Annotated in this window: 107 protein-coding genes, 1 tRNA gene, 1 other RNA gene and 2 pseudogenes (2 of these 111 only partly in view); 60 read left to right on the top strand and 51 right to left on the bottom strand. The window is 62.1% G+C overall.

What is annotated here, in order from left to right; all coding sequences use genetic code 11:
• From AC1DUR_RS01110 to AC1DUR_RS01075, 8 genes are all read left to right on the top strand, one after another.
• Positions 1-1192 carry the 3' portion of an IscS subfamily cysteine desulfurase gene (locus AC1DUR_RS01110; protein ID WP_477716948.1) on the top strand. The gene continues 26 nt to the left of window position 1, outside the view, so the window shows 1192 of its 1218 coding nt (coding positions 27-1218); its start codon lies off the left edge, out of view; the stop codon is at positions 1190-1192.
• 46 nt (positions 1193-1238) lie between these two features.
• On the top strand, positions 1239-1625 hold the full coding sequence (iscU, locus tag AC1DUR_RS01105) for a Fe-S cluster assembly scaffold IscU (protein ID WP_477716947.1): 387 nt from the start codon (positions 1239-1241) through the stop codon (positions 1623-1625).
• 29 nt (positions 1626-1654) lie between these two features.
• Positions 1655-1978 carry an iron-sulfur cluster assembly protein IscA gene (iscA, locus tag AC1DUR_RS01100; RefSeq protein WP_011483105.1) on the top strand — a complete coding sequence of 108 codons (324 nt, stop codon included), beginning with the start codon at positions 1655-1657 and terminating at the stop codon, positions 1976-1978.
• Positions 1979-2065: 87 nt separating this feature from the next.
• Positions 2066-2584 (top strand): Fe-S protein assembly co-chaperone HscB, encoded by a 519-nt coding sequence (gene hscB / locus AC1DUR_RS01095; RefSeq protein WP_477716946.1) that lies wholly within the window; start codon positions 2066-2068, stop codon positions 2582-2584.
• Positions 2585-2604: 20 nt separating this feature from the next.
• A complete protein-coding gene (gene hscA / locus AC1DUR_RS01090; protein WP_477716945.1) occupies positions 2605-4467 on the top strand; it encodes a Fe-S protein assembly chaperone HscA in 1863 nt (620 codons plus the stop codon).
• A gap of 41 nt (positions 4468-4508) precedes the next feature.
• The gene (fdx, locus tag AC1DUR_RS01085; RefSeq protein WP_477716944.1) at positions 4509-4847 is read left to right on the top strand and encodes an ISC system 2Fe-2S type ferredoxin; all 339 of its coding nucleotides are present in this window, start codon (positions 4509-4511) and stop codon (positions 4845-4847) included.
• Between the two features lie 90 nt (positions 4848-4937).
• Positions 4938-5642 carry a DNA polymerase III subunit epsilon gene (dnaQ, locus tag AC1DUR_RS01080; RefSeq protein WP_477716943.1) on the top strand — a complete coding sequence of 235 codons (705 nt, stop codon included), beginning with the start codon at positions 4938-4940 and terminating at the stop codon, positions 5640-5642.
• 47 nt (positions 5643-5689) lie between these two features.
• A tRNA-Val gene (locus AC1DUR_RS01075) sits at positions 5690-5764 on the top strand.
• A 136-nt stretch (positions 5765-5900) separates the two neighbouring features.
• Here the strand turns inward: AC1DUR_RS01075 and AC1DUR_RS01070 are convergent.
• The 4 genes from AC1DUR_RS01070 to AC1DUR_RS01055 form a co-directional block, all read right to left on the bottom strand.
• Positions 5901-6410 carry a CBS domain-containing protein gene (locus tag AC1DUR_RS01070; protein WP_477716942.1) on the bottom strand — a complete coding sequence of 170 codons (510 nt, stop codon included), beginning with the start codon at positions 6408-6410 and terminating at the stop codon, positions 5901-5903.
• Positions 6411-6758: 348 nt separating this feature from the next.
• On the bottom strand, positions 6759-8447 hold the full coding sequence (locus tag AC1DUR_RS01065) for a PhoH family protein (protein WP_477716941.1): 1689 nt from the start codon (positions 8445-8447) through the stop codon (positions 6759-6761).
• Between the two features lie 179 nt (positions 8448-8626).
• Entirely contained in the window at positions 8627-9103 is a 477-nt protein-coding gene (locus tag AC1DUR_RS01060) for a peroxiredoxin (RefSeq protein ID WP_477716940.1), read from the bottom strand.
• A gap of 136 nt (positions 9104-9239) precedes the next feature.
• Positions 9240-9641 carry an Mth938-like domain-containing protein gene (locus AC1DUR_RS01055; RefSeq protein ID WP_477716939.1) on the bottom strand — a complete coding sequence of 134 codons (402 nt, stop codon included), beginning with the start codon at positions 9639-9641 and terminating at the stop codon, positions 9240-9242.
• A gap of 240 nt (positions 9642-9881) precedes the next feature.
• Between AC1DUR_RS01055 and AC1DUR_RS01050 the strand changes: the two genes are divergently transcribed.
• From AC1DUR_RS01050 to AC1DUR_RS01025, 6 genes are all read left to right on the top strand, one after another.
• Positions 9882-11105 (top strand): pyridoxal phosphate-dependent aminotransferase, encoded by a 1224-nt coding sequence (locus tag AC1DUR_RS01050; RefSeq protein ID WP_477716938.1) that lies wholly within the window; start codon positions 9882-9884, stop codon positions 11103-11105.
• Between the two features lie 63 nt (positions 11106-11168).
• Entirely contained in the window at positions 11169-12512 is a 1344-nt protein-coding gene (locus AC1DUR_RS01045) for a homoserine dehydrogenase (protein WP_477716937.1), read from the top strand.
• Positions 12512-13927 (top strand): threonine synthase, encoded by a 1416-nt coding sequence (gene thrC / locus AC1DUR_RS01040; RefSeq protein ID WP_477716936.1) that lies wholly within the window; start codon positions 12512-12514, stop codon positions 13925-13927. The genes AC1DUR_RS01045 and thrC overlap by 1 nt, the downstream gene beginning before the upstream one ends.
• A gap of 78 nt (positions 13928-14005) precedes the next feature.
• Positions 14006-14539 carry a molybdopterin-guanine dinucleotide biosynthesis protein B gene (mobB, locus tag AC1DUR_RS01035; protein ID WP_477716935.1) on the top strand — a complete coding sequence of 178 codons (534 nt, stop codon included), beginning with the start codon at positions 14006-14008 and terminating at the stop codon, positions 14537-14539.
• Complete coding sequence (locus tag AC1DUR_RS01030) at positions 14536-15810, top strand: molybdopterin molybdotransferase MoeA (RefSeq protein ID WP_477716934.1); 1275 nt, start codon at positions 14536-14538, stop codon at positions 15808-15810. Before mobB ends, AC1DUR_RS01030 begins: the two co-directional genes overlap by 4 nt.
• Before the next feature lie 10 nt (positions 15811-15820).
• Positions 15821-16072 carry a MoaD/ThiS family protein gene (locus tag AC1DUR_RS01025; protein WP_477716933.1) on the top strand — a complete coding sequence of 84 codons (252 nt, stop codon included), beginning with the start codon at positions 15821-15823 and terminating at the stop codon, positions 16070-16072.
• Position 16073: 1 nt separating this feature from the next.
• Here the strand turns inward: AC1DUR_RS01025 and dapA are convergent, their stop codons facing one another.
• The gene (dapA, locus tag AC1DUR_RS01020) at positions 16074-16976 is read right to left on the bottom strand and encodes a 4-hydroxy-tetrahydrodipicolinate synthase (protein ID WP_477716932.1); all 903 of its coding nucleotides are present in this window, start codon (positions 16974-16976) and stop codon (positions 16074-16076) included.
• A 285-nt stretch (positions 16977-17261) separates the two neighbouring features.
• Between dapA and moaE the strand changes: the two genes are divergently transcribed.
• A complete protein-coding gene (gene moaE / locus AC1DUR_RS01015; RefSeq protein ID WP_477716931.1) occupies positions 17262-17738 on the top strand; it encodes a molybdopterin synthase catalytic subunit MoaE in 477 nt (158 codons plus the stop codon).
• A gap of 3 nt (positions 17739-17741) precedes the next feature.
• Here moaE and AC1DUR_RS01010 read toward each other — a convergent pair whose 3' ends face one another.
• Entirely contained in the window at positions 17742-18254 is a 513-nt protein-coding gene (locus AC1DUR_RS01010) for a MarR family winged helix-turn-helix transcriptional regulator (protein WP_477716930.1), read from the bottom strand.
• A gap of 197 nt (positions 18255-18451) precedes the next feature.
• Positions 18452-19048: a hypothetical protein gene (locus AC1DUR_RS01005; RefSeq protein ID WP_477716929.1), complete on the bottom strand. Its 597-nt coding sequence runs from the start codon at positions 19046-19048 to the stop codon at positions 18452-18454.
• A gap of 136 nt (positions 19049-19184) precedes the next feature.
• Between AC1DUR_RS01005 and clpB the strand changes: the two genes are divergently transcribed.
• The gene (gene clpB / locus AC1DUR_RS01000; RefSeq protein ID WP_477721085.1) at positions 19185-21785 is read left to right on the top strand and encodes an ATP-dependent chaperone ClpB; all 2601 of its coding nucleotides are present in this window, start codon (positions 19185-19187) and stop codon (positions 21783-21785) included.
• Positions 21786-22576: 791 nt separating this feature from the next.
• Entirely contained in the window at positions 22577-23398 is an 822-nt protein-coding gene (locus AC1DUR_RS00995; RefSeq protein WP_477721084.1) for a class I SAM-dependent methyltransferase, read from the top strand.
• Between the two features lie 279 nt (positions 23399-23677).
• Here the strand turns inward: AC1DUR_RS00995 and AC1DUR_RS00990 are convergent, their stop codons facing one another.
• The 7 genes from AC1DUR_RS00990 to AC1DUR_RS00960 all read right to left on the bottom strand — a co-directional run bounded on the left by AC1DUR_RS00990 (position 23678) and on the right by AC1DUR_RS00960 (position 29710).
• Positions 23678-24616, bottom strand: coding sequence for a ribokinase (locus AC1DUR_RS00990; protein ID WP_477721083.1), 939 nt, complete (start codon positions 24614-24616; stop codon positions 23678-23680).
• Between the two features lie 133 nt (positions 24617-24749).
• Positions 24750-26048, bottom strand: a complete 1299-nt coding sequence (locus AC1DUR_RS00985; RefSeq protein ID WP_477721082.1) for a TRAP transporter large permease — start codon at positions 26046-26048, stop codon at positions 24750-24752.
• The gene (locus AC1DUR_RS00980; RefSeq protein ID WP_477716924.1) at positions 26045-26524 is read right to left on the bottom strand and encodes a TRAP transporter small permease; all 480 of its coding nucleotides are present in this window, start codon (positions 26522-26524) and stop codon (positions 26045-26047) included. Before AC1DUR_RS00980 ends, AC1DUR_RS00985 begins: the two co-directional genes overlap by 4 nt.
• A 15-nt stretch (positions 26525-26539) precedes the next feature.
• On the bottom strand, positions 26540-27547 hold the full coding sequence (locus AC1DUR_RS00975; protein ID WP_477721081.1) for a sialic acid TRAP transporter substrate-binding protein SiaP: 1008 nt from the start codon (positions 27545-27547) through the stop codon (positions 26540-26542).
• 67 nt (positions 27548-27614) lie between these two features.
• Positions 27615-28550, bottom strand: coding sequence for a dihydrodipicolinate synthase family protein (locus tag AC1DUR_RS00970; RefSeq protein WP_477721080.1), 936 nt, complete (start codon positions 28548-28550; stop codon positions 27615-27617).
• On the bottom strand, positions 28547-29254 hold the full coding sequence (locus AC1DUR_RS00965; RefSeq protein WP_477716921.1) for a GntR family transcriptional regulator: 708 nt from the start codon (positions 29252-29254) through the stop codon (positions 28547-28549). The genes AC1DUR_RS00970 and AC1DUR_RS00965 overlap by 4 nt, the downstream gene beginning before the upstream one ends.
• 9 nt (positions 29255-29263) lie before the next feature.
• Positions 29264-29710, bottom strand: coding sequence for an RbsD/FucU family protein (locus AC1DUR_RS00960; protein ID WP_477721079.1), 447 nt, complete (start codon positions 29708-29710; stop codon positions 29264-29266).
• 141 nt (positions 29711-29851) lie between these two features.
• Between AC1DUR_RS00960 and AC1DUR_RS00955 the strand changes: the two genes are divergently transcribed.
• Both AC1DUR_RS00955 and AC1DUR_RS00950 read left to right on the top strand, forming a co-directional pair.
• Positions 29852-30856, top strand: coding sequence for an aldo/keto reductase (locus tag AC1DUR_RS00955; RefSeq protein WP_477721078.1), 1005 nt, complete (start codon positions 29852-29854; stop codon positions 30854-30856).
• Positions 30853-31677 (top strand): amidohydrolase family protein, encoded by an 825-nt coding sequence (locus tag AC1DUR_RS00950; RefSeq protein WP_477716918.1) that lies wholly within the window; start codon positions 30853-30855, stop codon positions 31675-31677. Before AC1DUR_RS00955 ends, AC1DUR_RS00950 begins: the two co-directional genes overlap by 4 nt.
• Before the next feature lie 65 nt (positions 31678-31742).
• Here the strand turns inward: AC1DUR_RS00950 and AC1DUR_RS00945 are convergent, their stop codons facing one another.
• On the bottom strand, positions 31743-32687 hold the full coding sequence (locus tag AC1DUR_RS00945; RefSeq protein WP_477716917.1) for an alpha/beta hydrolase: 945 nt from the start codon (positions 32685-32687) through the stop codon (positions 31743-31745).
• Positions 32688-32795: 108 nt separating this feature from the next.
• Positions 32796-33788 (bottom strand): Bug family tripartite tricarboxylate transporter substrate binding protein, encoded by a 993-nt coding sequence (locus tag AC1DUR_RS00940; protein WP_477721077.1) that lies wholly within the window; start codon positions 33786-33788, stop codon positions 32796-32798.
• A 126-nt stretch (positions 33789-33914) separates the two neighbouring features.
• Here AC1DUR_RS00940 and AC1DUR_RS00935 point away from each other — a divergent pair, with 126 nt between their 5' ends.
• Together AC1DUR_RS00935 and AC1DUR_RS00930 are read left to right on the top strand one after the other, a co-directional pair.
• Complete coding sequence (locus tag AC1DUR_RS00935) at positions 33915-34898, top strand: LysR family transcriptional regulator (protein WP_477716915.1); 984 nt, start codon at positions 33915-33917, stop codon at positions 34896-34898.
• Entirely contained in the window at positions 34891-35394 is a 504-nt protein-coding gene (locus AC1DUR_RS00930; protein WP_477721076.1) for a GNAT family N-acetyltransferase, read from the top strand. The genes AC1DUR_RS00935 and AC1DUR_RS00930 overlap by 8 nt, the downstream gene beginning before the upstream one ends.
• A 51-nt stretch (positions 35395-35445) precedes the next feature.
• Here AC1DUR_RS00930 and AC1DUR_RS00925 read toward each other — a convergent pair whose 3' ends face one another.
• Genes AC1DUR_RS00925 through AC1DUR_RS00910 form a run of 4 tightly spaced genes read right to left on the bottom strand, consistent with a single transcriptional unit; the run spans position 35446 to position 37634 of the window.
• Complete coding sequence (locus AC1DUR_RS00925) at positions 35446-36204, bottom strand: aquaporin (protein WP_477721075.1); 759 nt, start codon at positions 36202-36204, stop codon at positions 35446-35448.
• Complete coding sequence (locus tag AC1DUR_RS00920; RefSeq protein ID WP_477716912.1) at positions 36201-36713, bottom strand: arsenate reductase ArsC; 513 nt, start codon at positions 36711-36713, stop codon at positions 36201-36203. Before AC1DUR_RS00920 ends, AC1DUR_RS00925 begins: the two co-directional genes overlap by 4 nt.
• A 14-nt stretch (positions 36714-36727) precedes the next feature.
• Positions 36728-37228 (bottom strand): ArsI/CadI family heavy metal resistance metalloenzyme, encoded by a 501-nt coding sequence (locus tag AC1DUR_RS00915; RefSeq protein WP_477721074.1) that lies wholly within the window; start codon positions 37226-37228, stop codon positions 36728-36730.
• Between the two features lie 43 nt (positions 37229-37271).
• Complete coding sequence (locus tag AC1DUR_RS00910) at positions 37272-37634, bottom strand: ArsR/SmtB family transcription factor (protein WP_477716910.1); 363 nt, start codon at positions 37632-37634, stop codon at positions 37272-37274.
• A gap of 96 nt (positions 37635-37730) precedes the next feature.
• Between AC1DUR_RS00910 and arsC the strand changes: the two are divergent.
• A pseudogene (gene arsC / locus AC1DUR_RS00905) lies at positions 37731-37997 on the top strand (arsenate reductase (glutaredoxin)); the annotation flags it as partial.
• Positions 37998-38198: 201 nt separating this feature from the next.
• On the opposite strand, the gene AC1DUR_RS00900 reads toward arsC, so the two are convergent.
• Positions 38199-38510 (bottom strand): plasmid stabilization protein, encoded by a 312-nt coding sequence (locus AC1DUR_RS00900; RefSeq protein WP_477716909.1) that lies wholly within the window; start codon positions 38508-38510, stop codon positions 38199-38201.
• 289 nt (positions 38511-38799) lie between these two features.
• On the opposite strand from AC1DUR_RS00900, the gene AC1DUR_RS00895 reads away from it, so the two are divergent.
• The 6 genes from AC1DUR_RS00895 to AC1DUR_RS00870 all read left to right on the top strand — a co-directional run bounded on the left by AC1DUR_RS00895 (position 38800) and on the right by AC1DUR_RS00870 (position 44661).
• Positions 38800-39090 carry a hypothetical protein gene (locus AC1DUR_RS00895; RefSeq protein ID WP_477716908.1) on the top strand — a complete coding sequence of 97 codons (291 nt, stop codon included), beginning with the start codon at positions 38800-38802 and terminating at the stop codon, positions 39088-39090.
• A 97-nt stretch (positions 39091-39187) separates the two neighbouring features.
• Positions 39188-40054 carry a GNAT family N-acetyltransferase gene (locus AC1DUR_RS00890; protein WP_477716907.1) on the top strand — a complete coding sequence of 289 codons (867 nt, stop codon included), beginning with the start codon at positions 39188-39190 and terminating at the stop codon, positions 40052-40054.
• Positions 40054-40914, top strand: coding sequence for a UDP-2,3-diacylglucosamine diphosphatase (locus AC1DUR_RS00885; RefSeq protein ID WP_477716906.1), 861 nt, complete (start codon positions 40054-40056; stop codon positions 40912-40914). The genes AC1DUR_RS00890 and AC1DUR_RS00885 overlap by 1 nt, the downstream gene beginning before the upstream one ends.
• Positions 40911-42032: a glycosyltransferase family 4 protein gene (locus AC1DUR_RS00880; protein WP_477716905.1), complete on the top strand. Its 1122-nt coding sequence runs from the start codon at positions 40911-40913 to the stop codon at positions 42030-42032. The genes AC1DUR_RS00885 and AC1DUR_RS00880 overlap by 4 nt, the downstream gene beginning before the upstream one ends.
• 41 nt (positions 42033-42073) lie before the next feature.
• Positions 42074-44185: a polyphosphate kinase 1 gene (ppk1, locus tag AC1DUR_RS00875; RefSeq protein ID WP_477721073.1), complete on the top strand. Its 2112-nt coding sequence runs from the start codon at positions 42074-42076 to the stop codon at positions 44183-44185.
• 2 nt (positions 44186-44187) lie between these two features.
• The gene (locus AC1DUR_RS00870; RefSeq protein WP_477716903.1) at positions 44188-44661 is read left to right on the top strand and encodes a SixA phosphatase family protein; all 474 of its coding nucleotides are present in this window, start codon (positions 44188-44190) and stop codon (positions 44659-44661) included.
• Positions 44662-44734: 73 nt separating this feature from the next.
• Here the strand turns inward: AC1DUR_RS00870 and AC1DUR_RS00865 are convergent, their stop codons facing one another.
• Positions 44735-44998 (bottom strand): hypothetical protein, encoded by a 264-nt coding sequence (locus AC1DUR_RS00865; protein WP_477721072.1) that lies wholly within the window; start codon positions 44996-44998, stop codon positions 44735-44737.
• 79 nt (positions 44999-45077) lie between these two features.
• On the opposite strand from AC1DUR_RS00865, the gene AC1DUR_RS00860 reads away from it, so the two are divergent.
• Entirely contained in the window at positions 45078-45206 is a 129-nt protein-coding gene (locus tag AC1DUR_RS00860; protein ID WP_477716901.1) for a hypothetical protein, read from the top strand.
• 81 nt (positions 45207-45287) lie between these two features.
• Here the strand turns inward: AC1DUR_RS00860 and ppx are convergent, their stop codons facing one another.
• From ppx to AC1DUR_RS00845, 3 genes are all read right to left on the bottom strand, one after another.
• The gene (gene ppx / locus AC1DUR_RS00855) at positions 45288-46787 is read right to left on the bottom strand and encodes an exopolyphosphatase (protein WP_477716900.1); all 1500 of its coding nucleotides are present in this window, start codon (positions 46785-46787) and stop codon (positions 45288-45290) included.
• A 78-nt stretch (positions 46788-46865) separates the two neighbouring features.
• Positions 46866-48011: an ABC transporter substrate-binding protein gene (locus AC1DUR_RS00850; protein ID WP_477716899.1), complete on the bottom strand. Its 1146-nt coding sequence runs from the start codon at positions 48009-48011 to the stop codon at positions 46866-46868.
• Positions 48012-48151: 140 nt separating this feature from the next.
• Positions 48152-48634 (bottom strand): fasciclin domain-containing protein, encoded by a 483-nt coding sequence (locus tag AC1DUR_RS00845; protein ID WP_477716898.1) that lies wholly within the window; start codon positions 48632-48634, stop codon positions 48152-48154.
• Between the two features lie 214 nt (positions 48635-48848).
• On the opposite strand from AC1DUR_RS00845, the gene pstS reads away from it, so the two are divergent.
• The 7 genes from pstS (at position 48849) to phoR (ending at position 55608) form a co-directional block, all read left to right on the top strand.
• Positions 48849-49868 carry a phosphate ABC transporter substrate-binding protein PstS gene (pstS, locus tag AC1DUR_RS00840; RefSeq protein ID WP_477716897.1) on the top strand — a complete coding sequence of 340 codons (1020 nt, stop codon included), beginning with the start codon at positions 48849-48851 and terminating at the stop codon, positions 49866-49868.
• 57 nt (positions 49869-49925) lie between these two features.
• Positions 49926-50957, top strand: coding sequence for a phosphate ABC transporter permease PstC (gene pstC, locus AC1DUR_RS00835; RefSeq protein WP_477716896.1), 1032 nt, complete (start codon positions 49926-49928; stop codon positions 50955-50957).
• Positions 50954-51814 carry a phosphate ABC transporter permease PstA gene (gene pstA / locus AC1DUR_RS00830; protein ID WP_477716895.1) on the top strand — a complete coding sequence of 287 codons (861 nt, stop codon included), beginning with the start codon at positions 50954-50956 and terminating at the stop codon, positions 51812-51814. Before pstC ends, pstA begins: the two co-directional genes overlap by 4 nt.
• Before the next feature lie 44 nt (positions 51815-51858).
• The gene (pstB, locus tag AC1DUR_RS00825; protein WP_477716894.1) at positions 51859-52650 is read left to right on the top strand and encodes a phosphate ABC transporter ATP-binding protein PstB; all 792 of its coding nucleotides are present in this window, start codon (positions 51859-51861) and stop codon (positions 52648-52650) included.
• Positions 52651-52816: 166 nt separating this feature from the next.
• The gene (gene phoU / locus AC1DUR_RS00820; RefSeq protein ID WP_477716893.1) at positions 52817-53518 is read left to right on the top strand and encodes a phosphate signaling complex protein PhoU; all 702 of its coding nucleotides are present in this window, start codon (positions 52817-52819) and stop codon (positions 53516-53518) included.
• A gap of 6 nt (positions 53519-53524) precedes the next feature.
• Entirely contained in the window at positions 53525-54253 is a 729-nt protein-coding gene (phoB, locus tag AC1DUR_RS00815) for a phosphate regulon transcriptional regulator PhoB (RefSeq protein WP_477716892.1), read from the top strand.
• Positions 54250-55608, top strand: a complete 1359-nt coding sequence (gene phoR, locus AC1DUR_RS00810) for a phosphate regulon sensor histidine kinase PhoR (protein ID WP_477716891.1) — start codon at positions 54250-54252, stop codon at positions 55606-55608. Before phoB ends, phoR begins: the two co-directional genes overlap by 4 nt.
• Here the strand turns inward: phoR and AC1DUR_RS00805 are convergent.
• The 5 genes from AC1DUR_RS00805 to trxA form a co-directional block, all read right to left on the bottom strand.
• Positions 55596-56963, bottom strand: coding sequence for an MATE family efflux transporter (locus tag AC1DUR_RS00805; protein ID WP_477716890.1), 1368 nt, complete (start codon positions 56961-56963; stop codon positions 55596-55598). The genes phoR and AC1DUR_RS00805 overlap by 13 nt on opposite strands.
• The gene (locus AC1DUR_RS00800; protein ID WP_477716889.1) at positions 56960-58750 is read right to left on the bottom strand and encodes a hypothetical protein; all 1791 of its coding nucleotides are present in this window, start codon (positions 58748-58750) and stop codon (positions 56960-56962) included. The genes AC1DUR_RS00805 and AC1DUR_RS00800 overlap by 4 nt, the downstream gene beginning before the upstream one ends.
• A gap of 141 nt (positions 58751-58891) precedes the next feature.
• Positions 58892-59173 (bottom strand): type B 50S ribosomal protein L31, encoded by a 282-nt coding sequence (locus tag AC1DUR_RS00795; RefSeq protein WP_011483184.1) that lies wholly within the window; start codon positions 59171-59173, stop codon positions 58892-58894.
• 277 nt (positions 59174-59450) lie between these two features.
• On the bottom strand, positions 59451-60713 hold the full coding sequence (gene rho, locus AC1DUR_RS00790) for a transcription termination factor Rho (RefSeq protein WP_477716888.1): 1263 nt from the start codon (positions 60711-60713) through the stop codon (positions 59451-59453).
• A gap of 291 nt (positions 60714-61004) precedes the next feature.
• Positions 61005-61337 (bottom strand): thioredoxin TrxA, encoded by a 333-nt coding sequence (gene trxA / locus AC1DUR_RS00785; protein WP_011483186.1) that lies wholly within the window; start codon positions 61335-61337, stop codon positions 61005-61007.
• Between the two features lie 174 nt (positions 61338-61511).
• On the opposite strand from trxA, the gene AC1DUR_RS00780 reads away from it, so the two are divergent.
• The 5 genes from AC1DUR_RS00780 to AC1DUR_RS00760 all read left to right on the top strand — a co-directional run bounded on the left by AC1DUR_RS00780 (position 61512) and on the right by AC1DUR_RS00760 (position 70280).
• Positions 61512-64091, top strand: a complete 2580-nt coding sequence (locus AC1DUR_RS00780; protein WP_477716887.1) for a PD-(D/E)XK nuclease family protein — start codon at positions 61512-61514, stop codon at positions 64089-64091.
• 201 nt (positions 64092-64292) lie between these two features.
• Positions 64293-67586, top strand: coding sequence for a UvrD-helicase domain-containing protein (locus tag AC1DUR_RS00775; protein WP_477716886.1), 3294 nt, complete (start codon positions 64293-64295; stop codon positions 67584-67586).
• A gap of 301 nt (positions 67587-67887) precedes the next feature.
• Positions 67888-69303, top strand: a complete 1416-nt coding sequence (locus tag AC1DUR_RS00770; RefSeq protein ID WP_477717221.1) for a TIGR03862 family flavoprotein — start codon at positions 67888-67890, stop codon at positions 69301-69303.
• A gap of 216 nt (positions 69304-69519) precedes the next feature.
• Entirely contained in the window at positions 69520-70002 is a 483-nt protein-coding gene (locus AC1DUR_RS00765; RefSeq protein WP_477716885.1) for a response regulator, read from the top strand.
• A complete protein-coding gene (locus AC1DUR_RS00760) occupies positions 69999-70280 on the top strand; it encodes a hypothetical protein (RefSeq protein ID WP_477716884.1) in 282 nt (93 codons plus the stop codon). The genes AC1DUR_RS00765 and AC1DUR_RS00760 overlap by 4 nt, the downstream gene beginning before the upstream one ends.
• Before the next feature lie 240 nt (positions 70281-70520).
• On the opposite strand, the gene ffs is transcribed toward AC1DUR_RS00760, so the two are convergent.
• Positions 70521-70617: signal recognition particle sRNA small type (gene ffs / locus AC1DUR_RS00755), an RNA gene on the bottom strand.
• A 223-nt stretch (positions 70618-70840) separates the two neighbouring features.
• Here ffs and dnaX point away from each other — a divergent pair.
• The 7 genes and pseudogenes from dnaX (at position 70841) to AC1DUR_RS00720 (ending at position 76447) form a co-directional block, all read left to right on the top strand.
• Positions 70841-72679: a DNA polymerase III subunit gamma/tau gene (dnaX, locus tag AC1DUR_RS00750; RefSeq protein WP_477716883.1), complete on the top strand. Its 1839-nt coding sequence runs from the start codon at positions 70841-70843 to the stop codon at positions 72677-72679.
• A 40-nt stretch (positions 72680-72719) separates the two neighbouring features.
• Positions 72720-73052 (top strand): YbaB/EbfC family nucleoid-associated protein, encoded by a 333-nt coding sequence (locus tag AC1DUR_RS00745; protein WP_477716882.1) that lies wholly within the window; start codon positions 72720-72722, stop codon positions 73050-73052.
• Positions 73053-73140: 88 nt separating this feature from the next.
• The gene (gene recR / locus AC1DUR_RS00740) at positions 73141-73767 is read left to right on the top strand and encodes a recombination mediator RecR (RefSeq protein ID WP_477716881.1); all 627 of its coding nucleotides are present in this window, start codon (positions 73141-73143) and stop codon (positions 73765-73767) included.
• Positions 73768-73907: 140 nt separating this feature from the next.
• Positions 73908-74321, top strand: a complete 414-nt coding sequence (locus tag AC1DUR_RS00735; RefSeq protein ID WP_477716880.1) for an MAPEG family protein — start codon at positions 73908-73910, stop codon at positions 74319-74321.
• Positions 74322-74482: 161 nt separating this feature from the next.
• Positions 74483-75532, top strand: coding sequence for an ABC transporter substrate-binding protein (locus AC1DUR_RS00730; protein ID WP_477716879.1), 1050 nt, complete (start codon positions 74483-74485; stop codon positions 75530-75532).
• 85 nt (positions 75533-75617) lie between these two features.
• A pseudogene (locus AC1DUR_RS00725) lies at positions 75618-76055 on the top strand (ATP-binding cassette domain-containing protein); the annotation flags it as partial.
• A 239-nt stretch (positions 76056-76294) separates the two neighbouring features.
• Entirely contained in the window at positions 76295-76447 is a 153-nt protein-coding gene (locus AC1DUR_RS00720; RefSeq protein WP_477716878.1) for a DUF3096 domain-containing protein, read from the top strand.
• 57 nt (positions 76448-76504) lie between these two features.
• Here the strand turns inward: AC1DUR_RS00720 and AC1DUR_RS00715 are convergent, their stop codons facing one another.
• On the bottom strand, positions 76505-77308 hold the full coding sequence (locus tag AC1DUR_RS00715) for an IclR family transcriptional regulator (protein ID WP_477716877.1): 804 nt from the start codon (positions 77306-77308) through the stop codon (positions 76505-76507).
• 203 nt (positions 77309-77511) lie between these two features.
• Between AC1DUR_RS00715 and AC1DUR_RS00710 the strand changes: the two genes are divergently transcribed.
• The 3 genes from AC1DUR_RS00710 to AC1DUR_RS00700 all read left to right on the top strand — a co-directional run bounded on the left by AC1DUR_RS00710 (position 77512) and on the right by AC1DUR_RS00700 (position 81036).
• On the top strand, positions 77512-78489 hold the full coding sequence (locus tag AC1DUR_RS00710; protein WP_477716876.1) for a Bug family tripartite tricarboxylate transporter substrate binding protein: 978 nt from the start codon (positions 77512-77514) through the stop codon (positions 78487-78489).
• Positions 78490-78596: 107 nt separating this feature from the next.
• Entirely contained in the window at positions 78597-79412 is an 816-nt protein-coding gene (locus tag AC1DUR_RS00705; RefSeq protein WP_477716875.1) for a citryl-CoA lyase, read from the top strand.
• A gap of 4 nt (positions 79413-79416) precedes the next feature.
• Entirely contained in the window at positions 79417-81036 is a 1620-nt protein-coding gene (locus tag AC1DUR_RS00700; RefSeq protein ID WP_477716874.1) for an AMP-binding protein, read from the top strand.
• A gap of 35 nt (positions 81037-81071) precedes the next feature.
• On the opposite strand, the gene AC1DUR_RS00695 is transcribed toward AC1DUR_RS00700, so the two are convergent.
• Both AC1DUR_RS00695 and AC1DUR_RS00690 read right to left on the bottom strand, forming a co-directional pair.
• Positions 81072-82625 (bottom strand): transglycosylase SLT domain-containing protein, encoded by a 1554-nt coding sequence (locus AC1DUR_RS00695; RefSeq protein ID WP_477716873.1) that lies wholly within the window; start codon positions 82623-82625, stop codon positions 81072-81074.
• Positions 82626-82639: 14 nt separating this feature from the next.
• Complete coding sequence (locus AC1DUR_RS00690) at positions 82640-83050, bottom strand: hypothetical protein (RefSeq protein ID WP_477716872.1); 411 nt, start codon at positions 83048-83050, stop codon at positions 82640-82642.
• 12 nt (positions 83051-83062) lie between these two features.
• Between AC1DUR_RS00690 and AC1DUR_RS00685 the strand changes: the two genes are divergently transcribed.
• From AC1DUR_RS00685 to AC1DUR_RS00660, 6 genes are all read left to right on the top strand, one after another.
• Positions 83063-83899: a class I SAM-dependent methyltransferase gene (locus tag AC1DUR_RS00685; RefSeq protein ID WP_477716871.1), complete on the top strand. Its 837-nt coding sequence runs from the start codon at positions 83063-83065 to the stop codon at positions 83897-83899.
• 56 nt (positions 83900-83955) lie between these two features.
• A complete protein-coding gene (gene rnhA, locus AC1DUR_RS00680) occupies positions 83956-84435 on the top strand; it encodes a ribonuclease HI (protein ID WP_477716870.1) in 480 nt (159 codons plus the stop codon).
• A 263-nt stretch (positions 84436-84698) separates the two neighbouring features.
• The gene (locus AC1DUR_RS00675) at positions 84699-86051 is read left to right on the top strand and encodes an efflux RND transporter periplasmic adaptor subunit (protein ID WP_477716869.1); all 1353 of its coding nucleotides are present in this window, start codon (positions 84699-84701) and stop codon (positions 86049-86051) included.
• Between the two features lie 34 nt (positions 86052-86085).
• On the top strand, positions 86086-89241 hold the full coding sequence (locus tag AC1DUR_RS00670; protein WP_477716868.1) for an efflux RND transporter permease subunit: 3156 nt from the start codon (positions 86086-86088) through the stop codon (positions 89239-89241).
• Between the two features lie 7 nt (positions 89242-89248).
• Positions 89249-89518 carry a MoaD/ThiS family protein gene (locus AC1DUR_RS00665; RefSeq protein ID WP_477716867.1) on the top strand — a complete coding sequence of 90 codons (270 nt, stop codon included), beginning with the start codon at positions 89249-89251 and terminating at the stop codon, positions 89516-89518.
• A 2-nt stretch (positions 89519-89520) separates the two neighbouring features.
• On the top strand, positions 89521-90654 hold the full coding sequence (locus AC1DUR_RS00660) for a WD40/YVTN/BNR-like repeat-containing protein (RefSeq protein WP_477716866.1): 1134 nt from the start codon (positions 89521-89523) through the stop codon (positions 90652-90654).
• A 16-nt stretch (positions 90655-90670) separates the two neighbouring features.
• Here AC1DUR_RS00660 and moeA read toward each other — a convergent pair whose 3' ends face one another.
• The 9 genes from moeA to AC1DUR_RS00615 form a co-directional block, all read right to left on the bottom strand.
• On the bottom strand, positions 90671-92026 hold the full coding sequence (gene moeA / locus AC1DUR_RS00655) for a molybdopterin molybdotransferase MoeA (RefSeq protein WP_477716865.1): 1356 nt from the start codon (positions 92024-92026) through the stop codon (positions 90671-90673).
• Positions 92023-92670, bottom strand: a complete 648-nt coding sequence (gene mobA, locus AC1DUR_RS00650) for a molybdenum cofactor guanylyltransferase MobA (protein ID WP_477716864.1) — start codon at positions 92668-92670, stop codon at positions 92023-92025. The genes moeA and mobA overlap by 4 nt, the downstream gene beginning before the upstream one ends.
• A 139-nt stretch (positions 92671-92809) precedes the next feature.
• Positions 92810-93934: a GTP 3',8-cyclase MoaA gene (gene moaA, locus AC1DUR_RS00645; RefSeq protein ID WP_477716863.1), complete on the bottom strand. Its 1125-nt coding sequence runs from the start codon at positions 93932-93934 to the stop codon at positions 92810-92812.
• 369 nt (positions 93935-94303) lie between these two features.
• Positions 94304-95065, bottom strand: a complete 762-nt coding sequence (locus AC1DUR_RS00640) for an SDR family oxidoreductase (protein WP_477716862.1) — start codon at positions 95063-95065, stop codon at positions 94304-94306.
• A gap of 69 nt (positions 95066-95134) precedes the next feature.
• Positions 95135-96568: an aldehyde dehydrogenase family protein gene (locus AC1DUR_RS00635; RefSeq protein ID WP_477716861.1), complete on the bottom strand. Its 1434-nt coding sequence runs from the start codon at positions 96566-96568 to the stop codon at positions 95135-95137.
• Positions 96569-96716: 148 nt separating this feature from the next.
• A complete protein-coding gene (locus tag AC1DUR_RS00630; protein ID WP_477716860.1) occupies positions 96717-97664 on the bottom strand; it encodes a 2-hydroxyacid dehydrogenase in 948 nt (315 codons plus the stop codon).
• 25 nt (positions 97665-97689) lie between these two features.
• Positions 97690-98133 (bottom strand): nuclear transport factor 2 family protein, encoded by a 444-nt coding sequence (locus tag AC1DUR_RS00625; protein ID WP_477716859.1) that lies wholly within the window; start codon positions 98131-98133, stop codon positions 97690-97692.
• A 44-nt stretch (positions 98134-98177) separates the two neighbouring features.
• Positions 98178-99146 (bottom strand): tripartite tricarboxylate transporter substrate binding protein, encoded by a 969-nt coding sequence (locus AC1DUR_RS00620; RefSeq protein WP_477716858.1) that lies wholly within the window; start codon positions 99144-99146, stop codon positions 98178-98180.
• Between the two features lie 80 nt (positions 99147-99226).
• Positions 99227-100207, bottom strand: a complete 981-nt coding sequence (locus AC1DUR_RS00615) for a Bug family tripartite tricarboxylate transporter substrate binding protein (protein WP_477716857.1) — start codon at positions 100205-100207, stop codon at positions 99227-99229.
• Positions 100208-100416: 209 nt separating this feature from the next.
• Here AC1DUR_RS00615 and AC1DUR_RS00610 point away from each other — a divergent pair, with 209 nt between their 5' ends.
• Positions 100417-101067 (top strand): GntR family transcriptional regulator, encoded by a 651-nt coding sequence (locus tag AC1DUR_RS00610; RefSeq protein ID WP_477716856.1) that lies wholly within the window; start codon positions 100417-100419, stop codon positions 101065-101067.
• 9 nt (positions 101068-101076) lie between these two features.
• Here the strand turns inward: AC1DUR_RS00610 and AC1DUR_RS00605 are convergent, their stop codons facing one another.
• From AC1DUR_RS00605 to AC1DUR_RS00585, 5 genes are all read right to left on the bottom strand, one after another.
• Complete coding sequence (locus AC1DUR_RS00605) at positions 101077-101793, bottom strand: ribonuclease activity regulator RraA (protein WP_477716855.1); 717 nt, start codon at positions 101791-101793, stop codon at positions 101077-101079.
• A gap of 54 nt (positions 101794-101847) precedes the next feature.
• On the bottom strand, positions 101848-103587 hold the full coding sequence (gene araD / locus AC1DUR_RS00600; RefSeq protein ID WP_477716854.1) for an L-arabinonate dehydratase: 1740 nt from the start codon (positions 103585-103587) through the stop codon (positions 101848-101850).
• Between the two features lie 31 nt (positions 103588-103618).
• On the bottom strand, positions 103619-103912 hold the full coding sequence (locus AC1DUR_RS00595; protein ID WP_477716853.1) for a Dabb family protein: 294 nt from the start codon (positions 103910-103912) through the stop codon (positions 103619-103621).
• The gene (locus AC1DUR_RS00590) at positions 103906-105378 is read right to left on the bottom strand and encodes an aldehyde dehydrogenase (NADP(+)) (protein ID WP_477716852.1); all 1473 of its coding nucleotides are present in this window, start codon (positions 105376-105378) and stop codon (positions 103906-103908) included. The genes AC1DUR_RS00595 and AC1DUR_RS00590 overlap by 7 nt, the downstream gene beginning before the upstream one ends.
• 516 nt (positions 105379-105894) lie before the next feature.
• Positions 105895-108093 carry a sodium-translocating pyrophosphatase gene (locus AC1DUR_RS00585; RefSeq protein WP_477716851.1) on the bottom strand — a complete coding sequence of 733 codons (2199 nt, stop codon included), beginning with the start codon at positions 108091-108093 and terminating at the stop codon, positions 105895-105897.
• Positions 108094-108380: 287 nt separating this feature from the next.
• On the opposite strand from AC1DUR_RS00585, the gene ppa reads away from it, so the two are divergent.
• Positions 108381-108920 carry an inorganic diphosphatase gene (ppa, locus tag AC1DUR_RS00580; RefSeq protein WP_011483221.1) on the top strand — a complete coding sequence of 180 codons (540 nt, stop codon included), beginning with the start codon at positions 108381-108383 and terminating at the stop codon, positions 108918-108920.
• Positions 108921-109173: 253 nt separating this feature from the next.
• Here ppa and AC1DUR_RS00575 read toward each other — a convergent pair whose 3' ends face one another.
• The 3 genes from AC1DUR_RS00575 to AC1DUR_RS00565 all read right to left on the bottom strand — a co-directional run bounded on the left by AC1DUR_RS00575 (position 109174) and on the right by AC1DUR_RS00565 (position 112167).
• On the bottom strand, positions 109174-109509 hold the full coding sequence (locus AC1DUR_RS00575; RefSeq protein ID WP_477716850.1) for a four-helix bundle copper-binding protein: 336 nt from the start codon (positions 109507-109509) through the stop codon (positions 109174-109176).
• 143 nt (positions 109510-109652) lie between these two features.
• Positions 109653-110510: an alpha/beta hydrolase gene (locus AC1DUR_RS00570; RefSeq protein WP_477716849.1), complete on the bottom strand. Its 858-nt coding sequence runs from the start codon at positions 110508-110510 to the stop codon at positions 109653-109655.
• Positions 110431-112167, bottom strand: a complete 1737-nt coding sequence (locus AC1DUR_RS00565) for a wax ester/triacylglycerol synthase family O-acyltransferase (protein WP_477716848.1) — start codon at positions 112165-112167, stop codon at positions 110431-110433. Before AC1DUR_RS00565 ends, AC1DUR_RS00570 begins: the two co-directional genes overlap by 80 nt.
• 366 nt (positions 112168-112533) lie before the next feature.
• Here AC1DUR_RS00565 and AC1DUR_RS00560 point away from each other — a divergent pair, with 366 nt between their 5' ends.
• On the top strand, positions 112534-112596 hold the beginning of the coding sequence (locus tag AC1DUR_RS00560) for a phasin family protein (protein ID WP_477717220.1). 483 nt of this gene lie beyond the right edge of the window; the window shows 63 of its 546 coding nt (coding positions 1-63); its start codon is at positions 112534-112536; the stop codon falls past the right edge of the window.

Here is a 112596-nt window from a genome sequence, read left to right as displayed (position 1 = left end):
TATGGACTACAGCGCTACCAACCCGTGCGATCCGCGAGTGGTGGATGCCATGATTCCCTGGTTGCGCGAGCATTTCGGCAATCCGGCTTCCCGCAGCCATGCCTGGGGTTGGGAAGCAGAAGCTGCCGTTGAAAAAGCGCGCGAGCAGGTTGCCGCACTGATTGGCGCCGATCCGCGCGAGATCGTCTGGACCAGTGGTGCGACCGAGTCCAACAATCTGGCGCTTAAAGGTGCCGCCCATTTCTACAAGACCAAGGGCAAGCACCTCATCACGGTCAAGACCGAGCACAAGGCTGTGCTTGACACCTGCCGTGAGCTGGAGCGTCAGGGTTTTGAAGTCACCTATATGGATGTGCAGGCCGATGGCCTGCTTGACCTGGAGGCCCTCAAGGCCGCCATGCGGCCCGACACCATTGTGGTCAGCGTCATGTACGTCAACAACGAAATTGGCGTGATCCAGGACATCCCTGCGATTGGCGCCCTGTGCCGCGAACGGGGAATTATTTTCCATGTAGATGCTGCGCAGGCGACTGGCCGCGTGGACATCGACCTGGCGACGCTGCCGGTGGACCTGATGAGCCTGACCTCGCACAAGACCTACGGCCCCAAAGGCATTGGGGCGCTGTATGTGCGCCGCAAGCCCCGCGTGCGCCTGGAGGCCCAGATGCACGGTGGAGGCCACGAGCGCGGCATGCGCTCCGGCACCTTGCCTACGCATCAGTGCGTGGGCATGGGCGAGGCTTACCGCATTGCCAAAGCAGAGATGCACGAAGAGAACAAGCGCATCGCCGCCCTGCACGAGCGCATGCTCAACGGTCTCAAGGATGTGGAGGAAGTGTTCCTCAATGGACATGCTGAAAAGCGCGTGCCGCACAACCTGAACATGAGTTTCAACTATGTTGAGGGCGAATCGCTGATCATGGGCATCAAGGGTCTGGCTGTATCGAGTGGCTCGGCCTGTACCTCAGCCAGTCTGGAGCCCAGCTATGTGTTGCGTGCCCTGGGTCGCAGCGACGAGCTGGCGCACAGCAGCCTGCGCATGACGATTGGCCGCTGGAGCACCCAGGAAGAAATCGATTATGCGGTCGCCACCATCAAGGAAAACGTGGCCAAGTTGCGTGAACTGTCCCCCCTGTGGGAGATGTTCAAGGACGGGGTTGACCTGTCCACCATCCAGTGGGCAGCCCACTGAATCGGCCCGCCAAATCAGCAGATCAGACAGCTAAAGAGGTAAACAAATGGCATACAGCGAAAAAGTGGTAGACCACTATGAACATCCCCGCAATGTCGGCTCTTTTGAAAAGGGTGACGAAACGGTAGGTACCGGCATGGTGGGCGCCCCCGCGTGCGGCGACGTCATGAAACTGCAGATCAAGGTCAACCCGGTCACGGGCGTGATTGAAGATGCGCGTTTCAAGACCTATGGCTGCGGCTCGGCGATTGCTTCCAGCTCACTCGTGACCGAGTGGGTCAAGGGCAAAACGCTGGACGAAGCGGCAAGTATCAAGAACAGTGCCATTGCCGAAGAACTGGCTTTGCCGCCGGTCAAGATCCACTGCTCCATTCTGGCGGAAGACGCCATCAAGGCTGCCGTGAACGACTACAAGCAAAAGCACACGCACTGATAGCCCTGCCTAATTTTTGAGTCATTGAAATGTCCGTTACTCTCACCGATGCTGCTGCCCGCCACGTGACCCGCTATATGGCCAAACGCGGGAAGGGTGTGGGCGTGCGTTTGGGCGTCAAGACCACAGGCTGTTCGGGCCTGGCGTACAAGCTTGAATATGCCGACGAGATCGCGCCTGAAGATGTGGTGTTCGAAGACAACGGCGTCAAGGTGCTGGTGGATCCCAAAAGCATGGCCTACATCGACGGGACCCAGCTCGACTTTGTGCGTGAGGGGCTGAACGAAGGCTTCAAGTTCATCAATCCCAACGAGCGTGATCGCTGTGGGTGTGGTGAAAGCTTTCGGGTTTGACGGGCGCACTTGCGCCAGCCCAGACATCCAGTACAGCCGTTTTCGCAGAGCCGCCTTCACTGACTGTGCTGGCGGCTTTTTCTTGACATGAACCTCCAATCCACCGATTTCGAATTGTTTGGCGTGCCCGTGCGCTTTGCGCAGGACCGTGCCGCGCTTGATGCCCGCTGGAAAGAGCTGCAGCGCGAGGCCCATCCCGACAAGTTCGCAGCCCAAGGCGCGGCCGCCCAGCGTGTGGCCATGCAATGGTCGGTACGCATTAATGAGGCTTACCAGCGACTCAAGGACCCCTTGAAGCGCGCCGGCTACCTGTGCGAGTTGCATGGGGCTCCGATCCACGCCGAGAAAAACACGGCCATGCCGCACGATTTCCTGGTCCAGCAAATGCAGTTGCGAGAAGCGCTGGATGAAGCCCAAACCATTGAAGACCTGGAGGATATTGCCTCCGAGTCCTTATTGACTGCGGAAAAGCAGCTATCAAAAATAGAGCACGCTCTTGACATCAACAAGGACTTTTCCGCTGCGGCGCAGCAGGTCAGAAGCCTTATGTTTATTGAGCGTTTTGCCAGCGAGGTGGATGCGCGCATCGACCAGCTGGGACAATGAAGAATCATCCGAAGAACGACATGGCACTCCTGCAGATATCCGAACCCGGCCAGACGCCAGATCCGCACCAGCGGCGCATTGCCGTCGGCATCGACCTGGGCACGACGCATTCCCTGGTTGCCAGCGTGCGCAACGGCGTCTCCGAGTGCCTGCCTGACAGCGAAGGCCGCGTGATTTTGCCCAGCGTGGTGCGCTATCTGGACGCCAATCGACGCCAGATCGGTTTTGAGGCGCTGGCGGCACAGGTCGAAGACCCCGGCAACACCATTTCGTCGGTCAAGCGCCTGATGGGGCGGGGCATTGACGACATTGGCAGCCGCGCGCAGTTGCCCTACCAGCTCAACGACAAGCCGGGCATGGTCACGCTGCAGACTGTTGCGGGAGAAAAGAGCCCGGTCGAGATCAGCGCGGAAATTCTGGCCACGCTGCGTTATCGCGCTGAAGACACCTTCAATGATGATATTTACGGTGCCGTGATCACGGTACCCGCGTATTTCGACGAGGCCCAGCGCCAGGCGACCAAGGACGCGGCGCAACTGGCCGGCCTGAACGTGCTGCGTCTGATCAATGAGCCCACGGCGGCTGCAATCGCTTACGGCCTGGACAATGCCAGCGAAGGCGTCTATGCCGTCTACGACATGGGCGGGGGGACGTTTGATATTTCCATCCTGCGCCTCACGCAGGGCGTGTTTGAGGTGGTGTCCACCGGTGGCGACTCCGCGCTCGGAGGCGACGATTACGACCGCGCGTTGGTGGACTGGGTGCTGGCCAAAGCCGGCCTGGCGGCCGATGTCCTCACGCCCTCGGACAAGGCGGCCCTGCAACGGGCAGCGCGCGCCTGCAAGGAGGCCTTGTCTGCCGCAGATTCGGCCCCGTTTTCCGTGCAGCTGGCCAAGGCGCTGGTCAATCTGGAGATGAAGGCGGAAGATTTTGAGGCCGCAACCGCTCATCTGACCCAGCGCACACTGTCGGCCGTGCGCAAGGCCTTGCGCGATGCCAAACTGGCCAAGGATGAGATTCACGGCGTTGTGCTGGTGGGCGGCTCCACGCGCATGCCTCAGGTGCGCAAGGCGGTGGCCAGTTTCTTCGGCCGTGAGCCGTTGACCAACCTCAATCCCGACGAGGTGGTGGCCCTCGGCGCTGCCATTTCTGCCAACCAGCTGGCTGGCAACCATGGCGGGAGCGACTTGTTGCTTCTCGATGTGATTCCGCTCTCGCTGGGTATCGAGACCATGGGCGGACTGGTTGAGCGCATTGTGCCGCGCAACCAGACCATCCCGACGGCCATGGCGCAAGACTTCACCACCTACCAGGACGGCCAGACGGCGCTCGCCCTGCATGTGGTGCAGGGCGAGCGTGATCTGGTGGCCGATTGCCGCAGCCTTGCCCGCTTCGAGTTGCGCGGCATACCGCCCATGGCCGCTGGCGCTGCGCGCATCCGGGTGACTTTCACCGTGGATGCGGACGGCCTGCTCAGCGTCAATGCCAAAGAGCAGGGCAGCGGGGTGGAGGCACGTATTGACGTGAAGCCCTCCTACGGCCTGTCTGATGACGAGATTGCCCGCATGCTGCAGGAGAGTTTTTCCACCGCCCAGCAGGACATGCAGGCGCGTGCCCTGGCCGAGGCGCAGGTCGACGCCGACCGCATGATTCTTGCCACGCAAAGCGCGCTGGCGGCGGACGCGGACCTGCTGAGCCCCAATGAACGGGCGCAGGTTGACAACCTGGTCGTCGGACTCACCGATGCGCGTGCCCATGGCGACGTCGCCACCATTGAAGCCGCCACCCAGGCGCTGGCCAAAGGCACCGAGTCCTTCGCGGCGCAACGCATGAACCGCGGCATTCGACAAGCCCTGGCGGGGAAAAACATCGAGGCGGTCTGAGCGAGCGTTTGCGCCAAGCCCCAACAAGTCAGATTGACACCATGCCCATCATCAAAATACTGCCCCATTCCGAATACTGCCCGCAGGGCGCTGAAATCTCGGCGCCTGCAGGCACGTCCATCTGCGAGGCCTTGCTCGACAACAAGATCAATATTGAGCACGCCTGCGACATGAGTTGCGCCTGCACCACCTGCCATGTGATCGTGCGCCAAGGCTTCAACTCCCTGAACGGGCTCGACGAAAGCGAAGAAGACCTGCTCGATCGCGCCTGGGGACTGGAGCCCAATTCCCGCCTGAGCTGCCAGGCGTTTCTGGCGCAGACCGATGTGACGGTTGAAATACCGAAATACTCCATCAATCACGCCAAGGAAAACCACTGACAGTGCGGCTGGCAGTGCGGCTGGCCTGAAGCGGAAAACCGGCTCATCCGGATCCGCAGGCGGCTGCGGCAGAGAGCGATAATCCAGGTCATGCGCCAAATCGTTCTAGACACAGAAACTACGGGTCTTTCCGCTGAAAACGGCGACCGCATCATTGAAATTGGCTGCGTGGAGCTGGTGGGTCGCAAGCTCACAGGCAACAACAGGCATTTTTACTTGAACCCCGAGCGCGACAGCCATGAGGATGCGCTCAAGGTGCACGGCATCAGCAATGAGTTTTTGAAGGACAAGCCCAAGTTCGCTGCCGTGGCAGAAGATCTGCTGGAGTACCTGCGGGGCGCCGAGATCATCATCCACAACGCGCCCTTCGATGTGAGCTTCCTCAACAAGGAACTGGAGCTCATCGGCAGGGACCCGATCCGGCACTGCGTGGCCAAGGTGACGGACAGCCTGATGATGGCCAAGGAGCTGTTCCCGGGCAAGCGCAACTCGCTCGACGCACTGTGCGACCGGCTGGACGTTGACAATTCGGGCCGAACGCTGCACGGGGCGTTACTCGATGCCGAACTGCTGGCCGACGTGTACATCAATCTCACGCGGGGGCAAAACTCCTTGATGATGGACGTGGGCGGTCCGGCGCAGGACGGCGACATGGCCCCATTGATTGACCTGAGCGGTTTTGATTTGCCACTGCTGTTGGCCAATGACCAGGAAATTGCCGCGCATGAAGTATTGCTGGCCGATATTGACAAGGCCAGCAAGGGGAAAACAGTTTGGCGTGCCGCCACGGTCTAGGCCGAAAAATCACTCAAAAACAGCCTATAATCGAAGGCTGACCAATAGGGCGGTTAGCTCAGGGGTAGAGCACTGCATTCACACTGCAGGGGTCGCAGGTTCGAAGCCTGCACCGCCCACCAGAATTTTGAACTCAAATGACTTGCGGGATTCCGCAGGTCTTTTTTTTGCCCGTGTGATGGTGCCATCATTTGGTCGATGGTCGCCTTACAGCCCCGGGATTCCCCCGTCCGAAGGCCTGCCAATGGTGTTAATGGATCAGCCGGGCTGCCTGCGCTTTTTTCCTGATGCAGAGCTGCCACCTGCCGCACCGCTCGCTTGCGGCTGGTTTGAACGGTCCGGCTCCGCAGGCATGGAGATATTTCCCAAGGACGCGGCGACATCTGCATCCTCATCGGGGTCCTTGGCTGCAATATCGCCCAGGGAAATAATTCCGACCAGCCGATCCTGACCATCAACCACCGGCAACCGGCGAATCTGGCTCTCAGCCATCTCGCTGAGAACTTCGTCCACGTCCTCGTCCTCGCGCGCCGTGCGCACGTTTGTGCTCATCACATCCGCCAGGACGGTGGTCTTTGCGTCGAGTTCCTGCGCCAAGCCGCGCACGACAATATCGCGGTCGGTCACCATGCCGACCAGCTTTTCACCGTCGCAGACAGGAATGACGCCCACATTGAGTTCATCCATGGCTCGCGCCGCGGATGTCACGGTATCGGCGGGCATCAAGGTCCGCACACCGCGAGTCATAAGCTCGGAAACTGTTGTCATCTCAAACTCCTTGAGTTGCGCCGGCACAGCGTCAGCGCGTGATTCAAGCCTAATAGGACTATCAGTCGAGCCTGTCGGCAAGCTCGCAAACCGGCGTAGGACTGGCGCTAAGAAGGCAAGGGGCCTGTCTTTAGGCGAGGAGCCTGAGGGTTCCAATGCGGCATCGCGGCATCGTGTTGTACGACGGGAACTGGCGTTCCGGGGAATTCAGGATTAACCGGGGTCGTATTTTCAGGACTGAATTTCGGGCGTAAAAAAGGCCAGGTCATGCAACCTGGCCTTTTTACTTTTTACTTTTTACTTTTTACTTTTTACGTTTCCCGATTCGCTGTCGCGTTGCTCCGGCGGCTACAGCACCTCACTGGCAAAGTCGGCCAGCCGTGAGCGTTCCCCCCGCGCCAGCGTGATGTGCCCGCCATGCGGCCAGCCCTTGAAGCGATCGACCGCGAAGGTCATTCCCGAGGAGCCTTCGGTGAGGTAGGGGGTGTCGATCTGCGCCAGGTTGCCCATGCAGATGATCTTGGTACCGGGGCCGGCTCGGGTGATGAGGGTCTTCATCTGCTTGGGCGTCAGGTTTTGCGCCTCGTCGATGATGACGTACTTGTTGAGGAAGGTGCGGCCGCGCATGAAGTTCATGCTCTTGACCTTGATGCGCGAACGGATCAGCTCATTGGTGGCTGCGCGTCCCCACTCGCCGGAACCACTGTCGGTTTTGCCCAGTACTTCCAGGTTGTCGTCAAGCGCGCCCATCCATGGACCCATTTTTTCCTCTTCGGTGCCCGGCAAAAAGCCAATGTCTTCACCGACCGAAACGGTCGCTCGCGTCATGATGATCTCGGTGTAGCGGCGGTCGTCAAGCACCTGCGTGAGACCGCTGGCCAGAGCCATCAGTGTTTTTCCGGTACCCGCCGTACCCGCCAGCGTCACGAAATCCACTTCCGGGTCCATCAGCAGGTTCATCGCAAAATTTTGCTCGCGGTTACGCGTGGTCACACCCCATACCGCATTTTTCAGGTGGTTGTAATCCTTCAGGGTCTTCAGCACGGCGGTTTTGGCCCGGATTTCCGTGACACGGGCATACAGCGGAGGTTCGCCCGGGGCTTCGAAAAACACAAACTGGTTGATCAGCAGGCTGGCCACGATAGGGCCGGTGATGCGGTAAAAGGTGTGACTGCCTTGTTGCCAGCTTTCAACGGTTTTGCTCTGCCGCGTCCAGAAGTCAGGGGGCAGGGCCAGCGAGCCGGCATACAGCAGATCCCCGTCTTCCAGGGTTTTGTCGTTCTGGTAGTCATCAGTGGCCAGACCCAGCGCGCGCGCCTTGACCCGCATGTTGATGTCCTTGGACACCAGCACCACTTCGCGCGGCGCATATTCCTTGCGCAGGGCCTCGACCACGCCCAGGATCTGGTTGTCGGCCTTGCCCTGCGGCAGGCTCATCGGCAACGTGTAGTCCATCGGTTTGGTCTGGAAAAACAGGCTGCCGCCTGCCTCCGGGTGGCCGGTGGTGTCCAGTTTGAGGCCCTTGCCAATGTCGGCGCCCTGGGCGCCGGCCAGCGCATCCAGCGTGCGGCTGGTCTGGCGCGCATTGCGGGCCACCTCGGTCATGCCTTTTTTATGCCCGTCGAGCTCCTCGAGCACGATCATCGGCAGAAAGATGTCATGTTCTTCGAAGCGGAACAGGCACATCGGGTCGTGCATCAGCACGTTGGTGTCGAGGACAAACAGCTTGGCGGGCCCGGGGTGCCTGCTTTTTTTCGGCTTCAGGGCTGGCTGGGGCAGCGAAATGCTCTCTTTTTCATAGCTGTCTTCGCCGGCTTTTCCTGGGCGGGGAGGCTCTTTTCCCTTGTAAGCAACGGGATGATCACCACCGCCGGCCGTCACCGTACGGTTGTCAAACAGGTCCAGTACAGGGGGCTTGCGGCCTGATTCGGCGTTGTCCGTCTTTCGTGCGGCTTTGGAGGGCGAACGGGCTGGGGCATCCAGGACGTCGGTGGAGAGCAGGGCGGCACGCTTGGTCGGGGCGGGGGGCAGAGGCATAGTGCTTAAAACTCTCTTGAAGGGTGGTTCCAGAAGCAAAAAAGCCGCCTCAAGGCCGGGGCGGCTTTTTGTTTTGACGCAGTTGCGAAGGTCAACAGCATGAGTTCATTATGCACAACTGAGGTGACAGGGCAATCCAGTGTTGCCGGGCTCTGTTGCGCACTGGCGTCAACAGGCTTTCAGGCAGCCTTTTTGAGGGCCTTGACGGCCTTGAGGACATCCTCGACATGGCCGGGCACCTTCAGGCCGCGCCATTCTTCTTTCAGCTGTCCGTCGGCGCCGATCAGGAAGGTGCTGCGCTCAATGCCCTTGACCTTTTTGCCGTACATGATCTTGTTCTTGACCACGCCGAACATGTGGCACATTTTTTCTTCGGTATCTGCAATCAGCTCGAAGGGGAGCTCGAGCTTGGACTTGAATTCGTCATGCGACTTCATGTTGTCGCGCGAGACGCCAAATACGGTCGCACCGGCCTTGACGAAGTCCTTGTAGTGGTCGCGGAACTGCATGGCCTCGGTGGTGCAACCGGGCGTGTTGTCCTTGGGGTAGAAGTACAGCACGACGACTTTTCCCAGATGGGACTGGTTGGACACCTTGATGCCACCCGTGGCGTTCGCTTCAAATTCGGGGAGTGGTTTATTGACGACGACTGCCATACTGAGTAGACCCTGACGAAAGTAGTTGTAATTAGCCGGCTATTGGCAATGCTTTTTGATACGCAACCCCTGGTGCTAGTCCTGAAGGTGTGAGACCAAACGCAACCCTACATTTTACCCTGAAAGAGCCGGTCTTTCAGTTCGCCTGGCCTTCTTCTCTTTCAATCAGCAGGGCCGCAATAACCTGCCGGCCTTCACCCGCCAGGATGTTGTAGGTACGGCAGGCGGCCAGCGTGTCCATGGTTTCAATGCCGATGCGCTGGTCCATCAAGGCCCGCAAAAATGCCGGAGGCGGGAAGCGCAAGCGCGTGCCGCTGCCGAAAATCACCAGTTCGGGCCGGGTTGCGGCAAGCAGCGCGAAATGCTCCGCAGTGAGATCGTCAAAGCGTGCGCAATTCCAGTCGAATTTTTCGCCACGTGAGCCGATCACGATGCTGTGTTCGATTTTTTCAGCCACGCCGTTGTGCCCCAGGCCGACCCATCCGGGACCGTAGCCGAGGATGGATTGCACGTCGAGGCGGTCTGGTTGAAGTTTCATGCGGGGATTGGAGGACTCAGGGGTTTGGGGTTCAGGGGCTCAGGAAGACCTGTCATGCGGGAAAGCGGGCAATGGGCAAGGGCTATTTGCCTGTGAAACGCGGGCGAAATACGCGTTTTATGTGGTCAAATTATAGATTCCGCCCGAATTTCCCGTTGGCATGCTGGCGTTCTCCCACCTACGAGTGGGTTTGTCAGCGCGTTTGACGGTGTGGTCCTGGCTCCCTATTCGACAATGCATATGAAACCGATCACCAAATCCGCCAAGCTGGCCAATGTGCTCTACGACATTCGCGGCCCGATCATGGACGCCGCCAAGCAGATGGAGGAAGAAGGGCACCATCTCATCAAGCTCAACCTGGGCAATCTGGCGGTGTTCGGTTTCGATGCGCCCGAAGAAATCCAGCAGGACATGATTCGCAACCTGCCTTCGTCGGCCGGCTATTCGGACAGCAAGGGCATTTTTGCGGCACGCAAGGCGGTGATGCACGAGACCCAGAAACAGGGCATCAAGGGCGTGACGCTCGATGACGTTTACCTGGGCAACGGCGCCAGCGAATTGATCGCCATGGCCACCAACGCGCTGCTCGACGACGGCGACGAACTGCTGCTGCCAGCACCTGACTATCCGCTGTGGACCGCCTCCACCAGCCTGTCGGGCGGCAAACCGGTGCACTACCTCTGTGATGAAAACAACGGCTGGATGCCCAACCTTGACGATATTCGCGCCAAGATCACGCCCAAGACCAAGGGCATTGTGGTCATCAACCCCAACAACCCGACCGGCGCGCTGTATTCCGACGAACTTCTCAAGCAGATCGTGGAGATCGCGCGCGAGCACGGGTTGGTTATCCTGGCCGACGAGGTTTACGACAAGGTGCTGTATGACGGCGCCCACCATACCGCCATCGCCAGCCTGTCGACGGACGTGCTCACGCTGACTTTCAATTCGCTGTCCAAGAGTTACCGCTCGTGCGGCTACCGCGCCGGCTGGCTGGTGGTGTCCGGCCCCAAGAAGCGGGCGGAGGACTACATCGAGGGCCTCAACATGCTGGCCAACATGAAGCTGTGCTCCAACGTGCCGGGTCAGTGGGCCATCCAGACGGCCCTGGGCGGCTACCAGAGCATCAACGACCTGACAGGCGAGGGCGGGCGCTTGCGCCGCCAGCGCGATCTGGCGTACGAGCTGATCACGGCCATCCCGGGTGTGAGTTGCGTCAAGCCCAGCGCGGCGCTCTACATGTTCCCCAAACTCGATCCCAAGGTCTATCCGATCAAGGACGACCGGCAGTTCTTCCTCGAGCTGCTCAAGGAAACCAAGGTGATGCTGGTGCAGGGCACCGGCTTCAACTGGGCCGCGCCGGACCACTTCCGCATCGTCTTCCTGCCGCACGAGGAAGACCTGCGCGAGGCCGTGGGCCGGATTGCAAAATTCCTCGAGAATTATCGAAACAACAACATCTGAGCCGGTACTGGCAAGTACGGAAAGTACGGAAAGTACCGCAGGCATTTTTGACTATTGAGCAACATGAAACCGAAATCGACAAATCTCAAATCCATCCAGGTCGGCTTGCTGGGCATAGGCACCGTAGGCGGCGGTGTGTTCAACGTATTGCGGCGCAATCAGGAAGAGATCCTGCGCCGTGCCGGTCGGGGCATTGAAATTACCATGGTGGCGGACCTCGACACCGCCCGCGCGCAGGCTGTGGTGGGTGACAGCGTGCAGGTCGTCGCCGATGCCCGCGCGGTGATCGCGAATCCCGAAATCGACATCGTGATTGAGCTGATCGGCGGCTACGGCATCGCCCGTCAGCTGGTGATGGAAGCCATTGAAGCGGGCAAGCATGTGGTGACCGCCAACAAGGCCTTGCTGGCGGTGCACGGCACCGAAATTTTTGCCGCTGCGCACCGCAAGGGCGTGATGGTGGCCTTTGAAGCTGCGGTGGCGGGTGGCATTCCCATCATCAAGTCGCTGCGTGAAGGACTGACGGCCAACCGCATCGAATGGATCGCCGGCATCATCAACGGTACGACCAATTTCATCTTGAGCGAAATGCGCGACAAGGGCCTGGACTTCGACGTGGTGCTCAAGGAGGCGCAGCGCCTGGGTTACGCCGAGGCTGACCCCACCTTTGACATCGAGGGCGTGGACGCGGCGCACAAGGTCACGCTGATGTCGGCGATTGCCTTCGGCATTCCGGTGCAGTTTGACAAAGCCTATGTCGAAGGCATTACCCGGCTGGATGCGCAGGACATCAAGTACGCCGAGCAGCTCGGCTACCGCATCAAGCTGCTGGGCATCACCAAAAATACCGCCAAGGGCATCGAGCTGCGTGTGCATCCCAGCCTGGTGCCGATGAAGCGCCTGATTGCCAATGTGGAAGGCGCCATGAACGCCGTGATGGTGCATGGCGATGCCGTCGGCACCACGCTGTACTACGGCAAGGGCGCCGGCAGCGAACCCACCGCCAGTGCCGTGATTGCCGACCTGGTCGACATTGCCCGCCTGCACACGGCTGACGCCGCGCATCGCGTGCCGCATCTGGCGTTCCAGCCCGACTGGATGAGTGATACGCCGGTGCTGGCCATGGGTGATGTGGTCACGAGTTATTACCTGCGCCTGAAGGTGGCCGATGAAGCCGGCGTGCTGGCCAGGGTCACCGGTATTCTCGCCTCGCTGGGCATCAGCATAGACGCCGTGCTGCAGCGCGAGGCCGATGAAGTGGGCGGCGAAGGCTCCACGCAGACCGACCTCATCATCCTCACACACGACTGTGTGGAAGCGAAGATGAACGACGCGTTGGCACAGATGCAGGGCTTGCCCACGGTGCTGGCGCCTATCACGCGCATCCGCAAGGAGGAATTGGCCTGATGCGCTACATCTCCACCCGTGGTCATGTTGACCGCAAGCGCTTTTGTGAAATCCTGCTTGAAGGCCTGGCACCGGATGGCGGCTTGTACCTGCCGGAGCGCTATCCGCAGGTTGACAATGCGACGCTGACGAAATGGCGCAGCCTGCCTTATGCGGATCTCGCGTTCGAAGTCCTGTCACTGTATATAGATGACATTCCGCCAGCGGACCTGAAGGCGATCTGCGAGAAGACCTATACCGAAGATGTTTTTGGAACGAAAGAGATTGTTCCGCTGAAAAAACTGCAGGAGGGCCTGTACCTCGAGGCTCTGTCGAACGGGCCCACGCTCGCCTTCAAGGACATGGCCATGCAATTGCTGGGCAACCTGTTCGAATACGAACTGGCGCGCCGCGGTGAAGAGCTGAACATCCTGGGCGCCACCAGCGGAGATACCGGCAGTGCGGCCGAATACGCCATGCGCGGCAAAAAGGGCGTGCGGGTTTTCATGACATCGCCGAATGGCCGCATGAGCCCGTTCCAGCAGGCGCAGATGTTCAGCCTGCAGGACGAAAACATCCACAACCTCGCGCTGGACGGCGTGTTTGACGACTGCCAGGACATCGTCAAGGCGGTGTCCAATGACCTGGATTTCAAGCGCCAGTACAAAATCGGCACGGTCAATTCCATCAACTGGGCGCGCCTGATGGCGCAGGTGGTTTATTACTTCGCCGGCTACTTCCAGGCCACCAAATCAAACGCCGACAAGGTCAGCTTTACCGTGCCGTCGGGCAACTTCGGCAATGTCTGCGCCGGCCATGTTGCCCGCATGATGGGCCTGCCCATCGACAAGCTGGTGGTGGCGACCAATGAGAACGACGTGCTCGACGAATTCTTTCGCACCGGCGTCTACCGTGTGCGGGCTGGCGCCGACACGCATGAGACCTCCAGCCCGTCAATGGACATTTCCAAGGCCTCGAACTTCGAGCGTTTTGTGTTCGACCTGCTGGGCCGGGACGCGATGCGCATCGCCGAGCTATTCGGAAACCGGTTGTCGGCACAGGGCAGTTTTGACCTGAGCCGCGATGCCGCCTTCCAGGCAGCCGCGCAGCGCTACGGGTTTGCCAGCGGCACGAGCACCCACGCCGACCGGCTGCAGACGATTCGCGACACCTTCCAGCGCCTGGGCACCATGATCGATACGCACACCGCTGACGGCCTGAAGGTGGCGCGTGCGCACCTGCAGGTGGGTGTGCCCATGATCGTGCTCGAGACGGCCCTGCCGATCAAGTTCGCCGAAACCATCGAAGAGGCGCTGGGCCGCTTGCCGACCCGGCCCGCAAAGTTCGAAGGCATAGAGGACTTGCCCAAGCGTGTGCAGGTCATGCCCGCCGACGTTGACCTTGTCAAGGCCTATATTGCCAACAACGTGCATTGAGTGGCTCTCCAGTCCCTTTCGGATGGCCATGGCCAGCCAGTGAATCAGTAGCAAACCAGGATCGGTGAAAAACTGTTTATGAACGTGGTTGCATTTGCCGGCTATTCCGGCTCGGGGAAGACGACGCTGGTGGAAAGGCTGATTCCCGCGCTTAAGCTGCGTGGCCTGCGTGTCTCGGTCGTCAAACATGCACACCACAAATTCGACATTGACCACCCGGGGAAGGACACCTACCGTCACCGGGAGGCCGGGGCCTTCGAGGTGGTTGTCGCGTCGGAAAACAGGCTGGCACTGATCCGTGAGTTCGAACGGCCGACGACGCTGTCGGTGCACCACCTGATTGCCGAGCTGTACGAGGGTGTGGACTGGGTGCTGGTGGAGGGCTTCAAGAGCAGCGACCTGCTGAAGGTGGAAGTCTGGCGCGCCGCGTCCGGCAAGCCGGCACGTTATCCGGACGACGATTTTGTGGTGGCAATTGCCACCGACTCGCCGGAGCAGCTGCCGCAAACTACCCTCAGGCCGGTGCTGGATTTGAATGACGCCGATGCCCTCGCGCTGTGGTTGATCGACAATCAGGAACGCTTTGCCTACCGCCCCGAGTCGTATGCATGAACACTTCCCAAATCACCCCTGCATCCACCTCCACCGCACCAGCTGCCCGTCCCGCGCTTAAGCCACTGGACGATGCGCTGGCCGAGTTGCAGGCCCAAGCCACCCCGTTGGCAGGCCTGGAAACGGTCTCCACATTTGAGGCCGACGGCCGCGTGCTGGCGCAAGACGTGGTCTCCGCGCTGCAGGTGCCACCCGAAGACAACAGCTCGATGGACGGGTATGCGGTGCGTACTGCCGATGTACAGCAGGCCGGTACCGCTTTGCGTGTGTCGCAGCGCATCCCCGCCGGCAGCGCAGGCCCTGCGCTGGAGCCGGGCACGGCCGCGCGCATCTTCACGGGCGCGCCCATTCCGGCCGGGGCCGACGCGGTGATGATGCAGGAAGACTGCGAAGTGCTGGCGGAGCCGCAAGGTTTTATCAAGATCACGCAGCCGCCCAGACCCGCGCAGTGGATTCGCCGCGCCGGCGAGGATGTCACGCGTGGCGCCATCGTGCTCTCAAAAGGTGAGCGGCTCACGCCAGCCGCACTTGGGCTGGCGGCCAGTGTTGGCATGAATGTTTTGCAGGTGGCGCGCCGGCCGCGGGTGGCGCTGTTTTCCACCGGCGATGAGCTGGTCATGCCCGGCGAGGTTGCCCCGGAGCAGATGCGGCCGGGCGCCATCTACAACTCCAACCGCTTCTTCCTGCGTGCCTTGCTGTCGCGCCTGGGGTGCGAGGTGACGGACATGGGCATCGTGCCGGACCGGCGCGACGCCACGCTGGACGCGCTGCGCAGCGCCAGCCAGGCGCACGATTTGATCCTGACCAGCGGCGGCGTATCTGTCGGTGAAGAAGATCACATCAAGCCCGCGGTGCAGCAGCTCGGTTCACTCGATCTCTGGCAGATCGCGATCAAGCCCGGCAAACCGTTTGCCTATGGCAAGGTCGGGCCGGCGCACTTCATCGGCCTGCCGGGCAACCCAGTCTCCAGCTTTGTGACCTTCCTGCTGCTGGTGCGGCCCTTTCTGCTCACGCTGCAGGGTGCGCGCCAGGTGGCCCTGAAATCAGTCCCTGTTCCCGCCCATTTCAATTGGCCCCGCGCCGATAAGCGCCGCGAGTTCCTGCGGGTGCAACGCAATGCGGCTGGCGGGCTGGACCTGTTTGCCAATCAGAGTTCCGGGGTGCTGACCTCGGCGGTCTGGGGCGACGGTCTGGTGGACAACCCGGCGGGGCAGACCATCACGCACGGCGACAGCGTGCAGTTCATCCCGTTTTCAGCGCTCCTGTCGTGAAAGCCTCCGCATGAAAGTCACGGTCAAGTATTTCGCGTCCATCCGTGAAGCCATCGGGCAGGGCAGCGAGTTGCGCGAAACCTCCGCCGGTACGCTGGCGGCCCTGCGCGACGAACTGCTGGCCGCCAGCCCCGCGCATGCCGGCAGCCTGGCGCGCGGCAAGTCTGTGCGCATGGCGCTGAATCAGGTCATGAGTGACGAGTCGGCTGTTTTAAGCGAAGGCTGCGAAGTCGCCTTCTTCCCGCCCGTCACCGGCGGCTGATTTACCCGATCAATTCATCCAGCCGCTGCAGGCGCTCAACCCGCGCGCCGGAAGCCCGGGTCATGGGGCTGCGAAGTTCTTCGCGAACCAGTCCCCGGCGCGCGAGTAGCGCTTTCAGCGGGCCGGGGCTGGGTTCGGCAAACAGGCCTTCAATCAGCGGCGGCAGGGGTTCCCACAGCGTGCGGGCTTGCGCCTCATCGCCGGTCTTGATGAGATCCATCACCTGGACGAAACGCCGCGTGTGCACATGGGCTGCCGCCGCAATCGCACCATGCCCGCCTTGCGCCAGGGTGGAGAAAATATTGACATCCTCGCCGCACAAGACCTGCAGGCGGCCGTCGCTGATCAGCGCTCGCGTTTTGTCCGCGTCGCCGCCGCAGTCCTTGATGGCGCAGATGCGTGGATGGCTGGCCAGCGCCCTCAGGGTCTGCAGTTCGATCTTCACGCCGGTGCGGTAGGGTATGTCATACAGGATGACCGGCACGGCACTGGCGTCGGCCAGCTGGGTAAACCACTCGATCAGGCCGGCCTGGGCAGGCCGGATGTAGTGGGGCGCAGGCAGCAGGATGCCGGCAATGCCCAGCTCGCCCACCATCCTGATGCGCGCCGCGGTTTTTCCCAGGTGGTAGCCCGACAGGCCCATGACCACCGGCAGTTCAGGCGCTTCCCGCATGATGGCCTGCAGCACGGCCAGCTGCTCTTCGTCGCTCAAGGCGGCTGCTTCGCCAGTGGAGCCGCAGGCCACCAGGCCGGCAATGCCGCTGCCGCGGTAGTGCGCCACCAGGCGCTTCAAGGACGCATGGTCGACCTCGCCGTGGTCAAAGGGGGTGACAAGCGGGAGCCAGAGCCCCGAAAAATCTGGAGTTACCGGGGTTACCTGGTTTGCATTGCGCGCTGTTTGCATGAAGACACATCCTTAAAAACTGACCGGCTTGGAAGGCCATCGTCAGAACAAGAGGTGGTGCACGCGGGAAAGACCTGAAAGTAGCTGGCGGCTCCATCGCTCATTCGACGACGGAACCGCAGCCCCGGTCAAATGAGCAACGGTTTTTTTGACTTGCTGGCGCACGCCTCATGGCCACGGCTGCCGTTGGGCATCCAGGCGGTGAGGAGGTTTGTGCAGCCAGTCATGCGACAAATCTTACGGCATGCATGCGGCTTTTGGGGTGGTGGTGGCAAAATTGCAACTATGGCTTTATCCCGCGTCCTGATCACGACCGAAGACTTCAATCTGGCCGATGAGGTGGCCGCTCTGCGCGCGAATGACACCCGGGTCGGCGCCGTATGCACTTTCACGGGCACGGTGAGGGACCGCAATGACGGCCAGAGCGTCAGCAGCATGGAACTGGAACACTACCCCGGCATGACCGAAAAAGCCATTGAGGCCATGATCGACGAGGCGATGGTGCGCTTCGATATTTTTGGCGTCCGGGTGATCCACCGTGTCGGACTTTTGCAGCCGCTGGATCAGGTGGTCATGGTGGCGGTGACTTCCGCTCACCGCGGTGAAAGCTTCAAGGCCTGCGAATTTTTGATGGACTACCTGAAGACCCAGGCGCCGTTCTGGAAAAAAGAGCAGACGCCGGAGGGCGCGCGTTGGGTCGATGCGCGCGTTAGCGACGATGCAGCGCTGGCCAAATGGGGCATACAAGCCACCAATGGCTAGAAATTACTTGGCTCCCGGCATGCCCCTGGGCTCATCCGTATCCTGCGCTGGCGGCACAAAAGGGGCCCGCGCCTCGTCTTCCAGCCCGGCTGTCAGCAACTGCAGCAGGTGGACCAGCTGGTTTTGCTGCGTATTGTCCAGCGGCGCCATCAGGCGGCTGTAGGCGCGCTCGGCCGGTTCCTGCGCCTGTTTCAGCAGGGCGAGCCCCTCGGTTGACAGCGAGATCGACAAGTTGCGCCGGCTCGAAGGTGCGGGCACGCGCTCTATCAGTCCCCGTGTTTCCAGGCCGCGCAACACGCGCAGCACCGTCACCTTGTCAAAACCCAGCGCGCGTGCCAACGTGGACTGGTCCAGGCCGGGGCTGGCACGCAGCACACTGAGCACGCCGAACTGCGCGGGTGTCAGCCCGACACTGCGGCATTCATCTTCGAAAACGGCGGCCGAGATCTGGTGCGCGCGACGCAGCAAAAAACCGGGGCGCGCGTACAGTTTGGAAAGATTATGGAAGGCAGGCACAGTATCTGGTCAGGGCCGGTCAACTCAGGGGCTAGGGAAAGACTACGGTATTCAAGTATTCGGAGGCTCAGGGAATTCATGGATTGTGCCCTGTTGATTTTGTCAAATGCTGGTTGGCATGCAAGCCAAATAAGGTTGTTTGCGGCCCGCGTGATACCCATCCGGGACTGAGGTGCCACCCCCTGCAGTCATTCAGTTCAGTTCAGGTATCTGGGCTTGGCGGGGTCCATGGCCAGTTCGGGCACGTCGGCGTTGGCGGCGGCTGGTTGGAGGGCAGGGGATGTCAGCGGCTCCAGCCACTGCGACGCATTCAGGCTCTGGTGCAGCAGGTGCAGCAAGCCGTTGGTCAGTTGCGCATCCATCATGAGCTGAAAATTTCGCACCGCGTCACCGCCTGGCAGTTTTTCAAGCATTTGCAGGCGCAGCTGCCCAGTGCCCATCAGCGTGACCTTGACTTCAGTCAGCAGCAGCGGCTCGGGGCCCAGTACTGCATCGGCGGGCTGGCCCCGCCGATCTTCGTAAGGCGTCTCGAAGTCGCCGGTGCGTAGTGACGCCTCTTTCTGGAAGGCATCGAGCAATTGGCCTCGCTGCTCGTCCAGGCTGGCTGCCGGCGCCGCAGGGCCCGCAAGTTTTGTCATTTGGGCGACGGCCGTCTGGCTGAGTACCGGCCACAGGGCCAGGGCCAGGCGCCGGGTCAGCCAGGCGCGCAACTCACCGCCTTCCCTGCCATTGATCCGTATCAATAAACGGTCCTGTTCCGGCGCGTAGTTGACCGAAACCTGATGTATGTTCATGCCAATGATTCTAGACCGCATGCCCGCGTGTGGGGGCTCGGTGTAGCCGCAGGCCAGACCGGCCGGTTGTCGGCGCTATTGAAAAAGCTTTGTTCCAGCCCCAGATCAACAGCAATCAAATTCGAAGGGACGCCTCATGCGCCAGGACAAACTCACCACCAAATTTCAGGAAGCGCTCAGCGATGCACAGTCGCTGGCACTTGGCAACGACAACGCCTACATCGAGCCGGCTCATTTGCTGGCGGCCATGCTGCGCCAGGATGACGGCCCCCGCGCCTTGCTGGAGCGGGCCGGGGTCAACGTCAACGGCCTGACGCAGGCGGCCGACAGCGCCGTCAAAAAGCTGCCCCAGGTGCAGGGCCAGGACCAGATCCAGGTCGGCCCCGAGCTGGCCAGGCTGCTGCAGGCCACGGAAAAAGAAGCCATCAAGCGCAATGATCAATTTATTGCCGGTGAACTCTTTTTGCTGGCCGTGGCCGACAGCAAGGCCGACGTGGGCAGGATCGCCCGCGAAAACGGCCTGAGCCGCAAGTCGCTGGAAGCCGCGATTGACGCGGTACGCGGCGGGCAGGGCGTGAACAGCGCCGATGCGGAGGGCCAACGCGAAGCCCTGAAGAAATACTGCATGGACCTGACAGAGCGCGCGCGTCTGGGCAAGCTCGATCCGGTGATTGGCCGCGACGATGAAATTCGGCGTGCCATCCAGGTACTGCAGCGCCGCACCAAAAACAACCCGGTATTGATAGGGGAACCCGGTGTCGGCAAGACGGCCATCGTCGAGGGCCTGGCCCAGCGTATCGTGGCGGGCGAGGTGCCTGAGTCGCTGAAAGGCAAGCGCGTGCTGTCACTCGACATGGCTGCCTTGCTGGCCGGGGCCAAGTTCCGCGGCGAGTTTGAGGAGCGCCTGAAAACCGTGCTCAATGAATTGGCCAAGGATGAAGGCCAGACCATCGTCTTTATCGACGAGCTGCACACCATGGTCGGCGCCGGCAAGGCAGAAGGCGCCATGGACGCCGGCAACATGCTCAAGCCCGCGCTGGCGCGTGGCGAGCTGCACTGCGTGGGTGCCACCACACTGGATGAATACCGCAAGTACATCGAAAAGGACGCCGCCCTGGAGCGCCGCTTCCAGAAGATCCTGGTGGACGAGCCCACGGTGGAAGCCACCATCGCCATCCTGCGCGGGCTGCAGGAAAAATACGAAGTCCACCATGGTGTGCAGATCACCGACCCGGCCATCGTCGCTGCGGCCGAACTCAGCCATCGCTACATCACCGACCGCTTTTTGCCCGACAAGGCCATCGACCTGATTGACGAGGCGGCGGCCAAGATCAAGATCGAGATGGACTCCAAGCCCGAGGTGATGGATCGCCTTGACCGGCGCCTGATCCAGTTGCAGATCGAGCGTGAAGCCGTGCGCCGCGAAAAAGACGAAGCTTCGCAAAAGCGCTTTGGATTGATCGAAGTAGAGATTGCCAAGCTGCAGAAGGAAATCTCTGACTTCGATGAAATCTGGCAGGCCGAAAAAGCCCAGGCGCTCGGTTCCAAGGACGTCATGGAAGAGATCGACCGCATCCGCTTCCAGATTGAAGAGTTCACCCGCAAGGGCGACTTCAACAAGGTTGCCGAGCTGCAATACGGCAAGCTGCCTGAACTTGAAAAGCGCCTGAAGGCGGCGCAGGACAGCGAGGCGCAGAAGGAGACCAGCGATGTGCCCAAGCTGCTGCGCACCCAGGTCGGCGCCGAAGAGATCGCCGAGGTCGTTGCGCGCTCCACCGGCATTCCGGTCAGCAAACTGATGCAGGGCGAGCGCGACAAGCTGCTGCTGATGGAGGGCAAGCTGCATGAGCGCGTGGTCGGCCAGGACGAGGCCATAGCTGCGGTCGCCAATGCGATCCGCCGCTCGCGTTCGGGCCTCAGCGATCCGAACCGCCCAACAGGCTCCTTCCTGTTCCTCGGCCCGACGGGTGTGGGCAAAACCGAGCTGTGCAAGGCACTGGCTGGTTTCCTGTTTGACAGCGAAGACCACCTGATTCGCGTCGACATGAGCGAGTTCATGGAGAAGCACTCGGTCGCCCGACTGATAGGCGCGCCTCCGGGCTATGTGGGCTACGAGGAAGGCGGTCACCTCACCGAGGCCGTGCGCCGAAAGCCCTACAGCGTGCTGTTGCTCGACGAGGTCGAAAAAGCCCATCCCGATGTGTTCAATGTGCTGCTGCAGGTGCTGGACGATGGTCGCCTGACCGACGGCCAGGGGCGTACTGTCGACTTCAAGAACACGGTGATTGTGATGACCAGCAACATCGGTTCACCCATCATCCAGTCCATGGTTGGCCGTGACTCGGAAGACATCAAGGACGCGGTGATCGACGAGCTGAAGAACTACTTCCGTCCCGAGTTCCTGAACCGTATCGACGAGACCGTGGTCTTCCATGCGCTCGACGCGAAGAACATCGAGTCGATCGCGCGTATCCAGCTCAAGGTGCTGATGGAGCGCCTGCAGAAAATGGACCTGACGATGGACGTCTCGGAAGCGGCGATTGCCGAGCTGGCCAAGGTCGGCTTCGACCCGGTGTTTGGCGCACGACCCCTGAAGCGCGCCATCCAGCAGCGCATCGAGAATCCGCTGTCCAAGCTGCTGCTCGAAGGGCGCTTCCCGCCCAAGAGCGTGATCCCGGTCGAGGTGGATCCCGTGCGCGAGCCGGGCGTTTTCAAGTTCGAGCGAACAGCCCACTAAGCGCTGGCGCCGCAGGGCGCTATTGAGTTTGTAGTCTCCAGCGACCGCCATTCAGTGGCTGGTTGTGGAGGTTTTTCGCTGAAGATAAAACCCGCTCTTGTGCAGGCAGGACGCGGGTGTGGTGAGCCGGCATCGATGAAAGGCGCAGGGTGTTTGTGTAACCAAGTACTGGCTTGTGTAAGAGCCTTCAGCTCGCATCGAGCACTGCTTCAGGACTGCCAGCGTTCAAACTCCGATGCGGGCAAACCAGCCGCGAGTCCCTGAGCACGAATACCGCCGTCTGTGGAGAAGGGGCTTTTAGGCGACGAGATCCTTTACCCGGGCGTGAGGCCTGCGGGGCCGGTTGCCCAAAGCAGGGTCCTTCCGTATCGTACGGAGTCCTGCGCCACAGTCTGTGCAGAGGCTAAGCAGCTGTGGCAGTACCGACCCAGGCCGCACAAACTTAAGCGAGCACCTCATTACAGAGGGTTACCACCGCTCACCTCATGAGCGATAGAGTGGCTGCGTGCGCAACCGGGTTTTGTCAGGCTCCTGACCATTTCTTCACGCGGTCGCACAATGGCTGGCAAGTGCGCTTGCCTTGCTTTTCCGATGCGCGTTGAATGTGCGACTGCACCCGTGACCTTCGTCCGGCGTGCCCCTCGGCGTTCACCGTATTCCTTTTTACACACGGAACGTCAATGCCTTATCGCCCTGTCATGAAATCCCGAAACCATTGTCCCGGCTGCCTGTCGGATTCGCTGTCTGTCGTTTACGAAGAGTCATATGGGGGTCCGGGCATCAGGAACTACATGGCGAGGCACTACGAAGGCAATGCCGGCGACGCTGCGGATGCCTGTTCCTACGAACTGGTACGCTGCAACAGGTGTACCCTGGCTTTTCAAAAACATGTGCCTGATGACCGGTTGCTGGACGAAATCTACAACGGCTGGGTTCCCGGAACCGAACTGGACAGGACCCACCGAAACTACAGTCTTGACGACTACCGCTACCTGGCCGAGCAGGTTCAGTATGTCATTCAATACTTCGGCGTTCCACCGGGTGAATTGAGTGTTCTTGACTTTGGGTTCGGATGGGCACACTGGTCCCGCATGGCCATGGCGTATGGCTGTGATGTGTATGGTGTTGAGCTGTCTGAGGAACGCCTCCGACATGGCCAATCGGTGGGGATCAAGGTTGTAGAACTCGCCGATCTACCCGCTAAAAAATTCCGATTCATCCATACAGAACAGGTCTTCGAGCACCTCACTGAGCCCCGGGCGATTCTTGAGCGCCTGGCGCAGGCTCTGGCTGTGGATGGACTCATCAAAATCAGCGTGCCCAACGCAGGGCCTTCGCTGAAAAAGCTGGCCCGGCATGGTGATTTCAATGCCCTATCGCCAGCGCATCAAATGCCCATCGCGCCGCTTGAGCACGTCAACGCCTTCAATCACGATTCACTGGTTGCGTTCGGTAAAACGCTGGGCCTGAAGCCCGTGCGGCCAAATTTCTTCAAGCTGTACAACAGCGCATCCGGCCTGCTTGCAGCCAAAAACCTCGCGCGTGTTCTTGCGCGTCCTTTCTATCGGCACATCTTTCCCCGCAGCACGTTCGTCTACTTTGAGCATGCCTAGTACTCCGACCCAAAAATATCGAAACATGAAAGCGCGCCTTCGAGCCCATGCCGTCGTTGCAAATCCTCGCCATAGCTACGGCTATGTCTGCGGTTTGCGCCTAGGCCTGGGCCCGAATCCATCGCTTTCATTGTGTTCCGATACCTCTGTGTCGAAGTACTAGACCTTGCTGCAACTAGGCAGGGTGCTTTGTGCTATAAAAGTAATAGCGCTTATGGCCGTGTGCATGGCCGTTTGATTGGAGCATGGAGGCGGATTCAGCGCCTGAAGCTGGGCGGATTATTGCCCGGCGACCTGGTCCATCAGGGCCGCAACATCTGCGCGCACAGGAATGCCGTCAATGGCTCCGCGTCGGGTCACCGACAGCGCCGCCGCGGCATTGGCCCATTGCATGGCGTTCGCGAGCGGCTCGCCGCGTGCCAGGGCCGCTGCCAGCGCACCGGTGAAGGTGTCGCCGGCGCCTATGGTGTCCAGCACGGCCATGCTGCGGCCGGCGAGGCCCGTCGGGGCATGCCCGCTTTGATACAGGCGACAGCCGGCGGCGCCCAGCGTCACCAGCACGGCGCGGGTACCGCCTGCTAGCAGGTGATTCGCAGCGGCGTCCACCGACCCTGAATGCGCCGCACCGGCGAGCTGATAGAGCTCGCTTTCGTTCGGCGTGAGAACGTCGACCAATGCCAGCAGTTCCTCTGGCAGCGGACGTGCCGGCGCTGGGTTCAGCAGGGTGATGGCCCCGGCCTCACGGGCGAGCCGGAAGGCCTGCAGCGTGGCTTCTACAGGCACTTCACAGGATGCCATGACAACGCGGCAGCCGTGCAGCAAGCGCTGGGCCGCCTGCACCTGCGGCGCTCCGAGTCCGGAACCTGCACCAGGGCACACCGCAATGCTGTTGTCGCCATCGTCATAGACCAGGATCTGGGCCACGCCGCTGCGCTCGCCGGCGGCGCGCTCCACATGGTCGGTGGCAATGCCTTCGGCCTGCCACAGCGCCATGCCCATGCGCCCGAAGTCGTCATCGCCAATGCGGGCGATGAGCGCCACGCGCGCGCCCTGACGGGCGGCCGCGACGGCCGCATTGCTGCCTTTGCCGCCCGGGCTGATGCTGAAAGCGCTGGCCATCAGCGTCTCGCCGCGGGCAATGGGCCGTGCCACGTGCGAAATCAGGTCGGCATTCCAGCTGGCCACGCAGACCACCTCGGCATTCACGTCGTCATTCATATCGCGGCATCCTTGGTGAAGCGCCAGATGTGAGGCGTGCCCGATGCCGCCAAGCGGACGCCGCGGAACCGGCTTTGCCGGGCCGCTGGAGTCGCCCCTTGAGGGGAGGTGCCGCAGGCGCTTCGGGGGAGAGTCATTTCGCTCCGTAGCCCATGGTTTGCGGCAGCCACAGCACAATTTGCGGAAAGCATGTCATGGCCAGCAGCAAGAGCAGCAGCATGATCAGGAATGGCCAGCCTTCTTTCATCATCTCGCCAATTGGGATGCCGGTCAGCGCCTTGGTCACGAACAGCAGCATACCGAAGGGCGGGTGAATCAGGCCGATCATCATGTTGAGCACCACCAGCACGCCAAAGTGCACCAGGTCCACGCCCAGCAGCTTGGCGGCGGGCAGCAGCATGGGCACAAACACCAGCAGCAGCACAGACACATCCAGAAAGCAGCCCAGCACCAGGAACATCACGTTGACCAGCAGCAAAAACTTGATCTGCGAGAGGTGCATGCTGTCAACCCACATGGCCATGGCCTGCGGCACGCCTTCAGCCGTGAATGCGTAATTCAGCATGAAGGAGCCGGCCAGGATCATGGTGATCACGGCGCTGCCGCGGGTGGACTCCATCACCACGCCCCAGAAGGTACGCCACGTCAGGGCGCGGTAGATCACGCCGGCCAGAATCAGCGCATGAAAAGCGGCCACTGCGGCGGCTTCCGTGGGGGTGAAAATTCCGGAGTAAATGCCGCCCAGCAGCACGATGGGCATGGACAGCGGCAGGGCGCCGCGAAACACAATGGCCGGCCATTCGCTCAGCGGGATTTTGTCCTCGCGCGGCATGTTGCGTTTGACGGCAATGAAGTGCACGACCACCATCATCAATATCGCCATCAGAAAGCCCGGCACCACGCCACCGAGAAACAGCGCGCCAACCGAGGCACCCGACACCAGTGCGTAAATCACCATGGGAATGGAAGGCGGAATGATGGGGCCCAGCGTGGCGCTGGCCACGACCACGGCACCCGCAAAGCCGCGTGTGTATTCCGGCTTTTTAAGCATCTGGCGAATGGTGACCAGGCCAGGCCCGGCCGCATCGGCAATGGCGCTGCCGCTCATGCCCGAGAACACCACGCTGACCAGAATATCCACCTGGGCCAGGCCACCGCGCACGCGCCCGACCAGAATGCGGCAGAAGTCAAAAATGCGCTCGCTCACGGTGCCGGCGTTCATGATGTTGGCCGCAAACACGAAGAGCGGAACGGCCAGCAGCACATAGCTGTTGTAAAGGCCATTGCCCACCTGCTCGGCCACCAGGCCGATGTCTTGCCCCTTGACCATCAGGTAGGCAATGCCGGAGGCCAGCATGGAAAAGCCGATGGGCATGCGCAGCAGCATGCCGCCCGCCAGCACGAGAACTAGAACGAGGATTCCGGATGTCATATGCGCAGCTCCGCTTCAAGACCAATACCCCGAATCGCGTTCCAGATGGCCCACGCAGAGCGAACAACCAGTGCCGCCAGCAGCAGCACAAAAGGCAAAAAGACCCACATGAAGGAAAGGCCCAGCACGGGCGTTCCTTCGCGGGCCATGAAATGGACATAGTCCCAGCTGGCCGGAATGCCGCAAAGCGCAAGGCCGCCAATCGTGAGGTTGCCGACGATCTGCATCACCTGCCGTGCACGCTGGCTGACGCTGTTCCAAAGCAGATCGAACACCACATGCTCACGCTCGGGAACGACGAACGCCGCCGCCCAGAGAATGACCCAGACATACAGGATCACGGCGGCTTCGTCGGTCCATGCCATCGGCTTGTTGAACCCGAACCGTGCCGTGACCTGGATCACAAACACGATAAACAGGGTCAGGAATAACCCGCCGCCGATCAGGTCGGCGGCTTTTTTTGGCCAGGTTTTCATGCTTTGACGGGGTGCTTACTTGGTGGCGTTGATGCGTTCAAGCAGGCCTTTGGGCCAGCTCTTGCCGTACTCGGAGTTCAGGTAAGTGGCCTGCACCGACTTGCGGAAGGCGTCCACATCGGGCGTGGTGACCTGCAGGCCCTGCTGCTTGAAGAAGTCAACCAGTTGCGCTTCTTCCTTGATGCGGTTCTCGTTGTTGAAGCTGGAGGCGGCCTGCGCAGCCGCCTTGACTTTCTGCTTTTGCGTTGCGTTCATGGCGTTGTACGCCTTGTTGGAGATCGCAATGAAGATGCCGTCCACCAGATGGCTGGTCAGCACGATCTGCTTGGTCACTTCATAGAACTTGGCGGCACGCACGGAAGGCAGGGGATTGTCCTGACCATCGATGGTGCCGGTCTTCAGGCCCAGGTAGACCTCGCCAAAAGCCAGGGGCGTGGCGGTGGCGCCCAGCGCTTCACCGAGGAACAGCCATTCCTTGGAGCCGGGCATGCGCAGCTTCACACCCTTGAGGTCGGCAGGGGTCTTGACATTGCGCGCCTCACGCAGGTTGACCTGCCGGGTGCCAAGGTACACGGTGGACAGCGGCGTCACATCCATTTTTTCAGACACCGTCTTGAACATCTCGGTGCCAATGGAGCCGTTGAACACCTTTTGCTGGTGGTCCGGGTCGCGCACGATATAGCCCGCAGTGAAGACCGAGAACTCGGGAATCAGCTTGGCAATGTCAAAGGCAGAGATCGAGGAGAGCTCCAGATTTCCGCGAGCCATGGCCGCCGGCTCGGTGCCCTGCTTGAACAGCGACGCGTTCAGGTTGATCTGTACGTCGAATTCGCCGGGCGCGCTTTTCTCCAGGTTGTCCTTGAAAACAGTCCACATCTTGGCATGCCAGTCGTCGGGAACGGCCGGCGTGGAGATGCGCAGCACCATCTTGTTTTGCGCCTGTGCCGCGGGCAGCAGGGCGCCCATCAGCATGACGGCGGAAGCGGTGGCCAGCAGGGTGCGGCGAATCAGGGAAGTTTTCATGGTGTCTCCTTTGTCGTTAAGTCGCTTGCAAACTCGTTGAATACGGATCAGGTATGCCTGATGCGGGTCAGTCGGATTTTGTATCAATACCGAAAGCCGTGATGCTCTTTTCGAGGGCCTTGAACTCGTCAGGCGTCAAGGCAACCAGTGGTGCACGCACGCGCAGCCAGGCTTGGTCGCCGCTCAACATGGCCATGATGCCCTTGAGCGCCGGCATCAGGGAGTAGCCCTCGAGCAGGCCGAGCAGCTTGATGATGCGGTCGCGCTCTGCAGGCGTGGTGGCTGCTTCCGGCTGGGTCACCAGGCGCTTGACCACCCGAGGCATGAAGTTGGCCAAGCCGCTGATGGCGCCCGTGCTGCCGCGCCGTCCCAGTTCCGGCAGGTCGGGCTCGAAGCCGACATACACCGTCAGGTCTTTCATGAAAGCCTCGGCCAGGCCCACGGAATGCGCCGTGCTGCAGGCGCTGTCCTTGATGCCCAGAATTGTATTGGGGTACATGTTTTTCAGCGTGGCAATCACGTGGTGCGACAGGCCGACGCCGGTGACTTGAGGGATGTGGTACAGGTAGAGCTTGAGCCTGTCATCGGCCAGCCCGTCAATCACGTACCGATAGCAGTCGATGATGCCCTGGTCCGACACGCCCTTGAGGAAGAAGGGCGGCAGCATCAAGCAGCCGTGCACACCGGCATTCACCGCATGGCGCGTGAGCTCCAGGGTTTCAGGCAGGGCTGCGCAGCTGGTGGAGACCATGATCTGAGCAGCAGGGATGCCGTTTTTAATCAGCTGGTCAATCGCTTCCTTGCGCTCGACCAGGGAAAACGAGGGCCCTTCGCCGGTGGTGCCAAAAGCGGTGACGCCTGGGCAGCCGCTGGCGATCAGCGACTTGCAATGGGCTGCAAATCTGGCGTGGTCAATGCTCAGGTCGGCATGCAGCGGTGTGAGCAGGGCGGGCCAGATGCCACGGAATGCCAGCGATTTGGTGGAAGTTTGGGGTTCGGTCATACAAGTTTCTCCAAAGACCACGGCATGTCCGGCCGCGGCAGTCCGAGTACGCGACGGTGCGCACTCTCGATGTGGTGGCTCAGGCGGTCGACCACGGCTTGCGGGTCGCGCCGCTTGAGGGCGTCTATAAACCAGAGGTGCTCTTCCATGGCGGGAATCAGCACCTCGGGTGAAAGGGTGGAGCCTTCGAGCTTGATGAGGCGCACGCGCAGGCTGTTGATGCGGTAGACCTCGGAAATCAGCTCGTTGCCCAGCGCGTCAATCATCAGGTCGTGCAGGCCCCAGTCCACTGCGGTGGCATCTTTGAGCAGGTCGTCGTCGATCGCCGTCTTGCGCGCTCGCCGCACGATGTCCAGGTGCGCCTGCTCGATGGCGGCCAGGTCGCGATCGGACACGGTGGTGACAAAGCGGCTCGCCGCCTCGCGCTCCAGCAGCCGGCGCAACTGGAAGGCGTTGTTGATCAGCTTCAAGTCGACATGGGCCACCTGCAGGCCGCGCTGCGGCACGGTCTTGAGCAGGCCTTCAGCCTCCAGGCGTGGAATCAGCTCGCGCACCGCGCCCAGTGGCATGCCGAGCAGCTGCATCAGCTCGCGCTGCGAGATGAACTGGCCGGGCCGGATGTTGGCGTCGACGATCTGCTGCTGAAAGCTCTCGTAGGCTTGCGCGCGCAGGCTGGTGGGAGCGGGGTGGGTCGTGCTATTCATGTCCCGCGCTTATTCGCTGTCGCTGGCGATAACGCCCTTGCGCAGCACGATGTTGCCGTACTTGCGTTGCTCGCCGGTTTGCAGGATCAAGAAGGCTGACCGCGCACGTTCGTAAAAATCAAAGCGCTCCAGCGATACCGCAGGACGCTCGCCTGCCTGGGCCAGCGCCGATGCAAACTCGGCCACCGGCTCGGGAATGGCGGTGGCGTTGCCGACCACCTGCATGGTCCAGGCGGCATCGGGCACAAAATCGTCCAGCGGGAGCAGCTGCAACACGGCCTTGAGGGCTTGCGGTGCGCTGGCGCCCGCGAGTTGCACCAGGCGGGCGCCGCTTTGCTGCGCCACGCGCGCCGCCGGAAAATTGGCATCGACAATCGCCACATCATCACCATGGCCCATGCTGGCCAGCGCGTGGATGGCGTCGGGTGTGAGCAGTGGCGGAATGTTTTTCAGCATGGAGTGGTGCAGGGAGGGGCTGGTTTTGCGTGAGTTGGGCGCTTGTTATTAATAAAGTGGTCGAACCACGGGATTTCCCCGTGTTCATGACTGACATGTTAGCTATAACATAGCTGAACTTTTATCAGGATTTACCCTGCCATGTCGTCTTTTTTCCCTCCCTGCGCCGCCAGCCGGCTACGCCTTGGCCTCGGCGGTGCGCCCCTGGGCAACCTGTTTACCGCCGTCACCGATGACGATGCCCGGGCGCTGGTCGACGCCGCCTGGGCCAGCGGCTGCCGCAGTTTTGATACCGCACCGCACTATGGGCACGGCCTGTCGGAGCGCCGGCTGGGCGACGCACTGCGCCGCCATTCGCGTGACGAATTTGTGTTGTCCAGCAAGGTGGGGCGTGTGCTGCTGCCGGATGCCGGCGCGCCGCGCGCCCAGCATGGCTATGTCGACATCCTTCCTTTCCGGCAGGCCTGGGACTTCAGCGCAGCGGGCACCCGACGCAGTGTGGAAGACAGTCTGCAGCGCCTCGGCCTGCCCCGGCTGGACGTGGCGTATGTGCATGACCCCGATGCCGCGACCCACGGCGCGCGTGCGCCAGAGGTGCTTCGGCAGGTCATTGACGAAACCCTGCCCGCCCTGCGCCAGCTCCAGCAGGAGGGCCTGGTACGCGCCATCGGCCTGGGCACCAACGACGTGGAGGTGGTGCTGCAGGTGCTGCGGGAGGCCAACCTGGATGTGTTGATGCTGGCCGGACGCTACAGCCTGCTGGACCACAGCGCGCTGCCCGAACTGCTGCCGCAATGCGTGGCGCGCGGCGTGCGCATTGCGCTGGGCGGCGTTTTCAACTCGGGCATTCTCGCCACAGGAACCCGTCGCGGCGCGCCGACGTTCAATTACGCGCCGGCCGCACGGGCGTGGTTGGAGCGCACGGCGCAGATCGAAGCGGTGTGCGAGGCCCACGGCGTGCCGCTGCGCGCAGCAGCGCTGCAATTTCCGCTGGGGCATCCCGCGGTGGAAATCGTGATGCTGGGCGCTCGGCAGGTTGCCGAGTGGGACGACGCGCTGGCCATGCTGCAGCACCGGATTCAGCCCGGCTTCTGGACGGCGCTGCGTGAGCAGGGCCTGCTACCCGCCGAGGCACCCACCCCATGAGCATCGACGCGCACTTTCATTGCTGGCAACTGGCCCGCGGCGATTACGGCTGGCTGAATCCCGCCCTGGCGCCGATCTACCGTGATGTGGCCGTGAGCGACTGGCAGGCCCAAGCCACCCCGCATGGTGTGACCGGCGGCGTGCTGGTGCAGGCCGCACCAACAGAAGCTGAAACGCATTTCCTGCTGGCGCAGGCCGATGCCCATCCGGCGGTGCTGGGCGTGGTGGGCTGGGTGGATTTGCTGGCTGCCGATGCGCCAGCCCGCATTGAGGCGCTGGCGCGGCATCCGCGCCTTAAAGGTTTGCGACCCATGCTGCAGGACATCGATGACGCCGAATGGATACTGCAGCCCGCGCTGGCACCCGCATTGCGTGCCATGTCGGATTGCGGCCTGGTGTTTGATGCTCTGGTCAAGTCGGCCCATCTGCCGCACATCCTCACGCTGGCCCTGCGCTACCCGGATTTGCGCCTGGTGATTGACCATGCGGCCAAGCCCGCCATTGCGGCGGGCGAGTGGCAGCCCTGGGCCGACGGCATCGCACACATCGCTGCTGAAACGCAGGCGATGTGCAAGCTTTCCGGGCTGATGACCGAGGCCGGCCCGTCACCTCTGCCCGGCACGGTGCGGCCTTGGGCTGCGCATGTGCTGGCTTGCTTCGGTGCCTCGCGGCTGGTATGGGGCAGCGACTGGCCGGTGCTCGAACTCGCCGGCAGCTACAGCCAGTGGCGAAGCGAAACACGGCAGCTCCTGGCCGGGTTGAGCGCGGAGGAGCAGGCCGCCATCCTGGGGGGAAACGCCAAACGGCTTTACCGGCTTTAAGGGCCGCAGGAAGCCCAGGTTCTTGCCCCTGCGTGCGCGCATACGACGCTCGGGTCGATAGCCGCTTATTGCCCCCGAACAAAACCCAACAGCGCATCACCCACTGAGTGGTCGTCGCTGTGAATCGAGTACGCCTCCGACATATGGCTGTGGGCTGCAAATTCGACAGAGCGGAAGCTTTTCCCCGCCTTGCGCAAACTGTCGCGAAGCAGTTCGCCCTGCTCCCGGAATGGCGGTGGATCAAGCTCCGCACTGCCTACCCACAAGGGCACAGGCGTGGCCCGCAAGCCCTCGAGCGAGGAGCGCTCGGCGTACTTGTCGGTATCGGTGCCAAAGTAGCGCGGATAGGTTGGGGATTGCGCCACCAGCTCGGGGGTGATGCGATAGACGCCCGACAGGAGCATTGCGCCGGCCAGGCCGGATCCCGGCACGCGATGAAACTCCGGCTTGGCGACATAGGCAGCGACGTGTGACGCACCCGCGGAATGGCCGAAAAGGAAGACGCGCGCCGGGTCGCCGCCTCGGTGAGCAATGTTCTCATGCACCCAGCGGATGGCTTGGCCGATGTCTTCGGCGCCCGCCGGCCAGGGGTTCTTTGGCGCCAGCCGGTAGGTCATGTTCACCCCCACCATCCCGTTGCGCAGGGCCCAGAGCATGACGTTGTCATAGAACGGACTGCCCGGGCCCGTGCGCCGATTGCCACCGACAAAGGAGCCGCCGTGCACGAACACAAGCACCGGCTTGGCGGCATTGGTGCCGACCGATGACCTGAAGACGTCCAGTAAATGACGCTCGTCCGGGCCGTAGGCGATGTCGCGTTCGACCAGCGTTTCCACATAGGGCTCCTTCGCAAGGCTGCGGGCCGCATACAGCTGGGCGGTCGCGGCCGGGTTCACCACCGGACCCATGGTTTTGAGCCTTTCGGCCAGGTCCGGCGGCACTTGGGCCGGTGCCAGACCGGCCGCGGCGGCAAGGGCCGTGGCCAGGGTAACTCTCGTGATGGCATACATGCGTTGGTCCTTTCGCTTTCGCAGCGGGGTTTGCAGGCATGCAGCAGCCCGACCCGCTGCATTCAGGGGGCTGCACAGTGAAGGGGCAGTTGTGACTGTCGGGCGACGTCAGCCGGGCTTGATGTGTGCGCGCTGAACCACGTCGCGCCAAATGGGGGTCTCGCTGCGGATCGCGTCCGCCATCGCTTCGGGTGAACCGGGCGCAACCACCCGGCCCGTGGATTCGAAGGCGTCGCGCAGCGCAGGCGACAGCACGGCGCGCGCCAAAGCGCCGTTCAGGCGCCGCACCAGGGCTGGTGCCATGTTCGGCGGCCCGACCATGCCCACCCACACGGTGCCTATGCCCGCCACCCCCTGTTCCGCGAACGTCGGGACGTCGGGCAGCGCCGGCACCCGGTGCGCGCCGCCGATGGCCAGCGGCCGCAGCTTGCCGGCTCGAATGTGCGGCAGCAACGGCATGACGCCTTCGAGCATCAGTTCCACCTCGCCGGCGAGCACGGCCGTGGTCGCAGCTGCTCCGCGATAAGGGATGTGCTGTACCTCGGCGCCCACCGTGGCCTTGATTTGCTCCATCGTCACATGCCCGGGTGAGCCGTTGCCCGGTGTCGCGTAGCGGTACCTGTCGGGGTGCGCCTTCAGCAGGTTGAGCAGTTCTTGCCAGGACTTCGCCGGCACGGCAGGATGCACGACCAGGACTTGAGGGCCGGTGAACAGGATTCCCAGATGCGTGAAGTCCCGTAGCGTGTCGTAGGGCAGCGTCGTGAACAGGCTAGGCGCGGCGGTCATCTGCACCGCATGAACCAAACTGAGCGTCAGGCCATCGGCAGGTGCCTGTCGCAGTGCGATAAGGGCCTGGATGCCACCGGCAGAAACCCGGTTGTCGATCACGACGGCCTGACCGGTTTGCTGCTCCAGGGCATCGCCGATCTGGCGGGCCGCGACATCCATCACCGTGCCCGGCGCCGCGCCGACCAGGATGCGCAGCGGCGGGGGCTTGCCAGTCTGTGCCTGGCACGGTGCCCACAGGCTGGCAAACGTGCCCGCGACGGCAACCATCGCCTGGCGGCGCGACTGCACTGGAGGTGTTCGGCAGGTATCCATGGTGGTACAGCAATGAGTATTAGCGCCACTGTAGGCACTGATGCCGCGCCTGTCGAGCCAACTTGGCGCAAACCGATCGTGAGATATTCTCAATAATCTGGTAAGCCCACGAAACAAGGAGTTTGCATGGACAAGAGCGGCCGACTTGAGATGCTGGTGCGGGTGGTGGATCAAGGCAGCCTCGTGGCCGCTGGCCGCAGTCTGGGCCTGACGTCTTCTGCCGTGAGTCGCGGCCTGGCCGACCTGGAGAAAACGCTGGGTGTCACATTGCTACACCGCAGCACGCGGCGCATCCAACTCACGGAAGACGGGGTACAGGTGTACGAGCGCGCGCTCGACATCCTGGCGCGCCTTCAGGAGTTGGAGTCAGCCGTTGCAAGCCGGACGCAGAGGGTCAGCGGCAAACTGCGGGTCGGCATGCCGGTACCCATTGGCCGCTATATCCTGTGGCCGCGGTTGGCACTGTTCCTGAGCCGGTACCCGGAGGTGCAACTGGACTGCAAACCGATCCAGGATCCCAAGGCCATGCAGACAGAAAACTTCGATGTGATGCTGATGGCCGGCGAGCCACCGCCGAGTCGCCTGGTTGCGCGGCACCTCGCACTCGGTCGGCCCGGCATTTACGCAGCACCTGAGTATCTGCGCCGGTTCGGGGAGCCCAAAGAACCTGCGGATCTCGCCGCGCATCGCTGCCTGGTCTTCCACGGGCCGTGGATGCAGGTTCCCGCCTACGAGTGGAGCTTCAGGCGCGACGGCGCCACCAGCACAGTACGCGTCACGCCGCGGGTCGTCACGCCAGACCGCGAAGGGCTGATTGTTGCCGCGATGGGTGGCGCAGGCGTCATTCGGATGGCCTGCTTCGACCCTGCTCTGATCGAGAGCGGCAGGTTGCGCCGCTTGCTGCCCGACTGGGAATGCACCGATGGCTTCAACGTCTATGCGCTGCACCGGCGAGGTGCAAGTGTTGCGCCGCGAATCAATGCCTTTCTCGACTTCGTGCGGGAGTCGTTCGAGGCTTTCGATCCTGACGAAGTAACGCTCTTGCGCGGCGACACCGGTGCAGCCCTAAAATCACGTCCTCATTTCATGGAGACACGACCGCGTGACTGAATCTTCAGCATCCTGCCTGCGCATCTGCCGGGCTGACTACACCAACCCTGTGCATGCCAGCGCACTGGTCCAGTTGCTGGATGCCTACGCGCAGGACGCGGCGGGTGGCGCCAAGCCGCTCAGCGACTATGCGAAAACCCACCTCGTGAAGGAATTGGCCGCGCGTCCCCAGGCGTTCAGCGTGCTGGCTTTTGATGACGACCAGCCCGTCGGCCTGATCAACTGCATCGAGGGGTTTTCCACCTTTGCCTGCCGCCCGTTGGTCAACATCCACGATGTGGCCGTGCTGCCCAGCCATCGCGGCCAGCGGGTGGGCGAGCGCATGCTGGCGCTGGTTGATCAGATTGCACGCGAACGCGGCGCCTGCAAGCTCACGCTGGAAGTCCTGCAGGGCAATCGCAGCGCCATCAGGCTGTATGAGCGCGTGGGCTTTGCCGGCTACCAGCTCGACCCGGCCATGGGGCAGGCGCAGTTTTTCCAGAAGTGGCTGGAATGATGGCCACCTGAGGCCATGGGCGTCCCTGAGGATTGATCAAGGGTGCTGCATTCAGTCCGGGTGGGATGGCACGCCGGTGGCGCCCAGCCATCGGCTGAGTAGCACACCCGCCACCGCCCCGGCGGCTTCAGCCATCGCAAAACCCGGCGCACTGGCGGGCGCAATGCCTGCAAAGCTGTCGGACAGCATGCGTCCCAGCACAGCGGCCGGATTGGCAAACGAGGTACTGGCGGTGAACCAGTAGGCCGCGCCTATGTAGCAGGCTACCAGCGCTGGCGCCTTGTGTGCAGGCGCGCGCAACACCACCAGGATCAGCCCGGCGGTGGCGACGGCTTCGGCCAGCCACTGGCCCCAGCCGCTGAACGCACCGGTGGCACTCCAGCCGCCGCGCAGCTTGCTGCTGAACTGCAGCAGGTTCATGTCGAACATGGCGTGCGCAGCCCAGGCGCCCACCATGGCTCCCAGCAACTGAGTCGCTATGAAAAGCATGGCGACTTGCGCCCGCCTTTCCTGGGGCAGCATGCCTCTTGACCATAAGACCAGGGTCACCAACGGGTTGAAATGGGCGCCGCTCACCGGGCCGAACACTTCAATCAGGACATAGAGCGCAAAGACGGTAGCGAGCGTGTTGGCCAGCAGCGCCACACCCATGTTGCCGGCGCTCAGGCGCTCGGCCATGATGCCCGAGCCAATCACGGCGCAGAGCAGGGCAGCCGTGCCCAGGAACTCCGCGAGCAGTTGGTGCTTGAGTTGAGGCCCGCGGGTTTTGGTGAGAACTTGAGGGGCCGGGTGGGACGGGGCGTGGCTCATGAGTGAGCCAGATCGCGTGCCTGGGTCTGCAGCATCAGCTTGTCGAGCCCGGCTGGCGGCAGATTGACCAGAAAATCCAGGCGGCGGCGAATCGCGTGCAGGGTGTTACGGAAGGCCTCAAGCTTTTGCGCCTCGGTGCCGTCGCCTTCAGACGGATCCGGATAACCCCAATGCGCGGTGGCGGGGTGACCCGGCCAGAACGGGCATGCCTCACCCGCCGCGTTATCGCAAACCGTGATGACCAGATCCATGTGCGGTGCATCCGGCTGGGCAAATTCATCCCAGCTTTTGCTGCGCAGGCCTTCCGTCGAAATGCCCGCGGCGCGCAGGACCTGCAGGCCCAGCGGATTGGGTTGCTGGTTTGCGCGCGGGCTGCTGCCCGCCGAATAGGCCTTGAACCGGCCCTTGCCGATGTGGTTCAGCGTGGCTTCCGCAAGAATGCTGCGGGCCGAGTTGTGGGTGCACAGGAAAAGGACATTGATGGGGACGTTGATGGGTTGCGGGATCATGTTTTTGATGTCTCTCAGCAGCAGGCTTTGGCGCCCTTGACCTGTTGCGGGATGTTGGAAAATTGCATGGTCGCTACATTATTTGTAGCGGATTGCGCACAACAGGATTGGGCGTCAGCCTCATTTGATGCGGGTTTTGATTCGCTGAACACTGGAATGCTGTCCAGCGTATGGAACTGCTCCCAGGCGATGCCTTGCGGGTCGGTCAGCCAGTATTTGTCGCTGCGGGCGTAGCAGCAGGTGGTGGGGCCTTCATTCAGCAGCGTCATGTCGGCGCGGGTGGCGCTGGCCTTGAGGGCTTCGAGTTCCTCGGGCCTGTCGACCTGGATGCCCAGATGGTCCACGCCGGGCGCGCTTCCACGCGTGGAGATGGCAAAGTTGACCGGCGGGTCGCTGAGCATCCACTTCGCATAGTCGGCTTCGGTGCGCGCGGGCTGCTGGTCGAACATGGCCGAATAAAAGGCGATGTTCTGCGCGAGGTCTTGCACGTGGACGTGGACATGGAAGCGTTTCATGGTGCTCTCCTGGGAGTGGTGATGTGTGGGGGTGTGGTGATGGTTAGCAGGCAGCGCAATCGGCCCGCGGGCCCACTTCGCAGGCGCCGCCTTCGCAGCAGTGCTCCGTCAGGTAGCCCAGCAGCGCGTTCATCTGGCTGAAGTTGGCGCGGTAGATCAGGTTGCGGCCGCGTGCTTCGCTGCTGACCAGGCCTGAATGCGACAGCTCCTTGAGGTGAAAGGACAGCGCGCTGGGCGCGACGCCCAGTTGTTCGGCCATGGCCCCCGGCGTCAACCCATCGGGGCCGGCCACGACGAGGGAGCGGAAAGCCCGCAGGCGCTGGGCCTGGGCCAGGGCGGCCAGCGCCTTGACGGCGGCGCTTTCATCGAGAGTGCCCGGTTCGGGGGGTTGCGTAAAAGATTCCATAGTTCAAATATAATTGAATTATTGAATCGAGGCAACCGCCTGCCTTATTGCCCCAACTTTTCTACTGCCAGTTTTCTACTACCAGGAGTGAAACGCATGCCGCCCGTCACGATTTACCACAACCCCCAATGCGGCACTTCGCGCAATGTGCTGGCGCTGATCCGCAATGCCGGCATCGAACCCGAAGTCATCGAGTACCTCAAAACGCCACCCACGCGGGACAAGCTGCGGGAGCTGGTCGCGCAGATGGCGGTGCCCGTCCGCGAGGTGATCCGGCAAAAGGAAGCCGCCTACAAGGACCTCGGCCTGGACGATCCCGCGCTGGGCGATGACGTGTTGATCGACGCCATGCTGGCCCACCCCACAGGTCGTCAATGAGCGGGGAGAGCGTGTTGCCGGGCGCTGAATCTTCTGTGGGGGTTGCGGACCTTCCCTATCGTCCTGGCTGACGGACCGCTACAGCGAGCGCAGAGAGAGCGCGGATGCGCTGGCCAAGCGGGTCAACCAGCACGCCCTTTAGCGAATGAAGCGTCAGGCGGCCTGCACCGGCGCATCGGCCTGCCTTTACCTTGCCGCGGCCGCATTGCGCTTGCGGGTGGCGGCGGCTTTTTTTGCGGAAGCTGAGCGTTCAGCGGCCGTGCGCGCCGCTGAAGCGGCGCCGCCCAGCCGCCCGCCCTTGCGTGACGGCGCATGGTTTTCAGCCTTGCCGCGCCCCGAGCCGGATTTCTTGCCTCCACCGGTTTCCATGTTCACGGTAGCCCAGGCGCGGCGTTCGGCTTCTTCCTTCCTGACGCCGCGGTTTTCGTAGCCTTCCTCAATGTGTTCAGCCTGGCGCTTTTGCTTGTCGCTGTAGGCCGATTTGTCGCCTCTTGGCATGTCGATTCTCCTTGGCTGCATAAGTCTTGATGCTGGGATCCTGAAATTACCGCTAGGGGCTCCGTCATGCTGCGCGCCGCGTTCCCAAGCAGAGGTCGGCCATTTCCTACGCCGTACGGCCCCCGCGGGCAGGGTATGCGGCGCCAAGCTATCTATTTGATAGCAAAGAAAAAATGTTTGCGCGCAGTTTTGCCGGCGCAAGGCGGCACCAAGGTGATTTTCTTGCACTGTCACACAACTGCCATCGAACTGACACGAACACGTCACCCCCGGCTTTCAGAATCACGCCATGACCAGCATGACGGAGCACGCGATGGGACGGTATTTGAACCACGCCGGTGAACAGGGCAAGCACGAGCAAGGCGCCGCCAGCGCCTTGAGCGCCGGCATCCATGACCTCAACCAGCAGTGCCTGCGCATCCTGCGCTGCACGGCCCAGGCTTTGGCCAACAGTCCTGGTGGTTTTCGCTTCAAGGCGGGCACCCGGCCCTGGCTCGAAGGGCTTTCGAATGCACGGCCAGTGCTGATTGCCAGTCTGGGGCGACGGAATAAAGCGGTGTCGCTGGCCGCCAGCGATTGAGAGTCAGAGCCCCTTTTTTGGGGCTTTTTTACAGCGCGCGTGATGTTGAGTCGTGGAGTCGCTGAAGTTGTTGACACAAGGAACCAAGGAGTTAGCCATGAAAGAACTGCCCAATCCCACCTTTGCATTGTCGCCCGTCGCAATGCCACGGGGGTCACTTCATCAAAGCGGTCATGCTGTCAGTCCAGCCCCTGTTCAAAGGGCTCCAGTGGGGAAAATCTCGGTCAGCTGGGCCCGGCACCAGGACGAGGTCCGGCAGGCGCAACGCCTGAGGTACCAGGTGTTTGCCCTCGAAATGGGCGCCACCCTGTCAAGGACCTTGCCTGGTCACGACATTGACCTGTTTGATGATTATTGTGAACACCTGCTGGTGCGTGACGAGGCCAGCGGCGACGTGATTGGCACCTACCGTGTGCTCACCCCGACCCAGGCCAAGCGCGTGGGCAGCACCTACAGCGACACCGAATTCGACCTGACCCGGCTGCGCTCCCTGCGCGAGCGCATGGTGGAACTCGGGCGCAGCTGCGTGCATGCCGACCACCGGCATGGCGGCGTGATCCTGGCACTCTGGGGCGCGCTGGCCGAATTCATGGCGCGCAATCAACTCGACACCATGATTGGTTGTGCCAGCATCCCGATGCAGCACAACGGTGTCTCCAGTGGGCATGCAGCAGCCAGTATCTGGCGCCAGGTGCGGCAAACCCACCTGGCCGCCATCGAATACCGCGTGACGCCGCGCCTGGCCTTGCCGGTGGAGCAGCTCGACGACTCTCTGGATGTAGAGCCACCGGCGCTGATCAAGGGTTACCTGCGCCTGGGTGCCAAGGTGCTCGGGGCGCCGGCTTGGGATCCGGACTTCAACTCGGCCGATCTGCCCATGATGATGCGCATCGCCGATTTGCCGCCGCGCTACCTGAAGCATTTTTCGGGCAAGCCCCTTCCTGCCAATTCCGCGGAGGCCTGATGCGGCACATGTTCGATGCCATCGGTTCATTTGCCAACGGGAATGTGCCGGGCGAAGACGACAGCGACGATGAGTCGTTGCGCAAGCGTTACCGCACGATTTTCATCTCCGACCTACATCTGGGCACGCCAGGCTGCCAGGCTGCCGCGCTGCTGGACTTCCTGAAAGCCCATCCCAGCGACAACCTGTACCTGGTGGGCGATATCGTTGACGGCTGGCAGCTGCGCCGCAAGTGGTACTGGCCGCAGTCCCACAACGACGTGGTGCAAAAGCTGCTGCGGCGCGCCCGCAAAGGTTGCCGCGTCATTTATGTGCCCGGCAACCATGATGAGTTTGCGCGTGAATTTATGGGCCACCAGTTTGGCGGCATCGAAGTGATGGAAGAAGCGGTGCACACCACGGCCGCCGGCTTGCAGTTGTGGGTTATCCACGGTGATTATTTCGATGCGGTCGTCCAATGCGCCAAATGGCTCGCCTACGTGGGCGACAACCTGTATGAATTCACGCTCAAACTTAACCGGCATCTCAACAGTCTGCGCGCCCGAATGGGTTTGCCCTACTGGTCGCTGTCGGCCTACTTGAAGCAAAAGGTCAAGAGCGCGCTGAACTATGTCACCGACTTTGAAGTGGCCGTGGCCAGCGAAGCGCGCCGCCGCGGCCACCAGGGCGTGGTGTGCGGCCATATTCATCGTGCCGAGATGCGCGACATCAACGGCGTCCTGTACTGTAATGACGGCGACTGGGTCGAAAGCCGCACGGCTTTGGTTGAAAATTTTGACGGCAGCCTGGAACTGGTGCATTGGGCTCCCGCCCATGAAACCCAGGGCCGTGGCCATGCCGTGCAGGCGGTGACCGCATGAAGATCGCCCTGATCACGGACGCCTGGCAGCCCCAGGTCAACGGAGTGGTGACCACGCTCGTGGAACTGATGCGCGAACTGGAGCAACTGGGGCACGTGGTCGAGGTGATTCACCCCGGTCTTTTCAAGACCCGGCCATGCCCAGGTTATGCGGGGATTGACCTGGCGGTCCGCCCTCGGCGCGGCCTGACTGAAAAACTCGATGCCTTTGAGCCTGACGCCATTCACGTCGCGACCGAGGGCCCGCTGGGCTGGGCGGCGCGCAGCTACTGCGGCAAACGCGGTTTGAAGTTCACGACAGCATTTCACACCAAGTTTCCTGAAATCCTCCATGCAGCGCTCAGGATCCCGCTGTCGTGGGGTTACGCGCTGTTTCGTTACTTTCACAAGCCGTCATCCGGCGTGATGGTGCCCACGCAAGGCGTGTTGCGCATGCTGGAGCAACGGGGTTTTTGCAATCTGCGGAGCTGGACGCACGGCGTGGACACCCAACTGTTTGCGTTCCAGCCCGTACCGCAGCTGTACCCGCCCATGGGCACGCTGGTTCGCCCGGTCTCGCTGTTCGTGGGGCGCTTGTCGTACGAGAAAAACATCGAGGCATTTTTAAAGTTGGACATTCCCGGCACCAAAGTCGTTTGCGGCGTGGGGCCGCTGGAAGTCGCGCTCAGGGAGCGCTATCCGCAGGTGCGATGGATGGGTGTGATGCCCCGCAACGAACTGGCCAAGGTGTACGCAGCGGCTGATGTATTTGTATTTCCCAGCAGATCGGAAACATTCGGCCTGGTGATGCTGGAGGCGATGGCGACAGGCACGCCTGTGGCGGCCTATCCGGTAGATGGCCCGCTGGAGGTGCTGGGTAAAGAAGAGGGAGAGGAGGGCGAAGGGGGAAGCTGTCACGGCGGTGCCATGAACACCGATTTGCAGCAAGCCTGCTACAGCGCGCTGGCGGTACCGCGGCATCAGGCCCGCAGGCGGGCATTCGACTTCAGTTGGGAGCAGGCTGCACACCTGTTTGAAAGCTATCTGGTGTTGGCTGCCAAAGGCAGTTCTTGCAAGCCGCTCAGCGGGGGCATAGCATCAGTTAAAAGTACTGTCACACCTTTGTCATCAAACCAGTAAACACTCGGAATTACCTTTGATTACAAAGACTTATCTTGCTGATGTCTGATTTGCTCCCTTCATTTACTTTGCCTGCTCAAATCCACGATGCTGCGCGACCTGTCAGGTTTCTCGACCGTGACCACAGTATTCTGGCTTTCAACGAGCGGGTGCTGGACTGGGCCAGGCGCCCGGATGTGCCGCTGCTCGAGCGCCTGAGGTTTTTGTGCATTGTGTCGTCCAACCTGGACGAGTTTTTTGAGGTCCGCGCGGCACCTCACCTGACGGCGGCCCAGGGCAACGAACAAAAAGGCCTGTACACCGTCGAGTCCTTCGCAGCCCTGTCGGCTGCCGCGCATGCCATGGTGGCGCGCCAGTACTCCCTCTACAACGACGATTTGATGCCGGAATTTGAGCGGCTGGGCATTCGCGTCGTCTCGCACGGCGAGCGCAACGCCGCCCAGCGCCGCTGGGTGAAGGCTTATTTTGAAAGGGAAGTCCGGCCGCTGCTGGTGCYGGTCGGGCTCGACCCTTCCCATCCTTTTCCGCAGGTGGCCAACAAGTCGCTGAACTTCATCGTCCGGCTCGGTGGCCATGATGCCTTCGGGCGCCAGAACGAAATCGCGATCGTCAAGATTCCGCGGGTATTGCCGCGCATGATCCCGATGCCAACGCCCGGCGCCAACAAGGGCAGGCTGTTTGTCTCGCTGTCCAGTGTGGTCCGGGCTCATCTGGCAGAACTGTTTCCAGGCCGGGAGGTCGGGCAGTTTTCCCAGTTCCGCGTGACCCGGCACTCCGACCTGGCGGTGGATGAAGACGATGTGAAGAACCTGCGCACGGCCCTGCGCCAGGGCCTGGAGCAGCGCCATTATGGCCAGGCTGTCCGGCTGGAAGTCGCGGCTGGATGTTCGGAATACCTGGCGAACTTTTTGCGCAAGCAGTTCGACTTGCCGGAGCTTTCCCTCTACAGGGTCCAGGGGCCGGTCAATCTGGTGCGGCTGACCCAGCTGGTGGACCTGGTCAATGATCCCAAGCTGCTGTTCCCGCACTACAGCGCCAGCTATCCCACGCAGTTGCAACCCGGGCAATCATTTTTTGAACGGCTCAAGCAGGGTGATGTGTCCATTCACCAGCCCTTCGAGAGTTTTGAGGGTGTTCTGGCTTTCTTACGCGAGGCGGTCAACGACCCGCAGGTCCTGGCCATCAAGCAGACTATTTACCGCACCGGCGCCGATTCCGAACTGATGCTGCTGCTGCGGGAGGCTGTTCGGCGCGGCAAGGAAGTCACCGTCGTGGTGGAGCTCAAGGCACGCTTCGACGAGGAGGCCAACATCAACTGGGCGGAGATGCTGGAGTCGATTGGTGCGCAGGTGGTTTACGGGGTGGTGGGCTTGAAGACCCACGCCAAGATGCTGCTGGTGACCCGGCGCGAGGGCCGGCATCTCGTACGTTACGCACACCTGTCTACCGGAAATTACAACCCGCGCACGGCACGCCTGTACACCGACATCAGTTACCTGACTGCCGATTCCTTGCTGACGCTGGACATTGACAATGTGTTTGTGCACCTGGCCAGCCAAAGCCGCCTGCCCAAATTGCATCACCTCTGGTTGGCGCCGTTTCAGCTGCAGCGCAAATTGATTGAAAAAATCGATGCACTGGGCGAAGCGGCCCTGCAGGGCAAGGATGCCCGGCTTGTGGCGAAGATGAATGCACTGACCGACGAAGACTTGATGCTGGCCCTGGTCAGGGCCGGGCAGCGTGGCGTAAAAATAGACCTGATCGTGCGCGGCGCTTGCATGCTGCCCGCCCAGGTTCCGGGCGTGACGGACAACATCCGGGTCCGCTCGGTGATTGGCCGGTTTCTGGAGCACTCGCGGGTGTTTTATTTCCGCTGTGCCGCGGAAGAATCTCTCTATCTCTCCAGCGCAGACTGGATGAACCGCAACATGCTGCGCCGGGTAGAGCTGGCCTGGCCGGTCATCGATCCTGTCATTCGCCAGCGCATCATCGATGAATGCCTGGTGGCCTACTTGCATGATGGGTGCGATGCCTGGGATTTGCAGCCTGACGGTACCTACCTGCGGGTGGATCAACGTGCCAAGGCAGGAGGGCACGGTGCTCAAGCGGCCCTGATGGCGCGTTATTTGCCAGCCCACCAAAGGGAAAAATAGCCATGGACCTCATCTTGTGGCGTCATGCGGAGGCGGAAGACTGGCCTGAAGGTGATCCCGAGGGAGGCAGTGATCTGGGCCGGTCGCTCACGCCGCGAGGAGAGAAGCAGGCGGCCCGTATGGCCGGCTGGCTGGACCGGCAGCTCCCGGAAGGCGCGCGCATCCTGGTCAGCCCGGCGCGGCGCTGCGAGCAGACGGTGCTGGCGCTGGGACGCAAATACAAGATACGGACCGAACTCGCACCGGATGCAACGCCCGCGCAGTTGCTGGAGCTGGTGCAATGGCCCCTGAGTCGGTCGCCCATCCTGGTGGTGGGGCATCAACCCACCTTGGGACAGACGATTGCCCAACTGCTGGGGCTGCAGGAGAGCGATTGTCCCGTCAAAAAGGGCTCTCTCTGGTGGCTTCGCAACCGCGAACGTGACGGCCATAGCCAGACCGTCGTGGTCACCGTGCAGTCGCCTGAAGTGCTTTAAAAGGGTGCTCTAAGGGCGTGCCGGGAGGAAGATCGTTTGACGACGTTCGACGGCCGCAGTCAGCGTCCCCTGCTTAACTGGACAGGGTCGGGCGGCCAGTCTTGATGGCCGGAACCTGCTCCAGCGCCATCAGGAAGGCAGCATCGGACAGGGCTGCCAAGGCTTTGATGCCGGCGCGCAGCACTTCGCTTTTTTTGGCTGGGCGGGTTAATTGGGCTGCGCGCTGTTTGAGGCCCTCAAGCACCAGGTATTCGGCTTTGGGAATGGTAAAGCTGTCGCGTACCAGTTTGGGTTTCTTGGGCTTGGCTGCCTTGTCAGGCTTTGCTGTCGTCAACACCTTGGACCGCGGCGTTTTCGCAGCTTTAGCGCCAGCTTTTGCACCAGCCTTTTTGGCAAGGGGAGCGGAGGAGAGGGGCTTGCCCGTGGCGGCTTTGCGGATGGGCGATTTTTTCAGTGCAGGCTTCGCCATCTTTGGCTGGGCCGGGCTCCTGGTCGCCGGTGATGCAAAAGCTCTTTTCGAGGTTGCCATGAGTTTGTCCTTTTGAATAAACGATATAAACCGTATATACAGTTTATACCGTTTAAAAAAGAACCGTCAAGACCCCTGCCGTCAGGGCTTGCGCGGTCTACAGGCCGGAGACGATCAGGGTCCACGGCGTTTTTTGCCAGGCCAGCACTTCCTCGCGCAGCAAATGCGCCGATTGGGGAAAGGCTTCAGCCCAACCCGGTCTGCAGTTCAACACAAAAATCCGGCCGGGCTCTGCACCGCATTCGAGCTGCAGGCCCTTGAGGTCTGGGTCTCGCCGGGCATGACACAAAATGACGGCCACGCGCAGGCAAAGCAGCTGCTGGACAAACACGCGGTCTTCAAAGTCGACTTCCAGTTTGCGCAATTTCCCGCGATGGCCCAGCACGAGCAGGCTCAGCCGGTGCAGTTCGGGCAGCGCAAAACCGGCCGCGTCGGCGTTGTCCAGAATATAGGCGCCATGCTTGTGGTAGTCGCTGTGCGAGATCTGGCTGCCAATCTCATGAAGCTGTGCGGCCCACTGCAGCTTGCGCTGGAAGCGTTCCAATGCTGCATCGGGCAGGCCCGCACCAGCCTTCAGGAACAGATGCTGCGAAACTCTGCTGACGCGCTGGGCCTGTACAGCGTCTGTATCGAATTTGCTGGCCAGGCGCTGGACGCTGGTGGAACGCAAGTCGGTTAAATCCTGCTCCCGGTCGAGTAGGTCATAGAGCACGCCATGGCGCAGGGCGCCCTGGGCTGTTGCCATCTGCTCAATGCCCAGCAGCCCGAACACAGCCCGCAGCACGCTGACGCCACCACCGATGACGGCGCGCCGGTCATCCCTCATGCCGTCGAGCTTCAGGCGGTCGGCACTTTGCGCCTTGACCAGGCGATCCAGCAACCAGTCGAGGCCATCGCGCGTGACCAAGCCGGCAGGCCAGCCTGAGGCGGTCAGTACATCGCTGACGGCGCCTATGGTGCCGGACGAACCATAAGCGACATCCCAGAACCCAGGCTGGTAGGCATTGACCGCTTCGTCGAGCACCGCTTTGGCCGCAATTTCGGCCATTTCGAAGGCACGCGGTGTGAACTGCCCGTGCGGAAAGTATTTCATGGACCAGGCCACGCTGCCCACACGGTAAGACTCCATTGTGAGTGCCTCCAGGTCCTTGCCCAGGATCATCTCGGTGGAGCGACCGCCAATGTCCACGACCAGCCTGCGCTCATCCGACTGCGGCAGCAGATGGGCTACGCCCTGGTAAATCAATCGGGCTTCTTCGTGGCCTGAGATGACATCAATGGGGAAGCCCAGGATCTGGTGGGCTCGGGTCAGAAATTCTTCCCGGTTGCGTGCCTCCCGCAAGGTTTGCGTGGCTACGGCCCTGACCTGCGTCTTCTTGAACCCGGCCAGCCGCTCGGCGAAGCGGGCCAGGCAGTCCCAGCCGCGCTGCATGGCGTCCAGCGTCAGGTTGCGGTCGCCATCCAGTCCGTTGCCCTGGCGGACCGTTTCCTTGATGTATTCAGTGCGGTGCACCCGGCCGTGGTCAAAGCGGCCAATTTCAAGGCGAAAGCTGTTGGATCCCAGATCCACAGCCGCGAGCAGTGTTCCATTTTGCATGTCTGAGTTTCTTTTTCCGGGCTCAGCATAGCATTCACGCGGCACTCTCATCGGCACTTACCTCGGTATTCGGGCTGCTTACCCGATCAGCCGGCCGTCGACCGTCATCATGCTCTGCGTGACGTAGCTGCCGCTTCTGCGCTGCGGGTTGAAACTGATGCGAAATCCTCCTATGTCTATGCTGGAGCGTCGCTGAAAGGCGGCCAACGTGCTCTGGCGTGTCAGCGGACCATCAATGTCATGGAGCACTTCATAGGTGTACCTGGCGGCAATGAAGCCGGCCAGGCTCAATGGGGCGGGGGGCTCGTCAAACAGGCGTGCGAGCGTATCGCGGTAGCTTCTGACCACGGGGAGACTGGCATTGACCAGCGGCACCGGCTGGGTCGCAATCACCGGCGTGTTGCGCGCCGCGCCCATTTGCAGCATGGTCTGCAGGTTGACGTCGGCCAGCGCGACGACGTAGCGTTGGCGTGCCTGCTTTTCCAGGCCTTGCGTGAACGCGGCAAGTTCGGGTGTGCCTCCCACAAAGAGAAGCACAGCCGGCGTGCTGGGCGTCAGCTTCTGGCCGAGCACGCGCAAGTCCCCGTCGCCCTGAAACGACTGCAGCGTGAGCTGCATGCCGGCAGCAATGCGTTCGACCTCGACGCGGTAGGCCGCGTGGTCCTTGGCAGTCGCATAAATCGCGCCCAGTTCCTTCAGACCCATGACCGACAGGGTTTTGAGTGCATAGGCAATCTGTTCCTGGCGCGCCGCGAAAATCGGGAACGTCTTGTCATCGATTTCGAGGCTGGAGTTTTGCAGCCAGGGCGCTGCGTGAGCAATATCCAGACTTCCCTGGCGCGATGGGGTAGCAATTTGGCTGGCAATCTGGTCGCCGACACTGCCGGAGAGGACGACGCAGGATGGATTGTCCCGGACGGAGTCGAGTGCCGCGCGCAGGCTGGCTGGCGTGCCGTCCGTTTCGAGCGCAAGGTGCTGCACCTGCCGGCCGCGTATGCCCCCGCGAGCGTTGATGTCCTGCCAGGCGGCGCGTGACCCGATCAGGAAGTCTTTGGACACGTCCTGTTGCGCGGGCGAGAAGTCCACCACCTGTGCAACGACGACGCCGCGTGAAGCGGCCGGTTTGCCAGGCTGTGCCCAGCCCGTCGTGGCCGCACCCGCCGTCAGCATGCTGGCACGCTGCAGCAGTTGGCGACGGCTGATGACTGGATTTTGTGAAGGCATGAGTGAATCCCCAAGCGGGGCAGTCCCCGCCGTCCGGTTTGAAAAGCTATGGAATTTGGAGCGGCCAGCGCAGTTACAGCGCGGGCATTGGCCTGAAACAGCCAGAAGACAAGGCCCTTGGGCCTTGTGGTGACTTGGCGTTAGCGGGTCGCAGGAGGAATCAAAACGCTGTCGACGATATGCACCATACCGTTGGTCGCAGAAATATCGGCGGTTTGAACCATGGCTTCTTCCACCGTGACGAAATCACCCGCTTTGGAGATCGCGACATTGGCGCCATTGACGGTTTTGCTGTTGCCATTTTTGACGTCGGCGGCCATGACCTTGACGGGCAGTACATGGTAGGTCAGCACGGCCTTGAGTTTGGCTGGATCCTTGGCAAGATCGTCCATGGTTTTTGCCGGAACCTTGGCGAAGGCCTCGTTGGTAGGCGCGAAGACGGTAAAGGGGCCCGTACCCTTGAGGGTGTCCGTCAGTCCTGATTTGGTGACCAGGCTGGTGAGGGTGCTCAATTGCGGTTTGGCGGCGATAGTGTCCGCTACCGATACCGGGGCGCTGGAAGTAGCGCAGCCGGCGAGGGCGGCAACGGTTGCGGCGACGAGCAGAATGCGGAAATTGGGCATGGAAATTCTCCTGATTAAGACAGGGCCAAGCGTAGGAGGAGTCGATGACAGATCCGTGACGAAAATTTGAAGGTTTTGTGACAACCCCGTGGATTGCCATGCGTTGACCCGGGAAAGTGTCTGTCACATCGTTGTCACACAAGTTTTTTACAGTTCGTGCATCTTTCCTACCAACCCAAAAGGTGTTTCGATGAAATTGAGTTTCAAAGCTTCCATGACTGCTGTGATGGGTGTTGCCGTCATGTCGTTTGCCACGCTGTCGGCTGCACAGGATGTCACGGGCGCTGGAGCCAGTTTCCCCGCTCCGCTTTATTCCAAATGGGCTGCTGACTACAACAAGGCCACCAGCATCAAGATTAATTACCAGTCGGTCGGCTCTGGCGCGGGTTTGCGCCAGATTGAGGCCAAAACCGTGGATTTTGGCGCATCAGACGCGCCCCTGAAGGATGAAGAGCTCGCCAAAAAAGGACTGGTGCAGTTTCCGACCGTGATTGGTGGCGTGGTTCCCGTGGTCAATATCAAGGGCATCGCTCCGGGCCAACTGAAGCTGAGCGGTCAGGTCCTGGGTGACATCTACCTGGGCAAGATCACCAAGTGGACCGACCCCGCCATCAAGGCGATGAATCCTGCACTGGCCTTGCCGGATGCGGCCATCGCGCCGGTCCGCCGCGCTGATGGTTCGGGTACCAGCTTTATTTTCACCAATTATTTGAGCAAGGCCAACGCCGAGTGGAAGGCCAAAGTGGGTGAAGGCACGGCGGTGAACTGGCCGGTGGGTGCTGGCGGCAAGGGTAACGAGGGCGTCGCTGCATTCGTCGGCCGTCTGCCCAACTCGATTGGCTATGTGGAATACGCCTATGTCAAGCAGAACAAGATGACGTTTGCCCAGCTGAAGAATGCTGCCGGCAATTTCGTGTCGCCGGATGATGCGGCATTCAAGGCTGCTGCTGCGGGCGCTGACTGGTCCAAGAGTTTTTACCAGATCCTGACTGAGCAGCCTGGCAAGGATGCATGGCCCATCACGGGCGCCACCTTTATCCTGATGCAGAAGGCGCAGGACAAGCCCGCGCAGGCTGCTGCCTCGCTCAAATTCTTTGAGTGGGCTTACAAAAATGGCGACAAGATCGCCGATGACCTGGACTATGTGCCTATGCCCGCCAGCGTGAAGGCGATCATCGAAAAATCATGGGCTGACATCAAGGACACGTCGGGCAAGGTTGTTGCTTACAAGTAAGCCTGCTGCATAGCCTGTTTTCCCTGAAAGTGACGACGAATCATGGGGTTTTTTTAAGTGTCCTCTACACTTCCGGCTAGCCGGGCCGCTTTTGATCACCCGGCGAATGCGACCGGACGTGACATGACCAATCCTCCTCCTGTAAAGGCTATGCGCAGAAGCTCCCTGGCTGACCGGCTTTTCGGCTGGGCCGCCCAGGGGGCAGCACTGCTGACGCTCGGTTTGCTGATCGGTATTTTGCTGTCGCTGATCGTCGGAGCGTGGCCAGCCATCAGCAAGTACGGGCTCGGTTTTTTGACCAGCAGCGTCTGGGACCCTGTCAAAGACGAGTACGGCGGACTGATCATGATCTATGGCACGCTCGCCACGTCATTGATCGCTTTGGTGATCGCCGTGCCCGTGAGTTTTGGCATCGCGCTGTTCCTGACCGAGCTGTCGCCCGCCTGGCTCAAAAGGCCTTTGGGCACCGCTATTGAACTGCTGGCCGCCGTGCCTTCCATCGTGTACGGCATGTGGGGCTTGCTGGTGTTCGGGCCCATCCTCGCTACCTACGTGCAGCAGCCGCTGCAAAGTCTTTTCAGCAATGTGCCTTATTTGGGGGCACTATTTTCGGGGCCGCCGGTGGGTATTGGCATATTGTCGGCCGGCATCATTCTCGCGATCATGATCATTCCGTTCATCGCTTCGGTGATGCGCGATGTGTTCGAGGTCACGCCGGTGCTGCTGAAAGAATCGGCTTACGGCCTCGGATCCACAACCTGGGAAGTGGTCTTCAAGGTGGTGCTGCCCTACACCAAAGCCGGCGTGGTGGGCGGCATCATGCTGGGCCTGGGGCGTGCGCTGGGCGAGACCATGGCGGTGACCTTCGTGATCGGCAACTTCAACCAGCTCGATTCCCTGAGCCTGTTTCAGGCAGCCAACAGCATCACGTCGGCGCTGGCCAATGAGTTTGCCGAGGCGGCTGATGGTTTGCATCAGGCTGCATTGATCTACCTGGGCCTGGTGCTGTTCTTTATCACTTTTGTGGTGCTTTCGCTGTCCAAGCTCCTGTTGGCCCAGTTGAGGAAAAACGAGGGAGCCAAATCATGAGTGCCGTGATGCATGATGCGCGCCTGGCCAAGTTTGCCCGCCGCAAACGGGTCAACCAGATTGCGCTGGTGCTCTCCCTGGCAGCCATGTCGTTCGGGCTGTTCTGGCTGTTCTGGATTCTGTGGGAAACGATACGCCTGGGCATCGGCGGCATAGCGCTGGCGACCTTCACCGAAATGACGCCCGCGCCCAATGAAGCCGGCGGCATTGCGAATGCGCTGTATGGTTCGTTCCTGATGGTGCTGCTGGCGACGTGCGTCGGCACACCGATCGGCATCATGGCCGGCATTTACCTGGCTGAGTACAACACCAAGGGTTGGCTGGCATCGGTCACGCGCTTTGTGAACGATATTTTGCTCTCGGCGCCCTCCATCGTGATCGGCCTGTTTGTGTACGCTGTGGTGGTGTCGCGCTTCAAGTCCTTTTCAGGATGGGCCGGTGTGATAGCGCTTGCATTGATTGTGATTCCGGTGGTGATCCGGACCACGGAAAACATGCTTCAGCTGGTTCCGGCCGGGCTGCGCGAGGCTGCCTACGCGCTGGGTGCGCCCAAATGGAAGGTGATCACCAGCATTACGCTCAAGGCGGCCCGCTCGGGTGTGGTGACCGGCATCCTGCTGGCCGTAGCGCGTATCGCGGGTGAAACAGCGCCTTTGCTGTTCACGGCGCTCAACAACCAGTTCTGGACATCGGATCTGAGCCAGCCCATGGCCAGCTTGCCGGTGACGATTTTCAAGTTTGCCATGAGCCCGTACGAGAACTGGCAGCAACTTGCCTGGGCTGGCGTGTTCCTGATCACGCTCGCGGTACTCGGCTTGAACATTCTGGCGCGTGTATTGACGCGCACCAAACATTGATGGGCTGACCGACGGTCGACCCACATACCAAGACAAGGTCAAAGATGGATACCCTCACTGCCTCACGCGAAAAGCTGGCCGAGAAATCGAAAATATCGGTCAAAAACCTCGACTTTTATTACGGGAAATTTCATGCCCTCAAAGGCATCAACCTGGAAATTCCCGAGAAAAAAGTCACGGCCTTCATTGGCCCCTCGGGCTGCGGAAAATCCACCCTGCTGCGGATCTTCAACCGCATGTATGAACTGTATCCCGAGCAGCGTGCGGAGGGGGACGTTACGTTTGACGGGGAAAACCTGCTGACCTCCAAAAAGGACGTGGCACTGATTCGCTCCAAGGTCGGTATGGTCTTTCAGAAGCCCACGCCATTTCCCATGTCGATTTATGACAATATTGCTTTTGGGGTCAAGCTGTTTGAAAGCCTCAACGCCTCGGATATGGACGAGCGGGTCGAGTGGGCATTGCGCAAGGCGGCTCTCTGGGGGGAAGTCAAGGACAAGCTGAACCAGAGCGGTTCCAGCCTGTCCGGAGGCCAGCAGCAACGGTTGTGCATTGCCCGCGGTATTGCCATCAAGCCCGAGGTGCTGCTGCTCGATGAGCCTTGCTCGGCGCTGGACCCTATTTCCACGGCCAAGGTGGAGGAGTTGATTGCCGAGTTGAAAAACGACTACACGGTGGTGATCGTCACGCACAACATGCAGCAGGCCGCCCGCTGCAGTGATTACACGGCCTATATGTACCTGGGCGATCTTGTTGAATTTGGTGCCACGGAAGACCTCTTCTTCAAACCCAAGCGTAAAGAGACGGAAGACTACATCACCGGCCGTTTCGGATGAACAAAGTTGCCCCCTGTCTCGGCTCACTGCGTGTAGCCGGAATCCCCCTCAGGGGGACGGCGCCTGCGGCCCGGCAAAGCCGGTTCCGCGGCGCCTGCTGGCCTCGTACTCGGTGCTCCATGCGTTGCAGTTTCGATCGCAGCGGCGAATAATTCAAAGGGAAAATATGCCTGATAAACACCTATCGACCCAGTTTGACAGCGAACTCAACGGCGTGTCCTCGCGTGTGATGGAGCTCGGCGGCCTGGTTGAATCCCAGATCCGTCTGGCCATCTATGCGCTGTCGCAATTCAGCACCGAGAGCGCCAACCAGGTGATAGAGGCTGAGGCGCGTGTCAACGCGATGGAAATCGACATTGACCGCGAGCTGTCTTCCATCATTGCCCGCCGCCAGCCTACTGCCCGCGATTTGCGCCTGCTGATCGCCATTTCAAAGACCACGGCCAACCTGGAGCGTGCCGGCGACGAAGCCGAAAAAATCGCGCGCATGGTCAATTCGATCATCGGCAGCGGTTCGGCACGCGTCCTGCCGTCGTCCGATCTTCGCGTTGCCGCCGAACTGGCTTCCGGCTTGCTGCGCAAGGCGCTGGACGCCTTTGCCCGGCTTGATACCGCTGCGGCGGTATCCATCCTCAAGGAGGACGACTTGATTGACCAGGAGTTTGACGGTTTTGTGCGCAAGCTGATCACCTACATGATGGAAGATCCGCGCACCATTTCAGCCAGCCTGGATTTGCTGTTTGTCGCCAAGGCCATCGAGCGTGTGGGCGACCATGCCAAGAATATCGCCGAGTTCATCATCTATATCGTCAAAGGTGCGGATGTCAGGCATACCTCCATGGACCAGATCGAGTCCGCCGTCAAGTAAGGCCGCATGAAACATCAAGCCCGCATACTGATTGTTGAAGATGAGCCAGCGATTGCCGAACTGATTGCGGTCAACTTGAGGCATGGTGGGTTTGAACCTGTTGTCGTGCAGGACAGTGTGGCGGCCCAGCGCGAACTCGACGCCGTGCTGCCCGATGCCATCCTGCTCGACTGGATGCTGCCAGGGCAGAGCGGCCTGGCGCTGGCGCGTCATTGGCGCAAGCAGGCGCGCACCAAGGCCATTCCCATCCTGATGCTGACCGCCCGCGGCGATGAGCCTGACAAGGTCGCGGGCCTGGATGCCGGTGCCGACGACTACATCACCAAGCCGTTTTCAACGCAGGAGCTGCTCGCCCGTATTCGCGCCGTGCTGCGCCGCCGCGCACCCGAGTCGGTGAACGACAGCGTGACGGTGGGTGCGCTGGTGCTGGATGCCGGCACCCATCGTATTTCGTTCCAGAACCAGGAACTGAAGTTGGGCCCCACGGAGTTCAAGCTGCTGCATTACCTGATGAAGCATGCGGAGCGTGTGCACAGCCGCAGTACCTTGCTGGACAAGGTGTGGGGTGACCATGTGTTCATTGAAGAGCGTACGGTGGATGTTCACGTGAAGCGCCTGCGGGAAGCGCTGGGCGCTGCCGGTGCGATGGTCGAAACCGTTCGCGGGGCGGGCTACCGTCTGACCGCGGCGGCCACTGCCAGCCGGGTCGCTGCTGCGGCACAATCCGGCACATGATCAACCGCTGGATTGCTTTTGCCGCCTGCATGTTGGCCGGTGGCGCTTTGGGTTGGTGGACTGCAGCGAAGGGTGGGCTCGCGTGGAGTCTGGGTGGGGGCCTCGCACTGGGCGCTTTGGTCTGGTTGATGATCGACAGCCTCTACATGGGGCGACTTCTCCGGTGGCTGCGTACCGAACAGGGCAGGGAAGTGCCGGCAGTGGTGAATAGCCAGGAGCTACCTCGCTTGCCCGGTGTCTGGGGGGAGGTGGTTGACCGGACCCGCCGGCTGCTCAAGAACCGCGATCAGCAGTTGCAGGAAAGCCAGGCACGCCTGGACGAGTTTCTGGCGGCCATGCAGGCTTCCCCGAGCGGGGTGGTGTTGCTGGATGCGCAGGGGCGCATCGAGTGGTGCAACCAGATGGCAACCCAGCATTTCGGTTTCGACGCGCAGCGCGACGTGATGCAGCATATTGCCAACCTGGTTCGCGAGCCTGCCTTCAAGGCTTACCTGGCCTCGGGCAATTATTCGCATGACGTTGTGATCCCTGGCAGCCTGAGTACACCGGCGCGACCCGTGAAATTGTCGGTACATGTGCACGCTTACGGCAAAGACCGCAAGTTGCTGCTGTCGCGGGACATCACCGCCGTCGAGCTGGCGGAAGCCATGCGCCGGGATTTCGTGGCCAATGTGTCGCATGAGATCCGCACGCCGCTGACGGTGTTGTCCGGCTTCATCGAAACCCTGCAAACCCTGCCGCTGGAGGAGCCGGAGCGCGCCCGTTACCTGGCGCTGATGGCGCAGCAATCCCAGCGCATGCAAACGCTGGTGAGTGACTTGCTGACCCTGTCGCGCCTGGAAGGAAGCCCGTTCCCCGGCGCCAATGACTGGATCACCACCAATGCACTGCTGGCCCAGTGCGAGCAGGAGGCCAGGGCGTTGTCGGCCGTGATTACGCCGCAGGGGCATCAGCTGGAGTTTGACCCGGGGCCGGCCTGTGAGATCGCGGGCGTGCAGACGGAGCTTTACAGCGCCATGTCCAACCTGGTGACCAATGCCGTGCGCTACACGCCGGAGACGGGCCTGGTCAGCGTCAGCTGGACGCTGCTCAAGGATGGGCGTGGCCAGTTTCAGGTCAGGGACACCGGGCCGGGTATTGAGCCCGAACACGTGCCGCGTCTGACCGAGCGCTTTTACCGCATTGACCGCAGTCGTTCGCGTGAAACCGGCGGAACGGGCTTGGGTCTGGCCATCGTGAAGCATGTAGTCCAGCGCCACAGCGCTGAACTGCATATCGAGAGCCAGCCGGGGCACGGTTCGCGTTTTTCAATCATTTTTCCGGCGGCACGCATACGTCGGGCTCACGCTGCCTGAATTTTCTGAAGGCTTGCCCGCTGGCTCTGCCGAACGGCGTGCCACAGCAAACCCAGGAGGCAGGTGGCCACCAGTCCGATGGCGATGGTGCTGGCAGCCCAAAAACTGCCGGCCGATTGCGTGGCGGCCCGGCCTGCAACACCTTCATAGGCGAGCTGGTAACCGCCAAACAGACCCAGCCCCCACAGCAAAACTCCATACAGCACCAGCGGCGTGAGCGTGATGCGGTAGCAACGCAGCAAAAATGCGCACAGCGCCTGGGTTGCATCGGCCACATGATAAAAAGCCACCCATACCAGCAGGGATGATGCGAGGGAAATGATCGCCGGGTTGCCCGAATACCAGCCTGCCAGTAACTTCCCTGCTACCGAAATAGTAGCGGCCAGCGCGAGGGCCGCCAGGCCTGTGAGTTTCAGGCCCAGAACAACTACCCGCGCGGCGTAGTCAGGCCGTCCGGCACCCAACCAGAACGACACGCGCGCACTGCAGGCAATGGCCATGGACAGCGGCATCATGTAAAGCACGGCCGCCACACTGGCCGCGATCTGGTGGCTTGCCGAGGCCGTGGTTCCCAATCGCGCGATGAACAGCGCCATCAAGGTAAAGGAGGTCACTTCCACCAGATAGGCCAGTCCACCCGGAATACCGAGCCGGGCAAAGCCGCGAATCTGCGGCCAGTCGGGCCGCTCCATGCGTCGCCAGAGGTAAAACGGCTTGTACAGCGCTTGCGAGCGCAGCATCACCAGCGCTAGTACCAGCAACAGGTAGTTGACGGTCAGCGTGGCCCAGGCACAGCCGGCGGCACCCATGGGCGCGACGCCGCCACCGCCGGCCACCAGCCAGACTGAGAGCGGGATTTTGACCGCCAGGGCACCGACCTGAAGCCAGGTGACCAGGAGTGGTTTGCCCAGCGACTGGTTGAACGTGCTGTAAACCCGGAACAACAGCGAGGGAAGAAAGCCGAAGGCCAGAATGGCGAGGTAGTGCTGCACTTCCTCCTGCATGAGTTCGGGCACTTGCGCCCAGCGCAGCAGCGGGCCGGGAAACAGCAGCGCAGCCATGCCGACGGCAGTGATCAAGCTGCACAAGTAAAGACTTTGCCGCAAGGATCGCCCGACAGCTTCGTATTCGCGGGCGCCCCGCATCTCGGCCCAGATGGGCAGCAGGGCCTGGACAATGCCAATCAGCCCGACGTAGACACTGATGTAAATGGCCGACCCTACCGACAGCGCTGCCAGGGCCTCGTCGCTGTAGCGCCCGGCGATCACGGTGTCTGCCACGCCAAAGGCCATCACGGCCAGCTGGCCCACCAGCACAGTTCCCGCGTGCTGGCTGATGATTTTGAGTTCGCTCAAGGGTGGGCAGGCGAGCTGGCTGGCTTGGCCGCCCGGGCCTGCGTATCTGTGCTGACCCGTTTGAACACCAGGACATTTTCGTTTTTGTCCGTCGGTCTGCGTACGGTGGCCAGGAACGCCCAGTCCGGCATATTCACGGTGCTGCTGAGGGTCGACTGGGCATCGACATCCACGACGAGGTAAGGACAGCTCGCATGAGGCGTCGCCTGGCGCAGCTCCAGCTGGCCGTGGTACTGCAGCCCAGCAGCCTGGGCGCTGTCCACCCCATATATCTCGACGCAGGCTTTTTTGTCAACCAGGCTGGCGATCTGCCGCGACATCGGTGCATAGCTGCGCGCGTAGTCGAGCAAGGGCATCCAGAGTGTCATCAGCAGCAACCAGCAGAGGGTGGCGCCGCCGGCAGGCAGGACCATCGACTTCCAGATGGCTGCGCGCTGTGCACCGGCCCGCCATTTGACGAGCCAGGTCCACGCCAGCGTGGCTGCCACTGCTGCCAAAAAAGCAAACCACGAAAAGCTGGGTTCGAAGCCTGGCGCCAGCTTGGCCACATTGGCCGCGGGTTGCCGCGGCACGCCGGTTTGCATGGCAATCCAGACCACCCAGATGATGGTGGCGCAGCCCGTGAAAAAAAGCAGCGTGAACCAGTCAATCAGCGAGGTCCAGCTACGCTTGAGCGTTGGCAGGGAAAATGCCGCCAGTGCCGCCAGCGGTGGCAGGCTCAGCAGCAGACTACGGTCGGAGGCTGTGGTGGTCAGCGTGGCGGCCACAGCCATGCCCGCGAACCACAGGGGAAGGGCCACGTGGCGGCTCGCCAGCTGTCTGCGCCAGCGCCACAGTGTCCACAGCGCCAGCGGCCATGTCGGCCAGGTGAACCACAGCAGCAGACGACCCAGCCGGCGCCAGTCTCTCCAGGCCGGTTGATCACTGGCGCCGGGCAGCTGAATTCGCCAGCGCCAGAGGTCCAGCTTGTACGCCAGCAGTGCGGCCAGCAGCGTGGCGCCGGCAATCAGCAGCACCCAATGCCAGGACTGCCGCCTGCTGTCAGCGTCGGCCTGGCTGCCCTGGCTATCCTGGTCGTAGCCCCAGCGAAGATGAGCCGCCTCGACCAGTACACCGCCCATACCCAGCAGCAGGGCCAGTGTGGGCGCGCCGCTCAGGGTAAGTCCTGCAAGACCGATCAACAGGCCCAGTGCAGGGCCCCGAATTTTGGTCGCCCGGCGGTACGGGCTGGCAGACATTGCGTAAAACACCAGGGCCGTAAAGCCCAGCTGCGCCAGCGCGGGGGTCGTCTCGTGAGACAACTGTGCCAGGCCCAGACTGGCAATCAGCGCCAGCAAACCGGCGTCTGCAATGGCGCGGGCGTAGTCCACCGGGCCGGCTTCTCCGCCGAAGGCAAAGGCTACCGGCTGCGCTTGTGGGCTGCGGGCCAGGTAGTAGATGGCGTACCAGGTGGTGAGCAGCGTCAGGACCAGCAGCAGGCCGAACGGAATGCGCACGGCAAAGGCCGGGTCCAGAAAAGGCAGGCATTTGATCGCGAGGGCGCCCAGCCAATAGGGCACAAGTGCTTCAAAATCGGTGACCTGTCCGAGCAGCTGAGGCTGCAGCCAGTTGGCCGCGCTGGACGTCAACTCCCGCATGACGCCGAAGGCGGCGATGTCCTCGTATTTCCACGGACCACGGCCAAAAAATCCCGGCAGCACGTAGGCCGCGCAAAACAACAACAGCGCCAGCCGCGGCAGGCGGCGCACGGCAGACTGGGCAATGATGGCGGGCGAAGGTTTGTTCAAAACGGCTTGGTGCTCAGGAAAGATGTCTGCAGGGGGGCCGGATAGCGATTTTCATGGCAAGCAAGGGCAGTTTTAGCCGAAAAAAAAGCAGCCTGAAATTCAGGCTGCTTCTTGCAGGCTGGCGAAAGAATGTTTCGCAGCTTACTCGGCAGCTGGTGGCGTTGCCTCTTTGGCAGCGGTTTTGCCGAAGCGGTTGCGGAATTTCTCAACGCGACCACCCATGTTGTCCACGGATTTTTGGGTACCGGTGTAGAAGGGGTGCGATTCGCTGGACGTATCGAGCTTGTACAGGGGCAGCTCGCGGCCGTCTTCCATCTTCACCATTTCTTTGGTGTTCACGCAGGAGCGGGTCACAAACTTGAAGTTGTTGGACAGGTCCAGGAAACAAACTTCGCGGTAATTGGGGTGAATGCCTTCTTTCATGATCTTTCCTTATTCGTTGCGGGAGCCACTCAAGCCATTCCTGGGCACTTTCCGCTAAGCCTAATATTATGGCATGAAATCAACCACTTACAGCGGTTTTGGCCTCATGAGGGGTGATTTTGTGGCGAAAGCAGCTCCGGGGGCTTCGAAGGGCTTGGATTTAACCGAGCCGGGGCCGCGGAACCGGCTTKGCCGGGCCGCAGGCGCAACGGCCCTCTCGGGGGGGGCAGGAAGCTACACGAAGTGAGCCGTGGGGGCCATAGTTGGCGAGTCGGCTTTAGCCGCCTCGCCGCATCATGTCGAAGAATTCGTGGTTGTTTTTCGTCGCTTTCATGTTCTTCAGCATGAGCTCCATGGACTCGATTTCATCCATGTTGTACATGAATTGACGCAAAATGCGCGACTTTTGGAGAATTTCGGGCGCTAGCAACAGCTCTTCCTTGCGGGTGCCGCTGCGGTTGAGGTGGATGGCCGGGAACACGCGTTTTTCGTACAAACGACGATCCAGGTGAATCTCGCAGTTGCCGGTGCCCTTGAATTCCTCAAAGATCACCTCGTCCATGCGGCTGCCGGTATCGACCAGCGCCGTGCCAATGATGGTCAGGCTGCCGCCTTCTTCGATTTTGCGGGCCGCACCAAAGAAACGCTTGGGGCGCTGCAGTGCATTGGCGTCGACACCGCCGGTCAGCACCTTGCCCGATGAGGGCAGCACATTGTTGTAGGCACGGGCGAGGCGGGTGATGGAGTCCAGCAGGATGACCACGTCCTTGCCGAGTTCGACCAGGCGCTTGGCGCGCTCGATCACCATTTCGGCCACATGCACGTGGCGCGCCGCGGGTTCGTCGAAGGTGGAAGAAATCACTTCGCCGCGCACACTGCGCTGCATCTCGGTGACCTCTTCAGGACGCTCATCCACCAGCAACACCATCATCACCGCTTCGGGGTAATTGGCGGTGATGGCGTGGGCGATGTTCTGCATCATCACCGTCTTGCCGGATTTGGGCGGTGCCACCAGCAGGGCGCGCTGCCCTTTGCCAATGGGGGCAATGATGTCGATGATGCGGCTGGTCAGGTTTTCTTCGGCCTTGATGTCGCGCTCGAGCTTGAACTGCTCGCGCGGGAATAGCGGCGTCAGGTTCTCGAACATGACCTTGTGCTTGTTGTCTTCCGGCGCGCCGTCGTTGACCTTGTCGAGCTTGTTCAGTGCAAAGTAGCGCTCGCCGTCTTTGGGGGTGCGCACTTCGCCTTCGATCATGTCGCCGGTGTGCAGGTTGAAGCGGCGGATCTGGCTTGGGCTGATGTAGATGTCGTCGGTGCTGGCGGTGTAGCTCGAGTCGGGCGCACGCAGAAAGCCAAAACCGTCCGGCAGCACTTCCAGCACGCCATCGGCGACGATGGTTTCGCCGGTTTTTGCCCGCTTCTTGATGATGGCAAACATCAGCTCCTGCTTGCGCATGCGGCCAACGTTTTCGATCTCCAGGGCTTCGGCCTGCTTGAGGACTTCAGACACGTGCAGTGCCTTGAGTTCGTTTAAGTGCATGGAATTACTCCTTGCGGAGTTCATTTAAAAAACGGGGGAGGTTTGAAAAGAAGCCGCAGAGGAGAAAGGCTTACAAACCGGGAACTCGAACCAGCCGGTAACAACCGTCTGGCGAATAAAGCGCATTATGACAGGAAAATCAGGATGTAAATCGGGGGTATCGAGGCGTCCCCGGCAGGCGCCCGGGGCGCGGGCTCAAAGGGACAAGGGATTTGCGCTGGGCAAGAAACAAGCCAGTGCCGGATCAGGAAACCGGGGCAGGCCCGGCTTCCTGATGGCAATGCGAAATGTTCAGGCCAGTTGCTGGTCGATGAACGCGGTCAACTGGGCCTTGCTCATGGCGCCAACTTTGGTGGCCGCCAGCTGGCCATCCTTGAACAGCATCAGCGTGGGAATGCCGCGAATGCCGAACTTGGCGGGAATGTCGCGGTTTTCATCGACATTCATTTTGGCGATCTGCAGCTTGCCGTCATAGCCGGTGGCCACTTCGTCAAGAATGGGGGCAATCATCTTGCAGGGACCGCACCACTCGGCCCAATAGTCCACCAGGACGGGCGTCGAGGATTTCAGCACGTCGGCTTCAAAAGTGGCATCGGTGGTATGTTTGATCAATTCGCTCGCCATGACGGCTCCTTTGGTCTAGTTACGAGATACGGCTAAAGTTGCAGTCATTGTGTCAGAAAGCAAGTAACCGGGTCGCTTATGCAGCCGCTATGGCCCCGATAGCCGTCCTCTGAAATATGCCCTGCGTATCGCTCGCCGCCCGTTTTTCCTGTTTCCGAGTTCCCTGATCAATCCATGCCGCCAGAGACCCCAAAGACCGCTGATATCGCCGTGAACGCCGTGACTTCCCCGGATGTGCTCTGCTGGCAGCGCGTCGTGGCGCAACTGGCCGCGACGCTGAAAGCGCGCAATGTGCATCCCGCCGAGGCCGTGGTGCTGCTGCCTTACGTGCAGTTGATACAACAGGCGCGGCAGGCATGGGCAGCCGCCGCAGGCGAGACTTTTTTTGTGCCCCGGTTTGAGACCACCATGAACTGGGCCAGCAGCCTGGGTGGCACGCTGGGGCTTTTCACGCCATCGGGTGACGATTTGCGCATGGATGTGGCGGTAGACATGCTGACTGCCGCCTCGCTGCTGGAGCGGGCCGGTTTGGGGGCGCAACAGGACGCACTCGCCGGGCGACTCGTCGACGCCGCATGGAGCCTGGCGCGGGTGGCGGCGGCCGTGTTGCCCGCGGAGCGCCAGGCCTGGAGCCAACGCCTGGCCGTCTCGCTGCAGGCTGGCCAGGATTCCCCGGTGCTGGCGCTGGAAGCCGCTGTGGGACAGATTGCGCTGGCTTGGGCGGCGACCTCGGCCTACGCATCCGATCGCCTGTTCCAGGCCCGGCCGGCGCTGTTTGCGGTACTCGAAGGCTTTCAGGCTGAACCGCTGACCGACGCACTGAAGGCTCATTTTGGAGAGCGGTCCGTCTCCATTGCGCTCTGCCTGCCGGAGGACCTACCGGCCCAAGGCGAATTTCCCTTGCCGTCGCTACACGCCGCGATGGATGCCGAAGACGAGGCCTGGCGGGCCGCCGCCTGTGTGCTGACGCACCTGGCCGAGGGGCGCAGTCCCGTCGCGCTGATTGCGCAGGACCGGCTCCTCACTCGCCGGGTTGGCGCCATGCTGGCCGAGCGCGGCATCGCGATGCGCGATGAAACGGGCTGGAAGCTGTCCACCACGCGTGCTGCGGCCAGCCTGATGGGCCTGCTGCGCGCCATGCCCTGGGACGCCTCCACCGATGCGGTGCTGGACTGGCTGAAGAACGCGCCCGCATTCAGCCCAGGCGAGGTAACTGCAGCGGAAATCGAATTGCGCAAGGCTGGCCTGCGCGCCTGGCGCGATCTGCCCGCCACGCCGCAGCCGGCTTTCGCCGCCATCCAGCAGCTTGCCCCACGGGTGGATGGGCTGCGCAAGGCCTCGGCCCGCGCCCGTCCGCTGGCCGTGTGGCTGCGCGACCTGCGCGCCGCCCTGCAGTCAGCGGGGCAGTGGGAGGCACTGGCGCTCGATGAGGCCGGCCAGACGGTGCTCGACGTGCTCCGCCTGCACGAAGGCGCCGAGGCGGAGTTCGACAGCGCACCCACGATGACGCTGGCTGCCTTCACCAGCTGGGTGAACCAGGCGCTGGAGGGTGGCAAGTTTTCCCCCGAGCACCCACAGGGCGAGCAGGTGGTGATCCTGCCGCTGGCGCAGCTCCTGGGGCGGCCCATGCAGGCGGTCGTGTTGCCGGGCTGCGATGAAATCCGCCTGCCGGTTTCGCCCGAGCCTGCGGGTCTCTGGACACCCGGGCAGCGCGAAGTGCTCGGCCTGCCCTCGCGTGAAACTCTGGCCGGGGCAGCCCGCCAGGCCTGGCACTATGCCTTGCAGCTGCCGCATGTGGATTTGCTCTGGCGCACCAGCGAGGGTGGTGAGCACCTGATTCCCAGTGGGTTTGTGCAGGAACTGCTGCTTGCACAAGCCGGGCATGGCGAAAGCCCGGCCCTGGCGAGTGACTCCCGCAGCTTGCGCGCCGTCGCCGTGCGACCCACGCCGCATCCCGCGCCCACGGGCGAGGCCCTGCCGGTGACCCGGCTGTCGGCCAGCGCCTATGAAGACTTGCGCCGCTGCCCCTACCGTTTCTTTGCGCTGCGCCAGCTCAGGTTGCAGGAGCCCGAGGAACTGGAGGGCGAACTGGGCAAGCGCGACTTCGGCAATTGGCTGCACAGCCTGCTGCACCACTTTCATGAAGCACTGAAAGCGGCCCCAGCCCAGGATTTACCTGCGCGGGTAGCCATGATCAATGCAGCGGCAGAGCGGGCCACGCAGGAGCTGGCCCTGAGCGACAGCGAGTTCCTGCCATTCGCCGCGATCTGGCCGCGCGTGCGCGAGGGCTACCTGGCCTGGCTCACCGATCACGAGGCGGTGGGCGCCCGTTTTGAGGAGGCGGAAGCCGAGCGTGAAATGCCCCTGGGCAAGCTGCAGTTGATCGGCAAGCTGGACCGCATCGACCGCCAGGCCGATGGCCACACGCTGCTGATTGACTACAAGACCGAGCCGCGCACAGTGACGGCCGAGCGCATCAAGGATGGGCAGGAAGACACCCAGTTGGCGTTTTATGCCGCGCTGATGGATGACGACACGTTGGCGGCCGCTTATGTCAACCTCGGCGAGAAAGAGGCCACCCGCACCTACGGGCAACCGGAGATCGTGGGCCTGCGCGACGCGCTGATTGACAGCATTTTGACCGACATGGACCGCATTGCGCGCGGCGCTCCGTTACCTGCACTGGGCGAGGGCAAGGCCTGCGGGTACTGTGCGGCGCGGGGCCTGTGCCGCAAGGATTTCTGGAATGAGTAGGACCCCCACGCTTGTCACTTCGTGTACTACGCTTCCCCCCGAGGGGACCGCTGCGCCTGCGGCCCGGCAAAGCCGGTTCCGCGGCCCCTGTTGGTATGGAATGCCTGCGGCTCGGCCCTGCGACGGGCTCAGGGCAGGCCAAGGCCGGTTCCGCTGTCCCTGCTGGGATGAGATGCCTGCGCCCGTCAGGAGGTTCGGGCGATGAAGGTCGTCCATCATGCCGCCTACGAGTGCAACGGTGAGCCGATTTCCGCTGACGCGTTCTACGCCATCGCTTGCGATCCGCGCCGCAGCGTTGCGGTCGAGGCCTGCGCCGGCGCTGGCAAAACCTGGATGCTGGTGTCGCGCATCGTGCGCGCTCTGCTGGACGGTGCAGGGAGTGATCCCGATGCGCAAGTTCGGCCCCACGAAATACTCGCCATCACCTTCACCAAAAAGGCCGCTGGTGAAATGCGTGAACGGCTGGACGACTGGCTCAAGGTTTTTACCCACGCCGACGATGCCATGCTGCAGCGCGAGCTGGAAATACGCGGTGTCCGGTTTGGCGATTCAAGCGGAAAAGGCCTGAAAGCTGCGCTTGAAATGCGCAAGCGGCTGTCAAATTTATACCGTTCCATCCTGACCAGTGGGCGCTCGGTGCAGATCCGTACCTTCCACAGCTGGTTTGCCGCCTTGCTGCGCAGCGCGCCCGTGGCCGTGATGCAAAGGCTGGGCCTGCCGGTCAATTACGAACTGCTGGAGGACGATGCCCCGGCACGCGCGCTGGTGTGGCGGCGGTTTTACGCCGCGGTGGCGGCCCATGACTCGCTGAAGGCGGACTTTGAGGCGGTGGTGCTGACACATGGCCGTTTCCAGACCGACAAGGCCCTGCAGACCGCACTCGACAAGCGCACCGAATTCACGCTGGCCGACGAGCAGGGCGTGATCGATGCCTCGGTGCTGCCCTTTGGCGTGCAGTACCCTGACTTCGGCGGGCTGGATGCGCCCGGGGAATGGCTGGTCCATCCCGTGCGCCGCCAGACTTTGCTGGAAGCGGCAAAGGCGCTGGGCCGGGCCAGTGCTCCCACTTTCTCGGCCAAGGGCGTGGAGTTGATGCAGGCTTTGTCGGCGGAGGATATGGACATGTCCGCCGTTTTCGGTGCGCTGCTGACCGAGAAGGGAAGTCCGCGCAAGTTCGGCGAGAAAATCGTCGGCATCGACATCGTGCGGCAGGCGCAGGAACTGGCGTTGCGCGCGATGGCGGCCGGCCAGCAGCATGAGGCCTGGCTGCACCAGCAGCGCATGGTCCGTCTGACTCGTGCCCTGATCACGCAGTTCACCGGCCTCAAGCGCGAGCGTGGCTGGATCGACATGAATGATGTCGAGCGCGCGGCGCTCGTCATGCTGGGCGACCCGGTGCTGTCGGGCTGGGTGCAGGAGCGGCTGGATGCGCGCATCAAGCATTTGATGATTGACGAGTTCCAGGACACCAACCCGCTCCAGTGGCAGTCGCTGTATTCCTGGCTGATCGGTTATTCCGGCGCCGGGTCGGCGCCCAGCGTGTTTCTGGTGGGCGACCCCAAGCAAAGCATTTATCGCTTTCGACGCGCCGAACCGCAGGTGTTCCGTGCCGCGCAGGCCTTTGTGGTTGAGGGCCTCGGCGGCGACCTGCTGAGCTGCGACCATACCCGTCGCAATGCCGAGGGGGTGATTGACATGGTGAACGCCGCCATGGTGACGGCTCGCGAGGCAGACGGGTATGAGGGCTTTCGCGAGCACACCACGGCGTCTGGCCGCGCCGGCGCGACGGGACGCCTGCCGCCGATACCGAGGCAGAAAGACACGGGCGAAGCAGCCCCGGATGGTCTGGATTCGGGCTGGCGCGACAGCCTGACCACGCCGCGCGAGCTGCCCGAGGAAACCCTGCGCACGCGCGAGGCGCGGCAGGCCGCAGCATGGATCTCCGGGCAGTTGGCCAGCGGGCTCAAGCCGTCCGGCATCATGGTGCTGTCGCGCAAGCGCGCCGGCCTGCTGCCCTTGCAGGACGAGTTGCGCGCGCTACACATTCCAGCGCAGATTGGTGAAAAAACCGACCTCATCGACTGCTGCGAGGTGCTGGACGTTGTGGCGCTGCTGGATGTGCTGGTGTCGCCGCAGCACGACTTGTCGCTGGCGCGAGCCTTGCGCTCGCCGCTGTTTGGCGTGGCCGATACCAGCCTGGTGCAGCTTGCCCTGCTGCAGCGTGAGCTGCGGGTTCCGTGGTACCAGGTGCTACAAGAAACAGAGCTGCTTACTGGTGAACTGCAAGGACTAGGCGCTATTTTTACCCGATGGAAGGGCTGGCTGGACCAGCTGCCGCCGCATGATGCGCTACAAGGCATTTACGACGACGGCGATGTCCTGGCGCGTTTTGCGGCTGCCGCGCCGGCCGCCCAGCGCAGCACCGTGCTGGCCAACCTGCGCGCGCTGCTGGGTGTGGCGCTGGACCGTGACGGCGGGCGCTATGCCACGCCTTATGCCTTTGTGCGGGCGCTGAAGGCGGGCGGCACGCTGGCCCCTGCGGCCGTCAGCAACGATGCCGTCCGGCTGCTGACCATTCACGGCGCGAAAGGACTGGAGGCCGATGCCGTGTTGCTGCTGGATACCGACACGGTGGAGCGCAATGCCGACAGCATGGGCGTGCTGGTCGACTGGCCCGGCGAAGCTGCCGCGCCGCATAAATTTGTGTTTTTGGTCAGTGAAAGCCGGCCGCCGGCCTGCGCGGAAGAGCTGCTGGCCGCAGAGCTGCTGGCGCGCAAGCGTGAAGAGCTCAATGCGCTGTACGTGGCCCTGACCCGCGCGCGCCACACGCTGGTGATCTCGTCAATCGAACCGCACCGCGAGACCAGCGAAAGCTGGTGGCAGCGCCTGCACGGGCTGGTCGGCGAGTTGCCGGCGCCGGTGGCTGAATCCGCTGGCTCGGTCGCCGCTGGCGCTGTGGATGGCCGCATTTTCTACCTGCCCGAGCTGCCCGTCTTGCCTGACACGGCGACCCCCAAGGCATTGGCAGCGCTGTCTGAGCAAGAAGACAGTGCCGTTGCCCGTGTCGGCAAGGCCATGCACCGCCTGCTGGAATGGGGCGCACCGTTTTCCGCTCAGCAGGTGGCGGCTGTCACGCGTGAATTTCACCTCAGCCCGGCGCAGGCCGGGCGGGCAGCCGAGCTGGCGCGGCGCATTGTGACGGGTGAGGGCGCCTGGGCCTGGAACCCCGAGATGGTGGCTTGGCAGGGCAACGAGGTTGATCTGGTCTACCAAGGCCAGCCCCTGCGGCTGGACCGTCTGGTGCAGCGCAAGGACGCCGGCCACGAGGGCCATTGGTGGGTGCTGGACTACAAGTCGGCCGGCGCGCCACAACTGCAGCCGACCTTGCTGGCACAGATGCAGGCCTACCGCGCGGCGGTGCAGCAGATTTACCCGGCGGCCATGGTGAAGGCCGCTTTCCTGACGGGATCGGGAACGGTGGTGGAACTTTCCTGACCGGGGCCGATGCGTTGCGCGGAGCGACGCGCACCGGCCTGCAATAATTGAACCAATGGCCAGGCTGGCGGCGTATCGCCCCTGGCTGGGGCTATCAACCTTTTTACGCTGTTGTCCTGATTTACGGGCTTCCAGCTATCAAGAACAAAGAGCAGAAAGCAAAGTAAAACCGTGACAAGCTCGTGCCGCACGAAATGGCCCCGGTTTGCCGCGACTGCGGCTTTTTGACCTTGACGCACAACCATGCTCACCCAGGGCAGACGGAAATTACTTGAACCACTTGACCTCTCCTGATAAATCGCTGCAGTCCCCGCAGCACACGCCGCGGCAGGGTCCGTTGCGGGTTGCCGTCATTGGTGGCGGCCCCGCGGGCCTGATGGCCGCGGAGGTGCTGGCAGGCGCCGGCGCTGCCGCGTCGGTCACCGTTTATGACGCCATGCCTTCGGTCGGTCGCAAGTTCCTGCTGGCCGGCAAGGGTGGCCTCAACCTCACGCATTCTGAAGAGCCGCCGGCCTTCCTGGGCCGATACGGCGAGCGCAGCGGCCAACTGCAGCCTTTGCTCGCCGCTTTTGGTCCGACCCAGCTGCGCGCTTGGGCCGAAACACTGGGTGTGGAAACCTTTGTCGGCAGTTCAGGCCGCGTGTTTCCCAAGGACATGAAGGCCGCGCCGTTGCTGCGCGCCTGGCTGCACCGCCTGCGCAGTGCGGGCGTGAAATTTTCCATGCGGCACCGCTGGCTGGGCTGGGCCGATGACGGCGACCTGGGCGGCGCCCTGAAATTTTCAACACCCGCCGGTGAGGTGCTGGTACAGGCGGACGCCGTGGTGCTGGCACTGGGCGGCGCCAGCTGGGCGCGCCTGGGATCGGACGGTGCGTGGGTGCCGCTGCTGGCCGAGCGCGGCGTAGCGCTTGCACCGCTGAAGCCTTCCAACTGTGGCTTTGACGTGGTCGCACGGCCGGCCGGCGAGGCGGAGCCGGTCATGACGGGGCCTGTCGAGAGCCGCCGTGAGTTTTTGAAGGAGCTGATCGGCAGCGCACCGCTGCCGCGAGTGGGCTGGACCGAACATTTCACCAGCCGCTTTGCCGGTCAGCCTTTCAAGTCGGTCGCCATCCACTTCACGGATTCACGCGACCGCACTTTCCACCGCAAGGGGGAATTCGTGGCGACTGCCACAGGTGTCGAGGGCAGCCTCGTTTATGCCGTTTCAAGCCTGTTGCGTGATGAGATTGCGACGCACGCAAGCGCCACCTTCAAGCTCGATTTGCTGCCGGACAAATCGCCAGAGCAGGTATTGGTTGAGGTGCGTCACCCGCGTGGCTCGCGCTCGCTGTCCAGCCACCTGAAAAGCCGCCTGAACCTCGACGGCATCAAGGCCGCCATCCTCCATGAACTGCTCGGCAAGGACGCCATCAACGACCCCGTCCAGCTTGCCCACGCCATCAAGGCATTACCGGTGACGCTGCTCGCTCCCCGGCCGATCGACGAAGCCATTAGCAGCGCCGGTGGCGTGCCTTTTGAAGCAATGGACGCACAGCTGCAACTTCAGGCACCCAAAGGTATAGCCCAACCCGTATTTTGCGCCGGCGAAATGCTTGACTGGGAAGCGCCCACGGGCGGCTACCTGCTCACGGCCTGTTTTGCCAGCGGATATGTGGCCGGGCAGGGCGTCCTGCGTCATTTTGATCTCCAGCAGAAGGATGCCGGCAATCGCTATTGACCCATCGCTGTTGATCTGACCGCAGATTTGATAGCGGTTCAATTGCTTCAATTGCTTCAACTTCTTCAATTGCTTTTTGACTCTGGCATTGGACTGGCTGTTTGCCGCAGCGCTCATTGAGCGCCACGGTAGCAGAATCTGGATAAAGTCAGCCCCCTGTGAAGGAAGCACTTTCTGCTTCACAATCCCGGATATGCTTTCCAAGAGCAGCCCTTCATGAAGACCCGACCCCTCGCCGGCAGCCGCGTTGCAGAAATTTTGCTGGTTGAAGACAACGAGGACGATGTTTTTTTAACCCGCGAAGCGTTTGACTCGGCCAGTCTGCGCGTCAATCTGCATCATGTCGACGACGGCAAAAAATGCATGCAGTTTCTGCGCAAGCAAGGTCCTTATGCCAATGTTCCCACCCCTGACCTGATCCTGCTGGACATGCACATGCCGATAATGGATGGTCATGAAGTGCTGTCTGAAATCGTCAAGGACGAAAAACTTCGCCATCTGCCGGTGGTGGTGCTGACCACCTCTTACGAAGCCGCCGACATCCAGAAAATGTACAGTCTGCGCTGCAACTCCTACATTACCAAACCCGTCGATTTTGAGAGCTTTGTCAAAGTGATCGGCGAGTTGGCCGGTTACTGGCTGACCGTGGTGGTCATGCCCGAGGCCGATGGATTTCCTGAGAAAGACCTGCTGGCATGATTGTTCGTTTTTCCATTGACCCTGACGGGGCGGGACGTTTTGACTACCGCGTAAGCCATGAAGGCCAGGAGCTCTTCGGCGACGCAGGCCTGGCGAGTGCCGAGGAGTGCATCACCGCCGCCACCGAAGGACTGGGCCAGGATGCGGTGGCCGCCGAGGTCGCCTACTGCGGCATTGTCAGCGGCACTTACCCCCTGGCTTCGCTGGCGCTGATGTCGGCGCAGATCGCCGAACACGCGCTGAACACCACGGCGGCCATCGAAGAGCTTTTACGCTGATAGCGGCGCGACGTCTTGTCTTTGGGGCCGTCCGCCAGATGGTCGCCGGCGTTGGGCAAGGGGTTCAATCCATGGGTTGCACAGGCCGCGCAGCGCGCGTGAGGGAAGCCCTTCTATCTGTGCCATGTCTTTATCCGTAGTCATAGATTAAGAAAGTGACACAACGAAGTGATACAAAAGCCGAAGCGAGAGCCCCGATGGGCTTGGAAACCGCATGAATACACGGTTTTTGATGAATAAGGTGACGAGCCTTGACCCCGGCACTGACTCCACAGTTAGGGCTGCTTGGTTCCCCACCTGACCCGGTTGGCCGCTTTATCATGCGGGAAGGCCCGTCACCGGTTATTGTAAGGGAGTTGGGAATGACCTTGCTGCGGCGTTGCAAGCCGCGACACCTGTCAAACCATTTTTACCAGTCGTTTACCCATGGTCCAAGGGAGCTTGGCGTGTCGTGTTGAATAAAAAACTATCGCCCACACCGTCTCGCGGGGGCTGATGCCGGGCGCCCGCCGCCTCAGCAGTTTCAACCGCATAATCCCACGGCAATTTAGAATGGCTGAATGTCCTATCTAGTTCTTGCCCGCAAATACCGTCCCCGAAATTTCTCTGAAATGGTGGGTCAGTCGCATGTGGTGCAGGCACTTGGCAATGCGCTGAGCACACGGCGCTTGCACCACGCCTATCTCTTCACCGGCACGCGGGGCGTTGGCAAAACCACTGTGTCACGCATTCTCGCCAAGTCGCTCAATTGCACAGGACCTGACGGGCAGGGCGGCATTACCGCCGAGCCCTGCGGCGTTTGCCAGGCATGCATCGACATCGACAGCGGCCGCTTTGTCGACTACACCGAACTGGACGCGGCGTCCAACCGGGGGGTGGATGAAATTGCGCAGTTGCTGGAGCAGGCGGTTTACAAGCCGGTGGTCGGACGCTTCAAGGTCTTCATGATTGACGAGGTTCACATGCTCACGAACACGGCGTTCAACGCCATGCTCAAGACGCTTGAAGAACCCCCCGAGTACCTCAAATTTGTGCTCGCCACAACCGATCCGCAGAAGGTGCCGGCCACCGTGCTGTCGCGCTGCCTGCAGTTCAATCTGCGCCCCATGGCGCCTGAGACGGTGCTGGAGCACCTGGCCTTGGTGCTGGGCACCGAAAATGTGCCCGCCGAGCCCCAGGCCCTGCGCCTGTTGGCGCGTGCGGCCCGAGGCTCCATGCGCGATGCGCTCTCGCTGACTGATCAGGCCATTGCCTTTGGTTCTGGCCAATTGCTGGAAGCCAGTGTGCGCACCATGCTGGGCAGCGTGGACCGCAGCTATGTGTTTCGCCTGCTGGATGCGCTGGCGCGCGGCGACGGGAAAACGGTGGTGGAAACCTCCGAAGCCTTGCGGCTCAATGGCCTGAGCGCCGCTTCCACGCTCGAAGAAATGACCACCGTGCTGCAGCGCATGGCGGTGCTGCAGGCTGTGCCGGACAGGGGGGCCGGCGATGATGCCGACCCCGAAATCGCCGAAACAGCCCGGCTGGCCCGCACCTTGCCAGCCGACGAAACACAGCTGCTATACAGCCTGTGCCTGCATGGCCGCGGCGAGTTGGGCCTGGCGCCCGATGAGTATGCGGGTCTGACCATGGTGCTGTTGCGCTTGCTGGCGTTCAAGCCGTCGGCCATTCCGGTGCCTGCCGCACAGCCCAGGTCACCAGGCTCCTCGCCGGGGAGCGCCGCCGAGCCCGAAAAAAAGCCGCAGCCTGAGCCGGCCGTTGCTGCCGCGCATGCGGTGCCTGAGCCGGCTGTGGCGGCGCCGATGTCCCGGCCAGTGCCTGACATGGCGCCGGAACGCTTCCCAAGCCAGGGTCAAGGACGCAACGAGGCTCCCGCTACAGTAAAAGCTGAGCCTGTTGCTATCAATTCAGAAGCGTCTGTGGAGCCGCCTCGCGGGCCGACGCCCGCACAGCGGATGCAGCCAACCGCACCCGCTGCCGTACCCCTGGCCATCACGCCGCTCGGCGATGTATGGAGCCAGACCGTGAACCAACTGGTGGTGGCCGAGGCGGTTGCCGCGCTGACACGCGAGCTGGCGCTGCAGTCAGAGCTGCGCAGCCGGGACGACGGCTCATGGATCTTGCGTGTGGAGCGGGAGTCATTGAACCAGACCGCAGCCCGCGAGAAATTGCAGGCTGCATTGCAACAGGCCCTCGACGACACGGCCATCAGGCTGACGGTGGAAATAGGCCCCGTGAGTGACACCCCGGCACGCCGCAACGCTGCCGCGGCGGCCGAGCGCCAGCGGGCTGCCGAAGAGATGATTCAGAACGACCCGTTTGTGCAGGACATGATTCGCGATTGGGGGGCCAGGATCGTTCCGGGCAGCATCAGGCCCCTTGCCCCCAAGCCGATATGATCGACACCCGTTGTAAAGCCGGAATTTAAAGGAAAGAACCATGTTCAACAAAGGACAACTCGCAGGCCTCATGAAACAGGCGCAGGCGATGCAGGACAACCTCAAAAAAGCGCAGGAAGAACTGGCTTTTGTCGAAGTGACGGCGGAAGCCGGCGCCGGCCTCGTCAAGGTCACCATGACCTGCAAGCACGACGTCAAGCGCATTGAGATTGACCCCAGTTTGCTGGCTGATGACAAAGACATGCTCGAAGACCTGGTGGCGGCTGCTTTCAACGCGGCAGTACGCAAGGCCGAGGAAGTCAGCCAGGAAAAAATGGGCAAGTTGACAGCCGGCATGCCGGGACTGCCTGGGGGCATGAAGTTTCCATTCTGATCGTCTCCGGTCTGGCTGAGGCTGCCGTTGCGGGCTTGTAGCCGGGTATTTGTGCGAACTCGACACCCACGGCGGACCCGCATTTCCAATGGCTGACTCCAACGCTCTCGAAGGCCTGACCCAGGCGCTGCGCAAGCTGCCGGGGGTGGGTGTCAAATCGGCTGCGCGCATGGCTTTTCATCTGCTGCAGCACGACAAGCCCGGCGCTTTGCAGATCGCGCGGGCCCTGGAGCATGCGGTGAGCAGCATCAGGCATTGCACCCTGTGCAACACCCTGACCGAGCAGGAGGTTTGTGCCACCTGCGCGAATCCGCAACGCGACCGGAGCAAGCTGTGTGTGGTGGAAACTCCGGCAGACCAGGCGGCACTGGAGCGGACGCTGGCCTACAGGGGCCTTTACTTCGTGCTCATGGGCAAGCTCAGTCCGCTGGATGGCATTGGACCGAACGACATCGGCCTGCAAAAACTGTTTGACCGCGTCGTGCCCCGGGACGAGCATGGCGAGCCGGTGCCGCCGGCCTCGCGTGAGGTGCAAGAGGTCATTCTGGCCACCAACTTCACCGCCGAGGGCGAGGCAACGGCGCACGTGATTGCCCAGGCGCTGAAAAGCCGCGGCGTACAGGTGACGCGCCTGGCCCGGGGTGTTCCCGTAGGCAGTGAACTGGAGTACGTGGATTTGGGCACGATTGCCCACGCGCTGGTGGACCGCCGATGACGGCGGCGATGGCGATAGATGCAACTGAAACAGTGGAGGGGCAGGCTGCTATCATTTTCATAGTCTGCGCGATGCATTGAATAAAAACAGGGCGAAAGCGAAAAAAACTAAGCCCAAAAAAACTGGACGAGGGATTCACCATGACGTTTGCACGTTTCACCATTGCCTATTGGTGTGTACTGATCGCTGCCTTGCTGCCCCTGGCCTGCGCCGGGCTTGCGAAGTACGGCATGATGACCACCCCCAAACGCCAGGGAGGCTTTGACAACAACAACCCGCGCGGCTGGCTGGCCCGACAGACTGATTGGCGCGGTCGGGCCAATGCAGCCCAGGCCAACACCTTCGAGGCGCTGCCTTTCTTCTTTGCCGCGGTCATCATTGCGCACCTGTTGCAGGCCGGGCAGACAAGCCTGGACATTCTGGCCTTGCTGTTCATCGTGCTGCGTATCGCCTACATCATGATGTACATCGCCGATTTGGCCCAAGCCCGCTCTGCAATCTGGGCCCTGGCGATGCTGGTCAACATCGGCATCCTCTTCTCCGGCTATCGGTGAAACCAGGGGCGTCCGGCGCGCCTGATCTGTTATGTCTGGCAAGGGCTAGTAACCACTGGTAACCGAGCGCCGCCCTTCGGTAAAAACCCGCACGGGATGACCCCGATGCGGGTTTTTTAACGTCCCGATATCCTTCTTTTTGACCAAAGAGAGGACTTCGCATGACCCGCCCACCCTTGATTTCGCGCCGGATCTTTGCCGGTGGCGCCGCGCTGGCCGCGGCTACGTTGTCATTGTCGGTCCTGCGTGCACAGCCCAAGCTTGAAAAAACAAAAATCTCGCTCGCCGTCGGCGGCAAGGCCGCGTTTTATTACCTCCCCCTGACAATCTCCGAGCAGCTTGGTTACTTCAAGGCCGAAGGCCTGGATATCGAGATCAGTGACTTCGCTGGCGGCGCGCGCGCGCTGCAGGCGGTGGTGGGTGGTTCGGCCGATGTCTGTTCGGGTGCCTTCGAGCACACCATCAACCTGCAGTCCAGGAACCAGATGTTCCGGGCTTTCGTGCTGCAGGGCAGGGCGCCGCAAATTGCGTTTGGCGTTTCTACCAAAAACCTCCCCAATTACAAATCGATTACCGACCTGAGGGGCAAGAAGATCGGTGTGTCGGCGCCCGGCTCGTCCACCAACATGATGGCCAATCTGGTGCTGTCGCGCGGCGGCCTCAAGGCCAGCGACGTGAGCTTTATCGGTGTGGGAACCGCTGCCGGGGCGCTCACTGCGCTGCGCTCCGGCCAGATTGATGCCATGAGCAACACCGACCCGGTCATGACCATGCTGGAGCAAAAGGGCGAGGTCAAAATCATTTCAGACACACGCACGCTCAAAGGGACGCTTGACGTATTCGGCGGGCCGATGCCGGCCGCATGCCTCTACGCGCCCGCGGACTTCATCCAGAAAAATCCGAATACCTGCCAGGCGATGGCCAATGCCATCGTCCACGGCCTGAAGTGGTTGCAGACGGCTGGTCCCGGCGACATCATCAAGACCGTGCCAGAAAGCTACCTGCTGGGTGACCGTGCGCTGTACCTCGCCTCATTCAACAAGGTGCGCGAGTCGATTGCGCTTGACGGCATCATTCCTGATGACGGTGCGCGTACGGCCCTGAGGGCGCTGGCCAGTTTTGACCCCAGCATCAAAGCCGACAGGATAGACCTGGCCAAAACCTACACCAATGAATTCGCGCGCCGGGCCAAAGAGCGGTTCAAGGCTTGAGCAATACCCTGTAGGCTCCCGGTGCCGGCCTCTACTGGCCTCTACTGGCCTCTGCCGGGCGGAAAGCATGGGGCAGGCTCGCGCCATGTCAGACATAGCTGACGCCTGCGCGCTTGAGTTGCACGACATCACCTGCACCTTCGTGTCGCAGAATGATGGCGGCCCGCGCTACACAGCTGTCAGCAACACCACACTGCGCTTCAAGGCGGGCGAGTTTGTCTCGGTGGTTGGTCCGACGGGTTGCGGCAAGTCCACGCTGCTCAATATGGGCGCGGGCCTGCTGCAACCTTCTTCGGGTGAAGTGAGGGTATTTAGCCAGCCGCTGCAAGGCATCAACACGCGTGCGGGCTACATGTTCCAGACGGACGCCCTGATGCCTTGGCGCAGCGCCATCGGCAATGTCATGATGGGCCTGCAATACCGCGGTGTGCCCGACAGCGAGGCACGCACACGGGCGCAGGCCTGGCTGGGACGGGTCGGCCTGGGCGAGTTCGGTGACTGCTATCCGCACCAGCTGGTGGGAAGTGGGGCGGTTCTGGCTCGGTAAAGGGGCCGCTGACCAACGCAGCCGGAAAGCGCTGATCCGAATGCGCTGAATTTTTCAGCAAACACCTGCTGTCTGCCGGTTTTCGAAGCTCATCCTGCCGTCCTACAGCGATGGCTCGCGCGGTTCAGTACAGTTGAGGGTAGGCCTCTCCGGGAATCGCCTTCGTACAAGACGGAGACAGTTCCAGAGCCCGCCCCAAGACTACAGGAGACACCATGAACGCCTCAATCAGCATCGGTCCGATCGTCTCCCTGACAGCCGGCATTCTGATTCTGCTCATTCCACGCCTTTTGAACTACATCGTGGCGATCTACCTGATCGTCATCGGGCTCATTGGCCTGTTTGGGGTGGGGACGCTTCGGCTTTAACCCCTCGCCGGGTTCCGTGCGCGGCAGCTTGACCGTCCTGAAGCACTGCGGCAGCATTTACCGCGCAGCATGGTTGCTTGCCGTCACCGCGGCTATCTTTGCGGTGGAGTGCTTTAGCAGGGTGACCAGTTCGGGGATCCGCTCCGGTGGAATCCGCGATGAGATCGCTGAGACGCTTAACGCCATATAGGGCCGCTGGTAGCTCGCCGGCACGGCCATCCCGACCGCTGTCACGCCTTCCATGACGGCATTCACCCCGACCGCGTAGCCCTTGTGGCGAGCCTCTTCGACGTGACGCTTCACGTCAGCGGGTGTCATTCTGCAAAAGTCCGCCAGACTGGCGCCGTGGGTATCAATCAATGCGTCGGATTCTTCCCGTGGCAGGCAAGCCAGAATGCCGAGTCCGGCCACGCTCGCGCCGAGCGGGCGTCTATCACCGAGTGCCACCACATTGGCCTTGATGGGGTAGGCCCCCTGGGCTCGCCATGCGCACACCACGTCGTCGTAACTCCGCAGCATCAGGTAGACCGTGTCATTGGTGCTGGCTGCCAGTTCTTCCGCGATGCTGCGCACCTGCGGAAATTGGGTGATCGGGTTGGGCGCCGCCAGCCCCAGTTCGAACATCCCGCTACCCAATGCATAACGGCGGTTCTCGGTGCTTTGCTGCACCAACCCGGCCATCTGTAATGAACGCAGGATGCGGTGCGCCGTCGGTCGACTGAGTCCCGCGGCGTTGCACAGATCAAGGAGGCGTATGCCGCGCCCGCCCGTGCGCGCGATTTCGCGCAGTAACTCGCAGGCCCGGTCGACAGTCTGCGCGCCGGTAACCAGCTCGGCTTCAGGTTCAAGTTCATGTTTCATGTCCTGGAGCATAGGGGTAAATCAAAAAAAAAGTCCAAATAACGTACGTTTTTATAAGAAATCGAAAAATACGATGAAACAAATGATCTTGTTCCTAGGGTGTTAACTCGTAAATTCATAAAATTTAAGTTGAAAAATAAGTTCATATATAGGACTTATTTTTGAAACCTCATTTTTTATTAATCATATACATGGAGACAAACATGAAATTACTGCGTCGTTCGATGGTGCTGGGTGTGTTGGCGGGGCTGGCGTGGGGTGGTATCGCGCAGGCCCAGACTTATCCCTCCAAACCGATTCGCATCGTTCTGCCATATAGCGCCGGCGGTCCTGCTGACGTGATGGTGCGCGCCATCAGCCAGAAGCTTGGTGACAGCTGGGGCCAGCCCTTCATCGTCGACAACAAGCCGGGTGCCAATGAAATCATTGCCGCCGACCTGGTGGCCAAAAGCCCGGGAGACGGCTATACCTTCCTGGTGGCCTCCGACGGCGCCTACAGCCTGAACCAGAACCTCTACCCCAAGATTCCCTATGACCCGGTCAAGGACTTCGTGCCGGTCGCCAAGCTGGCCGTCGGCAATCTGATGCTGGTGACGCGTCCCGACTTTCCGGCCGCCAACGTCAAGGAGTTCATCGACTACGTCAAGCGCAACCCGGGCAAGCTCAACTACGGCTCGATAGGTGCAGGCGGCGTGAACCACCTGGCCTCGGCCTGGTTCAACAGCATCAACGGCTTGCAGATGGAGCATGTCGCGTTCAAGGGTTTGCCTGCGGCTGTTCAGGAGCTGATGGCCGGCCGCATCGACGTGATGTTTGCGGTGACGGGCGGCGTGGCGCCTTTCCTGGAGTCGGGCAAGATCAAGGCGCTGGCGGTTTCGGGTCGCAACCGACAACCCGCGGCCCCGAACGTGCCTACTTTCGCCGAAGTCGGTTATCCCTCGTTTGATGCCTCGTACTATTTCGGCGTGGTGGCTCCCAAAGGAACACCGGCCGACATCACCAGCCGCTTTGCCCGCGACATGAGCAAGATCATCAACGCCGCGGACTTCAAAAGCAAATACCTGCAGCCGCTGGGCTTTGACGCGGTGGGCGACACGCCCGAGCAGTTCGCGGCCTTTCTCACCTCCGACCGTGAACTCGGCGCGCAGAAGGTCAAGGTGTCCGGCGCCAAGCTTGACTGACCGAAGGCAACCGTTGGCAGGAAAAGGGTTCGCCCTTTGGCGCCGGAGGGCCGACCCCGGCCATCCAGCTACAGAGCTATAGACCACATGAGGACATGAGGACACATATGAGTAAAAGAGCCCCTTTGCGTTCGGACATTGCCTGGAGCACGCCCGAAGCCATTGGTGTGCATGGCTATGACCTGTGCAATGACCTGATGGGTGAGGTCAATTTCGGCGACATGGCGTTTCTCGAGGTGACGGGGCGCCTGCCCAACACCAACGAATCGAGGATGTTCAATGCCATCCTGGTCACGCTGGTGGAGCACGGCATTGTCCCGTCTACCCTCGCGGCCCGCATGACGTACGCCGGCGCACCGGAGGCCATGCAGGCCGCTGTGGCTGCGGGCCTGCTTGGCCTGGGCAGCGTCTTTGTCGGCTCGACAGAAGGATCGGCGCGCATGCTGGCCGCCGCTTTGCCGCAGCCAAAGGGCGGGCCGGATGAGCCGCCGGTAGCCTCTCTGCAGGAGCTCGCGCAGGACATCGTGCAAACCCATAGGGAGCAGAAAAAAATCATTCCGGGTTTGGGCCATCCGATTCACAAGCCGGTGGATCCCCGCACGCTGCGTCTGTTTGCCATTGCGCAGCAGACCGGTTTTCACGGACGCTATGTTGAACTGATGCAGGGTGTGGCCGACGCTGCAGGTGCTTCCTACGGCAAGCAGCTGCCTATCAATGCCACCGGCGCCATTGGTGCGCTGTGCTGTGAGATGGGCCTGTCCTGGAAGGTTTCGCACGGCCTGGGCGTGATGGCCCGGGCGGTGGGGCTGGTCGGCCATGTGCTGGAAGAGGCGCGGCAGCCCATGGCCATGGAGCTTTGGCATCGTACCGAGGAGGAGGCCACAACCCATTCGCGTGGTCACCTGCGTGGCAAGAATGCCTGAAGCCATGCTGTCACCACTCGATGTTTTAAAGCTGTATCCGCCGCATGACGGCACGATGGCATCGATGCTGCGAAGTCGCGTTGCCGTCGCGGGTGCGCACGAATTCATTGTCTACCAGGGGCGTTCCATCAGCTATGCCGAGGTCCTGGACGAGGTCGGGCGTACGGCGGCCGTGCTCGCAGCCAAAGGGGTGAGGGCGGGCGACCGGGTGGGTGTGATGTCGCTCAACCATCCGTCTACCGTTTTTGCTTTTTTTGCGCTGGCCAGCTTGGGGGCCATCATGGTGCCGGTCAACCCCGACTACGGCGTGGAAGAAACGCGTTATGTGTTCACCCATGCAGAGGTATACGGCGTAATCTGCTCCCCGGTGGCGTTGCCGACGGTGCGCGCGGCCTGCGACCGGCTGGAAGCGATGCCCTGGCTGATGCTGAACGAAGCGGGGAACGGCTCCGAGCTGCAAGCCCTGCCGGTTTTGTCGGTGGAGGCGAGGGCCTACCCTGACGTGGCGCCGGTGCCGCTGAAGAGTCCGGACGCGACCAGCGTGTTCATTTACACCTCGGGTACAACGGGCTTTCCCAAAGGCGTGATGCATAGCCAGCGCAGCTTCCTGACCGCCGGCGAGGGCTTCGTGGAGCGCATGTACCTGCAGCCGAATGACAGACTGCTGTGCGTGCTCCCGATGTTCCATGTCAATGCGATTTTTTATTCGCTGGCGGGTTCGCTGGCGGCTGGCGCGACCCTGATTCTGGAGCCCAGGTTTTCTGCATCGAAATTCTGGACAACCGTGAAGGACACCGGCGCGACCGAGGTCAATACCATCGCGGCGGCCAGCAGCATTCTGATGCGGCGACCCCGCACCGAATACGTGCCGGGCCATCGTCTGCAAAAAATGTACGGCGCACCGTTTGACGAGGAAACCTTTCGTGTCTTCCAGCAGGAGTTTCATGTGCCGACCCTGATTGAGGGCTACGGCATGTCGGAAATCCCGGGCGCCCTGAACAACCCGTTTTGCGGTCCGCACAAGGTACTCAGCATGGGCAAGCCCAGCCGGCATCCTGACCCGGCGGTATCGCTCGCCGAACTGCGTATTGCCGACGATGCCGGTCAGTTTTTGTCGGCAGGGCAGGTGGGTGAACTGGTTGTGCGCACGCCCATGGTGATGCAGGGCTATTTCAGGGACGAGGCGCAAACCCGCGCGGCATTCCGCGACGGCTGGTTTCTCACGGGAGACCTGGCTTATGTCGACGAGGATCACTATTTCTGGTTTGTCGCCCGCAAGAAGGACATCATCCGCAAGCGTGGTGAAAACATCTCTGGCGCGGAGCTGGATCGCGTGATTGGCAACCATCCGGCCGTACTTGAGTCAGCAGCCATACCGGTCCCCTCGGAGTTGGGTGAGGACGAGATTCTGGTGGCGGTGGTGGTGCGGCCGGGCATGGCGCTCAGGCACGAGGAGATTGCCCAGTGGTGCCGTGAAAGGCTCGCTGCCATCAAGGTGCCACGCTATGTGGCGCTGGTCGAGACGCTGCCGCACACGCCGACGCACCGGGTGGCCAAATTCAAATTGCGGGACGACGCTTCGGTCAGGGCCCTGGCGGTCGATCTTCAGGCCATCAACTCCTGACGCCGTATTGCGTCGTGGCTGTTTCGTCGGCGTGCTCAGCGTCTTTTGGTTTTGACCACGGTTTTGCTGGTGCTGCGCTTGACGGCCTTGACGTTGTTGCGGCCGGAGGACGTGCTCTTGACCGGCAAAAACACAACCACCTGATGCCCCAGCTTGAAGGCGGCAGAGGTGCTGACACCGTTCCATTCGGCCACGTTGGCCGCGCTCAATTTGTAGCGCCTGGCGATGGTGGCTACCGATTCACCCTTGCGCGCCTTGACGGTGGTACGCCGCGTGACGATTTCAGGCGCCAATGACATCTGGGCACTGTCGACCACGTGACCCGTCACATCGTCTTCCATTTTTGCCGAGCGCGGCACCAGCAGGGTAGAGCCTGCCTTGATCAGCATGCGCGGCGGTATGTTGTTGACGCTGCGCAGATCGGTCTCACTCATGCCGGTGCGGCGCGCTGCCTCGGCCGGGTTCATGGTCTTCGGGGCTGTCCACGCCGTCCAGCTGGCGTACTGCCCCTGGCTGTAGGCTTCAAAATTGCGCAGGAAGACGATGGCGTTGTCCCACGGCAGCAAAATTTGGGGGGTGCCTGCCGCGATGATGACCGGGCGATGGGCCGAGGGATTGAGCGCCTTGAAGTCTTCAAGCTTGACGTCCGCCAGCCGCGCGGCCAGGGTAACGTCAATGTCCCGGGTGATCATGACCTGCTGGAAATAGGGGTGGTTTTCGATCAGCGGCAATTCCGTGCTGAACGCCTGCGGGTTCGCCACGATGTTTTTCACGGCCTGCAGCTTGGGAACGTAAAGCCGGGTCTCCGCCGGCATGTTGAGGTCAAGGTAACTGGTGCCCAGGCCGGCTCGCTGGTTTTTGGCGATGGCCCGGCCCACGCTGCCTTCGCCCCAGTTGTAGGCGGCCAGCGCCAGGTGCCAGTCACCAAACATGCCATAGAGCTTTTGCAGATAGTCCAGCGCCGCCCGGGTCGAGGCCAGCACATCCCGGCGGTCATCGCGAAAAGCGTTTTGCTTCAGGTCGAAGTACTTGCCCGTGGCAGGCATGAACTGCCACATGCCGGCGGCTTTGGCGCTGGAGACTGCCTGGGGATTGAAGGCGCTCTCAATGAAGGGCAAGAGGGCCAGTTCGGTAGGCATCTGGCGGCGCTCGAGTTCTTCAACAATATGAAAGAGATACTTGCTGGAGCGCTCGGTCATGCGCTGGATGTAGTCGGGCCGGCTGACATACCATTGCTCACGGTCAGTCACCAGCTCATTCTGCAGGTTGGGCATGGCAAAGCCGCGGCGAATCCGGTCCCACAACTCCTTGGGTGGCTCGGTGGACGCAATCTGGTGCGAGCCGGCCTGGCCCGGCGTGATGACCTGTAGTGGGCCATTGGGGACCAGCGGCTTGGGGCCGGGATCCTTCGCCGGGCCTTGTTGTCCCGTCCCCTGTTGCCCCGTCATGAGCACCGGATCACCTGGCATGCCCGGCGGGCTGGCGCAGCCCGCCAGCACTGCGAGCACGAGAAGGAACGCAAGAGACACGAAGCAGGCGTGCGGGATGAAAAAGCGGGGGGCAACTGCGGTTGGTGGGGAAGGCATCATTTGAATTGGTTTTTCTACTGCCTTGTGGCGGCAAATACCGTGGCGTCATCATGGGCCGATGCAGCAAAGCGGCGGGCAGCTGCCATGATAGTGGTTTGCTTGGCAAGAAACGGGTTAATGAGGAGTTCCCGGCCGACGGACGTCGGCAAGGGTGGCGGGGCCGCCCGCTGATCGGGCGCTGAATGTATTGGCGTCGGCGTGCCCCCAAACACCGCGGCCCCGGCGGCACTAGGCAGAGCGTCTACACGTCCCGTGTAGTCCGCAGGGTGGTGCGTGACTAGAATCGACTCTAATTGCAATGCGTGCTGTTTCAGTGCGTGTAGTAGCGGCCCGGCATCACCTGGATCCACGATCAGGGCGCGCTTGCCGTCATGCAACGACCCGAGGTAGTTGTCGGTCAACGCGGGAATGGGGATCAAATACATGCAATGGCTTCGATGAACTCGGAAATTATAGGATTGACCGATTGGCTGACGACCCCGCCTGGCAGATACCTGCTGCGCTGGGAACGTACCCATTTCGACCAGGTGGTCAATGATATTTTTGGCTACCATGCCTTGCAGCTGGGCCTGCCCGAACTCGACACCCTGCAAGCCAATCGCATGCCGCACAAGTGGCTGGCGCTGGACTCCCCATTGACAACGACTTCTTCGGCACCTGTGGCTGACGGCGCCCCTGATGCGACCTCGGCCGCCATTCGAAGTTCCCCGTGTGCCGCCCTGATCACGGATTCCGCGGCACTGCCGTTTCCGGAAAACAGCCTGGACCTGGTGGTCCTGCCGCACACGCTCGAGCTCAGCAGCGACCCCCACGCCACGCTGCGTGAAGTGGAGCGGGTTCTGGTGCCCGAAGGGCGCGTGGTCATCAGCGGGTTCAACCCGACCAGCCTCTGGGGTTTTCGCCAGTCGCGCGGCCACTTTTACCAGCGCCTGGGTTATCAGGACCTGTTTCTGCCAAAAACCGGTGAGTTCATTGGCTATTGGCGTTTGCGCGACTGGCTCAGGCTGCTTGACTTTGAGGTAGAGTCGGGGCGCTTTGGCTGCTACCGACCGGCGCTCACCAGCCAGAAATGGCTGGACCGTTTTGAGTGGATGGATGCGGCGGGAGAGCGTTGGTGGCCCATCTTTGGGGCCGTTTACTTCCTGGTCGCGGTCAAGCGCGTGCGGGGTGTCCGTTTGCTGGAGCCCGCCTGGAAGGCGCGCAAAAACCCGGCCGCGGCGCCAACCGCCGTGGCCAACAAGCAGCCGGCAACGCGCTCCAGGCCGCAGGCCTGAATTTTTCAACCCCCGTGGGCCAGACCTTCGAGTCCCCCTGGAATTCACGACAACTCATGACCGACACACAAGCAGGCACAACAACACAAACACAGGTAGTGATTTACACCGATGGCGCATGCAAGGGTAATCCCGGGCCCGGTGGCTGGGGGGTGTTGCTGGCGATGGGCGATACCGAGAAAGAGCTGTTTGGCGGTGAAGCCGTCACCACCAACAACCGCATGGAAATGACCGCAGTGATCGAGGCGCTGGCCGCATTGAAGCGGCCATGCCGTGTCACGCTGTACCTGGACAGCGAATATGTCCGCAAGGGCATCACCGAGTGGATCCACGGCTGGAAGGCCAGGGGCTGGCGTACCGCCGCCAAGGCGCCCGTCAAAAACGTGGATCTGTGGCAACGGCTGGATGCGCTGGTGACGTCCAGCGGTCACAAAATTGATTGGCGATGGGTCAAGGGCCATGCGGGCGATCCCGGCAACGAGCGCGCTGATGCGTTGGCCAACCGGGGCGTGGAGCGTGCCCTCGGCCGTCGCTGACTTCCTTGAGCTGCCACGGATTATCCCGGGCAGGAGAGGAAAAAAGGGGAAATAAAAGGGGGGAATAAAAGGGGGAAAGGCGCACCACAAGTATGCGTACATAGCATTGCCCCGGCCCGACCGGGCCCGGTGTGTCTGCGGTTTGGTAAAGGCGTTGTAAAGCTGTCCACAACTTCGTGGTCAAGGGCCCGGATAAGCTGCACCCGGCGCCGCGTCCTGCTACATTGAAAGCTTGTTTCTTTTCCTAACAAGTTACTTCGTTCATGGCATCCAAAGCAATTTACACGGCGGTCGCGGTTGCGGGCATTGCGGTTGCCTCGGGCGTTGCATGGTGGTACCAGCAACCCAAATCCAGTGAGGGCTCCGCAGGGGGGTCCTCGGCGGCATCACCGCCGGCTGCGCCGGCTCAGGGCGCTGCCAGCGCAAATGGAGGCGGCAAGCCGCCGACTGTGGAGGTTGCCAGTGTGGAGCTCACCCGGCTCGTGGACGATACCCAGGCCGTGGGGAGTTTGCGTTCGCGCAGGGGAGTGGTGTTGCGTCCGGAGGTCAGCGGGCGTATTACCCAACTCAATTTCGTCGATGGACAGCGTGTGCGCAAAGGCCAGGTGCTGGTGCAGTTTGATGACCAGTTGCCGCTGGCGCAAGTCCAGCAAAGCCTGGCTGAGCTGTCGATTGCCCGGGCCAACCAGAAGCGCAACCAGGAACTGGTGGCGCAAAACTTCATCAGCCAGCGCTCTCTCGATGAAAGTGCGGCCAATCTGCAGGTCGCCGAAGCCAAGCTTGCGCTGGCCAAGGCCACCGCGGCGCGCCTGAAGATCGTGGCGCCATTTGACGGCATAGCCGGTATCCGGCAGGTCAACGTCGGGGACTACCTGAAGGACGGTGCCGACATCGTGAACATTGAAGACATCGAGGCCATCTATGTTGACTTCCGGCTGCCGGAGCGTTTTCAGAGCAAGATCAAGCGCGGCCAGACGGCGGTGCTGGACATCGATGCGCTACCAGGTCGCCCCTACACGGCGCAGATTCAGGCCATTGATCCCCTCATCGACGCCAATGGCCGCTCTGTAGGGGTTCGGGGCTGCATTGACAACCGTCAGCTGCAGTTGCGTCCCGGCATGTTTGCCCGCGTCAACACGGTCTTTGGCGTGCGCGACAACGCCAGGGTGATTCCCGAAGAGGCGATTGTGCCGCTGGGCGGCAGGCAGTTCGTCATCAAGCTGCAGGGCAACCCGAACGAGCAGACGAGAACAACCCAGCGCGTGGAAGTGAAAGTGGGTTTGCGCAGCCCCGGCAAGGTGGAAATTCTCTCCGGACTTGAGCCCGGCGAAACCGTGGTAACGACCGGTCAGCAGCGCGTGCAGCGTGATGGCACCGTGGTGACGGTGGTGGATCTGGCCAGTGCCCGCGCGGCTCGCCCGGCGGCCGGCGCAGCATCCGCCGCATCGGCACCTCGGCCTGATAGCGCGCTTGCCAATGCCCCGGCGGTGCTGTCGGGCCCCAACCCCTGTGGGGTTCTGGTCTCCGAAGTCGTCCCGGCAACGCCTGCGCCGACCCGCAACGCCGCGACGCCGGAGCGTCGACCCGCCAGCCCGGCGGGCCGCGACCCTGCCTGAGTGCGAACCCGAGTGATTGACGCAACAAATACTTATGCAACTCGCTGAAGTCTCCATACGCCGCCCGGTATTTGCCACCGTGCTGTCGCTGCTCATCGTGTTGATTGGCGCCGTGAGCTTTAACCGCCTCACGGTGCGTGAATATCCCAAGATCGACGAGCCCGTGGTCACCGTGAGCGTGCGCTACGCCGGGGCCTCCGCCGAGGTGATTGAGTCGCAAGTGACCAAGCCGCTGGAGGACTCCATTGCGGGTATTGATGCGGTGGACGTGATCACCTCCATCAGCCGGGCCGACCAGGCGCAGATCAGCGTGCGCTTCCGGCTCGAAAAAGATGCCGACTCAGCCGCCGCCGAGGTGCGTGACCGCACCTCGCGTGTGCGCAACCGCCTGCCGCAAGCGATTGACGAGCCCGTCATTGCCAAGGTCGAGGCTGACGCCTTCCCGGTCATACAAATCGCTTTTTCCAGCGATTCGATGACGCCGCTGCAGATCAACGACCTGGTCAACCGCATTGTCAAGCCACGTTTGCAGACCGTCACGGGTGTGGCCGATGTCCGCATTTTTGGCGAACGCAAGTACGCGATGCGGGTCTGGCTGGACACCGACAGGCTGGCCGCTTACCGGCTGACCACCCAGGATGTCGAGGATGCGATCCGCCGCAGCAACCTGGAGTTGCCCGCTGGCAGGATCGAATCGCAGCAGCGCGAGTTCAGCGTGACCTCGCAAACCGACCTCGTGAAGCCTTCGCAATTTGGCGAGATTGTGATCAAGAACGTCAACGGGTTTTCCGTCAAGGTCCGCGATGTGGCCCGGGTGCAAGAAGGCCCGGCTGACGAGCGCACTGCTGTCAGGCTCAATGGCCGCTCGGCAGTGGCGGTTGGCGTGATTCGCCAGGCCACGGCCAACCCGCTCGACCTGTCCAAGGGTGTACGGGACGTCATCCCCAGGCTGAAGGCCGATCTGCCGCCGGGCATGCTGATTGATATTGCCAATGACAACTCGGTCTTCATTGACCGTTCGGTCAAGAACGTCTATCGCACCATTGCCGAAGCGGTGGCGCTGGTGGCATTGGTGATTTTTGTGTTTTTGCGCACACTGCGCGCCTCGCTCATTCCCATCGTCACCATTCCTGTCAGCCTGATAGGAACGTTTGCCCTGATGGCGCTGGCCGGGTTCACCATCAACACGCTGACGCTGCTGGCCCTGGTGCTGGCGATCGGTCTGGTGGTGGACGATGCCATCGTGATGCTGGAAAATATTTTCCGCCACATTGAAGAGGGCATGGACCCGTTTTCTGCGGGCATCAAGGGCGCGCGTGAAATCGGCTTTGCGGTGATCACCATGACCGCAACGCTGGTGGCGGTGTATGCGCCGCTGGCGTTCACGCCGGGGCGCACCGGGCGCCTGTTTGTGGAATTTGCGCTGGCGCTGGCCGGTGCCGTGGTGGTGTCCGGCTTTGTGGCGCTGACGCTGACGCCAATGCTGTGTACCCAGCTGCTCAGGCATAACCCCAAACCCAATCTGTTTGACCGCACCATGGAGCGCGTGCTGACGTCCACCTCGGACCGCTATGCGGCTGTGCTGCGCTGGCTGGTCACCACACGCTACCAGCCAGAGGCTGGCGGTGGCATGGGGCAGCGGATCAAGGGCTGGGTATTTCAGGCGCGCTGGATGGTGGTGGCGGTGATGTTGCTGAGCGGACTGGCGATCGCGCTGGTTTTCCCGTCCATGAAACAGGAGCTCTCGCCAATCGAAGACCGCGGCGTGATCCTGGCCAACGTCAATGCGCCCGACGGCGCCACACTGGACTACACCAACCGCTATGCCCAGGCGCTTGAGAAAATGGGGCAGTCCTTCAAGGAGTTCGACCGCATTTTCGCCAACGTGGGCAATCCGACGGTCGCGCAGGCCAGCGTGGTGTACCGGACGGTGGACTGGGATGACCGCAAGCGCACCACCATGGAGATGGCGCGCGAACTGCAACCGAAGTTCAACGCGTTGCCCGGCGTCACGGCGTTTCCGATCACGCCACCGTCCCTGGGCCAGGGCTTTCGCGAGCGGCCCCTCAACTTTGTGATCCAGACCTCGGACAGCTACCAGAACCTCAATACCGTCGTGCGCCAGATGCTCGATGAGATTGCCAGGAATCCCGGCATCGTCTCTCCCGATGTGGACTTGCGCCTGAACAAGCCCGAGTTGCGCATCGAGGTGGAGCGCGACAAGGCGGCGGACCTGGGTGTAAGCGTCGAAGTGGTGGCCAAGGCGATTGAAACCCTGCTGGGTGGGCGGAATGTGACGCGCTACAAGCGCGATGCCGAGCAGTACGATGTGATTGTGCAAACCGAGGCCAGCGGGCGCAGCACACCCGAAGACATTGACCGCATTTACGTGCGCGGCCGCAACGACGTGGTGATACCGCTGTCGGCGTTGGTGAAGGTGCATGAAAGCGTGTCGCCACGCGAACTGAACCACTTCGGCCAACGCCGGTCGGTGTCGATTACCGCCAGCCTGGCGGCCGACTACTCCCTGGGCGAGGCGCTGAAGTTCATGGACCAGACCGCGACCAAAGTGCTGAAGACGGGCTACAGCACCGACCTCAACGGCACCTCACGCGAATTCAAGAACTCCCAGGGTGCGCTGGCTATCGTGTTCGTGCTGGCGCTGGTGTTCATTTTTTTGGTGCTGGCTGCGCAGTTTGAAAGTTTTGTGGACCCGCTGGTGATCATGCTGTCGGTGCCGCTGTCCATGATTGGCGCGCTGCTGGCCCTGAAATGGAGCGGCGGCTCGCTCAACGTTTATTCCCAGATCGGGCTGATCACGCTGGTGGGGCTGATCACCAAGCACGGCATCCTGATTGTCGAGTTCACCAACCAGCTGCGCGGGCAGGGCATGGAGATGATTGATGCGCTCGTGAAGGCATCGTCGCAACGCTTGCGCCCAATCCTGATGACCACCGGTGCCATGGTGCTGGGAGCGATGCCCCTGGCAATGGCGCATGGCGCCGGCGCCGAAAGCCGCATCCAGATTGGCTGGGTCATTGTGGGCGGCATGTCGCTGGGCACCTTGCTGACCATTTTTGTCGTCCCGACCATGTACTCGCTGTTTGCCCGCGCCAAAATTCCGGGTGCCAACAAGGCCGTGGTCAAGGATGCGGTGTCACACCACAAGGGCGATCTGGTAGCAAAATAGGGCTGTCATGCCCACTGTTGAGTTCGCCCCGGCCCTCACACGCCATGCTGCATGCCCACCCCAGCAGGTGGCTGCGGCCACCTTGGGTGCGGCCCTCGATGCAGCATTCCTTGCGGCACCCGCCTTGCGCAGCTACGTACTTGACGAGCAGGGCGCGATACGCAAGCATGTAGCTGTGTTCATCAATGCGCACCAGATAGCCAGCCGGACGCAACTGGACGTTGCACTGCAGCCGCAGGACAAGGTGGTGGTGATTCAGGCGCTCTCGGGAGGTTAGACATGGCAACCCCGACTCCGGCGGCGCAAGCCGCCCCCGTGACTCCTGTGGCGGCACACACCCTCTGGGTGGGCACGCGCAAAGGCTTGTTTGTCGTGCGCCGGTCCGATGCGGGCTGGCAGATCGGCGAGCCGCACTTTCCCGGTGAGCCGGTCAGCCAACTGCTCATAGACCCGTACAACGGGGCCTGGTACGTGGCGCTGCGCCTGGGGCACTTCGGTATCAAGCTCTGGAAAAGTGTCGATGCCGGCGTTCAATGGCAGGCCATCGCGGCGCCCGCGTTCCCATCCAAACCCGACCATGGTTTCTGGAAGGACGACCCTACGCCGTGGAGCGTGGACATGGTGTGGGGCCTGGAAGCGGGGCCTGGCATTCTCTGGGCCGGCTGCCTGCCGGCGGGGCTGTTCAGTTCTGCCGATGGCGGCGCCAGCTGGCAACTGGCTGAAAACCTGTGGCTGCGGCCTGAGCGCAAGGAGTGGCTTGGCGGGGGTTATGACCATGCCGGCATCCATTCGATATTGATCGACCCGCGCGACCCCCAGCATCTGACGGTGGCCATCTCCTGCGGCGGGGTGTGGCAAAGCCGTGATGGCGGCGCCAGCTGGCGCAATACCTCCGAAGGCCTGGAGGCCGGATACATGCCGCCCGAGCGGCGCGCCGACCCCAACATCCAGGACGTGCACCGCGTCGTGCACTGCGCGGGGCAGCCGGACGTGCTGTGGTGCCAGCACCATTGCGGCATCTGGCGCTCGACCAACGGTGGGGAGTTCTGGGACGCGGTCGCCGCGCCGCAGCCCAGCGGGTTCGGGTTTGCCGTGGCGGCGCATCCGCTCGATCCCGCACGCGCGTGGTTTGTGCCCGCGCATTCGGATGCCCAGCGCATACCCGTTGGGGGACGGCTGGTCGTGAACGAAACCCGCGATGGCGGCGCCACGTTCGCCAGCCACGGTGAAGGACTGCCGCAGCAGGCTGCTTTCCATCTGGTGTATCGCCACGCCCTGGCGTCCAGCGAGGACGGCCAGATGCTGGCCATGGGTTCCACGACGGGCGGCCTGTGGGTCAGCGAAGACGCCGGGGTTTCCTGGCAGTGCCTGTCACGGGACTTGCCGCCGATCGCCGTGCTGCGGCTGGTTTAGTGGTTTACTGGGCGGATTAGAGGACGCCCTCGAACATCATCACATCAACCTCGTCACCCACCGCCACGCTCCCCTGACCGTGGTGCAACATGATCAGGCCATTGGCCTCGGCCATGGAGCTGAGCACGCCGGAGCCCTGGTTGCCCGTGGTCCTGACCTGTAGCGAGCCGTCGGGCGCTGTGGATACCCAGCCGCGCTGGTATTCGGTACGGCCCGGCTTTTTGCGGATGGCTTCCGTGCTGCGCGCCCTGAGCAGCGGTGGTGGCAGTGCGCTCGCGCCCATCATCTGCAGCAAGGCGGGGCGCACAAACGCCAGAAAAGTGACCATCACCGCCACCGGGTTGCCCGGCAGGCCGAACAGGATTGCGCCGTGAGGGTTGCCACGTCGTTGATAACCGTCTTGCCCGGTTGAGCCTGGGCTGAGTGCGGGTTTTGATGGCAGGATGCGCCCGACGGCCATGGGACGGCCTGGTCGCATGGCAATGCGCCAGAAGGCCACATCACCCAGCTTCTTCATCATGGCCTTGGTGAAGTCGGCCTCGCCCACACTGACGCCGCCCGAGGTAATGACGGCATCGGCCTGTGCCGCTGCGCGGGAAAATGCCGCTTCGAGCAGGGCCGGGTCGTCGCGCACCACACCCATGTCGATCACCTGGCACCCCAGGCGGCTCAGCATGCCGAAGACGGTGTAGCGGTTGCTGTCGTACACGGCGCCTTCGCGGGGTGCCTCACCCAGCGACAAAATCTCGTCGCCGGTGGAAAAGTAGGCTACCCGCAGCGGCCGCCAGGTCTTCAGGGTTTTAAGGCCCAAAGATGCTGCCAGCCCAAGGCGGGCGGGCGTCAGCAGCTCACCTTTTCGCAGCGCCGGCTTGCCCTGCATCAGGTCTTCGCCACGCAGCCGGCGGTTGTCCCCGGCGCGTAACAGGCCGGGCGGGATGCTGATACGGGTGCTTTCAGCGGATTCCCCGGCAGGCTGCAGTGTGGCGAACTCCTGCGGCACCACCGTGTCCAGCCCCGGCGGCATGATGGCGCCCGTCATGATCCTGACGCACTGGCCCGACAGAACGCTGCCTTGCCACGCCTTGCCCGCCAGCGCCGTGCCCACCACCTCCAGTTCAAGTGCGGCATCGACCGTCAGTTGCTGGCTGGCAAAGGCATAGCCGTCCATGGCCGAGTTGTCATGAGGCGGTACGTCGAACGGCGAAATCACGTCGTCGGCCAGCACCCGGCCGAAGGCGTCGAACAAAGGCAGCTCAACGACTTCCTGAACAGGCTCGACAAGCCTGGACAGGAAGACCAGCACATCGGCGGCGGATATGGACTGGGGGTCGTAGCCCTGCAGTTCCGCGGCAATCTGGTCCAGTGTTTTCACGGCAGGCGGGATTCCAGCTGGTGCAGTTCAGCCAGCGTATTGGCATTGAAAAAGCCATGCGCGTCGTCGGTGGGCCGGTCGAATGGCACAAGGACTGTTTTGTGCTGTGCGGTCCAGGCGTCGATTTTGCGGCCGCCATCCTTGGTAAAACGCACCAGGCTCTCGAGCATGCCGGTGTGCATCAGGCAAAACACCGGCTGCGGTCTCAGCTGTCCGTCCTCCTCGGGCGCAGAAGCTACCGCAAAATCGGCACCCTCCCGCACAAACGCCTCTGCCATGCGTGCCACCAGGTCTTCCGGAAACAGGGGGGTGTCGCAGGGCACGGTGAGCATGTAGGGTGTCTCGCAGCGCTCCAGGCCGGTCAGGAAACCGGCGAGCGGCCCGGCATAGTCGCCCAGGTCGGTGCTGTCGGGCCAGACGGGAACACCAAACGACTCGTAGGCGGCCAGGTTGCGATTGGCGTTGATCATGATGCCGCCGACCTGCGGACTCAGCCGCAGCAGCGTGTGCAGCGCCAGCGGAACGCCGTTGAAGTTTTGCAGGCCCTTGTCCACGCCGCCCATGCGCGAGCCGCGGCCGCCCGCGAGGATCACGCCGGTAATGGCTTCCGCATGGAGCGGGGCGGTGATATCAATGTTTGCCAAATCTGCCTCCAATGGACTGCCAAGCATGAGCGCAGTCATGCCTCAGTCGACAATTTTCCGCCGGGCCGCTCCAAGGAAAATTAGCCCCCTCGGGGGGCAGCGTATTACACGAAGTGAAAAGCGTGGGGGTCATATATTTTTAGCCCCCGATGTAGCTCATTTCAACCCGCTTGGGTGTCCCATCCGACGGGCTGGTGTCTGCCGGCATGGCAGCGCGCAACTCCGAGTAATGGTCGGTGCGGGCCTGCCAGATGTGGCCTACTGCCGCGGCGATCTGGTCGTCGGCAAAACCACCGCGCAGCAGGGCGCGCAGGTCATGCCCCTGGCTGGCAAACAGGCACAGAAACAGTTTGCCTTCAGTCGACAGCCGTGCCCGGTTGCAGTCGCTGCAAAAGGCCTGGGTGACGCTGCTGATCACGCCAATTTCGCCCGCGCCGTCAACATAGCGCCAGCGCTCGGCGGTCTCGCCGGTGTAGTTCGGGTTGACGGCTACCAGGGGGAATTCGGCCTGGAGGCGCTCAATCACCTGCGCCGACGGCAACACTTCGTCCATACGCCAGCCGTTGGTGGCGCCCACATCCATGTATTCAATAAAACGCAGCACCGCACCCGTGTTGCGGAAATGCCGCGCCATGGGGAGAATCTCGGCATCGTTGGTGCCGCGCTTGACCACCATATTGATCTTGAGGGGCGCCAGGCCCACCCTGTGGGCCGCTTCAATTCCCTTGAGCACGTCGGCCACCGGAAAGTCCACATCGTTCATGCGGCGGAATGTGGCATCGTCCAGTCCGTCCAGGCTCACCGTGACGCGCTGGAGCCCCGCATCCTTGAGCGACTGCGCTTTTTTGGCAAGCAACGATGCGTTGGTGGTCAGCGTGATGTCCAGCGGCCTGCCGTCCGGTGTTTGCAGTTTTGCCAGCATCTCGATCAGCACCTCGAGGTGCTTGCGCAGCAGCGGCTCGCCGCCGGTCAACCGGATTTTCTCCACCCCATGCGCCACAAAAATTTTGGCCAGCCGGGTAATTTCCTCAAAGCTCAGCAGCGAGCTCTGCGGCAAAAAGGCGTAGTCCTTGTCAAAGACCTCACGCGGCATGCAGTAGCTGCAGCGGAAGTTGCAGCGGTCCGTCACGCTGATGCGCAAATCGTGCAGCGGCCGGCCCCGCGTGTCGCTCAGCAGGCCCGTGGGGGCCTGCAGCCGGGCAGGGATATGCGGCACGCGGCTTGCGTAGCGGATATCTGCCAGGGGAATTACTTTGTCGGTCATGGTGAAAGGCATAAAGGGCCTAAAGGGAGAATTTACTCCATTGGCCCGGCCAAGCGGAAAAGTTCCGCCCTTATCCCCAGGCGCTGAGCGTTATTGACCGCCGGGCCGTCCCGCCCTTGCATGGGGCTCTCCTCCCAGCAGGGGCCGCGGAACCGGCTTTGCTGGGCCTGAGCCTGTCGAAATGCCGGGCCGCCGGCGCAGCGCCCCTTCGGGGCAGCGAACCACGCGCAAGTGGGGAGCGGGGGGCCAAGTCCATTCCAGCAGGGGCCGCGGAACCGGCTCAGCCGGGCCGCAGGCGCAGCGCCCCCTCGGGGGGCAGCGAACCACACGCAGTGGGGAGCGTGGGGGCTTTATACGAGCGTGGGGGCTCTATACACAGCGCGCGCCGTCCACCTCGATACACACGCCACTGATGAAATCGGCCTCGTCGCTGGCCAGGTAGAGGGCCGCGTTGGCCACATCCAGTGCCGTGGAAAAGCGGCCCAGCGGGATGCTGGCGCGGAACCGCTCCCGGCGTTCTTCATCCAGCGGCCCCCCGGCAAACTCGGCCGACAGGCCGGTATCGGGATTGAACACCGGGTTGATGCAATTCACCCGGATGTTGTCAGGCCCGAGTTCGGCCGCCAGGGATTTGGAGGTGGTGATGACCGCGCCTTTGGAGCCGTTGTACCAGGTCAGGCCCGGCCGCGGGCGCACGCCAGCCGTGGAGGCGATATTGATGAAGCTGCCGCCACCCTGGCTGCGAAACACCGGCGTGGCATGAATGGTGGCCAGGTAAATGCTTTTGACATTGATGGCGTAGCACTTGTCGAACTCTTCTTCGCTCACGTCAAGCGCGGGCCGGTTGCGGTGCGTCCAGCCCGCGTTGTTGACCATCACGTCGAGCTTGCCGTAGCGCTGCAGGGCCGCATCGACTAGCGCCTTGACTTCCTCGGATTTCGTGACGTCGGCGGCAAAGAAGGAAGCGGTACCACCGGCCTTGACAATGGCGGCCACCACTTTTTCGCCCATTGCCACGTTGATGTCATTGACGATGACCTTGGCGCCTTCAGCCGCCAGCCGTCTGGCTATGCCTTCGCCAATACCGCCGCCGGAGCCGGTGACGATGATGGATTTGTCTTTGACCCGCATGGGATGATCTCCAGGTTTTTATTGATACGTGAGCTTAGTGCATCTGCCAGGCTGGGCCGGGCAGGCATGTCAACCATGCCGCACCGCCACCGTCTTCAAAGTCGTAAATCCATATAACGCCTCAAATCCCTTCTCGCGTCCATAACCCGATGACTTCACGCCGCCAAAGGGCAGCTCCACGCCGCCGCCGGCGCCGTAGTTGTTGATGAACACCTGGCCGCTTTTGACGCGCTTGGCCATGCGGAACTGGCGGGCGCCGTCGCGGGTCCAGATGCCGGCCACCAGGCCAAAGCGGGTGGCGTTGGCAAGTTCAACTGCATGGTCTTCACTGTTGAAGCTCATGGCGCACAGCACCGGGCCAAAGACCTCTTCCTGCGCCAGCCGGTGCATTACCGGCACGTCGCGCAGCAAGGTGGGCGCCTGGTAAAAACCGGTGTCGGGTGCTTCTTCCACGATCTGGCCTTGCGCCACCATGGGGATGTTGGCGACCTGTGCGTCGCTTAGAAAATCCCACACACGCTGCTGCTGGCTTTGCCGGATCAGCGGGCCGACGTCCAGGTCCATGGAGGCCGGGCCGACACGCAGGTTTTCGAAGGCCTGCCCCAGCCGCTCCAGCAGGGGCTCGTAGATGGCCTGCTCCACCAGCAGGCGGGAGCCGGCCGAGCAGGTTTGCCCGGCGTTTTGCACGATGGCGTTGATGATCGTGGGAATGGCCTCGTCGAGGTTGGCATCGGCAAACACGATTTGCGGGCTTTTGCCGCCCAGCTCCAGTGTTACCGGGCAATGGCGCTCGGCCGCCACTTGCTGGATCAGCGTGCCGACCGCCGGGCTGCCGGTAAAGCTGATGTGGTCAATGCCGGGGTGGCGGGCCAGCGCGTCGCCGACCTCATGGCCGTAACCCGTCACGATGTTGATCGCCCCTGCGGGAAAGCCGACCTCGGCCGCGAGCTGGGCCACACGGATGAGCGACAGGCAGGCGTCTTCAGCCGGCTTGACGACGCAGACATTGCCGGCCGCCAATGCGCCGCCCACACTGCGCCCAAAAATCTGCATCGGGTAGTTCCAGGGTATGACGTGACCCGTGACGCCGTGCGGCTCGCGCCATGTCATCACGCTGTAGCCGTCCTGGTAGGGAATGGTCTCGCCATGCAGCTTGTCACAGGCGCCGGCATAAAACTCAAAGTAGCGTACCAGCGCGGCCGCATCGGCCCTGGCCTGTTTGACGGGTTTGCCGCAGTCGCGCTGCTCGATCAGTGCCAGCTCATCGGCATGCTGCGCCACCTTGGCCGACAGGCGCATCAGCAGCCGGCCACGCTCTGCGGCGCTGAAGCGCCGCCAAACCAGTTCCAGGCAGCTGCGTGCGCCGCTGACAGCCATGTCAATATCGTAGGCATTGCTGCGCTGGATGACGTCAAAGACCTGGCCATCGGACGGGTCGAGAACGGGAATGGTTTTACCGGAGGACGAAGGGATGGACGCGTTGGCAATGTAATTGAGCTGCATGGGCATGATTTTGCGTGAAAAGCACATGCCCCCAGTCAAACCTCAATAGGTTATTGCCGGGGCGGTGCATCCCGTTGCAAAAATGTACACATCGCTGCGCCGGCCTCGTTCGCAACCGCTATGCGAAAACCGGGGAGCAAGTTCAGATTCAGATATGCAGGGGAACGCTGGCCCGTAGCTTGCCGGTCGCGTAAAAAGAGTCCAGGTTGTCCACCACCAGCTTGGCCATGGCCTGGCGTGTCTCATTCGTGGCGCTTGCGAGATGCGGCAGCAACACCACCTGATCCAACGCCAGCAATCGCTCTGGCACGCGCGGCTCATCCGCATACACATCCAGACCGGCGCCGGCGATGGTGCCGGCCTCCAGCGCCTCAATCAACGCGTCTTCGTCGATCACCGAACCGCGCGACACATTGATCAGGAAGCCTTCGGGGCCGAGCGCGCGCAGCACGCTGGCCGATACCAGGTGACGGGTTTCGGGGCCGCCGGCGCTCACGACTACCAGAAAGTCCGCCCAACGGGCCAGTGACTCGATGGAGGGTTCATAGGTGTAGGCCACCGCCGGATTGGGGCGACGATTGTGATAGCGCACTTCCATGTCAAAACCGCTGGCACGGCGCGCGACGACCTGGCCAATGCGGCCCAGCCCGAGAATGCCCAGCCGCTTGCCGCTGACGCGCGTGGCCAGCGGATAAGCGCCCTGCAGCCAGCGCCCGGCACGCACGAACCTGTCTGATGCGCTGAAGCGGCGCGCCACATCCATCACCAGGCCAAAAGCCGTGTCGGCCACGCAGTCATTCAGGACATCCGGTGTGTAGCCCACCGCAATGCCGCGGGCCTGGGCGGCCTCCAGAGGCAGGGTTTCAGTGCCTACGCCGAAGCTGGAAATCACCTGGAGATTGGGCATGGCCGCCAAGGTGGCATCGTCCACGCCAAAGCGTGCGCTGGTCACGTAGCCGGTGAATTCATGGCCATGTCGGGCGAGGAAGGCCGAGGGGTCGGCTTCTTTCCAGAGGGGATGCGCGTCGTAGCGGGTGTTGAATTCGGTGGCGAGCAGGGGGGGGATGGCTACGTGCTGGAGGAGTCTGGGTTTCATGGGTTTGGAAGAGGGAGTCAAGGAGTCAAACAGTCAGTGGTTGGGTTTTTCGGGCCTGGCGCAGCCGCAGGCGCCAGGCACCGGCGTCCAATTGCCAGATCTGGCTGACCTGTACGTCAGACGTGCCGGGCTCGCCCCGGTTGAAGATGTCGTAGAGCGCGCGATGACTCACCAGCGCAATCTCGCCCGCCAGCTGTACGGACGCATTGCGCAACTTGATGCCGCGGAAGACCGACTGACCGTTGACCAGCGCGTCAATGAACGCCTCACGTGTCTGGATGCGTCCATCGGTGTGGCTGTAGGTCAGGCTGGCCATGGTGAGTTCCGCAAGGTCGGCCCGGCTGGCATCCAGGCAAGCCTGGCTCAGTGCGTGCATGGCTTGCAGCACGGCCGCTTCCGCAGCAGCCGTGGGCTCGCATGAGCCATTGGCCAGTAGCTGGGTGCTCGCCGGGGCGGTGTTGTGGTTCATGCTGTGATTCACAAATCAGTCCTCAGGCTATCTCTATTCGGGCCTTACTCGGGCTGGATGTCGGCGTCCTTGGCCACTTTGGCCCACTTGGCCATTTCAGACTGGATGAAGCTGCCAAATTGCTGGGGCGTACCGCCGCCCACTTCAATTCCGGCTTCCTGCAGGCGCTGGCGCACGTCCGGCGCGCTGAGGGCCTTGTTGATTTCCGCGTTCAGTTTGGCGACGACTGCCTTGGGCGTGCCGGCGGGCGCCAGGATGCCGCCCCAGGTGCTGGTCTCGTAACCCGACATGCCCGCCTCGGCCATGGTGGGGACGTCGGAGGCAACAGCGGACCGCCTGGCCGTGGTCACGGCCAGCGCGCGGACCTTGTCGCTCTTGACCTGGGTGTTGATGGCTGCCACCGTGTCAAACATCAGGGACGTGCGGCCGCTGATCAGGTCCGGATGGGCCAGCGTGCTGCCCTTGTAAGGCACGTGCACCATGTCGATCCCGGCCATGGTCTTGAACAGTTCGCCGCTGAAATGGGGCGCGCCGCCCAAGCCGCTGGATGCAAAAGACAGCTTGCCGGGGTTGGCTTTGCCATAGGCCACCAGTTCCTTCAGGGTCTTGACCGGCAGCGTCGGCGACACCACCAGCATCAGGGGCACGACGTGCGTGATCACCACCGGTTCAAAGCTCTTGAGCGTGTCAAACGGCAGCACTTTCTTCATGCTCGGATTGATGGCATGGCTGCTGGCCACCAGGGCCAGGGTATGGCCGTCGGGGGCCGACTTGGCCACGAAGTCGGTGCCGATGATGCCCGTGGCGCCGGCCTTGTTGTCAATCACCACCGGCTGGCCGGTGGATTCTGTCAGCTTCTGGCCGATCAACCGCGCCGCTAGGTCAATGGCGCCTCCGGGGGAAGCCGGTACGACGATGGTGATGGATTTGCTGGGAAAGGTTTGCGCATTCAGTGCGCCGCTGACAGACAGGGCGGTGACGGTGACGGCGATGGCTGTAAAAAGCTTGTTCATGTTGATTTCTCGGCCTATGGATGGGTTGTGGGTTGCGGGTGGGTATTGGGGTTGAAACTTTTGGGCTTTTGAGTTTTGCTCTATTCGATCGAGATGCCGCTGTCGCGGATGATGCGACCGTAGCGCTGCCGGTCTGCATCGATGCGTGCCTGGAAGGCCGCGGGCGTGAGCCCCAGGGGTGTAGCCCCCTGCATGATCAGGGTCTGGCGGGCATCGGGTTGCGCCAGCACTTCGCGGACATCGGCAGAAATTTTTTCCACGAGTGCGGGTGGCGTGCCTGCCGGGGCCAGCATGCCGATCCAGGATCCGGTGTCAAAGCCCGGCAGGCTTTCACCCACGGTGGGCATGTCGGGCAGGGCGGGCGAGCGGCTGGCGGAACTGACCGCCAAGCCGCGCAGCTTGCCCGACTTGAGGTGTCCGATCGACTCCAGCACCGTGGCAAACAGGATGTCGACGTGGCCGGCCATCAGGTCGGTCACGGCGGGGCCACCGCCTTTGTAGGGCACGTGCAGCATGCTGAGGCCGCCGGACTTCCTGAAGATTTCGGCCGCCAGGTGAGGCGCGCCGCCACTGCCGGAGCTGGCGTAGCTGAGCTTTCCGGGCTCCGATTTGGCAGCGGCCATCAGGTCCCGGACCGACTGGTAGGGCAGGGACGGCGTGATCAGCAGCACCAGCGGCAGCTCGGCAATCATGCTGATGGGGGCGAACGCCCTGTCCGGGTCGTAGGCCATTTTTTTGTACAGCGAAGGGTTGACCGACTGCGTGCCAACGTTGCCGGCCAGCAGTGTGTAGCCGTCCGGTTTGGCCTTGGCGACGACATCAGCGCCGACCATGCCGGAGGCGCCGGCCTTGTTGTCGACCAGCACCGGCTGCCCCCATTTGACCGATAGTTTCTGGGCCACGAGACGGGCGCCGACATCGGTGCCGCCGCCCGGCGGGAAGGGCACGACCACCGTGACGGGCCGGGTGGGAAAGGGCTGCGCAGCAGGCGCTTGCGCCTGGGTGGGCGCAGCAGACCACGCGACCAGTGTGGTGAGCAGGGCGGACAGTAAGTGTTTCATGGTGTCTCCTCGCGGTGGGTAGGCCCTGTCCGTTTTGGGCGGATGGGCGGTTTATCGGGTTGTTGCGCCGAAATTTCTTTGTAGTATTCTAGTATGCCAGAATACTACGGAAATCCAAACAGTAAACTCGCCCCATGGCCCGCTCACGACTGCACCTCCCTGAAATCCCTGCCAACTCCGCATTGACTGACCGGTCAGGCGGCCGGGGAATGATCAGCCAGGAAGCCTATGAAAGCATCCGCACGGCGATCCTCAACTGTTCATTCACGCCGGGCATGGCGCTGTCGGAACTGGCGGTGTCGGAGGAACTGGGTGTGAGCCGGGCACCGGTGCGCGATGCGTTTCGCCGCCTGGTGGGCGAAGGCCTGCTGGAGGTCACGCCGCAGCGCGGAACCTTTGTCACGCGGCTGAGCCGGGCGCGCATTGAAGATGCCATTTTTGTGCGCGAGGCCATTGAATGCCTGGCGGCGGAACTGGCCTGCGAGGCGCCACTGGCGGAGCGCAAGAAGCTGCATGACGTGCTGGAGCGGCAGATTGCGGCTTCAGACCAGAAGGACTTTGGCGGGCACCTGAAAGCGGACGAAGACCTGCATTACCAGATACTCGTGTTGGCGCGCCATCCGCATGCCTGGAATCCGCTGATGCTGGCACGGACGGGCATGAACCGGATCCGCCACATCGCCATCCCGGAACTGGGCGGCAACCGGATCGCCATCGAGCAGCACCGGCAGCTGGTGCGTGCTATTGTGGGCGGCGACCGCGCCAAGGCGCGTGAACAGATGCTGCTGCACATCCGCTCGCCGCTGCGTTTTGTGGACGCCATCAGCGAGCGGTACCCGGAGTACTTTGTGCAGGAGTGAGATGAGGTTCTATCGTCCCCTGGCCTTGCGCCAGACGGCGAAGTCGTCTTTCGATTGCTGCTCGGTGGGCGGATACAGGCCAATGATGGGCCGGCCTTTCAGGACTTCCTCGGAAACGAAGTCTTCAAAGGCGGTCATCTCCACCGCCTCATCGGCAATTTCGTCGGCCAGGTGGGCCGGAATCACAAAGACGCCTTCCTTGTCGCCGACGATGACGTCGCCGGGAAACACCGCCACATCGCCGCAGCCAATGGGCACATTGATGTCCAGCGCCTGGTGCAGCGTAAGGTTGGTCGGCGCCGACGGGCGGTGGTGATAGGTGGGAAACGGCATGGCCGCAATCTCGGGCGAATCCCGAAAGCCGCCATCGGTAACGATGCCGGCAGCGCCACGCACCATCAGGCGGGTGATCAGGATGGAGCCGGCCGATGCGGCGCGGGCGTTTTTGCGGCTGTCAATCACCAGCACCGCGCCTTCGGGGCATTGCTCGACCGCCACGCGCTGCGGGTGTTTGGGGTTCTGGAACACCGTGATGGGATTCAGGTCTTCGCGCGCCGGGATGTAGCGCAACGTGAAGGCTTCGCCCACCATGTTGGGCAGGTTGGCGTTGAGCGGGTGCACGTCCTGGATGAACTGGTTGCGCAGGCCGCGCTTGAAGAGGGCGGTGCACAGCGTGGCGGTGCTGACGGTTTTGAGCTTGTCGCGGGTTTCGGATTTGAGGGTCATGGGAGTCTTTTCTATCACTTCGTGTTGGTTTGTGTCAGGTCGTGTCTGTTCGTGTCAGTAAATGTCGGGCTCGCCCACCGGCGCGCCAAACGAGGTTTCCAGAAAGTCAAAATCACAGCCCTGGTCGGCCTGCTGGATATGGCGCGCGGCCATCCAGCCGTAGCCGCGTTCATAGCGTTTGGGCAGCGGCGTCCAGGCGGCTCGGCGCCGCGCCAGCTCTTCGTCGCTGACTTCCAGGTGAATGCGCCGGCCTGGCACGTCCACCGAAATCAGGTCACCGGTTTTGACCAGTGCGAGCGGACCGCCGATGTAGGCTTCAGGCGCCACATGCAGGATGCAGGCGCCATAGCTCGTTCCACTCATGCGGGCGTCTGAAATGCGCACCATGTCCTTCACACCTTGCTTCACCAGCTTGAGCGGAATGGGCAACATGCCCCACTCGGGCATGCCCGGGCCGCCCTGCGGGCCGGCATTGCGCAGCACCATGACATGGTTTTCTGTGACGTCAAGGTTCTCGTCGTCAACGGCTGCCTTCATGGAGGGGTAGTCGTCAAACACCAGGGCCGGGCCAGTGTGCTTCAGGAGCCTCGGGGCGCACGCGCTGGGCTTGATCACGCAGCCGCCGGGCGCCAGGTTGCCGCGCAGCACGGCGAGCGCGCCTTCGGCATAAATGGGATTGTCCAGTGGCCGGATCACGTCGTCGTTGTAGACCTCGGCACCTTCCAGTGTTTCGCCCAGGGTGCGGCCGCTGACCGTCATCGCATCCAGCTTCAGATGGCTGGTCAACCGGCTCATCATGCCGCGCATGCCGCCCGCGAAGTAGAAATCTTCCATCAGGTAGGTGTCGCCGCTGGGCCGGATATTGGCGATCACGGGCACCTTGCGGCTGGCGGCATCGAAGTCGTCCAGGCCCACGGCGCAGTGTTCGCCGGCGCGGCGCGACATGGCCACCAGGTGAATGATGGCGTTGGTCGAGCAACCCATGGCCATGGCGATCACGATGGCGTTTTCAAATGAGGCGCGGCTGAGCATCCTGGCCGGGGTCAGATCCTCCCAGACCATGCTGACCACGCGGCGGCCGCATTCGCTCGCCATGCGGATGTGGTTGGCATCCACCGCGGGAATGGACGATGCACCGGGCAGCGTGAAGCCGCAGGCCTCGGCAATGCCCGTCATGGTGCTGGCCGTGCCCATGGTCATGCAGTGGCCGTGGCTGCGGGCAATGCCGCCTTCCACTTCCAGCCATTGGGCCGCGCTGATCTTGCCGGCGCGCCGGTCATCCCAGTATTTCCAGGTGTCTGAGCCCGAGCCCAGCACCTTGCCCTTGACGTTGCCGCTCAGCATGGGGCCAGCCGGCAGGTAGATGCAGGGCATGCCCGCGCTCATGGCACCCATCAGCAGGCCGGGCGTGGTCTTGTCGCAGCCGCCCATCAGCACCACGCCGTCGATCGGGTGGCTGCGCAGCAGCTCTTCGGTCTCCATGGCCAGCATGTTGCGGTAAAGCATGGTGGTGGGTTTGACGATGGATTCCGACAACGATATTGCCGGGAGTTCAATCGGGAAACCGCCGGCCTGCAGCACGCCGCGCTTGACGTCTTCCACGCGCTGTTTGAAGTGGCCGTGACAGGTGCCGATGTCGCTCCAGGTGTTCACAATGGCGATCACCGGCTTGCCGACCCAGTCTTCGGGGCCATAGCCCAGCTGCATCACGCGCGAGCGGTGGCCGAAAGAGCGCACATCGTCGGGGGCGAACCAGCGCGCGCTGCGCAGCGATTCGTAGGTTTTTTTGCTCATGTCAGTCCTTGGGGTCCTTTGGTATCGGGGTTCACAGCGTGTAATCCACCGCCGCCCATTCAAAGTAGGGCTTGAGATCGGCTATCAGGGCCTGGTGCAAGGGGTGGAACAGATACTCGTTCAGCGCGCTTGCGTCGTCAAATTGCGATTCGAGCACGTAACCCCAGCAAATGGGCCGGTCCAGTTCGTTGGTGCTGAGTTTCCAGCCCCGAATGCCGGCAATCTGCGTGCCGAGCGCGTCCATGCGCTCGACCAGCGAGGTCTCCAGCCCGGTATTGGCCGTGACGTCCGGCTTGCGGCGGAACATCACGATGTGGTTCAGCATGGCTGTCCGTTGCGGGCCAGCAGCCAGGCCGGCGCGTCCTGCAGGGCCACAGGGCGCAGAAAGCGCTCCATCGCCGCGTCACCCACCGAGGTGGTCATGGGCTGGGTCGACGAAGGCCATGGGCCGCCGTGCTGCTGCGCGGCCGTGACGGCCACACCCGTGGGCACACCGGCGAACAGCACGCGTCCCGCAATGGCTGTGGCGCCGCGCACCAGTGCGCGGGTGTCGGCGTTGTCGTCTTCCGCACCCCAGAGGGTCACCGTCAGGCTGCCACCCACGGCGTGCAGCACGTCGAGCACCTGCGCGATGGAATCGGCACGCACGATCAGGCTGGACGGGCCGAACAGCTCTTCGCGCAACTCGGTTTTGGCGATGAAATTCACGGCGTCCACCTGGGCCAGGAAAGGCCGCGGCGCCTCGGCGCTGCCGGCTTCTTGCAGCAGGGGATGTACGCCGGCGGCGGTCATGTGGGCTACGCCGGCATCGAAGGCGCTGCGCATGCCCGGGGTCAGCATGGCATGGGGTTTTTGCGTGGCCAGGGCGCTGGTCAGCTGCTGCATAAACGCATCGCTCGCAGGGTCCTTGAGCAGCACGATCACACCGGGACTGGTACAGAACTGGCCGCATCCGAGGGAAATCGATCCGGCGAGCACGGCGGCCAGTTCGGCTCCGCGTGCAGCGAGGATGCCGGGCAGAGCGATAACGGGGTTGGTCGATCCCAGTTCGCCATAAAACGGAATCGGGCGTGGCCGGGCGTTGGCCTCGGCCTGCAAGGCCGCGCCGCCGCGCGTCGAGCCGGTGAAGGCGCCGGCGGCCATCGCCGGGTGGCGCACCAGACGCACGCCCACATCGGAGCCACCGCCCTGGATCATGCCGATCAGCCCCGCGGGCAGGTTTTGGGCCTTGAGGACTTGCTGGACCAGGCCAAATACCCGGTTTGACAACAGCAGGTGGCCCGAGTGGGCCTTGACGACCACCGGGCAACCGGCGGCCAGTGCCGAAGCGGTGTCGCCACCCAGCACCGAGAACGCGAAGGGGAAATTGCTGGCCGAGAACATGGCGACAGGGCCCAGCGGCACGCGCAGGCGGACCATGGCGGGGTGACCGGCGGGCGGGGGGCCGGCCACGGCGGGATCATCCGTGGTGGCAAAGGGCACGCCGCGCTCGGCGATATCGGCAAAGCGGCGCAACTGGAAGGCGGTGCGGTCGAGTTCGCCATTGAGCCGCACCGGGCCCAGTGCGGTTTCCTCGTCGGCCACGGCGACCAGGTCTTCCCGGTCAGCTTCCAGCGCGGCGGCGAGCGCACGCAGCAGCGCCGCGCGGGTGTTGCCGGTGCTGGCTGACCAGCTGGCAAAGGCCGCGTGGGCAGCGGCCGCGGCGGCATCGACCTGCTCCGGCGTGGTTGCGGGCAGAGGCGCGCCAAGGGGTTCGCCTGTGCGGGCTGTAAAAGATTGCAGGGTTTTCATGGGCAAGGTAATGGTTTGGATGGCTAAATTGAAAGAAAAAGTGCCCTGATCGGGACGGGCGGACGCTTCAATTGCTGGCAGTTTGTGCTATATGTTAGCGCTAACAATTGGCATGGACATTAGTATAAACACTTGCCCTGGAGAAAAAATGGCGTTGAAAAGGTGGAGGGGCGGGTGGTAATCGTCCCGGCCCGCGAAGTCTCGCAAAGTCCACCAAGGCAAGTCCGCTCATGCTGGCATTGCGGTCATTGACCGCACCCTGTACGAAGCACTGCCGAAGCTGGTGGCTTGCTTTTGGGCATGGGGTGTTTGGTCGTTTAACAGAGGTAGAGGTGATAGCGGGCGCGTGGAACTGGCAGGGCTGCAGGCGCCGCCAACGGCTGGATCGATTGGCCGTTTCATCCTCGCGACGCTGGTTTTGAGTCAAAAGTGTCATGACGCCAGAAATCGTCATTCATTATTGAAACCGGGCAATAAAAAAGCCCGCCGAAGCGGGCTCCTGATGCGCAAGACACCTTATTTGGATGCTGGCGTTGCTGGTGCTGCCGGAGCCATGGGTGTGGCCGCCATTGGTGCAGGCGTCACCGGAGCTGGCGCAGACACTGCTGCAGGCGCCGCCACCGGCATGACCGGCGCTGCGTTGGCCGGTCCGCCATGGAACTTCATCATCAATGGCACGATCAGCAGCGCCACGATGTTGATGATCTTGATCAACGGGTTCACGGCCGGACCAGCGGTGTCCTTGTAGGGGTCGCCCACGGTGTCGCCGGTCACGGCGGCCTTGTGCGCTTCCGAACCCTTGCCGCCATGGTTGCCGTCTTCAATGTATTTCTTGGCGTTGTCCCAGGCACCGCCACCGGTGCACATCGAGATCGCCACGAACAGGCCGGTCACGATGGTGCCCATCAGCATGCCGCCCAGCGCCTTGGGGCCCAGCACCAGGCCGACCAGGATAGGCACCACCACCGGCAGCAGCGACGGGATCACCATTTCCTTGATCGCCGCGGTGGTCAGCATGTCCACGGCCTTGCCGTACTCGGGCTTTGCCGTGCCTTCCATGATGCCTTTGATCTCGCGGAACTGGCGGCGCACTTCCACCACCACCGAGCCGGCGGCGCGGCCCACGGCCTCCATCGCCATGGCGCCGAACAGGTAGGGGATCAGGCCGCCGATGAACAGGCCCACGATCACCATCGGGTCGCTCAGATCAAAGCTGATGGCGTTGCCATAGCCTTCCAGCTTGTGGGTGTAGTCGGCAAACAGCACCAGCGCGGCCAGGCCGGCCGAGCCGATGGCGTAGCCCTTGGTCACGGCCTTGGTGGTGTTGCCCACCGCGTCCAGCGGGTCGGTGATCTCTCGTACGCTGGCGGGCAATTTGGACATTTCGGCAATGCCGCCGGCGTTGTCAGTGATCGGGCCATAGGCGTCCAGCGCCACCACAATGCCGGCCATGCTCAGCATGGCGGTGGCTGCGGTGGCAATGCCGTACAGGCCGGCCAGCGAATAGGCCGTCATGATGGCGATACAGACGCAGAGCACCGGCCACGCGGTGGAACGCATGGACACGCCCAGACCCGCAATGATGTTGGTGCCATGACCGGTGGTGGAAGCTTGCGCGATGTGCTGCACCGGCGAGTACTGAGTGCCGGTGTAGAACTCGGTGATCCAGACCAGCGCACCGGTGAGTATCAGGCCGACGGCGCAGGCGCCGAACAGGCGTATCTGCGTGCCGGAGGCGGCAATCGCGTTGTCAGGCATCAGCCACATCGTGACGAAGTAGAAGGCGATCAGCGACAGCACGCCGGCCACGGCCAGGCCCCTGTACAGCGCCGGCATCACGTTCTTCATGCCGGGCGAAGCCTTGACGAAGAAGCAGCCGATGATGGACGCCACGATGGACACGGCACCGAGTGCCAGCGGGTAGACCACAGCGTTGAGCGGGGCAGCCGCCACCAGCAGGGCGCCCAGCACCATGGTGGCAATCAGCGTCACCGCGTAGGTTTCAAACAGGTCGGCCGCCATGCCGGCGCAGTCGCCCACGTTGTCGCCCACGTTGTCGGCGATCACGGCCGGGTTGCGCGGATCATCTTCGGGAATGCCGGCTTCGACCTTGCCCACCAGATCGGCGCCGACGTCAGCGCCCTTGGTGAAAATGCCGCCGCCCAGACGGGCGAAGATCGAGATCAGCGAAGCGCCGAAGGCCAGGCCGATCAGCGGGTTGAGCAATTCAGCCAGCTTGCGGTCGGGCGTGTAGTTGCCGTTGCCCACCAGGAACCAGTAAAAGGAGGTCACACCCAGCAGGCCGAGACCGACCACCAGCATGCCGGTGATGGCGCCGCCGCGAAAGGCGACGTCGAGTGCCGGGCCAATGCCGCGGGTGGCGGCCTGTGCGGTGCGTACATTGGCGCGCACCGATACATTCATGCCAATGAAGCCGCAGGCCCCTGACAGCACGGCTCCGATCACAAAGCCGATGGCGGTTTTTCCATCCAGGAAGAAGCCGATCAGCAGGGCCAGGACCACGCCAGCAATCGCGATGGTTTTGTACTGCCGGGCCAGGTAGGCCGCGGCGCCGGTCTGGATGGCGGCCGCAATTTCCTGCATGCGTGCATTGCCGGCGTCCTGGGAAAGAATCCAGCTGCGTGCCCAGATGCCGTACCCCACGGCAATAAGCCCGCAGACGAGCGCAAGAATGAGCGCTGAGTTGCCTGTCATAGAGATCTCCTTGTTTTTCGCTTGGAGGGGGTAGCAACGCTAGTGTGGTGTGAAACCCCCGCTGCGTTGCTTCCTCGCTGCTTCCAACATGCTTGGAGACGATTGGCCAACTCGCGCAATTTACTGCCAAAACATGACAAATTGACGACCCGTAAGGTATGAATCAGTAAAATGAGGGTAAATCCTGAGTAGCTAAATCCAGCGGTTGACTCCCTCAGCCAACACCGCCTGCTGCAACGTTTCGTGTTCCTGTCTTTCCCTCTTTTTTTTATCAACATCAATCGACCATGTCCCTAGATAAAGTTTCTCCTGGAAAAAACGTTCCTGATTCCTTCAATGTGATCATCGAAATCCCGATGAACGCTGACCCGGTGAAATACGAAGTCGACAAGGAGTCGGGCGCGATTTTTGTGGACCGCTTCATGAGCACGTCCATGCACTACCCGACCAACTACGGCTATGTGCCCAAAACCATCAGCGGCGATGGCGACCCGGTGGATGTGCTGGTCATCACGCCCGTTCCGCTGATTCCCGGCGTGGTGGTGACTTGCCGCGTGATCGGCATTTTGAAAATGACCGACGAGGCTGGCGAAGACGGCAAGGTGCTGGCCGTGCCCATCGACAAGAAGTGCTCGCTCTACAGTCATTGGCAAAAGCCTGAAGACATGAACCCGCTGCGCCTGAAAACCATCGCGCATTTCTTTGAGCACTACAAAGACCTCGAAGAGGGCAAATGGGTCAAAGTGCAGGGATGGGAAGGCCCGGAGGCTGCGAAGAAGGAAATTACCGACGGCATTGCCAACTACGCCAAGGCGAACAAGGCCTGAGGCCAGGGGCTGGTAAATTGCTGAAGGGGCTGGCGCTTTTTTGGTGCTCTTGCCTCTTCAACTTCAGATAGATCCAGGATGGCTATAAAAAAGATAGCAAAAAACCACCGCACACATCTTGCAAAAAGCGCCTGCACTGAACTGTGCAGGCGCTTTTTTATGGCGCCTGGTCGTGGCAGGGGTGTCCGAACCGGCGCATTGCGGACTTTTCAGCGCGTGGCGCCAGGGTGGGATGTCAGGATGCCTGGCAACTTCACACCACGGCCATGCCGGCGCAGGATTCCGCGCATTTCCGGCAGGCCTGCACGCAGTCATCCATCTCGCCAATGGCTTCGCAACTGGTGGCGCAAGCCTCGCAAATTTCGGCGCACAGGGCGCAAAGTTTGGGCACGTACTCAGAGCCGCTGAGCTGCAAATTGGCCGATGTCTGGCAGATATCCGCACAGGTCAGCATCAGGCTGAAATGGTCGGGGTCGATGTGCTTGCCGCCGACCTGGAGGCAATGCGTCATGGCCGTCTGCAGGCACACCTGGTGGCAGTGGGTACAGGCCTCGATACAAGGCTGCATGCTGGTGATGGTGTGGTCCATTGAATGTTCCGCGATGAAGTGCGTGGCCATTCATTGTGGGTCGCGCAGCCATCCCGCGGCTAGCAGACGGTGTCAACTGTTGTTGTAGGCGCGGGCTGACGCCGCCACCTGTTTGAGGCCAGCGACTGCCCGCAAGGCGGTGCTCAGGCGGTGCGTGCCGGATCGGGATAAATCAGGCCGTGGATTCGGCCTCTGCGGCCTTTGTCTTCTGCTGCAAAGGGGCGCCACTGGCCCTCGGCCTGCGCCAGACGGTCGGCGATGGCCCACCAGGCGCTGGGATTGACTCCCAGTCCAATGTGGCTGGCCACCACCTCGATGTTCTCGGTGTAAGGGTTGCTCGTGCAGGGCGACTGAATGCTCCCTTGCCAGGCCACAATGCCATCGGTGCGCGAATAGATGCTGGTGGTTGGCACCGGCGGTGCGGTGGGCAGGTCGTAGTTTTCCGCTTCGCGCTCAATGCTGCGGCCGCTCACCAGTTCGTAAATACGCCAGGCGTTGGTGGATTTGTGTGAAGCGGAAAAGGGCGTTCCCAATGTGATCACGCCGCGCACCATGTGAGGCAATTCCTTGGCCAGTTCCCGCGCGTACACGCCGCCCAGGCTCCAGCCGACCAGGCTGACCTTGCGACCGGTGGATTCAAAAGTGCGCGTGAGCTGGGCCTTGGCTTCGTCAATCACGCCGGCGCGCGGGCCCAGGTTGAAACCCTGCTCCCAGCCCCAGGCCTTGTAGCTGAGCGACTGCAGGTAATGGCGCAGCGGCACGGTGGAGACATCGTTGGCAGAAAGGCCCGGAAACACCATCACGGCATGCCCATCACCCTCGGGCGCGCGTGCCAGCAGCGGCCATGAGGGAAGCAGGGCGCCAAATTCCCAGACAGCACGCAACTCCAGCGCCAGCAGCCAGGCGCTGGGCGGCGCAATGTCATGCGGGCCTGGCTGGCTTGGGGGTTGTTGTGCGCTGGATGCGTGGGGTGTGGGTTTTTTGCGGAACGTGCTTGCCATGGCTCGGAGCATTGGACGTTTTGGTGCTGTTATGGATGGAAACAGTATCGGGGCGTCTGCGTCTTTTTCCAGAGGGAGGCTCCTCTAACCTGGCTGCGTTGGTCACGTTCAGGACGGCAGTTTTGCGGGTTTTTACGGGTGTTTTTACCGCCGGCGGCCCACTTGGGGTTGCAGCGGGAGCGGGTGCTGTACCGACCATCAATGCCTGCGCTTGCTCGAAAGCAGCTTCGATCGCCTTGGCCAGATCCTGTGTATGCGGCAGCGCTTTCTTGTCGCCAATGATGCCGAAATCAACATGGCCGGCATAGGTCTGGATGGTGATGTTGAGTGCCAGGCCATGCATGATGATGGACAGCGGGTGGAAGGTCAGAAAGCGGGCACCGGCCAGGTACAGGGGCACCGCTGGTCCTGGTACATTGGAAATTGCGAGGTTTGCCACCATCGGCAGGCGGCTGGCCAGGCCGCTTTTGCCATAGGCATTGAGCGCCAGCCTGGCCGCGCCGCCCACCAGCCACGGCGCCAGCAGCGAAGGGTAGTCGGTCGGCAGCAGGCCTTTCAGGCTTTGCAGGGAATCTTTCACCTTGCCTGTGGACGCCATGATGGCGTTCAGGCGCTTGAGGGGATGCGCCAGGTGCGTGCCCAGATCCACCAGGCTCATGCTCACCTGGTTGCCCAGGTTGCTCGTGTCGGTGGCGCCATTTTCACGCAGCGAGACCGGCATGGCCGCCACCAGGGATTTTTTGGGCAGGCTGTGATGCTGCGTGAGGTAATCGCGCAGGGCGGTCGAGCAGATCCACAGCACCACGTCGTTAAACGAGCCGCCCACTGCCTTGCCCATGGCCTTGCATTCAGCCAGCGGAATGGTGGCCGTGACGAAAACCCTGCCCGAGCCTATGCCCGCATTGAACGGCGAGGGCGGCGCCAGCTTCATCGGCATCTTCGGCCGCACGCCGGTGGCCGAACTGCCAAGCGATTGTTTGGCCAGCGTGCGGCCGAGGGTGCCGGCTGCCGCTGGCAATGACCTGGCCACCTTGACCAACTGGCCCAGCGAGCTGGAAAACACCGAGCCGATCATCTTGCCGACCTTGAGATCAGCCTCCAGCCTGCGGCGGCGGCCGGGGTCGGGCGGAGGCACGTCACGTGGCACCGGGCTGACGTCCAGCAGGGCGTTGGCCAGCATCACGCCGCCTTTTCCGTCCAGGGCCGCATGATGGATTTTGGAGAAAAAACCGGCCACGATCTTGCCTCCCTGACTGGCAGGCAGCTTGATGCGGTCAAAAATATAAAACTCCCAGAGCGGAAAGTTGCGGTCAATCAGCTCCCCATGCAATTGCGCGCACAGCTTGTGCACCTCGGCCAGCGTCATGGGTGCAGCGCCTTTTTTCGTGGCGTCGGCGCGGCGAATGTGAAAGCCGATGTCCACCGAGTCAGCCTCAACCCACAGCGGATGACCCAGGTCCAGCGGCATGAACACCAGCTTGCGGCTGAACACTGGCGCCAGGTGCATGCGTTTGGCAATGTGCCTGGTGACTTCTTTATGAAAGCTGCCCTTGAAGCCGGCCGGCAGTTCACACAGGTTCAGCGAGCCCACATGCATGGGCATTTCGGGAGTTTCCAGGTAGAGGAAGGTCGCATCGAGGCCGGTGAGCGATTTCATGGTTATTGTCTCCGTGGAGGACGTTAACCGAGCGGGGAGGGTTGCGACAGTAGGGTTTGCCGTAGAGAAGCCCAACCCAATGAGCCGCTGCGCAGGGACACCCCGGAAGCTGTGGCGCATCGCCCCCAGCCACTGCGTCATGGCACGTCAGGACACCCGCCGTGGCTTTGCGCCTTCGCAAGTACAAGCTGTTGCAATTCAACAGCTAGACCGGTCTCCCTAGAATTTGCTGCGGCGCAACAAAATTACTTGCGAATGTTCTGGTTTTCTCCATAATAGAGTCCATGCTGCACTGCAACATAAATAACCGGAAACGGGTTTATGCAGGGCAGACGCCCAGAACGTCCATCAACCCAGGAGCTTTCAATGACCTACACAGCTGAACAACTCATCGCGACCAACCAAGCTAACGTCGACGCCCTGGAAGGC

The organism is Polaromonas sp. P4_F4 (assembly GCF_056401355.1).
The sequence above is the reverse complement of the archived record's forward strand: the minus strand, read 5'-3'. Positions and strand labels throughout refer to the sequence as shown.

What these genes read in the sequence shown, in the direction of transcription:
- phoB (WP_477716892.1), top strand. Translation starts at nt 53,525, where the DNA reads ATGAAACATCAAGCCCGCATACTGATTGTTGAAGATGAGCCAGCGATT.
- AC1DUR_RS00775 (WP_477716886.1), top strand. Translation starts at nt 64,293, where the DNA reads ATGAAGGTCGTCCATCATGCCGCCTACGAGTGCAACGGTGAGCCGATT.
- AC1DUR_RS00670 (WP_477716868.1), top strand. Translation starts at nt 86,086, where the DNA reads ATGCAACTCGCTGAAGTCTCCATACGCCGCCCGGTATTTGCCACCGTG.
- phoR (WP_477716891.1), top strand. Translation starts at nt 54,250, where the DNA reads ATGATCAACCGCTGGATTGCTTTTGCCGCCTGCATGTTGGCCGGTGGC.
- AC1DUR_RS01050 (WP_477716938.1), top strand. Translation starts at nt 9,882, where the DNA reads ATGAAACCGATCACCAAATCCGCCAAGCTGGCCAATGTGCTCTACGAC.
- AC1DUR_RS00665 (WP_477716867.1), top strand. Translation starts at nt 89,249, where the DNA reads ATGCCCACTGTTGAGTTCGCCCCGGCCCTCACACGCCATGCTGCATGC.
- AC1DUR_RS00675 (WP_477716869.1), top strand. Translation starts at nt 84,699, where the DNA reads ATGGCATCCAAAGCAATTTACACGGCGGTCGCGGTTGCGGGCATTGCG.
- AC1DUR_RS00920 (WP_477716912.1), bottom strand. Translation starts at nt 36,713, where the DNA reads ATGATCCCGCAACCCATCAACGTCCCCATCAATGTCCTTTTCCTGTGC.
- AC1DUR_RS00870 (WP_477716903.1), top strand. Translation starts at nt 44,188, where the DNA reads ATGGACCTCATCTTGTGGCGTCATGCGGAGGCGGAAGACTGGCCTGAA.
- AC1DUR_RS00900 (WP_477716909.1), bottom strand. Translation starts at nt 38,510, where the DNA reads ATGCCAAGAGGCGACAAATCGGCCTACAGCGACAAGCAAAAGCGCCAG.
- fdx (WP_477716944.1), top strand. Translation starts at nt 4,509, where the DNA reads ATGCCCATCATCAAAATACTGCCCCATTCCGAATACTGCCCGCAGGGC.
- AC1DUR_RS00700 (WP_477716874.1), top strand. Translation starts at nt 79,417, where the DNA reads ATGCTGTCACCACTCGATGTTTTAAAGCTGTATCCGCCGCATGACGGC.
- thrC (WP_477716936.1), top strand. Translation starts at nt 12,512, where the DNA reads ATGCGCTACATCTCCACCCGTGGTCATGTTGACCGCAAGCGCTTTTGT.
- AC1DUR_RS00635 (WP_477716861.1), bottom strand. Translation starts at nt 96,568, where the DNA reads ATGCAGCTCAATTACATTGCCAACGCGTCCATCCCTTCGTCCTCCGGT.
- AC1DUR_RS00925 (WP_477721075.1), bottom strand. Translation starts at nt 36,204, where the DNA reads ATGAGCCACGCCCCGTCCCACCCGGCCCCTCAAGTTCTCACCAAAACC.
- AC1DUR_RS01025 (WP_477716933.1), top strand. Translation starts at nt 15,821, where the DNA reads ATGAAAGTCACGGTCAAGTATTTCGCGTCCATCCGTGAAGCCATCGGG.
- AC1DUR_RS00765 (WP_477716885.1), top strand. Translation starts at nt 69,520, where the DNA reads ATGAAGACCCGACCCCTCGCCGGCAGCCGCGTTGCAGAAATTTTGCTG.
- ppa (WP_011483221.1), top strand. Translation starts at nt 108,381, where the DNA reads ATGTCCCTAGATAAAGTTTCTCCTGGAAAAAACGTTCCTGATTCCTTC.
- AC1DUR_RS00720 (WP_477716878.1), top strand. Translation starts at nt 76,295, where the DNA reads ATGAACGCCTCAATCAGCATCGGTCCGATCGTCTCCCTGACAGCCGGC.
- dapA (WP_477716932.1), bottom strand. Translation starts at nt 16,976, where the DNA reads ATGCAAACAGCGCGCAATGCAAACCAGGTAACCCCGGTAACTCCAGAT.
- AC1DUR_RS00975 (WP_477721081.1), bottom strand. Translation starts at nt 27,547, where the DNA reads ATGAAAACTTCCCTGATTCGCCGCACCCTGCTGGCCACCGCTTCCGCC.
- AC1DUR_RS00610 (WP_477716856.1), top strand. Translation starts at nt 100,417, where the DNA reads ATGATCAGCCAGGAAGCCTATGAAAGCATCCGCACGGCGATCCTCAAC.
- AC1DUR_RS00730 (WP_477716879.1), top strand. Translation starts at nt 74,483, where the DNA reads ATGACCCGCCCACCCTTGATTTCGCGCCGGATCTTTGCCGGTGGCGCC.
- rnhA (WP_477716870.1), top strand. Translation starts at nt 83,956, where the DNA reads ATGACCGACACACAAGCAGGCACAACAACACAAACACAGGTAGTGATT.
- AC1DUR_RS01005 (WP_477716929.1), bottom strand. Translation starts at nt 19,048, where the DNA reads ATGAACATACATCAGGTTTCGGTCAACTACGCGCCGGAACAGGACCGT.
- AC1DUR_RS01070 (WP_477716942.1), bottom strand. Translation starts at nt 6,410, where the DNA reads ATGACAACAGTTTCCGAGCTTATGACTCGCGGTGTGCGGACCTTGATG.
- AC1DUR_RS01030 (WP_477716934.1), top strand. Translation starts at nt 14,536, where the DNA reads ATGAACACTTCCCAAATCACCCCTGCATCCACCTCCACCGCACCAGCT.
- rho (WP_477716888.1), bottom strand. Translation starts at nt 60,713, where the DNA reads ATGCACTTAAACGAACTCAAGGCACTGCACGTGTCTGAAGTCCTCAAG.
- AC1DUR_RS00615 (WP_477716857.1), bottom strand. Translation starts at nt 100,207, where the DNA reads ATGAAACACTTACTGTCCGCCCTGCTCACCACACTGGTCGCGTGGTCT.
- AC1DUR_RS00950 (WP_477716918.1), top strand. Translation starts at nt 30,853, where the DNA reads ATGAGCATCGACGCGCACTTTCATTGCTGGCAACTGGCCCGCGGCGAT.
- AC1DUR_RS00940 (WP_477721077.1), bottom strand. Translation starts at nt 33,788, where the DNA reads ATGGATACCTGCCGAACACCTCCAGTGCAGTCGCGCCGCCAGGCGATG.
- AC1DUR_RS00795 (WP_011483184.1), bottom strand. Translation starts at nt 59,173, where the DNA reads ATGAAAGAAGGCATTCACCCCAATTACCGCGAAGTTTGTTTCCTGGAC.
- AC1DUR_RS00910 (WP_477716910.1), bottom strand. Translation starts at nt 37,634, where the DNA reads ATGGAATCTTTTACGCAACCCCCCGAACCGGGCACTCTCGATGAAAGC.
- hscB (WP_477716946.1), top strand. Translation starts at nt 2,066, where the DNA reads ATGAACCTCCAATCCACCGATTTCGAATTGTTTGGCGTGCCCGTGCGC.
- AC1DUR_RS00995 (WP_477721084.1), top strand. Translation starts at nt 22,577, where the DNA reads ATGGCGAGGCACTACGAAGGCAATGCCGGCGACGCTGCGGATGCCTGT.
- dnaQ (WP_477716943.1), top strand. Translation starts at nt 4,938, where the DNA reads ATGCGCCAAATCGTTCTAGACACAGAAACTACGGGTCTTTCCGCTGAA.
- AC1DUR_RS01055 (WP_477716939.1), bottom strand. Translation starts at nt 9,641, where the DNA reads ATGAAACTTCAACCAGACCGCCTCGACGTGCAATCCATCCTCGGCTAC.
- AC1DUR_RS00745 (WP_477716882.1), top strand. Translation starts at nt 72,720, where the DNA reads ATGTTCAACAAAGGACAACTCGCAGGCCTCATGAAACAGGCGCAGGCG.
- AC1DUR_RS01045 (WP_477716937.1), top strand. Translation starts at nt 11,169, where the DNA reads ATGAAACCGAAATCGACAAATCTCAAATCCATCCAGGTCGGCTTGCTG.
- AC1DUR_RS00850 (WP_477716899.1), bottom strand. Translation starts at nt 48,011, where the DNA reads ATGCCTTCACAAAATCCAGTCATCAGCCGTCGCCAACTGCTGCAGCGT.
- AC1DUR_RS00570 (WP_477716849.1), bottom strand. Translation starts at nt 110,510, where the DNA reads ATGGCAAGCACGTTCCGCAAAAAACCCACACCCCACGCATCCAGCGCA.
- pstS (WP_477716897.1), top strand. Translation starts at nt 48,849, where the DNA reads ATGACTGCTGTGATGGGTGTTGCCGTCATGTCGTTTGCCACGCTGTCG.
- AC1DUR_RS00760 (WP_477716884.1), top strand. Translation starts at nt 69,999, where the DNA reads ATGATTGTTCGTTTTTCCATTGACCCTGACGGGGCGGGACGTTTTGAC.
- dnaX (WP_477716883.1), top strand. Translation starts at nt 70,841, where the DNA reads ATGTCCTATCTAGTTCTTGCCCGCAAATACCGTCCCCGAAATTTCTCT.
- AC1DUR_RS00880 (WP_477716905.1), top strand. Translation starts at nt 40,911, where the DNA reads ATGAAGATCGCCCTGATCACGGACGCCTGGCAGCCCCAGGTCAACGGA.
- AC1DUR_RS00980 (WP_477716924.1), bottom strand. Translation starts at nt 26,524, where the DNA reads ATGAAAACCTGGCCAAAAAAAGCCGCCGACCTGATCGGCGGCGGGTTA.
- moaE (WP_477716931.1), top strand. Translation starts at nt 17,262, where the DNA reads ATGGCTTTATCCCGCGTCCTGATCACGACCGAAGACTTCAATCTGGCC.
- AC1DUR_RS00690 (WP_477716872.1), bottom strand. Translation starts at nt 83,050, where the DNA reads ATGTATTTGATCCCCATTCCCGCGTTGACCGACAACTACCTCGGGTCG.
- AC1DUR_RS00895 (WP_477716908.1), top strand. Translation starts at nt 38,800, where the DNA reads ATGACCAGCATGACGGAGCACGCGATGGGACGGTATTTGAACCACGCC.
- AC1DUR_RS00660 (WP_477716866.1), top strand. Translation starts at nt 89,521, where the DNA reads ATGGCAACCCCGACTCCGGCGGCGCAAGCCGCCCCCGTGACTCCTGTG.
- AC1DUR_RS00845 (WP_477716898.1), bottom strand. Translation starts at nt 48,634, where the DNA reads ATGCCCAATTTCCGCATTCTGCTCGTCGCCGCAACCGTTGCCGCCCTC.
- AC1DUR_RS01065 (WP_477716941.1), bottom strand. Translation starts at nt 8,447, where the DNA reads ATGCCTCTGCCCCCCGCCCCGACCAAGCGTGCCGCCCTGCTCTCCACC.
- mobB (WP_477716935.1), top strand. Translation starts at nt 14,006, where the DNA reads ATGAACGTGGTTGCATTTGCCGGCTATTCCGGCTCGGGGAAGACGACG.
- AC1DUR_RS00705 (WP_477716875.1), top strand. Translation starts at nt 78,597, where the DNA reads ATGAGTAAAAGAGCCCCTTTGCGTTCGGACATTGCCTGGAGCACGCCC.
- phoU (WP_477716893.1), top strand. Translation starts at nt 52,817, where the DNA reads ATGCCTGATAAACACCTATCGACCCAGTTTGACAGCGAACTCAACGGC.
- clpB (WP_477721085.1), top strand. Translation starts at nt 19,185, where the DNA reads ATGCGCCAGGACAAACTCACCACCAAATTTCAGGAAGCGCTCAGCGAT.
- AC1DUR_RS00575 (WP_477716850.1), bottom strand. Translation starts at nt 109,509, where the DNA reads ATGGACCACACCATCACCAGCATGCAGCCTTGTATCGAGGCCTGTACC.
- AC1DUR_RS00620 (WP_477716858.1), bottom strand. Translation starts at nt 99,146, where the DNA reads ATGAACAAGCTTTTTACAGCCATCGCCGTCACCGTCACCGCCCTGTCT.
- AC1DUR_RS00630 (WP_477716860.1), bottom strand. Translation starts at nt 97,664, where the DNA reads ATGAAACCCAGACTCCTCCAGCACGTAGCCATCCCCCCCCTGCTCGCC.
- AC1DUR_RS00965 (WP_477716921.1), bottom strand. Translation starts at nt 29,254, where the DNA reads ATGAATAGCACGACCCACCCCGCTCCCACCAGCCTGCGCGCGCAAGCC.
- iscA (WP_011483105.1), top strand. Translation starts at nt 1,655, where the DNA reads ATGTCCGTTACTCTCACCGATGCTGCTGCCCGCCACGTGACCCGCTAT.
- AC1DUR_RS00890 (WP_477716907.1), top strand. Translation starts at nt 39,188, where the DNA reads ATGAAAGAACTGCCCAATCCCACCTTTGCATTGTCGCCCGTCGCAATG.
- ppx (WP_477716900.1), bottom strand. Translation starts at nt 46,787, where the DNA reads ATGCAAAATGGAACACTGCTCGCGGCTGTGGATCTGGGATCCAACAGC.
- AC1DUR_RS00605 (WP_477716855.1), bottom strand. Translation starts at nt 101,793, where the DNA reads ATGACCCTCAAATCCGAAACCCGCGACAAGCTCAAAACCGTCAGCACC.
- AC1DUR_RS00685 (WP_477716871.1), top strand. Translation starts at nt 83,063, where the DNA reads ATGAACTCGGAAATTATAGGATTGACCGATTGGCTGACGACCCCGCCT.
- moaA (WP_477716863.1), bottom strand. Translation starts at nt 93,934, where the DNA reads ATGACCGACAAAGTAATTCCCCTGGCAGATATCCGCTACGCAAGCCGC.
- pstB (WP_477716894.1), top strand. Translation starts at nt 51,859, where the DNA reads ATGGATACCCTCACTGCCTCACGCGAAAAGCTGGCCGAGAAATCGAAA.
- AC1DUR_RS00625 (WP_477716859.1), bottom strand. Translation starts at nt 98,133, where the DNA reads ATGAACCACAACACCGCCCCGGCGAGCACCCAGCTACTGGCCAATGGC.
- araD (WP_477716854.1), bottom strand. Translation starts at nt 103,587, where the DNA reads ATGAGCAAAAAAACCTACGAATCGCTGCGCAGCGCGCGCTGGTTCGCC.
- AC1DUR_RS00585 (WP_477716851.1), bottom strand. Translation starts at nt 108,093, where the DNA reads ATGACAGGCAACTCAGCGCTCATTCTTGCGCTCGTCTGCGGGCTTATT.
- AC1DUR_RS00945 (WP_477716917.1), bottom strand. Translation starts at nt 32,687, where the DNA reads ATGTATGCCATCACGAGAGTTACCCTGGCCACGGCCCTTGCCGCCGCG.
- AC1DUR_RS00935 (WP_477716915.1), top strand. Translation starts at nt 33,915, where the DNA reads ATGGACAAGAGCGGCCGACTTGAGATGCTGGTGCGGGTGGTGGATCAA.
- AC1DUR_RS00735 (WP_477716880.1), top strand. Translation starts at nt 73,908, where the DNA reads ATGACGTTTGCACGTTTCACCATTGCCTATTGGTGTGTACTGATCGCT.
- AC1DUR_RS00640 (WP_477716862.1), bottom strand. Translation starts at nt 95,065, where the DNA reads ATGCGGGTCAAAGACAAATCCATCATCGTCACCGGCTCCGGCGGCGGT.
- AC1DUR_RS00715 (WP_477716877.1), bottom strand. Translation starts at nt 77,308, where the DNA reads ATGAAACATGAACTTGAACCTGAAGCCGAGCTGGTTACCGGCGCGCAG.
- AC1DUR_RS00885 (WP_477716906.1), top strand. Translation starts at nt 40,054, where the DNA reads ATGCGGCACATGTTCGATGCCATCGGTTCATTTGCCAACGGGAATGTG.
- AC1DUR_RS00590 (WP_477716852.1), bottom strand. Translation starts at nt 105,378, where the DNA reads ATGAAAACCCTGCAATCTTTTACAGCCCGCACAGGCGAACCCCTTGGC.
- AC1DUR_RS00565 (WP_477716848.1), bottom strand. Translation starts at nt 112,167, where the DNA reads ATGAAATCGCTCACCGGCCTCGATGCGACCTTCCTCTACCTGGAAACT.
- AC1DUR_RS01060 (WP_477716940.1), bottom strand. Translation starts at nt 9,103, where the DNA reads ATGGCAGTCGTCGTCAATAAACCACTCCCCGAATTTGAAGCGAACGCC.
- AC1DUR_RS00780 (WP_477716887.1), top strand. Translation starts at nt 61,512, where the DNA reads ATGCCGCCAGAGACCCCAAAGACCGCTGATATCGCCGTGAACGCCGTG.
- recR (WP_477716881.1), top strand. Translation starts at nt 73,141, where the DNA reads ATGGCTGACTCCAACGCTCTCGAAGGCCTGACCCAGGCGCTGCGCAAG.
- trxA (WP_011483186.1), bottom strand. Translation starts at nt 61,337, where the DNA reads ATGGCGAGCGAATTGATCAAACATACCACCGATGCCACTTTTGAAGCC.
- pstA (WP_477716895.1), top strand. Translation starts at nt 50,954, where the DNA reads ATGAGTGCCGTGATGCATGATGCGCGCCTGGCCAAGTTTGCCCGCCGC.
- AC1DUR_RS00990 (WP_477721083.1), bottom strand. Translation starts at nt 24,616, where the DNA reads ATGAATGACGACGTGAATGCCGAGGTGGTCTGCGTGGCCAGCTGGAAT.
- AC1DUR_RS00970 (WP_477721080.1), bottom strand. Translation starts at nt 28,550, where the DNA reads ATGACCGAACCCCAAACTTCCACCAAATCGCTGGCATTCCGTGGCATC.
- AC1DUR_RS00710 (WP_477716876.1), top strand. Translation starts at nt 77,512, where the DNA reads ATGAAATTACTGCGTCGTTCGATGGTGCTGGGTGTGTTGGCGGGGCTG.
- hscA (WP_477716945.1), top strand. Translation starts at nt 2,605, where the DNA reads ATGGCACTCCTGCAGATATCCGAACCCGGCCAGACGCCAGATCCGCAC.
- AC1DUR_RS00595 (WP_477716853.1), bottom strand. Translation starts at nt 103,912, where the DNA reads ATGCTGAACCACATCGTGATGTTCCGCCGCAAGCCGGACGTCACGGCC.
- AC1DUR_RS00960 (WP_477721079.1), bottom strand. Translation starts at nt 29,710, where the DNA reads ATGCTGAAAAACATTCCGCCACTGCTCACACCCGACGCCATCCACGCG.
- AC1DUR_RS00695 (WP_477716873.1), bottom strand. Translation starts at nt 82,625, where the DNA reads ATGATGCCTTCCCCACCAACCGCAGTTGCCCCCCGCTTTTTCATCCCG.
- AC1DUR_RS00985 (WP_477721082.1), bottom strand. Translation starts at nt 26,048, where the DNA reads ATGACATCCGGAATCCTCGTTCTAGTTCTCGTGCTGGCGGGCGGCATG.
- iscU (WP_477716947.1), top strand. Translation starts at nt 1,239, where the DNA reads ATGGCATACAGCGAAAAAGTGGTAGACCACTATGAACATCCCCGCAAT.
- AC1DUR_RS00955 (WP_477721078.1), top strand. Translation starts at nt 29,852, where the DNA reads ATGTCGTCTTTTTTCCCTCCCTGCGCCGCCAGCCGGCTACGCCTTGGC.
- AC1DUR_RS00915 (WP_477721074.1), bottom strand. Translation starts at nt 37,228, where the DNA reads ATGAAACGCTTCCATGTCCACGTCCACGTGCAAGACCTCGCGCAGAAC.